General features: G+C 70.3%; 106 protein-coding genes, 2 tRNA genes, 1 pseudogene and 1 riboswitch (2 of these 110 only partly in view). Of the genes and pseudogenes, 53 read left to right on the forward strand and 56 right to left on the reverse strand.

The genetic code is table 11. The features are described 5' to 3' along the window. The 5 genes from Pen02_RS20135 to Pen02_RS20155 all read left to right on the forward strand — a co-directional run. Positions 1–337, forward strand: partial view of a hypothetical protein gene (locus Pen02_RS20135; protein WP_203867633.1) — the 3' portion only. The gene continues 2,783 nt to the left of window position 1, outside the view; 337 of the gene's 3,120 nt are visible here — the last part of the coding sequence; its start codon lies beyond the left edge, outside the window; its stop codon occupies positions 335–337. Between the two features lie 218 nt (positions 338–555). Then, complete coding sequence (locus Pen02_RS20140) at positions 556–1,164, forward strand: TetR/AcrR family transcriptional regulator (RefSeq protein ID WP_203867758.1); 609 nt, start codon at positions 556–558, stop codon at positions 1,162–1,164. Positions 1,165–1,316: 152 nt separating this feature from the next. Further along, entirely contained in the window at positions 1,317–2,663 is a 1,347-nt protein-coding gene (locus Pen02_RS20145) for an acetyl-CoA carboxylase biotin carboxylase subunit (RefSeq protein ID WP_203867634.1), read from the forward strand. Positions 2,664–2,697: 34 nt separating this feature from the next. Then, the gene (locus Pen02_RS20150; protein ID WP_203867759.1) at positions 2,698–3,603 is read left to right on the forward strand and encodes a hydroxymethylglutaryl-CoA lyase; all 906 of its coding nucleotides are present in this window, start codon (positions 2,698–2,700) and stop codon (positions 3,601–3,603) included. 76 nt (positions 3,604–3,679) lie between these two features. After that, a complete protein-coding gene (locus tag Pen02_RS20155) occupies positions 3,680–4,327 on the forward strand; it encodes an MBL fold metallo-hydrolase (RefSeq protein ID WP_203867635.1) in 648 nt (215 codons plus the stop codon). A gap of 15 nt (positions 4,328–4,342) precedes the next feature. On the opposite strand, the gene Pen02_RS20160 is transcribed toward Pen02_RS20155, so the two are convergent. Further along, entirely contained in the window at positions 4,343–4,858 is a 516-nt protein-coding gene (locus Pen02_RS20160) for a DinB family protein (protein ID WP_203867636.1), read from the reverse strand. A gap of 168 nt (positions 4,859–5,026) precedes the next feature. After that, positions 5,027–5,605 carry a snapalysin family zinc-dependent metalloprotease gene (locus tag Pen02_RS20165; RefSeq protein ID WP_203867637.1) on the reverse strand — a complete coding sequence of 193 codons (579 nt, stop codon included), beginning with the start codon at positions 5,603–5,605 and terminating at the stop codon, positions 5,027–5,029. Between the two features lie 207 nt (positions 5,606–5,812). Here Pen02_RS20165 and Pen02_RS20170 point away from each other — a divergent pair, with 207 nt between their 5' ends. Together Pen02_RS20170 and Pen02_RS20175 are read left to right on the forward strand one after the other, a co-directional pair. Further along, on the forward strand, positions 5,813–7,345 hold the full coding sequence (locus Pen02_RS20170; RefSeq protein ID WP_203867638.1) for an acyl-CoA carboxylase subunit beta: 1,533 nt from the start codon (positions 5,813–5,815) through the stop codon (positions 7,343–7,345). A 161-nt stretch (positions 7,346–7,506) separates the two neighbouring features. After that, the gene (locus tag Pen02_RS20175) at positions 7,507–8,655 is read left to right on the forward strand and encodes an acyl-CoA dehydrogenase family protein (protein WP_203867639.1); all 1,149 of its coding nucleotides are present in this window, start codon (positions 7,507–7,509) and stop codon (positions 8,653–8,655) included. A gap of 29 nt (positions 8,656–8,684) precedes the next feature. Here Pen02_RS20175 and Pen02_RS20180 read toward each other — a convergent pair whose 3' ends face one another. Continuing rightward, positions 8,685–9,236 carry a DUF1697 domain-containing protein gene (locus Pen02_RS20180; protein WP_203867640.1) on the reverse strand — a complete coding sequence of 184 codons (552 nt, stop codon included), beginning with the start codon at positions 9,234–9,236 and terminating at the stop codon, positions 8,685–8,687. 72 nt (positions 9,237–9,308) lie between these two features. Between Pen02_RS20180 and Pen02_RS20185 the strand changes: the two genes are divergently transcribed. Next, on the forward strand, positions 9,309–9,701 hold the full coding sequence (locus Pen02_RS20185) for a hypothetical protein (RefSeq protein ID WP_239140998.1): 393 nt from the start codon (positions 9,309–9,311) through the stop codon (positions 9,699–9,701). Positions 9,702–9,742: 41 nt separating this feature from the next. Here the strand turns inward: Pen02_RS20185 and Pen02_RS20190 are convergent, their stop codons facing one another. Then, a complete protein-coding gene (locus Pen02_RS20190) occupies positions 9,743–10,957 on the reverse strand; it encodes a D-alanyl-D-alanine carboxypeptidase family protein (RefSeq protein ID WP_372445635.1) in 1,215 nt (404 codons plus the stop codon). A 132-nt stretch (positions 10,958–11,089) separates the two neighbouring features. On the opposite strand from Pen02_RS20190, the gene Pen02_RS20195 reads away from it, so the two are divergent. Next, complete coding sequence (locus Pen02_RS20195) at positions 11,090–11,386, forward strand: cupin domain-containing protein (RefSeq protein WP_203867642.1); 297 nt, start codon at positions 11,090–11,092, stop codon at positions 11,384–11,386. Beyond that, positions 11,383–11,784: a PIN domain-containing protein gene (locus Pen02_RS20200; protein ID WP_203867643.1), complete on the forward strand. Its 402-nt coding sequence runs from the start codon at positions 11,383–11,385 to the stop codon at positions 11,782–11,784. The genes Pen02_RS20195 and Pen02_RS20200 overlap by 4 nt, the downstream gene beginning before the upstream one ends. A 47-nt stretch (positions 11,785–11,831) precedes the next feature. On the opposite strand, the gene Pen02_RS42830 is transcribed toward Pen02_RS20200, so the two are convergent. Next, a complete protein-coding gene (locus Pen02_RS42830; protein WP_307837725.1) occupies positions 11,832–12,305 on the reverse strand; it encodes a hypothetical protein in 474 nt (157 codons plus the stop codon). 225 nt (positions 12,306–12,530) lie between these two features. Between Pen02_RS42830 and Pen02_RS20210 the strand changes: the two genes are divergently transcribed. Next, positions 12,531–13,334 (forward strand): helix-turn-helix domain-containing protein, encoded by an 804-nt coding sequence (locus tag Pen02_RS20210; protein WP_239140999.1) that lies wholly within the window; start codon positions 12,531–12,533, stop codon positions 13,332–13,334. Then, on the forward strand, positions 13,325–13,522 hold the full coding sequence (locus Pen02_RS20215) for a DUF397 domain-containing protein (protein WP_203867645.1): 198 nt from the start codon (positions 13,325–13,327) through the stop codon (positions 13,520–13,522). The genes Pen02_RS20210 and Pen02_RS20215 overlap by 10 nt, the downstream gene beginning before the upstream one ends. 106 nt (positions 13,523–13,628) lie before the next feature. On the opposite strand, the gene Pen02_RS20220 is transcribed toward Pen02_RS20215, so the two are convergent. After that, positions 13,629–13,934, reverse strand: coding sequence for a helix-turn-helix domain-containing protein (locus tag Pen02_RS20220; RefSeq protein WP_203867646.1), 306 nt, complete (start codon positions 13,932–13,934; stop codon positions 13,629–13,631). 78 nt (positions 13,935–14,012) lie between these two features. Between Pen02_RS20220 and Pen02_RS20225 the strand changes: the two genes are divergently transcribed. Beyond that, complete coding sequence (locus Pen02_RS20225) at positions 14,013–14,216, forward strand: DUF397 domain-containing protein (protein WP_203867647.1); 204 nt, start codon at positions 14,013–14,015, stop codon at positions 14,214–14,216. A 57-nt stretch (positions 14,217–14,273) separates the two neighbouring features. Here Pen02_RS20225 and Pen02_RS20230 read toward each other — a convergent pair whose 3' ends face one another. Continuing rightward, a complete protein-coding gene (locus Pen02_RS20230; RefSeq protein ID WP_203867648.1) occupies positions 14,274–14,675 on the reverse strand; it encodes a RidA family protein in 402 nt (133 codons plus the stop codon). 111 nt (positions 14,676–14,786) lie between these two features. Between Pen02_RS20230 and Pen02_RS20235 the strand changes: the two genes are divergently transcribed. Further along, on the forward strand, positions 14,787–15,767 hold the full coding sequence (locus Pen02_RS20235) for a helix-turn-helix transcriptional regulator (RefSeq protein ID WP_203867649.1): 981 nt from the start codon (positions 14,787–14,789) through the stop codon (positions 15,765–15,767). A gap of 32 nt (positions 15,768–15,799) precedes the next feature. On the opposite strand, the gene Pen02_RS20240 is transcribed toward Pen02_RS20235, so the two are convergent. Continuing rightward, positions 15,800–16,963 carry a multidrug effflux MFS transporter gene (locus Pen02_RS20240; protein ID WP_203867650.1) on the reverse strand — a complete coding sequence of 388 codons (1,164 nt, stop codon included), beginning with the start codon at positions 16,961–16,963 and terminating at the stop codon, positions 15,800–15,802. 387 nt (positions 16,964–17,350) lie between these two features. On the opposite strand from Pen02_RS20240, the gene Pen02_RS20245 reads away from it, so the two are divergent. The 4 genes from Pen02_RS20245 to Pen02_RS20260 all read left to right on the forward strand — a co-directional run bounded on the left by Pen02_RS20245 (position 17,351) and on the right by Pen02_RS20260 (position 24,400). Further along, positions 17,351–17,836, forward strand: a complete 486-nt coding sequence (locus Pen02_RS20245) for a MarR family winged helix-turn-helix transcriptional regulator (protein ID WP_203867651.1) — start codon at positions 17,351–17,353, stop codon at positions 17,834–17,836. 230 nt (positions 17,837–18,066) lie between these two features. Further along, on the forward strand, positions 18,067–18,984 hold the full coding sequence (locus Pen02_RS20250) for a hypothetical protein (RefSeq protein WP_203867652.1): 918 nt from the start codon (positions 18,067–18,069) through the stop codon (positions 18,982–18,984). A gap of 236 nt (positions 18,985–19,220) precedes the next feature. After that, positions 19,221–21,584, forward strand: a complete 2,364-nt coding sequence (locus Pen02_RS20255; protein ID WP_203867653.1) for an MMPL family transporter — start codon at positions 19,221–19,223, stop codon at positions 21,582–21,584. A 119-nt stretch (positions 21,585–21,703) separates the two neighbouring features. Next, positions 21,704–24,400 carry an ATP-binding protein gene (locus Pen02_RS20260; RefSeq protein WP_203867654.1) on the forward strand — a complete coding sequence of 899 codons (2,697 nt, stop codon included), beginning with the start codon at positions 21,704–21,706 and terminating at the stop codon, positions 24,398–24,400. A 414-nt stretch (positions 24,401–24,814) separates the two neighbouring features. Here the strand turns inward: Pen02_RS20260 and Pen02_RS20265 are convergent, their stop codons facing one another. After that, on the reverse strand, positions 24,815–25,315 hold the full coding sequence (locus tag Pen02_RS20265) for a MarR family winged helix-turn-helix transcriptional regulator (RefSeq protein WP_203867655.1): 501 nt from the start codon (positions 25,313–25,315) through the stop codon (positions 24,815–24,817). Between the two features lie 100 nt (positions 25,316–25,415). On the opposite strand from Pen02_RS20265, the gene Pen02_RS20270 reads away from it, so the two are divergent. Further along, positions 25,416–26,000 carry a YceI family protein gene (locus tag Pen02_RS20270; protein ID WP_203867656.1) on the forward strand — a complete coding sequence of 195 codons (585 nt, stop codon included), beginning with the start codon at positions 25,416–25,418 and terminating at the stop codon, positions 25,998–26,000. A 287-nt stretch (positions 26,001–26,287) separates the two neighbouring features. After that, a complete protein-coding gene (locus Pen02_RS20275; RefSeq protein ID WP_203867657.1) occupies positions 26,288–27,766 on the forward strand; it encodes a glutamate-cysteine ligase family protein in 1,479 nt (492 codons plus the stop codon). Between the two features lie 5 nt (positions 27,767–27,771). Here Pen02_RS20275 and Pen02_RS20280 read toward each other — a convergent pair whose 3' ends face one another. Continuing rightward, entirely contained in the window at positions 27,772–29,301 is a 1,530-nt protein-coding gene (locus tag Pen02_RS20280; protein ID WP_203867658.1) for a hypothetical protein, read from the reverse strand. A gap of 186 nt (positions 29,302–29,487) precedes the next feature. Here Pen02_RS20280 and Pen02_RS20285 point away from each other — a divergent pair, with 186 nt between their 5' ends. Further along, complete coding sequence (locus tag Pen02_RS20285) at positions 29,488–30,168, forward strand: PASTA domain-containing protein (protein ID WP_203867659.1); 681 nt, start codon at positions 29,488–29,490, stop codon at positions 30,166–30,168. Between the two features lie 120 nt (positions 30,169–30,288). Further along, positions 30,289–31,233: a PASTA domain-containing protein gene (locus tag Pen02_RS20290; protein ID WP_203867660.1), complete on the forward strand. Its 945-nt coding sequence runs from the start codon at positions 30,289–30,291 to the stop codon at positions 31,231–31,233. 12 nt (positions 31,234–31,245) lie between these two features. Here the strand turns inward: Pen02_RS20290 and Pen02_RS20295 are convergent, their stop codons facing one another. Continuing rightward, positions 31,246–31,824 carry a hypothetical protein gene (locus Pen02_RS20295; RefSeq protein WP_203867661.1) on the reverse strand — a complete coding sequence of 193 codons (579 nt, stop codon included), beginning with the start codon at positions 31,822–31,824 and terminating at the stop codon, positions 31,246–31,248. 155 nt (positions 31,825–31,979) lie between these two features. Then, positions 31,980–32,279 (reverse strand): hypothetical protein, encoded by a 300-nt coding sequence (locus Pen02_RS20300; RefSeq protein WP_239141001.1) that lies wholly within the window; start codon positions 32,277–32,279, stop codon positions 31,980–31,982. 587 nt (positions 32,280–32,866) lie between these two features. Here Pen02_RS20300 and Pen02_RS20305 point away from each other — a divergent pair. The 3 genes from Pen02_RS20305 to Pen02_RS20315 all read left to right on the forward strand — a co-directional run bounded on the left by Pen02_RS20305 (position 32,867) and on the right by Pen02_RS20315 (position 34,738). Then, on the forward strand, positions 32,867–33,748 hold the full coding sequence (locus Pen02_RS20305; RefSeq protein WP_203867662.1) for a helix-turn-helix domain-containing protein: 882 nt from the start codon (positions 32,867–32,869) through the stop codon (positions 33,746–33,748). Continuing rightward, the gene (locus Pen02_RS20310; protein WP_101368887.1) at positions 33,718–33,939 is read left to right on the forward strand and encodes a DUF397 domain-containing protein; all 222 of its coding nucleotides are present in this window, start codon (positions 33,718–33,720) and stop codon (positions 33,937–33,939) included. Before Pen02_RS20305 ends, Pen02_RS20310 begins: the two co-directional genes overlap by 31 nt. A 352-nt stretch (positions 33,940–34,291) precedes the next feature. Further along, the gene (locus Pen02_RS20315) at positions 34,292–34,738 is read left to right on the forward strand and encodes a hypothetical protein (RefSeq protein WP_203867663.1); all 447 of its coding nucleotides are present in this window, start codon (positions 34,292–34,294) and stop codon (positions 34,736–34,738) included. Here the strand turns inward: Pen02_RS20315 and Pen02_RS20320 are convergent. Then, complete coding sequence (locus Pen02_RS20320) at positions 34,706–35,305, reverse strand: hypothetical protein (protein WP_203867664.1); 600 nt, start codon at positions 35,303–35,305, stop codon at positions 34,706–34,708. The genes Pen02_RS20315 and Pen02_RS20320 overlap by 33 nt on opposite strands. Before the next feature lie 249 nt (positions 35,306–35,554). On the opposite strand from Pen02_RS20320, the gene Pen02_RS20325 reads away from it, so the two are divergent. Continuing rightward, positions 35,555–37,423 (forward strand): S8 family peptidase, encoded by a 1,869-nt coding sequence (locus Pen02_RS20325; protein WP_203867665.1) that lies wholly within the window; start codon positions 35,555–35,557, stop codon positions 37,421–37,423. A 72-nt stretch (positions 37,424–37,495) separates the two neighbouring features. On the opposite strand, the gene Pen02_RS20330 is transcribed toward Pen02_RS20325, so the two are convergent. From Pen02_RS20330 to Pen02_RS20350, 5 genes are all read right to left on the reverse strand, one after another. Then, the gene (locus tag Pen02_RS20330) at positions 37,496–38,275 is read right to left on the reverse strand and encodes a 3-ketoacyl-ACP reductase (protein WP_203867666.1); all 780 of its coding nucleotides are present in this window, start codon (positions 38,273–38,275) and stop codon (positions 37,496–37,498) included. Positions 38,276–38,428: 153 nt separating this feature from the next. Further along, a complete protein-coding gene (locus Pen02_RS20335) occupies positions 38,429–39,826 on the reverse strand; it encodes a hypothetical protein (RefSeq protein ID WP_203867667.1) in 1,398 nt (465 codons plus the stop codon). Positions 39,827–39,925: 99 nt separating this feature from the next. After that, the gene (locus Pen02_RS20340) at positions 39,926–40,732 is read right to left on the reverse strand and encodes a WecB/TagA/CpsF family glycosyltransferase (RefSeq protein WP_203867668.1); all 807 of its coding nucleotides are present in this window, start codon (positions 40,730–40,732) and stop codon (positions 39,926–39,928) included. A gap of 34 nt (positions 40,733–40,766) precedes the next feature. Next, a complete protein-coding gene (locus tag Pen02_RS20345) occupies positions 40,767–41,840 on the reverse strand; it encodes an NAD-dependent epimerase/dehydratase family protein (protein WP_203867669.1) in 1,074 nt (357 codons plus the stop codon). A gap of 127 nt (positions 41,841–41,967) precedes the next feature. Beyond that, positions 41,968–42,050, reverse strand: a tRNA-Leu gene (locus tag Pen02_RS20350). 276 nt (positions 42,051–42,326) lie between these two features. Between Pen02_RS20350 and Pen02_RS20355 the strand changes: the two genes are divergently transcribed. From Pen02_RS20355 to pknB, 7 genes are all read left to right on the forward strand, one after another. Further along, positions 42,327–43,124, forward strand: a complete 798-nt coding sequence (locus tag Pen02_RS20355; protein ID WP_203867670.1) for an FHA domain-containing protein — start codon at positions 42,327–42,329, stop codon at positions 43,122–43,124. 5 nt (positions 43,125–43,129) lie between these two features. Next, entirely contained in the window at positions 43,130–43,612 is a 483-nt protein-coding gene (locus Pen02_RS20360; protein WP_192766269.1) for an FHA domain-containing protein FhaB/FipA, read from the forward strand. After that, positions 43,609–45,045 carry a PP2C family protein-serine/threonine phosphatase gene (locus Pen02_RS20365; RefSeq protein WP_203867671.1) on the forward strand — a complete coding sequence of 479 codons (1,437 nt, stop codon included), beginning with the start codon at positions 43,609–43,611 and terminating at the stop codon, positions 45,043–45,045. The genes Pen02_RS20360 and Pen02_RS20365 overlap by 4 nt, the downstream gene beginning before the upstream one ends. A 145-nt stretch (positions 45,046–45,190) precedes the next feature. Continuing rightward, positions 45,191–46,582, forward strand: coding sequence for an FtsW/RodA/SpoVE family cell cycle protein (locus Pen02_RS20370; protein WP_203867762.1), 1,392 nt, complete (start codon positions 45,191–45,193; stop codon positions 46,580–46,582). After that, on the forward strand, positions 46,579–48,084 hold the full coding sequence (locus Pen02_RS20375) for a peptidoglycan D,D-transpeptidase FtsI family protein (protein ID WP_203867672.1): 1,506 nt from the start codon (positions 46,579–46,581) through the stop codon (positions 48,082–48,084). The genes Pen02_RS20370 and Pen02_RS20375 overlap by 4 nt, the downstream gene beginning before the upstream one ends. A 1-nt stretch (position 48,085) precedes the next feature. Further along, positions 48,086–49,453, forward strand: a complete 1,368-nt coding sequence (locus Pen02_RS20380) for a serine/threonine-protein kinase (RefSeq protein ID WP_203867673.1) — start codon at positions 48,086–48,088, stop codon at positions 49,451–49,453. A gap of 19 nt (positions 49,454–49,472) precedes the next feature. Then, the gene (gene pknB, locus Pen02_RS20385) at positions 49,473–51,281 is read left to right on the forward strand and encodes a Stk1 family PASTA domain-containing Ser/Thr kinase (protein WP_203867674.1); all 1,809 of its coding nucleotides are present in this window, start codon (positions 49,473–49,475) and stop codon (positions 51,279–51,281) included. Positions 51,282–51,420: 139 nt separating this feature from the next. On the opposite strand, the gene Pen02_RS20390 is transcribed toward pknB, so the two are convergent. The 4 genes from Pen02_RS20390 to Pen02_RS20405 are packed head-to-tail and all read right to left on the reverse strand — an operon-like array spanning position 51,421 to position 55,191. After that, positions 51,421–52,071: an aminodeoxychorismate/anthranilate synthase component II gene (locus Pen02_RS20390; RefSeq protein ID WP_203867675.1), complete on the reverse strand. Its 651-nt coding sequence runs from the start codon at positions 52,069–52,071 to the stop codon at positions 51,421–51,423. A gap of 7 nt (positions 52,072–52,078) precedes the next feature. Next, on the reverse strand, positions 52,079–52,384 hold the full coding sequence (locus Pen02_RS20395) for a hypothetical protein (protein ID WP_203867676.1): 306 nt from the start codon (positions 52,382–52,384) through the stop codon (positions 52,079–52,081). A 6-nt stretch (positions 52,385–52,390) separates the two neighbouring features. After that, on the reverse strand, positions 52,391–54,385 hold the full coding sequence (locus Pen02_RS41890) for a class E sortase (protein ID WP_239141003.1): 1,995 nt from the start codon (positions 54,383–54,385) through the stop codon (positions 52,391–52,393). Beyond that, positions 54,382–55,191 carry a DUF881 domain-containing protein gene (locus Pen02_RS20405; protein ID WP_203867764.1) on the reverse strand — a complete coding sequence of 270 codons (810 nt, stop codon included), beginning with the start codon at positions 55,189–55,191 and terminating at the stop codon, positions 54,382–54,384. Before Pen02_RS20405 ends, Pen02_RS41890 begins: the two co-directional genes overlap by 4 nt. Positions 55,192–55,417: 226 nt before the next feature. On the opposite strand from Pen02_RS20405, the gene Pen02_RS20410 reads away from it, so the two are divergent. From Pen02_RS20410 to Pen02_RS20425, 4 genes are all read left to right on the forward strand, one after another. Continuing rightward, positions 55,418–55,681 carry a cell division protein CrgA gene (locus tag Pen02_RS20410; protein ID WP_101368904.1) on the forward strand — a complete coding sequence of 88 codons (264 nt, stop codon included), beginning with the start codon at positions 55,418–55,420 and terminating at the stop codon, positions 55,679–55,681. A 175-nt stretch (positions 55,682–55,856) separates the two neighbouring features. Further along, positions 55,857–58,016, forward strand: a complete 2,160-nt coding sequence (locus Pen02_RS20415) for a (Fe-S)-binding protein (RefSeq protein ID WP_203867677.1) — start codon at positions 55,857–55,859, stop codon at positions 58,014–58,016. Positions 58,017–58,167: 151 nt separating this feature from the next. After that, the gene (locus tag Pen02_RS20420) at positions 58,168–59,409 is read left to right on the forward strand and encodes a sensor histidine kinase (protein ID WP_239141005.1); all 1,242 of its coding nucleotides are present in this window, start codon (positions 58,168–58,170) and stop codon (positions 59,407–59,409) included. Next, on the forward strand, positions 59,400–60,044 hold the full coding sequence (locus tag Pen02_RS20425) for a response regulator (RefSeq protein WP_203867678.1): 645 nt from the start codon (positions 59,400–59,402) through the stop codon (positions 60,042–60,044). The genes Pen02_RS20420 and Pen02_RS20425 overlap by 10 nt, the downstream gene beginning before the upstream one ends. Before the next feature lie 9 nt (positions 60,045–60,053). Here Pen02_RS20425 and Pen02_RS20430 read toward each other — a convergent pair. Then, positions 60,054–60,792: pseudogene (locus tag Pen02_RS20430) on the reverse strand (DedA family protein); the annotation flags it as partial. A gap of 204 nt (positions 60,793–60,996) precedes the next feature. Here Pen02_RS20430 and Pen02_RS20435 point away from each other — a divergent pair. The 3 genes from Pen02_RS20435 (at position 60,997) to Pen02_RS20445 (ending at position 64,263) form a co-directional block, all read left to right on the forward strand. Continuing rightward, positions 60,997–61,725, forward strand: a complete 729-nt coding sequence (locus Pen02_RS20435) for a hypothetical protein (protein ID WP_203867775.1) — start codon at positions 60,997–60,999, stop codon at positions 61,723–61,725. A gap of 160 nt (positions 61,726–61,885) precedes the next feature. Next, complete coding sequence (locus tag Pen02_RS20440; RefSeq protein WP_203867680.1) at positions 61,886–63,223, forward strand: hemolysin family protein; 1,338 nt, start codon at positions 61,886–61,888, stop codon at positions 63,221–63,223. Continuing rightward, positions 63,220–64,263: a hemolysin family protein gene (locus Pen02_RS20445; RefSeq protein WP_203867681.1), complete on the forward strand. Its 1,044-nt coding sequence runs from the start codon at positions 63,220–63,222 to the stop codon at positions 64,261–64,263. The genes Pen02_RS20440 and Pen02_RS20445 overlap by 4 nt, the downstream gene beginning before the upstream one ends. Before the next feature lie 65 nt (positions 64,264–64,328). Here the strand turns inward: Pen02_RS20445 and Pen02_RS20450 are convergent, their stop codons facing one another. Next, positions 64,329–66,314 (reverse strand): N-acetylmuramoyl-L-alanine amidase, encoded by a 1,986-nt coding sequence (locus Pen02_RS20450; protein WP_203867682.1) that lies wholly within the window; start codon positions 66,312–66,314, stop codon positions 64,329–64,331. Positions 66,315–66,591: 277 nt separating this feature from the next. Further along, positions 66,592–66,732, forward strand: a riboswitch (cyclic di-AMP (ydaO/yuaA leader). Between the two features lie 12 nt (positions 66,733–66,744). Between Pen02_RS20450 and Pen02_RS20455 the strand changes: the two genes are divergently transcribed. Beyond that, complete coding sequence (locus tag Pen02_RS20455) at positions 66,745–67,785, forward strand: C40 family peptidase (RefSeq protein WP_203867683.1); 1,041 nt, start codon at positions 66,745–66,747, stop codon at positions 67,783–67,785. A gap of 120 nt (positions 67,786–67,905) precedes the next feature. Here Pen02_RS20455 and dcd read toward each other — a convergent pair whose 3' ends face one another. Then, complete coding sequence (gene dcd / locus Pen02_RS20460) at positions 67,906–68,484, reverse strand: dCTP deaminase (RefSeq protein WP_101368913.1); 579 nt, start codon at positions 68,482–68,484, stop codon at positions 67,906–67,908. 100 nt (positions 68,485–68,584) lie between these two features. On the opposite strand from dcd, the gene Pen02_RS20465 reads away from it, so the two are divergent. Beyond that, positions 68,585–69,154, forward strand: coding sequence for a pyridoxamine 5'-phosphate oxidase family protein (locus tag Pen02_RS20465; protein WP_203867684.1), 570 nt, complete (start codon positions 68,585–68,587; stop codon positions 69,152–69,154). A gap of 1 nt (position 69,155) precedes the next feature. On the opposite strand, the gene Pen02_RS20470 is transcribed toward Pen02_RS20465, so the two are convergent. Beyond that, positions 69,156–70,154, reverse strand: a complete 999-nt coding sequence (locus Pen02_RS20470) for a zinc metalloprotease (RefSeq protein ID WP_203867685.1) — start codon at positions 70,152–70,154, stop codon at positions 69,156–69,158. Positions 70,155–70,365: 211 nt separating this feature from the next. On the opposite strand from Pen02_RS20470, the gene Pen02_RS20475 reads away from it, so the two are divergent. Then, a tRNA-Gly gene (locus Pen02_RS20475) sits at positions 70,366–70,439 on the forward strand. Between the two features lie 89 nt (positions 70,440–70,528). Here Pen02_RS20475 and Pen02_RS20480 read toward each other — a convergent pair. From Pen02_RS20480 to Pen02_RS20520, 9 genes are all read right to left on the reverse strand, one after another. Beyond that, on the reverse strand, positions 70,529–71,797 hold the full coding sequence (locus Pen02_RS20480) for a tyrosine-type recombinase/integrase (protein ID WP_203867686.1): 1,269 nt from the start codon (positions 71,795–71,797) through the stop codon (positions 70,529–70,531). Further along, positions 71,797–72,012 (reverse strand): helix-turn-helix domain-containing protein, encoded by a 216-nt coding sequence (locus Pen02_RS20485; RefSeq protein ID WP_239141007.1) that lies wholly within the window; start codon positions 72,010–72,012, stop codon positions 71,797–71,799. The genes Pen02_RS20480 and Pen02_RS20485 overlap by 1 nt, the downstream gene beginning before the upstream one ends. A 5-nt stretch (positions 72,013–72,017) precedes the next feature. Further along, on the reverse strand, positions 72,018–73,775 hold the full coding sequence (locus tag Pen02_RS20490; protein WP_203867688.1) for a replication initiator: 1,758 nt from the start codon (positions 73,773–73,775) through the stop codon (positions 72,018–72,020). After that, a complete protein-coding gene (locus Pen02_RS20495; RefSeq protein WP_203867689.1) occupies positions 73,772–74,344 on the reverse strand; it encodes a DUF2637 domain-containing protein in 573 nt (190 codons plus the stop codon). The genes Pen02_RS20490 and Pen02_RS20495 overlap by 4 nt, the downstream gene beginning before the upstream one ends. After that, positions 74,341–74,526, reverse strand: coding sequence for a hypothetical protein (locus Pen02_RS20500; protein WP_203867690.1), 186 nt, complete (start codon positions 74,524–74,526; stop codon positions 74,341–74,343). Before Pen02_RS20500 ends, Pen02_RS20495 begins: the two co-directional genes overlap by 4 nt. Next, on the reverse strand, positions 74,523–74,711 hold the full coding sequence (locus tag Pen02_RS20505) for a hypothetical protein (protein ID WP_203867691.1): 189 nt from the start codon (positions 74,709–74,711) through the stop codon (positions 74,523–74,525). Before Pen02_RS20505 ends, Pen02_RS20500 begins: the two co-directional genes overlap by 4 nt. Before the next feature lie 6 nt (positions 74,712–74,717). Next, on the reverse strand, positions 74,718–74,978 hold the full coding sequence (locus tag Pen02_RS20510; protein WP_203867692.1) for a hypothetical protein: 261 nt from the start codon (positions 74,976–74,978) through the stop codon (positions 74,718–74,720). After that, positions 74,975–76,579: an FtsK/SpoIIIE domain-containing protein gene (locus Pen02_RS20515; RefSeq protein WP_203867693.1), complete on the reverse strand. Its 1,605-nt coding sequence runs from the start codon at positions 76,577–76,579 to the stop codon at positions 74,975–74,977. Before Pen02_RS20515 ends, Pen02_RS20510 begins: the two co-directional genes overlap by 4 nt. Positions 76,580–76,885: 306 nt before the next feature. Beyond that, positions 76,886–77,290, reverse strand: a complete 405-nt coding sequence (locus tag Pen02_RS20520) for a transcriptional regulator (RefSeq protein ID WP_203867694.1) — start codon at positions 77,288–77,290, stop codon at positions 76,886–76,888. 379 nt (positions 77,291–77,669) lie between these two features. Here Pen02_RS20520 and Pen02_RS20525 point away from each other — a divergent pair, with 379 nt between their 5' ends. Beyond that, positions 77,670–78,920 carry a hypothetical protein gene (locus tag Pen02_RS20525; RefSeq protein ID WP_203867695.1) on the forward strand — a complete coding sequence of 417 codons (1,251 nt, stop codon included), beginning with the start codon at positions 77,670–77,672 and terminating at the stop codon, positions 78,918–78,920. Here the strand turns inward: Pen02_RS20525 and Pen02_RS20530 are convergent. The 3 genes from Pen02_RS20530 to Pen02_RS20540 form a co-directional block, all read right to left on the reverse strand. Continuing rightward, on the reverse strand, positions 78,917–79,678 hold the full coding sequence (locus tag Pen02_RS20530) for a glycosyltransferase family 2 protein (RefSeq protein WP_203867696.1): 762 nt from the start codon (positions 79,676–79,678) through the stop codon (positions 78,917–78,919). The two genes, Pen02_RS20525 and Pen02_RS20530, sit on opposite strands and share 4 nt — an antisense overlap. Further along, entirely contained in the window at positions 79,675–80,487 is an 813-nt protein-coding gene (locus Pen02_RS20535) for a GntR family transcriptional regulator (protein ID WP_239141011.1), read from the reverse strand. Before Pen02_RS20535 ends, Pen02_RS20530 begins: the two co-directional genes overlap by 4 nt. Positions 80,488–80,548: 61 nt before the next feature. Then, positions 80,549–80,707, reverse strand: a complete 159-nt coding sequence (locus Pen02_RS20540) for a hypothetical protein (protein ID WP_203867698.1) — start codon at positions 80,705–80,707, stop codon at positions 80,549–80,551. A gap of 1,094 nt (positions 80,708–81,801) precedes the next feature. Here Pen02_RS20540 and Pen02_RS43020 point away from each other — a divergent pair. Further along, positions 81,802–82,563 carry a GntR family transcriptional regulator gene (locus Pen02_RS43020; protein WP_203867699.1) on the forward strand — a complete coding sequence of 254 codons (762 nt, stop codon included), beginning with the start codon at positions 81,802–81,804 and terminating at the stop codon, positions 82,561–82,563. A 56-nt stretch (positions 82,564–82,619) separates the two neighbouring features. On the opposite strand, the gene Pen02_RS20550 is transcribed toward Pen02_RS43020, so the two are convergent. The 5 genes from Pen02_RS20550 to Pen02_RS20570 all read right to left on the reverse strand — a co-directional run bounded on the left by Pen02_RS20550 (position 82,620) and on the right by Pen02_RS20570 (position 91,117). Next, positions 82,620–85,055 carry a hypothetical protein gene (locus tag Pen02_RS20550; RefSeq protein ID WP_203867700.1) on the reverse strand — a complete coding sequence of 812 codons (2,436 nt, stop codon included), beginning with the start codon at positions 85,053–85,055 and terminating at the stop codon, positions 82,620–82,622. Between the two features lie 904 nt (positions 85,056–85,959). Then, positions 85,960–87,444: a DUF8370 family protein gene (locus tag Pen02_RS20555; protein WP_203867701.1), complete on the reverse strand. Its 1,485-nt coding sequence runs from the start codon at positions 87,442–87,444 to the stop codon at positions 85,960–85,962. A gap of 1,004 nt (positions 87,445–88,448) precedes the next feature. Next, positions 88,449–89,069 (reverse strand): hypothetical protein, encoded by a 621-nt coding sequence (locus tag Pen02_RS20560; protein WP_203867702.1) that lies wholly within the window; start codon positions 89,067–89,069, stop codon positions 88,449–88,451. 734 nt (positions 89,070–89,803) lie between these two features. Further along, complete coding sequence (locus Pen02_RS20565; RefSeq protein ID WP_203867703.1) at positions 89,804–90,322, reverse strand: AAA family ATPase; 519 nt, start codon at positions 90,320–90,322, stop codon at positions 89,804–89,806. 237 nt (positions 90,323–90,559) lie between these two features. Next, a complete protein-coding gene (locus tag Pen02_RS20570) occupies positions 90,560–91,117 on the reverse strand; it encodes a dihydrofolate reductase family protein (RefSeq protein WP_203867704.1) in 558 nt (185 codons plus the stop codon). 296 nt (positions 91,118–91,413) lie between these two features. On the opposite strand from Pen02_RS20570, the gene Pen02_RS20575 reads away from it, so the two are divergent. Together Pen02_RS20575 and Pen02_RS20580 are read left to right on the forward strand one after the other, a co-directional pair. Then, a complete protein-coding gene (locus Pen02_RS20575; RefSeq protein WP_203867705.1) occupies positions 91,414–91,809 on the forward strand; it encodes a helix-turn-helix domain-containing protein in 396 nt (131 codons plus the stop codon). Positions 91,810–92,015: 206 nt separating this feature from the next. Then, on the forward strand, positions 92,016–92,426 hold the full coding sequence (locus Pen02_RS20580; RefSeq protein WP_203867706.1) for a VOC family protein: 411 nt from the start codon (positions 92,016–92,018) through the stop codon (positions 92,424–92,426). Positions 92,427–92,504: 78 nt separating this feature from the next. Here the strand turns inward: Pen02_RS20580 and Pen02_RS20585 are convergent, their stop codons facing one another. The 7 genes from Pen02_RS20585 to Pen02_RS20615 all read right to left on the reverse strand — a co-directional run bounded on the left by Pen02_RS20585 (position 92,505) and on the right by Pen02_RS20615 (position 101,563). Continuing rightward, entirely contained in the window at positions 92,505–93,797 is a 1,293-nt protein-coding gene (locus tag Pen02_RS20585; protein ID WP_203867707.1) for a D-alanyl-D-alanine carboxypeptidase family protein, read from the reverse strand. A gap of 311 nt (positions 93,798–94,108) precedes the next feature. Further along, on the reverse strand, positions 94,109–95,071 hold the full coding sequence (bla, locus tag Pen02_RS20590; RefSeq protein WP_203867766.1) for a class A beta-lactamase: 963 nt from the start codon (positions 95,069–95,071) through the stop codon (positions 94,109–94,111). 183 nt (positions 95,072–95,254) lie between these two features. Next, a complete protein-coding gene (locus Pen02_RS20595; protein ID WP_203867708.1) occupies positions 95,255–96,010 on the reverse strand; it encodes a LytR/AlgR family response regulator transcription factor in 756 nt (251 codons plus the stop codon). A 10-nt stretch (positions 96,011–96,020) separates the two neighbouring features. Then, entirely contained in the window at positions 96,021–97,199 is a 1,179-nt protein-coding gene (locus Pen02_RS20600) for a sensor histidine kinase (protein ID WP_372445640.1), read from the reverse strand. A gap of 121 nt (positions 97,200–97,320) precedes the next feature. Then, entirely contained in the window at positions 97,321–98,613 is a 1,293-nt protein-coding gene (locus Pen02_RS20605; RefSeq protein WP_203867710.1) for a DUF4429 domain-containing protein, read from the reverse strand. Between the two features lie 153 nt (positions 98,614–98,766). Then, positions 98,767–100,335, reverse strand: a complete 1,569-nt coding sequence (locus tag Pen02_RS20610) for a sugar transferase (RefSeq protein ID WP_239141015.1) — start codon at positions 100,333–100,335, stop codon at positions 98,767–98,769. Between the two features lie 355 nt (positions 100,336–100,690). Further along, positions 100,691–101,563, reverse strand: a complete 873-nt coding sequence (locus Pen02_RS20615; protein ID WP_203867711.1) for an Fpg/Nei family DNA glycosylase — start codon at positions 101,561–101,563, stop codon at positions 100,691–100,693. An 83-nt stretch (positions 101,564–101,646) separates the two neighbouring features. On the opposite strand from Pen02_RS20615, the gene Pen02_RS20620 reads away from it, so the two are divergent. After that, positions 101,647–102,819, forward strand: coding sequence for a glycosyltransferase family 4 protein (locus Pen02_RS20620; protein WP_203867712.1), 1,173 nt, complete (start codon positions 101,647–101,649; stop codon positions 102,817–102,819). 150 nt (positions 102,820–102,969) lie between these two features. On the opposite strand, the gene Pen02_RS20625 is transcribed toward Pen02_RS20620, so the two are convergent. The 5 genes from Pen02_RS20625 to Pen02_RS20645 form a co-directional block, all read right to left on the reverse strand. After that, positions 102,970–103,698: a CDP-alcohol phosphatidyltransferase family protein gene (locus tag Pen02_RS20625; RefSeq protein WP_203867713.1), complete on the reverse strand. Its 729-nt coding sequence runs from the start codon at positions 103,696–103,698 to the stop codon at positions 102,970–102,972. Then, positions 103,673–104,740, reverse strand: coding sequence for an iron-containing alcohol dehydrogenase family protein (locus Pen02_RS20630; RefSeq protein WP_203867714.1), 1,068 nt, complete (start codon positions 104,738–104,740; stop codon positions 103,673–103,675). The genes Pen02_RS20625 and Pen02_RS20630 overlap by 26 nt, the downstream gene beginning before the upstream one ends. Then, positions 104,728–105,459, reverse strand: a complete 732-nt coding sequence (locus Pen02_RS20635; protein ID WP_203867715.1) for a phosphocholine cytidylyltransferase family protein — start codon at positions 105,457–105,459, stop codon at positions 104,728–104,730. The genes Pen02_RS20630 and Pen02_RS20635 overlap by 13 nt, the downstream gene beginning before the upstream one ends. A gap of 179 nt (positions 105,460–105,638) precedes the next feature. Continuing rightward, entirely contained in the window at positions 105,639–106,475 is an 837-nt protein-coding gene (locus tag Pen02_RS20640; RefSeq protein WP_203867716.1) for a winged helix DNA-binding protein, read from the reverse strand. Then, on the reverse strand, positions 106,472–106,921 hold the full coding sequence (locus Pen02_RS20645; RefSeq protein WP_203867717.1) for an NUDIX hydrolase: 450 nt from the start codon (positions 106,919–106,921) through the stop codon (positions 106,472–106,474). Before Pen02_RS20645 ends, Pen02_RS20640 begins: the two co-directional genes overlap by 4 nt. Positions 106,922–107,034: 113 nt before the next feature. On the opposite strand from Pen02_RS20645, the gene Pen02_RS20650 reads away from it, so the two are divergent. The 3 genes from Pen02_RS20650 to corA all read left to right on the forward strand — a co-directional run bounded on the left by Pen02_RS20650 (position 107,035) and on the right by corA (position 110,392). Beyond that, positions 107,035–107,427 (forward strand): CBS domain-containing protein, encoded by a 393-nt coding sequence (locus Pen02_RS20650; protein ID WP_203867718.1) that lies wholly within the window; start codon positions 107,035–107,037, stop codon positions 107,425–107,427. A gap of 173 nt (positions 107,428–107,600) precedes the next feature. Next, the gene (locus tag Pen02_RS20655; protein ID WP_203867719.1) at positions 107,601–108,695 is read left to right on the forward strand and encodes an aminotransferase-like domain-containing protein; all 1,095 of its coding nucleotides are present in this window, start codon (positions 107,601–107,603) and stop codon (positions 108,693–108,695) included. Between the two features lie 542 nt (positions 108,696–109,237). After that, the gene (gene corA, locus Pen02_RS20660) at positions 109,238–110,392 is read left to right on the forward strand and encodes a magnesium/cobalt transporter CorA (RefSeq protein ID WP_203867720.1); all 1,155 of its coding nucleotides are present in this window, start codon (positions 109,238–109,240) and stop codon (positions 110,390–110,392) included. 105 nt (positions 110,393–110,497) lie between these two features. On the opposite strand, the gene Pen02_RS20665 is transcribed toward corA, so the two are convergent. After that, positions 110,498–111,193, reverse strand: coding sequence for a hypothetical protein (locus Pen02_RS20665; RefSeq protein ID WP_203867721.1), 696 nt, complete (start codon positions 111,191–111,193; stop codon positions 110,498–110,500). Positions 111,194–111,381: 188 nt separating this feature from the next. On the opposite strand from Pen02_RS20665, the gene Pen02_RS20670 reads away from it, so the two are divergent. Both Pen02_RS20670 and Pen02_RS20675 read left to right on the forward strand, forming a co-directional pair. Continuing rightward, the gene (locus Pen02_RS20670; protein WP_203867722.1) at positions 111,382–111,912 is read left to right on the forward strand and encodes a peptidylprolyl isomerase; all 531 of its coding nucleotides are present in this window, start codon (positions 111,382–111,384) and stop codon (positions 111,910–111,912) included. A gap of 171 nt (positions 111,913–112,083) precedes the next feature. Then, positions 112,084–112,901: the 5' portion of a rhomboid family intramembrane serine protease gene (locus Pen02_RS20675; RefSeq protein WP_203867723.1), read on the forward strand. Its footprint extends 94 nt past the window's final position; the window shows 818 of its 912 coding nt (coding positions 1–818); its start codon is at positions 112,084–112,086; its stop codon lies off the right edge, out of view.

The raw sequence follows: 112,901 nt of genomic DNA on the forward strand, positions 1-112,901 counted from the left end.
GATGCTGGCCGACGCGGCGGCCCGGGCGCTGCTCGGCGCGGACCGGCCCGACGAGGCGCTGACCCGGCTGCACGGCGCCGCCGCCGCGCTGCGGTCGATCCAGGCGTTCGGCGAGGCCCTCTTCCTGGACCTGCTCACCGGGGAGGTACTGCTCCGGCTGGACCGGCCGGCCGAGGCCGAACCGCTGCTCCGGGCCACCCTGGGCAGCCTGCCCGAGCACTCCGACGCGGTACGCCGGGCGGCCTGGCTGCTCACCGCCGCGCTCGCCGCGCTCGGCCGTACGGCCGAGGCCGACGCCCTCCGCGCCAGATACGACCTCGACGCCGACACCGAGTAGGCCAGCGGCACCGGGCAGGCCAGCAGCACCGAATGGACCAGCACAACCGGGCAGCCGGCGGGGCAGGACGTCGACACCGAGTAACCGGTCAGACAGGCCGGCCGAGCTAACTGGGCGACTGACGGGGTGGGTAACGGGTTCAGTGGCGGCCGACACTGCACCGGGACCACCGATTGATATCTGACTAGGCTGGTCGGGTGACGGTGGAGGAGCAGGTGATGGCGACGGAGGCCGGCGCGCCCGCCAGCGGCGTACGGCGACGCCGGTCCCGGCGCGAGGAGATCCTGGAGATCGCGGTCGGCCTCTTCGCGGCCCGTGGCTATCACGGGGTCTCGATGGACGACATCGGGTCGGCCGCCGGGGTGACCGGTCCGGCCCTGTACCACCACTTCGCCGGCAAGGAGGCGATGCTCGTCGCCGCGCTGATGCCGGTGAGCGACGGGCTGCTGGCCGGCGGGCGGCAGCGGGTGGCGGAGCATCCGGACAACTTCCGGGCCGCGCTGGAGTCCCTGATCGACTTCCACGTCGATTTCGCGCTGGCCAACCCGGCGGTCATCGCGCTGCACCTGCACGAGTTGGATCGGCTGCCGGAGGAGCCCCGCCGGCAGATCCGCCGGCTCCAGCGGCTCTACGTCGAGGAGTGGGTGGGGGTGCTGACCGCGCTGCACCCGAAACTGTCGGCGGGCGAGGCGCGGGTGTTGGCGCATGCCGCGTTCGGTCTGATGAACTCCACGCCGTTCCTCGGCGGCGAGGTGGACCGCCAGCGCCGGGCGGCCCTGCTCCGGGCCGCTACCCTGGCTGCGCTGCTGGCCGATCCGGACGACTGATCCGGACCGCCCGACGAGTGAACCAGGTCCGCCCGACGAGTGAACCAGGTCCGCCCCGCACCGGGCCGTTCGGCGACCGACCGAGGTCGCGCGACGGCCGGATCGGGTGTCGAGGAACGGCCGGATCGAGTACTGAGAGGTAGAGCATCAACATGATCGAGTCCCTGCTCGTCGCGAACCGTGGCGAGATCGCTCGCCGGATCATCCGTACCGCCCGGCGACTCGGGGTACGGACGATCGCGGTCTACTCCGAGGCGGACGCCGACCTGCCGTTCGTCCGCGAGGCCGACGAAGCGGTCTGCGTCGGGCCGGCGAATCCGGCACAGAGCTACCGGAACACCGAGGCGATCCTCGCCGCCGCCAAGTCGACGGGCGCGCAGGCGATCCACCCCGGCTACGGCTTCCTGTCGGAGAACGCCGACTTCGCCCGTACCGTCGAGGCGAACGGCCTGCTCTGGGTCGGGCCCGGCGCCGACGCGATCACCGCGATGGGCGACAAGATCAACGCTCGGAACCTGATGGCCGAGGCCGGCGTGCCGGTCGCGCCCGGCACCACCGACCCGGCCGCCGACGTCGACGCGGCGCTGGCCGCCGCCGAGGAGATCGGCTTCCCGGTGATGGTCAAGGCCGCCGCCGGTGGCGGCGGGATGGGCATGGCGGTCGCCGCCGACGAGGCCAGCCTGCGCACCGAGTACGACAAGGTGCGCGCCTTCGCGGAGCGGATGTTCGGCGACGGCTCGGTGCTGATCGAGCGGTACTTCCCCCGGGTGCGGCACGTCGAGGTGCAGATCCTGGGCCTGGCCGACGGCCGGGTGGTGGCGCTCGGCGAGCGGGAGTGCTCGGTGCAGCGGCGCAACCAGAAGCTGGTCGAGGAGTCGCCGTCGCCGGCCGTATCGGCCGAGTTGCGGGAGCGGCTGCTGGCCGCCGCCGTCCGGGCCGGCGAGGCGGTGAACTACCGCAACGCGGGCACGGTGGAGTGCCTGCTCGACCCGACGACCGGGGAGTTCTTCTTCCTGGAGATGAACACCCGGCTCCAGGTCGAGCACCCGGTGACCGAGCTGGTCTACGGCGTCGACCTGGTCGAGGAGCAGTTGCGGGTGGCGGCCGGGCTGGCCCCGAACTTCGACCCGGACGCGCTCGCGCCGCGCGGGCACGCGATCGAGCTGCGGGTCAACGCCGAGGACCCGAAGCGGTTCATGCCGGGCCCGGGTGCGGTGACCGCGTGGACCGAGCCGGCCGGCGAGGGGGTCCGGGTGGATTCCGGGTACGCCCTCGGCACCACCGTGACGCCGTTCTACGACTCGTTGATGGCGAAACTGATCGTCTTCGGCGCGGACCGGGCCGAGGCGGTCGAGCGGGCCCGGACCGCCGTGGCCGGGTTCGAGATCGCCGGCCCGAAGTGCAACCTGTCGTTCTTCGCCGAGCTGTTCGACAACGCGGAGTTCCTCGGCGGCGACTACGACACCGGCATCGTCGGCCGGATGCGGGCGAAGAAGTGACCGGCCGGGACGGGGTCTCGCGATGAGCGCCGACCTGCCGGGTGCGGTCTCGATCCGGGAGGTCGGACCGCGCGACGGGCTACAGAACGAGGACCCGGTACCCGCCGACGGCAAGGTACGCCTGCTCGACCTGCTCGCCACCACCGGCGTACGCCGGATCGAGGCGGTCTCCTTCGTGCACCCGAGGGCGATCCCGCAGATGGCCGACGCCGACGAGGTGTGGCGCCGGGCGACGAAGGCGCCGCAGGTGCACTATTCGGCGCTGGTGCCGAACTCGAAGGGTGCCCAGCGGGCCCTGGCCGCCGGCTTCACCGAGATCGAGGTCGTCGTCTCGGCCAGCGACACCCACAACCGGCGCAACGTCAACCGGTCCACCGCCGAGTCGCTGGACGACATCGCCGGGCTGATCTCCCTGCTGCACGAGGCGGGGGCGACCGCCGAGGTGATCGTGGCGACCAGCTTCGGCTGCCCGTACGAGGGGGACGTCGATCCGGGCCGGGTGGCCGGCATCGTCGACCGAGTGGTGGCCGACGGTGCCGATCGGGTCGCCTTCGGTGACACCACCGGGATGGCGACCCCACGCCGGGTCCGCGAGCTGGTCGCCACGGTGCGGAACCGGCAGCCCGACATCCCGGTGCTGCTGCACTTCCACAACACCCGGGGTACCGCGCTGGCGAACCTGCTGACCGCGCTCGAACTCGGCGTCACGGAGTACGACGCCAGTGTGGGCGGGCTCGGCGGCTGCCCGTACGCCCCGGGGGCGAGCGGGAACGTGGCCACCGAGGAGGTGGTGCACATGCTGCACGACATGGGCGTCGAGACCGGCATCGACCTGGACGCCCTACTGGAGGCGGCGGCGTACGCGGAGCAGCTCGTCGGCCGGGAGTTGCCGTCCGGGGTGCTCCGGGCCGGCCCGCGCAGCAGGCTCACGGCGGCGTGACGGGGAGCGGGCGCAGGAGCGGGCCAACGGCGGCGTAACGGGAGTGGGGTCGGACAAACCGGGATAGGCTCGTCTAATGCGGATGATCAAGTACACCCACTCCTGCGTACGGCTGGAGGCGGACGGGCGGTCGCTGGTGATCGATCCGGGCACGTGGACCGAGGCCGAGGCGCTGGACTCGGTCGACCACGTGTTGGTCACCCACGAGCATCCCGACCACCTGGACGTCGAGCGGGTCAGTGCGGCCGTCGCCGGCAACCCGGCGCTGCGCGTCTACGCACACGCCGACGTGGCGGCGAAGCTCAAGGATCTCGGTCCGGCGGTGGTGCCGGTCGCCTCCGGCGACGAGTTCGAGGCGGGCGGCTTCCCGGTCCGGGCGGTGGGCCGGGACCACGCCGAGATCTACCAGGGGCTGCCCGGCATTCCGAACCTCGGTTTCGTGGTCGACGTCGGCGGTGCCGGTGGTGGGCTCTACCATCCCGGGGACGCGTTCTTCGTGCCGGACCTGCCGGTGGCGACCCTGCTGGTGCCGAGCAGCGCACCGTGGCTGAAGATCTCCGAGGCGCTCGACTTCGTCCGGGCGGTCAAGCCCCGGCGGGCGTACTCGATCCACGACGCGATCGTGAGCGAGCGCGGGGCGCCGATCGTCGACCGCTGGTTCGAGCAGAAGGCCGAGACCGAGTACGCCCGGATCACGCCCGGCCAGTCGGTCACCTTCGACTGACCGTCCGACGATCGGTCAGGAATATCCCTTCTTGCCGTCCACCAGTTCGCGGATCGCGTCGAGGTGGCCGAGGTGCCGGCCGGTCTCCTCCACCATGTGGATCAGCATCCAGCGCAGCGTGGCGGCGGACGACCGGTAGTCGGGGTGCCGCCCCGGCTCGTCCAGCGAGTGGTTGGCGACGATCTCGTTCGACACCGCGCACTGCCGGTCGTATTCGTCGAGAAGCTGGCCGAGCGGGATGCCCTCGACCCGCATGTCCGCGTCCTCCGGCTCTTCCAGGAAGTGGGGGCTGTCGCCGGCCGGCCGGCCGAGGAACAGCACCTCGAACCAGGCGTGCTCCACCCAGCGCAGGTGGGAGACGATTCCGGCGATCGTCATCAGCGGCGAGGTCGGCAGGACAACACGGTGGCTGTCCACCTCGGCGAGCCCCTCGCACTTCCAGTGCACCAGGGAGCGCTGCATGTCGAGCCATCCGACGAGCTGGGTCCGCTCGTCGGCGACGAACGGTGGACGTACCCGGGGAGGCGGCATGGGCGCACACGGTAGTACCGGGATCGGTGGCCCGCACCGCAATTAGCGGTGGTGTCGGTACGGCCGGCGGTGGTACGGCAGGGTGTCGATGCGGCACGCACGGAAGGGGCCGGCGGTCTCGCCGGCCCCTTCGTCGTGTCGGTCCTCGCCGCTCGGTCAGTCGTGCGGTCAGCCGATCGGGGCGAGCATCGTCGTCGCCGGCCAACTGTCCTGGAAGATCTGGCCACCGACGCTGTCGGCGCGGTCGGGTCCGACCCGGGTACCGGCGAAGAGTTGGGTCACCCGGCTGGCCTCGGCCGTGCTCGGGTACGGGTTGGTGCAGCTCGTACCCGCGCTGCCGCCGGACATCAGCAGCGAGCAGTTGCCGTTGTAGTTGTCCGGCAGCCCGAGGATGTGCCCGATCTCGTGCGTCATGATCCGCAGCGGGCTGTACTGCGCCGCCTGCCGGGTGTCGATGTAGACCCGGCCGTTACCGAGGCTGGTCCGGACGGCGTACGAGCCGCCGCCGGTGATCTGGTAGATCCGCAGGTTGGTGCCGCAGTTGGCGGAGAGCGTCAGGTTCGACGTGGCGTTGTTCCAGATCGAGGCGGCCTGGTTCGCGATGCTGACGTAGCTGGGTGCCTGGCTGGTGTTGTAGCAGATGGTCATCGCGGCGGACGCGGGCGTGGGGTTGGCCAGCGTGATGCCGAGGGTGGCACCCGTCGTCGCGACGAACGCGACCAGCAGCCGGCTGATGCGTGAGGTCATGGCTCACTCTCCGATCCGGAAGGTTCGTTGGGGGTGCCAGCAGCGTAGTGATAGACAATTGTCAATTACAACATCCTGTCCGGATACGTGGTCGTTCGATATGGCAGCGGTCGGGTGGCCCCGGGTGGCCCGGATGCAGTACCCTAACGATCGTTCAGGTCGGTTGGCCCGGGGCGACACGGCCCCGGTGCGGACGAGGGGGTCGGCGTGACACTCGACGGTGCGGCGCTGGAACAACTCGGCAAGCGGGTCCGGGCCGGCGGCGCGGAGAAATACCACGCGGCCAACGCGGCCAAGGGCAAACTCTTCGCCCGGGAGCGGATCGCGCTGCTGGTCGACGAGGGATCGTTCGTCGAGGACGGGCTCTACGCCAACGCCCTCGCCGACGGGTTGCCCGCCGACGGCGTGGTCACCGGACAGGCCAGCATCGACGGTCGGCCGGTCTGCCTGATGGCCAACGACTCGACGGTCAAGGCCGGAAGCTGGGGCGCCCGTACCGTCGAGAAGATCATCCGGATCATCGAGCGGGCGTACGCCAACGGCCAGCCGATGGTCTACCTGGTCGACTCGGCCGGCGCCCGGATCACCGACCAGGTCGACCTCTTCCCCGGCCGGCGCGGCGCCGGGAAGATCTTCTGGAACCAGGTACGCGCCTCCGGCTCGATTCCGCAGGTCTGCGCGCTGTTCGGGCCGAGCGCGGCCGGCGGGGCGTACATCCCGGCGTTCTGCGACGTGGTGGCGATGGTGGACGGCAACGCCAGCATGTACCTCGGCTCGGACCGGATGGTCGAGATGGTCACCGGGGAGAAGACCACGCTGGAGGAGATGGGCGGGGCCCGGGTGCACTGCGCCGAGTCCGGCGTCGGGCACTTCCTCTGCAAGACCGAGGCGGACGCGCTCGACGTGGTCCGCCGCTACCTGTCGTACCTGCCGGCGAACTGGACCCAGACCCCGCCGGCCGCGACACCCGTCGACGCCCCGGGCAAGGTCGACCTGGCCGCACTGGTACCGGCCAGCGAGCGGCAGGCGTTCGACATGCGCCGGTACGTCAAGGGTCTGCTCGACGCCGACTCCTTCCTGGAGATCCAGGCGCTCTGGGCCAAGGAGTTGACGATCGGCTTCGGCCGGCTCGACGGCCAGGTCGTCGGGGTGGTGGCGAACAACTCGATGTTCAAGGGCGGGGTGCTCTTCGTCGACTCGGCCGACAAGGCGACCCGGTTCGTGCAGCTCTGCGACGCGTTCAACGTGCCGCTGCTGTTCCTCTCCGACGTGCCCGGGTTCATGGTCGGCACGGCGGTGGAGAAGCAGGGCATCATCCGGCACGGCGCCAAGATGATCACGGCGATCAGCGAGGCGACCGTACCCAAGATCTGTGTGGTGGTCCGCAAGGCGTACGGCGCGGGCCTCTACGCGATGGCCGGCCCCGGTTTCGAGCCGGACGCCACGATCGCGCTGCCCACCGCGAAGATCGCGGTGATGGGTGCCGAGGCGGCGGTGAACGCCGTCTACGCCAACAAGATCGCCGCGATCGGGGACCCGGACGAGCGGGCCGCCTTCGTCGCGGAGCGCCGCGCCGAATACGAGCAGGACATCGACATCGTCCGGCTGGCCAGCGAACTGGTCGTCGACGCGATCGTCGAACCGGGCGACCTCCGGGCCGACCTGGTCCGGCGGTTCGCCGCCGCCCGGGGCAAGGACCGCGAGTTCTCCCGGCGCCGGCACGGCGTCACGCCCGTATAGGAAACCGTCGCCGGCCCGGCGTTCCGCCCGTTGGGGAACCGGAACGCGTGCACCGGTCACCCGTACGCCGGCCGTTCCGGAGCACCGAGGTCACCACCGAGCCCACCCGCCCACGGCGCCACGAGCGCCCCGGCGACCGACCCGAACCGATGGAGGAACCCATGGACTTCCGGCTCAGCGAGGAGTACGAGGCGCTGCGATCGAGCGTGCGGTCCTTCGCCCGCGAGGTCGTCGCACCCGGCATCGCCGACCACTACGAGCGGCACACCTTCCCGTACGAGATCGTCGCGCAGATGGGCAAGATGGGCCTGTTCGGCCTGCCGTTCCCGGAGGAGCACGGCGGGATGGGCGGCGACTACTTCGCGCTCTGCCTCGCCCTGGAGGAGCTGGCCCGGGTCGACTCCAGCGTGGCGATCACCCTGGAGGCGGCGGTCTCGCTCGGCGCGATGCCGATCTACCGGTTCGGCACCGCCGAGCAGCGCGCCCGCTGGCTGCCGAAGCTGGTCAGTGGCGAGGCGCTGGCCGGGTTCGGGCTGACCGAGCCGGGCTTCGGCTCCGACGCGGGCGGCACCGCCACCCGGGCGGTACTGGACGGCGACGAGTGGGTGATCAACGGCTCGAAGGCGTTCATCACCAACTCCGGCACCGACATCACCGCCCTGGTCACGGTCACCGCGGTCACCGGTACCAACCCGGACGGCTCCAAGGAACTCTCCACCATCATCGTGCCGTCCGGTACGCCGGGCTTCGCCGTCGCGCCCGGCTACTCCAAGGTGGGCTGGTGCGCCTCGGACACCCACGAGCTGACCTTCGACGACTGCCGGGTACCGGCGGAGAACCTGCTCGGCCAGCGCGGCCGGGGCTTCGCCCAGTTCCTGCGGATCCTCGACGAGGGCCGGATCGCCATCGCCGCGCTCTCGGTCGGTCTCGCCCAGGGCTGCGTCGACGAGTCGATCCGGTACGCCAAGGACCGGCACGCCTTCGGCCGGCCGATCGGCAACTTCCAGGCCATCCAGTTCAAGATCGCGGACATGGAGCGCCGGGCGTACACCTCCCGGCTGGCGTACTACGACGCGGCGGCCCGGATGCTGGCCGGCGAGGACTTCAAGCGGCACGCGGCGATCGCCAAGCTGCATGCCAGCGAGTCCGCCGTCGACAACGCCCGCGAGGCGACCCAGATCCACGGCGGGTACGGCTTCATGAACGAGTTCCCGGTGGCCCGGTTCTGGCGGGACTCGAAGATCCTGGAGATCGGCGAGGGCACCTCGGAGGTGCAGCGGATGATCATTGCCCGTGACCTGGGGCTGTAGCCGTCCGGGTCAGCCGACTGCGAGGCCGGTCAGTGTTCGGAGGTGAGGTCGGCAAGCGCCTGGACGGTCCTCCAGTTCCGGGTCGTCGATGCCACGGCCAGCCGCTTCTCCAGATAGGCGTTGCTGAATTTAGTCCGGCCGTACCCGTCCGGGTAGTGCAGGTAGATGTCCCGACCCGTGCCGGCGAAGGTGAACTCGGCGGTGTCCGTACCGGGCACGGTCAGCTCGGCTGCCCGGTCCGGGTCGGGCAACTCGGCGAGGAACGCCACCAGCAACTTGACCTCGTCCGGCTGCGCCTTCGCGTACGGGTTGGCGCCGGCCAGTGCCGTCAGTTCGGCGCCGGACCGGACCAGCACCGGTACGTCCAGTCCCAACTCGTCGGCGATGGCAGCCCGGACGTCGCCGCCCAGCCGCTCCGGATCGGCTCCGTCCGCCGCCCCGAACACCACGTTCCCGCTCTGTAGGTACGTCCGGACGTCGTCGTGCCCGAGCGCGGTGACGATCCGGCGCAGGTCGGCCATGCCGATCCGGTTCCCCGGGCCGACGTTGACGCCCCGCAGCAGTGCGGCGTAGCGGGTCATCTGCTCTCCTTCGGCTCACCGGCCCTCCCGGCCTGGTGCCGAGGTTAGTCCCGGCCCGGCATACTCCGCCGCATGACCAACGACGACCACCCGCCGCCCCGTTCTTCCGTGCCGGTGCCGGTGCCGATGCCGGTGTCGGTGTCGGACGGATCCGCCCCGCACCGTCGGCTCCGCCTGGTCGCGGTGCTCGACGTACCGGCGGAGCACCTGGCCGCCTTCCGACGCTACGAGGACCTGGTACTGCCGCTGCTGGCCGAGCACGGCGGACGGCTGGAGCAGCGGCTGCGTACCGGGGACGGGTGTACCGAGGTGCACCTGGTGTCGTTCGCCGGACGGGACGGGTACGAGTCCTATCTGGCCGATCCGCGCCGCGCGGCGTACCGGCAGCGGGAGTTGCGCGGCGTCGAGCTGGCCAGCCGGTTCCTGGAGGTTTCCGAGGTCGACCCGGTACGCCCGGCAGAGTAGTGACGAAGGACCGTGGACGATGTGGGGACCGGCGGCTCGGATCAGCGGCCGACCTGTCGGCGGGCCGCCCGGCGCTGGTAGAACAGCAGCCCGAGCAGCGCACCGACCAGCATGATCGTGCCGACCGTGCCGAGTAGCCAGTCGATGTGGAAGCCGCGGTCGTCGGAGCGTACCCGGGTGGCGCCGGCTGCCGGCGAGGAGACCTGGTTGCCGGAGTCGGCCCGGGCCGGTGCGACGAGTTGGCCGACGCCCGCGTCGGCGGGCAGCCCGAAGCCCCAGTCGAGCAGCGCCGCGCCCTGTTCCCAGCCGCGCGCCGGCTGCGTCTCCGCGCCGAGCAGGGTGACGAGCAGGGTACGCCCGTTCCGCTCGGCCGCCCCGACGAAGCTGTGCCGGGCCAGGTCGGTGTAGCCGGTCTTGCCGCCCAGCGCGCCGGGATAGCGGTGCAGGAGCTGGTTGTCGTTCAGCATCGAGTAGCCCTTGGCGTTGATCGCCGGCTGGGCCGGCACCTCCGCCGTCTTCGTCGCCGCGTACCGCCGGAAGTCGGCGTGCGCGAAGCAGGCGCGGGAGATCAGCGCCAGGTCGTAGGCGCTGGTGTACTGGCCGGGACCGTCCAGTCCGGACGGTGTCGCGGCGTGCGTCTGGTGTGCGCCGAGCCGGGCCGCCTCGGCGTTCATCGCGGCGACCCCGCCGGCCTGTCCACCGGTACCGCCGCCGAGCCGGGCCAGCACGTTCGCCGCGTCGTTGCCGGAGTTCAGGATCAGGCCGAGCCAGAGCGTCTCGACGGTGTACCGGCCGCCGCGTACCAGCCCCATCGCCGAACTGCCCGGCTCGAAGTCGAGATCCGACTCGGTCACCTCGACGACCTGCTTCGGGTCCAGGTGTGGCAGTACCGCCGCCGCCAGCAGCAGCTTCTGCACGCTCGCCGGTACGCCGTACTCGTGCGGGCCGCAGCCGCCGAGCACCGCGCCGCTGGTCAGGTCGGCGACCAGCCACGAGGTGGCGGTGACCTTCGGCGGTTCGGCGGCGCCGGACGGGGTGACCAGGCCGGCGGTCGCCAGTGCGGGGCCACCGACCGCCGCCTTCGCCGGGTCGAGCGGTGGCGGGGCGGGGCTGGTCGGCCGGGCCACCGGCGGCGCCGGGCAGGGCCTAGCCGGCGTACCCGCTCGGGCCTGGGCCGGAGTTCTCGCCATCGCGGCTCCGGGTGCGCCGGTCATGGTCACCGACGGCAGCACCAGTGCTGCGGTGGCTACTCTCAATGCGAGTAACCCTCGGGTCATACTCCGGAGAGTAACCGTCGTCCCCCGTACGGGTGGCAGATTCGGATATCGGGGCCGGCACGCTCGGCGAGTGACCCGGAGCGGCGGTATACCGTCGGTATACTTCCGTCCGTGGACACGACGATCAAGGTGGACGCGGCGGTCCGGGACCGGCTCGCCGTCATCGCCCGGGAGCGCGGCGTGACCGTGCGGGACCTGGTCGCCGAGCTGTCCAACGGCACGCCGACCGCAGCCGAGCTGCGGGAACGCGCGGACAGCGCGGCCCGATACCTGCGCTCGCGGCTCGGTGTCGACCTCGACGCGGACGACATATCCGCCGGTGAACGATTCTGGCAGGGCATCGCGTCGGGCGTGGCACCGTCCACTCTCGACGGCGTCGTCCGCCCGCCCGCCACACCGCGCGGGTGACCGCTCCCCTCGCGGCGGTCGTCCTCGACCACAGCGCCCTGCTCGCGCTGGGTGCCGGCCACCGGCTGCTCTCCGGCCTGGTCGCGGCGGCGCACCAGGACGCGGGACGGCACATCTACGTACCCGCACTCTGCCTGGCGGCGGCCTCGGCCGACCGACCAGCGCTCGGCGAGCACGTCGGAGCGCTGCCGGCGATGGAGGTCGTCGAACTCGGTTACCCGGCGGCGATCGCGGTCGGCCGGCTCGTCGCCGGTGCCCTGGACTGGCAGGCCGCCCACGCGGTCGTCGTCGCCAGGCCGGACGCCGAGTGGCCGACCGGTCGCGCGGTGCTCACCGAACATCCCGACGTCTACCGGCGACGCGGCCTGACCGCCGTCGAACTCCCGCCGCCCCGCTGACGAGGAGCGCCGGCCGGAGCTGATCGCGGGACGGGCCGGAGGAGAACTCACGGCGAGGGTCGCGGACGGACCCAGCCGAGAAACCGGGCGTGCAGTGCTGCCGGATCCGGCCCGGGGTTCGGGTTCAGCCGGTGCAGGTCGGCGGTGGCGGCGTAGAGCGCCGAGCCGAGGTAGACGTGCAACCCGACCCGGTCGTCGCGGTAGTCGGCGAGCAGCGTGAGCCGGGCCGTTGCGCACGGCCACGGATGCCCGCAGCCCCGACAGACCCACAGCGGACGCAGCGGCAGGTGCTGCCAGACCGGTCCCCGGTTCGTCGGCCGCCCGCGCGGAAACCGGGGCGGCAGGTTCGCGCCGGTCCGGGACATCGGGTACGGCGGCACGAGCGGCGGCGGATTGAACCGGTCCCGGCACGGCCAGCGGTCGCCACAGCGGCAGTGCCGCCACCACGGTCGCCGCCAGTCGCGTCGGTGCTGTGGGGCGTACCGGACGGGTTCGGGTTGCCGGCGCAGCCGTGACCACATCGGAGCGTGACCTCCTCGGATGGGTGGCCCCGGGGACCGTCCGCGGCAAGGAGGAACTGCGGGTGGTCCCCGGGGCCGGGGGCGCCCATCCGGGTGCGATCGCGGCCTGCTCATGGGCGCCTGCCGCCCCCCAGTCTGGTGACCAAACCACTACTCTCGGAAGTAATGCCCGGACGACCCGAGCCGTTGTCCGGAGTCCACAATCCGCAGGTAAGGAGCCTGTCCGTGGCTGAACCGACGACCCTCGGTCTCTTCGCCGGCGAGTTACGCCGGTTCCGTGGTATCGCCTCGCTGTCCCAGGACGGTCTGGCACAGCGGATCAACTTCTCGTCGGCCTTGGTCGCCAAGATCGAGCTGTGCCAGCGTCGCCCGACCCGCGAGTTCGCCAAGCGCTGCGACAACGTACTGGAGACCGGCGGCCTCCTCGAACGCATCCAGGCAGTGATCGGAGTCGGGCCGGTCATGCCGTGGTTCCGGGAGTGGACGATCCTCGAACAGGAGGCCGTCGCCATCCGCTGCTTCGAGCTGTCGGTGATCCCCGGCCTCCTCCAGACGGAGGCATACGCTCGTGCCCTGCTCAGTGGTGGCAGGTTGTTCACCAGCGCCGAGGTCGAGCAGCATGTGTCTACCCGGATGGCCCGACAGGAGATCCTGACCAGGGAGAAGCCGCCGTTGTTCACTGCCGTTGTCGATGAGCGGGTGTTGCACCAGCCAATCGGTGGCCCCGGAGTCATGCGTGATCAGTTGCGACACATCGTGAAGCTGTGTGCCGAACAGCCTCGGATTCGGATCCAGGTGGTGCCGACGAGGGCCGGGGCCTACATCGGGGTGAACGGCCCCTTCGTGATCGCGACGATGAAGGGTGGCGACGACATCGGTTTTCTCGACGATCAAATCGAGGGTCGATTGATCGAGCGTGCCGATGAGGTTGCCAGGGCCAACAACATCTGGGAGATAATCCGGTGCGAGGCACTGTCCCACCAGCAGTCCATCGAGCTGATTCAGGAGGTGGCGGAGTCGTGGAGTTGAGTCGCGCGGTCTGGCGGAAAAGCAGCCGCAGCAACGCCAACGCAGGCAACTGCGTCGAGGTGGCCGGTAACCTGCCCGGGGTGGTCGGGGTGCGGGACAGCAAGGATCCGAGCGGTCCGGTACTGACCTTCGCACCCGCCGCCTGGCGGTCGTTCGTGGCTACCACGCAGGCCCGCAAGGCGTCCTGAGGCCCGAGTTGGCCCTGGCCACGGCAGACGCGGTCGTGCGGTCCTCGACGGAAGTGTCAGCCGTCGGCGGAGGTTCGCGCGTCCTCGATCGTGCCTGACGGCGTCCTCAATCGAGGACCAACTTCTCGCCGTCGAAGTCAGCCACGATCTTCAATTGGCCGCCGAGGGCGGTAATGTACTTGCTGATCGTTCCGACCTCGGTGGCAGGTAGTTCGCCCTTCTCGATGGCGGACACACGCGCCTGCGGCACACCCATCCGGTCCGCGACCTGCTGCTGGCTCAGGTCGCGACGCTTACGGATCTCGACGAGCCGAGCGACACGGACCTCGGCAACCATGCGGTCTCTGCGCTCGGCAACCCGGGTCTCGTCGAGGTTGGCGCGGGCGCGAACGTCCGTCCAGCTATTCGCCATGATGCTGTCCCTTCAACTCGGCGAGATGGTTGTCGTACGCTTTCTATTTCAGCGCCTTCGGCCGGAAGTGGCGGTGCCATGAGACTGAGCGGTGCGGCCTGGCGGAAAAGCAGCCGCAGTAATGGTCACGGTGGCGAGTGCGTCGAGGTGGCCGGGAACCTGTCGGGGGTGGTCGGGGTGCGGGACAGCAAGGATCCGGCTGGTCCGGTGTTGACCTTCGCGCCGGCCGCCTGGCGGTCGTTCGTGTGGACCTTGCCGTCCCGCGAGTTTGCCCAGCAGTAGTCTGCCGGCTACTCGTACCCGTTCAACCGCAGCCCCGCCGAAGTCGGCGAGGTGGCGTCACGCGACGGCGGTTCCTTCGAGTTCGACCATCAGGTCGGGGAGCGCCAGCCGGGTCACCCCGAGCATCGTGCTGGTCGGTGCCACCCCGGCGGCACCCAACCGCGACGCCAGCACGCCGTAGTGCGGAAAGAGTCGATCGACGTCGGTCGTGTAGACGTTGAGCCGGACGAGGTTCGCGAGGGACATGCCGGCCTCGGCGAGTACGGCTTCCAGGTTGTCGAGGCTCAGCGCCAACTGCGCTGCCATGTCACCGGCGTGCTGGGGCTTGCCGTCGCCGTCCATCGCGGTCTGCCCGGCGCAGTACAGCGTCCGGGTGTGCCCGGAGACCATCTCGCCCTGGTGGTATCCCAACCCCATCGACCACGGCCACGGGTTGACCGCCGATCGTTCCACTGCCATCTCAGCTCCATCCGTCGGAAGTGGGCGCGTGGTAACCCGCCCCCACGTGCCGGTGAGCTTCGCAGCCCAATCACGACATCCTCTGTCGTGTATTCCGGGCATACTTCCCGGATGCGCGCCGACCGGTTGGTCTCGCTGGTGCTGCTGCTGCGCCAGCGCGGTCGGCTGCCCGCCGCCACCCTGGCCCGTGAGCTGGAGGTGTCCACCCGCACCGTGCTGCGCGACATCGAGGCGCTGTCCGCAGCCGGGGTACCCATCTACGCCGAACGCGGTCGGCACGGCGGGTTCGCGCTGCTACCTGGCTTCCAGACCGAACTCACCGGACTGAACCACGACGAGGCACTCGCCCTGCTGATCGTCGGATCGCGGCGCGGCAAGCAGGCATTCGGCCTCGGCTCGGCGCTCGCCTCCGCCATGCGAAAGGTGTTCGACGCCCTGCCCGAGAGCCACCGGGACACCGCGACCGGCGCGGCCCGGCGACTGCTCGTCGACCCGGAGACCGACCTGCTCTCGCGCCGGCTGACCACCGAGGAGATTCCCGACGCGATACTGAGCGAGATCCGGCGTGCGGTGCTCGGCGGACACAAGCTGCGCATCCACTACGAGGCTGCGGGCCAGACCCCGCAGTGGCGCACGGTGGACCCGATCGGCCTGGTCACCGTACGCGACCAGGGTTACCTGCTGGCCATGAAGTCCGGCGCGGACCGGACCTACCGGCTGTCCCGGGTGTTGGCCGCCGAGGAACTTACCGAACCCGCGCAGCGACCGGACCGGGTCGACCTGGACCGGGCCTGGCAGGAACGCAGCACCCGGTTCCGGACCGGCGGCGACCTGGTCACCGTGCTGGTACGGGTGCATCCGAGGCGGCGGGACGAGTTGGCGCGTACCGCGCTCGCCGTCCACGCCGAGGAAGTCGACGCGGACGACTGGCTGCGGCTGGAGGTGACCTTCCAGGATTCGAGACACGCCGAATGGGCACTGTGGCAGCTCGGCACGAACGCGGAAGCCCTCGCCCCGCAGTGGTTGCGTACCGCCCTGCGCGAACGCGCCACCGCCGTCGCCACCTGCTACGAAGCGTCACCCGAGAGCTGAGGGACGATTCACCCACCGGAGGGCTTGCCCGGTCATGCCGTTTCGGCTCCGGTATCCGCCGGTGAACGGGTGAGCAGCAGGGCGAAGCAGGCGACCGTGACACAGATGGTCATGCCCAGGAACAGCACGACGGCGTTGTCCCGCCCGCCGAGCCCCATCAGCGGCGCCGCCACCGCAGCCAGTACCCCCTGGAGTGTGCCGAGCACCGCCGATCCGCTGCCGGCGGCCTTCGGTACCCGTTGGATCGCCAGGGCTGTCGCGTTCCCCATGATCATGCCGAGTCCGACGAAGAAGAGCAGCAGCGCGAGCGCCACCACCCGGTCGAGCTGCCCGGCCAGGGTGACGCCGAGCAGGCCGGCGGTGGTACCCAGCATGATGACCAGCCCGGTCCGGAGCAGCGCCGCCGGTGCGGCGCCCCGGCCGACGAGTCGGGCGTTGACCGCGCTGCTCAGGGTGGCCAGCAGCGCCCCGGCGGCGAAGGCGACGGCGGCCTGCCGGACGGAGAGCCCGAGGACGTACTGGAGGAAGAACGGCGAGGCGGCGATGTAGCAGAACAGGGCCGCGAACCCGAAGCCGAACGCGAACGTGTAGCCGAGATAGACCCGGTCGGTCAGCAACGCCCGCGCGGTGGCCAGGGTGGCGCGGAGCCCACCGGCGTGCCGCCGCTCCGGCGGCAGGCTTTCGGGTACGCCGACCAGCGCGACCAGCAGCGTGAGCAACAGTCCGACCGCGAGGGTGTACCAGACCGCGCGCCAGCCGGCGGCGCTGGTCACCACGCCCCCGATCAGCGGTGCGGTGATCGGGGCGATGCCACTGAGCGCCATCAGGATCGCGAACATCCGGGCTGCGGCCGGTCCCTGTGCGGTGTCGGAGATGACGGCCCGGCCGACCACCACCCCGGCCGCCGCACTGAATCCCATCACGAACCGGAGCGCGGTCAGCGTCTCCAGGGTGGGCGCGAGCGCGCAGGCGGCGGCGGAGGCCCCGCAGACTGCCGTGCCGGCGAGGATCAGCAACCGCCGGCCGTACCGGTCGGAGAGCGGGCCGAGTACGAGTTGACCGAGTGCCAGCCCGATCACGAACGCGGTGAGGGTGAGTTGGACGCCGGCGGGGTCGGTACGGAACTCGTCGGCGAGCCGGGGAAAGGCCGGCAGGTACATGTCGATGCCCATCGGCGGCACGAAGGCCAGCAGCACCAGGGCGGGGAGCAGGAGTCTCCGTCGCCGGACCGGCGGTGCCGACTGCTCCGGTGGACCGCCTGCCTCGGCCGGATCTGACGCCTCGGCCGCCTCGGCCGGATTCGATGCCTCAACCGGATTCGATGTCTCGGCCGGCCCGGCTCTCTCGGAGGGGTCGGGGAGACCGGCTGTCTCGCCGGGTTCGGCCGAACCGGCTGTCTCGGCGGGTTCGGCCGGATCGGACGCCTCGGCGGGATCGGCTGAGGCGGACGTCTTGGCGGCCTCGGGCAGTTCGGGCGGCGGGGGCGGTGAAGACGGGCTGGACTCTTCGCTTCGCGAGGGGGCGGAAGTCACGACGGCAAGTTACTATAACTATATAAGTATGTCTAGCGTTATCCTCGTGAAGTGAAACGAGTGACCATGGCGGACGAGACGGTCCTCCGGCAGGCGAGGACACTCGTACCGGTTCTGTACCAACTGAGCCGGGTGATGCGGCTGCAAGGCGTCGACGAGACAGGGCTTGGCCAACTGCCGCCCTCCGAGCTGGAGGTGCTCCGGTACGTCGCCGAAGTCCCCGGCGTCTCGGTCAGCACACTCGCCCGTGACCTGGGCCTGCACGCCAGCAACGTGAGCGCGACCGTCCGCGCCCTGGTGGCCCGCAACCTGGTACGCCGAGAGCCCGACCCGAACGACCGACGGGCCGTACGCCTGCACGCGACCCTCGACGCGGCGCACGGCTCGGCCCGGGTCGAGGACGCCTGGGCCCGGATCTTCGCCGACGCGATGGCCGAGATCAGTGACGAGCAGCGGGCCGAGTTGGCCGACGCCGCTCCGGCACTCGGTGCGCTCGCCGAACGCCTTCGGGCCCGCCGCGCCACCGAACGGGGCTGACCGGCTCCTCGATCGTCGGAGTCGGGCCGGTCGTGACGGTGGTCCGCCTTCCGTCGTGGTGCGTCCGGCCCGCCCCTTCAGGTCCGACGGTCGCCATCCGCGCAACGCCTTCCGGCTCAATGTCCCATTCCGTCACCCGAGCCGTCCGCCTACGTTCAGGCATCGAGAACTCACGTTAAGTGATCTATTGATGCCCGAGTTGGGCACCGAGGAACGGTCGCGGAGGGGCGATGGGCAACGCAGTCGACCGGGTCAGGGCGGTGGCCGACCGGGTACGGGGCGGATGGCGGCGGCTGAGCATCACCAACAAGATCGCAGTGATCGGCCTGCCACTGGCCGGACTCACCGCGGTCGCCGCCGTGGTGCAGGCGTCCGCCCCGTACGTCGCGCCGGCCGCACCGATCACCGGCGTTCCGGCCGCCGCCTCGCCGAGCCCGACCGCCAGCGAGGCGGTGTACCCGGTCGAGGCGACCGCCAGCGTCGTCCATCCGCAGTACGAGTCGGAGAACCGGTGGGCACTCGCCGAACCACTGCCGGACAGCATCGCCGTACCCGCGCCCGGCAGGGAGCGCTTCGACTGGCTCATCCAGCGGGGCGCGGCCCGGGTGGGCGAGACCAAGCTCCAGGTCGTGCTCACCAACAACGGTGCCGAGGAGGTGATCGTCACCGGGATCTGGGCGGAGGTCGTCCAGCGCGGTCCGATCTGGGCCGGTACGGCCTTCTGCGAGCAGACGGCCGGATCCGCCGACGTCGAGAAGATCGCCTTCGACCTCGACGACAGCAACCCGGTGGCCCGGGAGGTGCACGAGGACGGCAGCGTCGGCGAGCCGTACTTCGAGCGGCACGTCATCTCGCTCAAGCCCGGCGAGAAGATGCCGTTGCGGGTCAGCGCGACCGCCCCGGAACGGGAGGCGGTCACCTGGCGGATGGTCGCGGAACTCTCCTCCGGCCGGACGACGTGGCAACTGCCGATCGCCGACCCGAACGGCCGGCCGTTCGTGGTGACCGGCTGGTCGCCGGAGTACGACGTCGTCTACTTCGAGGGCGTCGACATGGGCGACACCGACGGCGACGGGCACCTCGCCGACATCACCGGCCGGTACGACGACATCGGCCCGGCCGAGAAGGACCTCGGCATCGGCTGCTGACCCGTCCGGCACAGGCGACCTTGGCATCGGCTGCTGACCCGTCCGGTGCAGGCGACCTCGGCGACGCGCCAGGCAGGACAGGCCGACCCGGCACACCGGACGGTCACTTCTGACCGGTTGGCGACTGCCGGTTGACTGCTCAGGGTGTTTGCATGTGCGCCGAGGGCGACGATCCGGCGTCGGCCGTACGCCGATCCGGCGTTGGTCCGGCGTCGCGCCAGAGGAGGTTCGGGGGCATGTTCGCTGCGTACGGGCGGTCGCTGTGGCGGTGGCGCTGGCCGGTGCTGATCGGCTGGCTGGGGCTCGTACTGGCCGGGGCGACCCTCGGCGGCCAGGTCTTCGACCGGCTGGTCGACACCGACAACCTCCGCCCGGATGCCGAGTCGCAGCGGGCCGACCGCCGGATCGGTGAACTCCTGCCCGAGGGCTCGACCGTGGTCGCGATCGTCCGTGACCGTGACCCGTACGACCCCGCGCTGGTGGCCAGCGTCAACCGGGTACGCGCCGAGGTCCAGGCCGTACCGGGGGTGAAGGAGGTCGAGGACCTCTACAACGCCGCCGGTGGCCGGATCGGCGCCGACAACCGCAGCACCCTGGTCCGGGTCGAACTCGCCGACGGACTGCCGGCCGCCGAGCGGGAGGCCGCCGAGGACCGGGTCGCCGCCCTGCTGCGCGGCATCGACGCGCCACAGGTGCTGGTCGGCGGCGACGAGTTGACCGAGCGGGCCTTCGCCGAACAGGCGGTGGACGACGCGATCGTCGGCGAGTCGGTCGCGCTCGGCGTACTCCTGGTGGCGCTGGTGGTGATCCTCGGCGGCCTGCTCGCCGGGACGTTGCCGCTGCTCGCCGCCCTCGCCGCCGTCGCGGTGACCCTGCTCGGCCTGTACGCCCTCACCGCCGTCACCGGGGTCGGCGAGTTCACCGTCAACGTGGTCACACTGCTCGGCATCGGCCTGACCGTGGACTACGCGCTGCTGCTGATCGCCCGGTTCCGCGAGGAACGCGACGCAGGCTCGGCACACCGCGACGGCTCGGCGCACCGCGACGGATCAGCACACGGCGACGGGTCGGAGGGCGGCGACCGGCCGGAGGGCGGGGATCCCGTCGAGGCGCTGGCCCGGACGATGGCGACCGCCGGCCGTACCGTGTTGATCTCCGGTTTGGCGGTCGCCGCCGCGATGGTCGGGCTCTACGTCTTCGCGGAGCCGCTGCTCGCCGCGATGGCCCTCGGCGGCGCGCTCGCGGTCGCGCTGGCCACCCTCGCCGGGCTGACCCTGCTGCCGGCGCTGGTCGCGGTCGCCCACCGGCAGATCCCGGCCCCCGGCGCCCGGACCTGGCCGCGCCGGGCCCTGGCCGCCGTCGCCCGCCCGGTCCGCCGCACCGTCCCGGCCCGCACCGCACCAGCCCCCCGATCGGGTACGCCCACCGCGCAGCACCCCGGCCTGCTCGGCCGGCTCGCCGGGTACGCCCAGCGCCAGCCCGGCCCGGTGGCGTTCGGTGTCTCCGCCGGCCTGCTGCTGCTCGCCCTGCCGTTCCTGGGCGGCGCCAACCTGGCCAACTCCGACGCCCGGGCGCTGCCCCGGTCGATGGAGGCCCGGCAGGTGCACGACGTGCTGCTGCGCGACTTCGAGGCGGGTCGGGCCGCCCCGGTCACCGTCGTCGTCGAGGCGGATCCGGCCAGCGCCGAGGTGCGGGACCTGATGAACCAGCTCAACACCCTGCCCCAGGTGATCCGGATGCAGCCCCGGCCGGACGTGCCGGGCGCGTCCGTGGTGATCGACCTGACGCCGAAGGGCGCGACCGGCGGCCCCGAGTCCCGTGACCTGGTACGCGCGGTACGCACCCTGGAGCAGCCGCTGCCGCTGCTGGTCGGCGGGTCGGCCGCCGAACTGGTGGACTACCGCTCGTCGGTCGCGCAACGGCTGCCGTACGCCGTACTGGTGTTGTTGCTGGTCACCGTCGGGCTGCTCTTCGTGCTGACCGGTTCACTGGTGATCCCGGTGAAGGCACTGGTGATGAACGTGCTGACCCTGCTCGCCACGCTCGGCGTACTGGTCGTGGTGTTCCAGTGGGGCTGGGGGGCCGGCCTGCTCGGGGTGGAGTCGTGGGGGGCGATCGACGTCACCACCCCGGTACTGCTCTTCGTGTTCGTCTTCGGGCTGTCGATGGACTACGAGGTGTTCCTGCTCGCCCGGATCAGGGAGGAGTGGCGTCGCCGGTCGGGACTGCGCACCCAGGCGGCCCGGCTCCGGGCCGGCGAGCGGGCGGTACTGGCCGGCATCACCCGTACCGGTCCGGTGGTGACCTCGGCGGCGGTCTGCATCACCATCGTCTTCCTCGGTTTCCTGCTCGGCGACCTGACCGCCGTCAAGGAGATCGGCTTCGGCATGGCGGTGGCGGTACTCCTCGACGTCACGGTGGTCCGGGGACTGTTGATGCCGGCGCTGATGAGCCTGCTCGGCGAGTGGAACTGGTGGGCGCCGGCTCCGCTGCGCCGACTGCACCGGCGGTTCTCCGGCGACCGGTTCTCCGGCGACCCGGACCAGCCCGCCGGTACGCCCGTACCGTCCGCTCCGGTGCCGGTTTCCGTCGAGCCGTAAGGGTGCTGTTACGGGCCGAAACGTCTCATCGATAATCTGTCGGATATCTATGTCTTCTTCGGTCGGCAGCGCGACGTATCTATGCCGGTGCCAGACCCGGGTGCGTACTCTTCCTGGCCATGACTCCGGATCATGGCTCCGACCGGGTTCCGGGTGGCTTCGACGAGTTGCTCCGCCGGCGCCGGCTGGCGGCCGGCCTGACCCAGGCGGAACTCGCCGAACGAGCCGCCGTCGGGATCCGTACGGTCCGTGACCTCGAACGGGGTCGGGCGTCCCGGCCGCAGCGGACGACGGTGGAGTTGCTGGCCGCCGCGCTCGGTCTCGCCGGGCAGGACCGAGCCGACTTCGTCGCCCTGGCCCGGGGCCAGGCCGGACCGGCGGTGGAGTTCGGCACCGTCCCGGCCCCGCCGGCCCGACGGCTGCCGCCGCGCGGATTCGGCCTGCCGGAGCCGGGTGAGCTGATCGGCCGGGACCGGGACGTCGCCGACCTGGCGGCGATGCTGGGCGAGCAGCCCCGGGTGGCGCGCGGAGTCGTCAGCCTGGTCGGCATCGCCGGGGTCGGCAAGACCGGGTTGGCCCTCAAGGTCGCCCGGGAGGTGGCCGACGACTTTCCCGGCGGCACCAGCGGGATCGTGATGATCGAGGGCTCCACCGAGGGCGACGTGCTGTCGGTCGTCGCCACGGTCTTCGGGGTCGGCCGGGCCAGCGACCTCGCCGCCCGGTTCTCGGACGCGCCGTCACTGCTGCTGGTGGACGCCGTCGAGCGGGCTCCCGGAGCGGCGGCCGAGGCCCTGAACCGGCTGGCCGAGATCGCGCCGACGCTGCGGGTGCTGACCACCGGCCGGCATCCGGTCGGGCTGCCCGGCGAGCGGGTCCGGCCGGTTGCCCCGCTGGAGGTGCCGCCGGTGGACGTACCGGCCGACCTCGCGGTGGTGGCCGACTATCCGGCCGTCGCGCTGCTGCTGGCCCGGCTGCGCCAGATCGGCCGCGAGCCGCCGCACCCCGACGAGATGGTCGCGCTGGTCGAGCTGGTACGCCGACTCGGCGGGCTTCCCCTCGCCATCGAACTGGCCGCCGCGCACGGTCGGGTGCTCAACCTGAACGAGATCCTCGACCGGTACGGCAACCGGCTGCTCGACCTCGGCAGCCCACCGGTGGCCCGGGAGACGGTGGTGACGCTGCGGGACGCGGTCGCCGCGAGCTACCGGCTGCTCGACGCCGACGAGCGCGCCGCGCTGCGCCGGCTCTCGGTGCTGCGCAACCGGTGGTCGGTGGAGTTGGCCGAGGGGATGCTGGCCCCCGACCCCGCCCCCGACGGATCCGACGACCAGTCCCCGCCGGTCGACCACCCGGCCTCCGCCTGCCCGAACGCCCACGGTGCCGACCCGGCCGCGACGACACCGGGTACCCCCGTAGCCGGTGATCCGATTCGGCTGCTGGACCGCCTGCTGGCACACGGGCTGATCGGCGCCCGGGGCACCGGACCGCTGCGGTTCCGGGTACTCGACGTGGTGCGGGACTTCGCCGCCGAACGGGCTGCCGCCGACGGTGAACTGGCGGCCATCCGCCGCCGGCACGCCTCGGTCTTCGCCCGGCTGGCCGCCCGGGTCGCGCCGGACCTGGCCGGTGCCCGGCTCGTCGAGGCGGTCGGCCGGCTGGACGAGGTGGCCGGTGACCTGTGGACCGCCCTGGCGTACTCGGCGAACGACGATCCGCACACCGCGCTGCGGCTGGCCGGAAATCTGGCTCGCTGGTGGCGTTACCGGGGGCGGGACGTGGCCGGGCGGCAGTGGCTGCGTCGGCTGCTGGACGATCCGCGTACCGCCGACGCCGATCCGGCGGCCCGGGCCTGGGCCCAGGTCGGTGTGGCGCAGCTCGCCCAGGAGCACGGTGCCGGCCCGCAGGAGTTGCCGGCCGCCGACGCGGCCGTGGCGACGTTCCGGCGGTTGTCCGACGTCGCCGGTGAACTGGCCGCCCGCAACGTCCTCTGTGGACTGTGGACGGCGATCGGCGGCCACGACGAGGCGCGGCAGCACGGCGAGGCGGCCCTGGAACTGGCCACCCGGACCGGGCGGATCCGGGACATGGCGGTGGCCCAGAACAACCTGACCTGGCACGAGATCCGGCGCGGCGACCTGCCCGCCGCCCGGCGCCGGCTGGCGGCGGTGGACCGGCTCGCCGGTGAGTGCGGCGAGGAACGGCTCCGGGTGCTCGCCCGGGCCAACCTCGCCGAGGTCGCCCGCCTCGAAGGCCGGTACGCGGACGCGGTCCGGCACGGCCGGCGGGTGGAGTCGGCGCTGGCCGAACTCGGCGACCCCGGCCACCGTCGCCGGGCACTCGGCACGGTCGGACTGGCGCTCGCCGAGGACGGACGGATCGACGAGGCCACGGCGGTACTCGCCGAGCTGCGGTCCCGGAAGGCCGGTGACGGGGCCGGGCCGGCGGAATTGGAGTCCGGGCTTCCCCGGACGGACGAGATCACTCCCCGGGACGACGGGATCTGCGCCCTGATCGAGGCGAGCCTGGCGGTGCAGCGGGGCGACCGGGAGTGGGCGGCCGAGTGGTACGCGGCAGCCGTCCAGGCCTGCGCCAGGTCACGGGATCTGCGCGACGTGGCCGAGGCGCTGGTCGGGCTGGTGGCGAGCACCGACGACCCGACGGCTCGGGCGGCGGCGCGCACCCGTCTCGACCAGGTGTGCCGGGAGGGTGGGATCACCCTGCTGCCGAGGGAACGGGCGCTGGTCGACGGGCCGGCAGCGGCGGTCGGGCCCTCGGGAAGCGACACCGTGCCGCCGACCGCCTCCGGCGACGGCTGAGCCGACCGCCGGTCTCCGCGCCACCCGTTGTTCCCGCCGACGCCGACCGGCCGCCCCGGCCGGAGGTGGCGGCGGTGGTCGTCTTCGCGTGACGGTCTGTCGGTCTCCGTCACCCGGTCTTGTCTTCGCGTGAGGTCTGTCGGTCCCCGGGGCACCTTGGGGCCGTGGCGCGAGCGGGACAGCCCCCCGACAGAGCCCCTTACTGATCCCCGCCCGCGCCACGTCCCCAGAGCCCCCCGGCTGCCTGAAGGTTAACCAGCACCAGGTGCCTGTTTTTTCCGATTAATGGGTGACGTGGCGATACGTGCCTGACTTCTGCCGGTCTTTCTGCCGGTGTTCCCTCGACATGCCCGTCGTCCCCTCCGGGACGATAATCGGGATCCGTGAGGATTGTCGGCAGCCCGTGTCCGGGACTCAACAGGGCGTGGTCGCCTCCGCGCTGCCGCCACGGCTGCCGGCGGTGGCGCCGGGATGGACCGCGTCCCGGACGACCCGCAGCGAGTCGAGCAGGCTCTCCAGCGCGGCGGGTTCGAGTTGACCGATGAACCAGTCCTGGATCAACTGGATGTGTCCGGGGAGCGTCTCCCCGAGCCGCGCCATGCCCGACTCCGTCACCACGGCGTACGCGCTGCGCCGGTCGGAGGGGCAGGCGCGACGGCAGAGCAGGCCGTCCCGCTCCATCCGGTCGACCACCCGGGTGACTCCGCTGGTCGAGAGCGAGGTCTGGGCGGCGAGATCGGTCATCCGCAGTTGGTGCTCGGGTGAGCGGGCCAACCGCATCAGGACCTCGAACTCGACCGTCGACAGCCCGTGCTCCTCGAACTGGGCGGCGAAGCGGGCGGCGAGCCCCGCGTACACCTCCATGACCAGGCCCACGGCCGTGATCCGGGCGTCGTCGTACAGGTTCTTGGTCACGGTTGCATCGTAGCAGTCGTTGACAGCGGGAATATTGCTGTGTCTATAGTTGCTTCGTCAGTCATCGGTCACACAACCTATCTCCTGGGAAGGCAACACCATGACCAGCAGCGCCGAGTCCGCCACCACCCGTACCTGGGAAGGTCTGACCATCCCCACCGCGGGCACCTACCTGCTCGACCAGGCGCACAAGCGCGTCGGGTTCGTGGCCCGGCACATGATGGTGAGCAAGGTGCGCGGCCAGTTCCGTGAGGCGGAAGCCACGATCACGGTCAGCGAGAACCCGCTCGAGTCCGCAGTCACCGCCACCATCCAGGCCGCCAGCATCGACACCGGCGCCACCGACCGGGACAACCACCTGCGCAGCGGCGACTTCCTGGAGTCGGAGAAGTACCCGACCCTGGAGTTCCGCAGCACCGGGGTGAAGTCGCACAGCGGCAACGAGTTCGTGCTCGCCGGCGACCTGACGATCAAGGGTGTCACCCGGCAGGTCGAGCTGGAGGTCGAGTTCGAGGGCGCCGGCCGCAGCCCGTTCGGCCAGGACATCTTCGGCTTCACCGCGAGCACCGAGATCGACCGCGAGGACTTCGGGCTGACCTGGAACGTGGCCCTGGAGACCGGCGGCGTGCTGGTCAGCAAGAAGATCAAGATCGAGATCGAGGGCGAGGCCATCCGCCAGGCCTGAGCGCCGCCGACCGTCCCCGCGACGGTCGGATCGACACCGGTTCGGAATGCCCCGGTCACCGATCAGATGGTGACCGGGGCGCCTCGTTGGGTAATGCGCCCGGTGGAGGGGTCAGCGCGATCGTGTGCGATGGTGGACGCGGCGCCGCTGGTCGCTCACGCGGAGCGGGCGGGCGCTGTGGTTGTGGCCACGTGCGCGCGGCGCTCCTACGGTAAGGGTTCGAACGGGCGTCCGGTGGGCATGGCCTTCCGGACTGCGGAGACAGCGCCGCGCTGCGGGAGGGGTAGATGGGCCAGGACGTGTCGGAGGTCCCCTTCACCCGGGAGGACCGGACCCGATACCGGCAGAAGGTACGCCGGTGTCTGGATGTCTTCGCGCTCATGCTTGACGACTTCGGTTTCGACGCCGACCGGCCGACCACCGGTCTGGAGATCGAGCTGAACCTGGTGGACGCGGACGCCGAGCCGGCGATGCGCAACGCGGAGGTGCTGGACAACCTCGCCGATCCCACCTTCCAGACCGAGCTGGGCCAGTTCAACCTCGAACTCAACGCCCGGCCACGGCTGATCGAGGGCGCCGGCTTCGCCGACTACGAGCAGGACCTCCAGGCCAGCCTCGGCCGGGCGGAGGAACTGGCGGTCAAGTCCGACGCCAACATCATCCTGATCGGCATCCTGCCCACCCTGACCCCCCGGCACCTGGTCCGGGACAACCTCTCCACGAACGAGCGCTACCAGGTGCTCAACGACCAGATCGTGGCCGCCCGGGGCGAGGACATCGAGCTGGACATCCGAGGCGTCGAACGGTTGCAGACGCACACCGACTCGATCGTCTCCGAGGCCGCCTGCACCAGCCTCCAGTTCCATCTCCAGGTGGCGCCGGACAGCTTCGCCGACTACTGGAACGCCTCGCAGGCCATCGCCGGGGTGCAGGTCGCGCTCGGCGCCAACTCGCCGTTCCTGCACGGCCGGCAACTCTGGGCCGAGACCCGGGTCGCCCTTTTCGAGCAGGCCACCGACACCCGTCCCGACGAGCTGAAGGCCCAGGGCGTACGGCCACGGGTCTGGTTCGGCGAGCGGTGGATCACCTCGATCTTCGACCTGTTCGAGGAGAACGTCCGGTACTTCCCGCCGCTGTTGCCGATCTGCGACGACGAGGACCCGGTCGAGGTGCTGCACAACGGCGGCACCCCGCGACTTTCCGAACTCCGGCTGCACAACGGCACCGTCTACCGGTGGAACCGGCCGGTCTACGACATCATGGACGGCCGCCCGCACCTGCGGGTGGAGAACCGGGTACTCCCCGCCGGGCCGACCGTGGTCGACATGCTGGCAAACGCCGCCTTCTACTTCGGGCTGGCCCGCGACCTGGCCGAGGGGGACCGGCCGATCTGGAGCCAGCTCACCTTCAGCGCAGCCGAGGAGAACTTCCACGCGGCGGCCCGCCGGGGCATCGACGCCGTCGTCGCCTGGCCCCGGCTCGGCGAGGTGAAGGTGACCGAGCTGGTGCTCGACGTACTGCTGCCGAGGGCGGCGGCCGGACTGGACCGGTTCGGTGTCGGCGCCGCACACCGGGACCGGCTGCTCGGCATCATCGAGCAGCGCTGCCGTACCCGTCGCAACGGCGCGGTCTGGCAGGTGGAGGCGGTACAGGCCGCCCAGCGCGGTCGGGGGATGGACCGTTCCCAGGCCCTGCACCACATGCTGCGCCGGTACGGCGAACTACAGCGGACCGACGAACCCGTGCACACCTGGCCGGTCGACTGACCCGGTCAGCGGGAACGTCGACCGAGCCGGCCCAGCCTGCCCTTCGACCTGCCCTCGGTGGCCGGCTCGGCGGACTCCTCGGGCCCGGCCGGCGGCGACCCGTCGGTGCCGGCGTCCGGCTCGGCGGTGTCCGGTGCGGATCCGACCTCCGACCCGGAATCCAACAGCCGGGTGGAGCCGGCGGTGGAGCGTACCCCCGAAATGTCGGCGTCGGTGCTCGCACGCCGTGACCCGCTCTTCGGTTGACCGGGCATCCGGCCCGACCGGCCGGCACCACCGGCCCGCCTGGTCGCGGCACCCTCCGCCGGCCCGGCCCCGGCCTCGCCGGCCTGGTCGGCGTCCTGGGTCCGGTCGCCGTCGCCCCCGGCGGCGACACCGGTCGAACCTGCCGACCGGTCACGGTCGTCCGGCCCGCCGCCCACCGCTTCCTTCCCCGACCCGCCGCCCACTTGGCCCTTCGCGGACCCGCTGCCCACTCGTCCCTTCGCCGACCCGCTGCCGGTCGTCGGCCCGCTGTCGCCAGTCGGGGCGCCACCGGGCGCGGTCGGCTCGGACGGGCTCGACCCGGACCGGGCGGCGAGCTCCTCGGCGTGCCGGGCGGCGATCTCCTCGGCGTGCCGGGCCAGTGCTTCCGAACGCTGTGCCAGCGCCGCCATCAGGGCCGACCCGGCCAGGCCGGCGACCACCGCGTACGGCGCCATCAGGTGTGCCGACACCTGCTCGGGGCGGATGCCCACCAGCCGGGGAGCCGCGAGGAAGTAGGCGACGGCCACCAGCAACGGCCCGCCGATGCCGGAGACGGCGGCTCCGACCCGGCTCACCGGCCGGCGGGCCGCCGAGCGGGCGGCGAGCGCCCCGATCACCAGCGCGGAGCCGAGCGACAGCGCGGCCCCGGGCCAGTAGAAGTACTCGCGGAACCAGAAGCGTTCGCCGTCGGAGGTCAACTGCCACACGCCTAGTTGTGCGCTGGCCAGCCCCTGACCAGAGAGCACCCCGTCGACGACCGCGATCACCGCGAGCGCCCAGAGCCAGCAGACCGTACCGAGCACGTTGCCGGCGACGGCCGGCGACGAGATCGCCCAGATCGCCATCAGCAGCCCGAGCAGCACCCCGAGTACGGCGTACCCGGCCGCGACGGTCTGCGGCGAGGGACCGTCGACCCGCACCGCCGCCCGGGCGGGTACCGCCACCAGTACCACGGTCACCAGCGCACCGATCGCGCTGGAGACGGCGAGTACCGCCCGCCACAGGAAGGTGGCCAGGGTTGGCGGCGGGCCTCCGGCCCGTCCGGTGGCCGATCGCCGGCCGCCACCGCTCAGCCGGTGTGCGCAGATCGCCCCGGCCACGGTCGACGTGGCGGCGATCCACGCCGCCCAGGTGAGGCTGGCGACCCAGGCGGCCTCGCTGTTGCCGTCGCCCGACGGCAGCCACGCGATGATGCCGAGCCCGTAACCGAAGCCCAGTTGAGCGGCGCCGGCACCGGCGGCTACGCCGATCGCCGTCGCTACGGATGCTCCCCAGCCTCGTGCGGCCATGCCGGGCAGCGTAGCGTCCACCCGAGGTCCACGGCGAGCCGTGGACCGATGGCAGCCGTCCAGGCACGATCCGTGGCCGGTTGCGTTCCGAGGGCCGGGCCACCGATGCTGTCGGACGACACGCGACCACCGGTCGGGCGTGAGGTCGGCGTGGTTCGGTACGCCGGATGGTGAGGCAGGGTCGGCATGACTGATGAGGCTGTGGCGGGACACCCGGGCGTGAACTCCGGATCCTCGAACCGGACGGGCCTGTTCGCCGGTGCGGCGGTCGGGCTGGTCATCTGCGCCATCGTCGGTGCCCTGGGCGGCTACCTGCTGGCCGGCGACGGCGGCGACCCCGGCGAGCAGCCGTACGACGCCGGTGCCCCGACACCGACCGCGGAGGCGCCGACCCGCACGCCGCGCAGCACGCCGACCCGTACCCCCAGCCGTAAGCCGACCGGTCCCACCCCGGGGATCGGCCAGACGCTCCTGCCGGACCTGGTCGGCAAGGACTTCGAGGAGGCTCGGGAGGAGTTGCGCCGGCTCGGGCTCGGGGTGCAGTTCACCTTCGGCCGGGCGGGCGACGATCGCGCCGTCGCGAGTACCAACCCCCGGGGCGGGACGGCGGTGAAGCGGGGTATCACCGTCCGGGTCACCGTGGTCGGTGCGCCGCCGGAGGTGGTGGTACCCGCGCTCACCGGCGAGTCCTGCAAGCAGGCGGCCCGACGCCTGGTCGACGACGGCCTGTACCCTCGCTACCCCGACGGGGAGAAGGGCCAGGTACGGAACCAGGAGCCGACCGGTGGCACGGTGCTGCGCTGGAACGATCCGGTCCGGCTGTACTGTTCCGACTCCCCCGCGCCCAGCGGCACGCCGACGCCGTAGCCGGCCGGGGCGGCCGTCCGGGCGGACACGCCCGGACCGGCGACGATGGTCCCCGCCACGTCCGGCCGGATAGATTTGACGCGGTTCGCCCGGTCCCATCCGCTGGGGAGAGGACGTGGCATGGTCGACGACCCGCAGCAGCCCTCGGACGCCCCGGGCGGGAACGGCGAGCGGGTCGGCCCCGACGACCGCCCAGGTGAGCGGGTCGGCCCCGACGACCAGCCACCGGTCCCCGGCCAGGCCAACCCGTCCGCAACGCCCGACCCGCCGCCGGACGCCGCCTCGAAGCCAGACGCCTCGCAACCAACCGCCGCGTCGAACCCAACTGCCGGCCCGCGATCAACCGCTGGACGGCGATCAAGCGCTGGACCGCAGCCGGGAACTGGTGCCGGCAGGCCAGAGGACGCCACCCGGATCGACGGGGTTACCTGGTCGCCCGGCGCGGCCGACGAGACCCGGCCGGTCCCGCCCCGGGCGCCGGCCTGGTCCGGTCGGGCCGGGGTGCCGGCCCGGGGTGCCGGCCCGGCCGGGCCGCCGCCACCGCCCAACTGGGGCTACGACGACGAGCCGGACGACCGGCGCTGGTGGATGCCGATCCTCGTCGGGTCGGTGGCGCTGGTCCTGCTCGGCGTTCTGGTGGTCGCCGGTTGGCTGATCGTCGACTCGGCCCGGCGTGACGCACCCAGCGCGCCGACCCCGGCGATCACCAGCCCGGCCGCGCCGACCGCCCCGACGACCCGGCCGCCGACCACCGCCGCCACGACACCGAGCGCCACCCCGACCGCCACCCCCGCCGCTACGCCGGTACCGCTGCCGCCGCTCGTCGGACTTTCCCAGCAGGAGGCGGTGGACTGGCTGGAGCGGCTGGGACTCGTGCCCCGGATCCGGCCGCAGACCTCCAACCGGCCGCCGGGGACCGTACTGGACACGGATCCGTCGACGGGTACGGAGGTCGAGCCGGGCAGCGAGGTCGTGCTGGTGGTCGCCGAGCCGCCGCCGACCGAGCCGGTACCGACCACTCCGCCCGGACCCACCGGCCCGACGCAGCCCACTCCGGACGGCTGAGCGCTCGGACGGTCACCAGTACCGGCGTCTGCTGCCGACCATCGCCAACCCGACGGCCGAGATGACCAGGCCGAACAGCCCGGAGTACGCCAGCGAGCGCTGATAGCCCGGCGGCGGTCCACCGGTGGGCGGTGGCGGCGCGGCGTGCTGTTCCCCGACGTCGTCGCCCGGTGGCCTCGCCGGTCCGGCCGGCGCCGGATAGGAGTCCCGCTCGTCCGGTCGGGTGGCCGGGGCGGGTGTGGTGCCCGGCTCAGGCGTCTCCGGGGTGTTCTGTGCCGGCAGCCGGTGCCAGGGCCCGAGGCGTCGGCCCGGCCAGCCGGTCCGGTCGGTGTCGGTCGGAAGAGCGGGGTTGGCCGCCCCGCCGTGCCCGGAGGGGTCGGCGAGCCCCGGATCGGGTTCGGTCCGTTCGTCCGGCCCGGTCGGCGGGGACGGACTGCTCGGATTGGTCGCCGGGTGGCGTACGGCGGCCGGGCGGCTGGTGCCGGCGGCACCCGCACAGCCGGGCAGGCCGACGGTGATCAGGATCAGCAGCACGCTGACCCGCATGTTGCGGTGGGTCGTACGAGGTCGGTCGGTGTACTCCATGGGCATCGGCGGCTCCCTGTCTCGGGGGCCCTCGACGACGTGCGGGTGGTCGACCTGCGGGGTGGAGTATGCCCAGTCTACGGCCGTGGCCGGGTCCGCTGCCGGCCGTTCCGCGAGACGCGGCTCAGCCGACCCGTGCCGACTGCTCGGCGAGATTCGGCTCAGCCGACCCGGACCCGCGCGGCGAGCGTGCTGGAGTTGGTCCGGACGGGTCGCCGGGCCTGCGGGTAGTTGTGCCGCCCGGCATTGGTCTGGAGCTGACGCAACCCGTTGAGCTGCACGAATATCGACCGCCGCTCGACCGCGTCGCCACTCGGGTCGAGTTCGTAGCCGTCGAGCCAGACCCAGCCGTGGTACGTCGGCCAGTCGTGTACCCGGATCACCCGGAAGTAGATCGGCTCGGCGAACTGAACGCTCGCCGCGCGGTTCACGTGGAGCACATCACCGGAGCGGGGAAGCACATCAGCTCCTGTCCGACTGGCGCCGGCGGACCGGCGGAAGTGGCGGGCGGGGGTTCTTCGGTGGGTGGTCCGGACACGCTGCTGCGGTGGTCATCCCGCACTGCTCGGGATGGGGCGTCGGCCGGAGCGATGCGTCGTTGCCATCACATCGCCCCGGCCGACACCGTCGACTCCGGGACGCGCCAGCCGCCGTAGCGGCCCTGGCATACAGCGGCGGGGGCTCTTACCCCGGAGCGGGGCTTCGTGCCGTACCGCCGGCACGACGGTCCCCCGGGTCAGGCGAGAATGGGGGAGCATTGCATCGCCTGACCGCAGGGGAACGCTGCGTAGCCCGAGCCATACGGACAGGGTGCATCAAGAACATGATCAATGCAAGTTGCAGTTTGCCCTTTGCTCCGGGATGGCGATAGGAGGCTGTCCGGCGCTTGATGCGCCGCGCGTGGAACGGGCAGACTGGACCCGGTTTCCGGCCCGTGCGGGGCCGACAGGGTCATCGCTCCATCCGCCGCGAATGAACCCCCGCCGATCGGCGGTCGAAGGCGCGGCGGCAATCCGACTTCCCTTATTGATCGTCCGGAGGTGACCCGGTGACCGAGCGCCGGAGCCCGACCATCCGCCGCCGCCGGCTCGGAGCCGAGCTGCGCCAGCGCCGGGAAAAGGCCGGAGTCACGATCGAGGCCGTCGCCGAGCTGCTGGAATGCTCCGCCTCCAAGGTGTCCCGCATCGAGACCGGCCACACCACGGCCACCGTCCGGGACGTCCGCGACATGCTCGGCATCTACGGCGTGACGGGTGCCGAGTGCGACGAGTTGATCCAGATCGCCCGGGAGGCCCGGCAGAAGGGCTGGTGGCATCCGTACAGTCCGGTGCTCGCCGGGGCGTACGTCGGGCTGGAGGCGGCGGCCGGCTCGATCCGGGCGTACGAGCAACAGACCGTGCCGGGTCTGCTACAGACCGAGGAGTACGCCCAGGCCATGATCCGGTCGGCGCGGCCGGACTGGGTCGCCGAGGAAGTCGACCAGCGGGTCCGTGTCCGGTTGGGTCGTCAGTCGTTACTTGACCCGGACGATCCGATCGATCTGTGGGTGGTGCTCGATGAGGCGGTGATCAGCCGGCCGGTGGGCGGCGACGCGGTCATGCGGGCCCAGTTGGAGCGGCTGGTAGAGGCCGCTGACCTACCGAACGTCACGCTCCAGGTCCTGCCGTTCGAGGCCGGCGCACACGCCGGCATGGACGGCACTTTCACCATCCTCGGCTTCCCCGAACCGGGTGATCCGGACGTGGTGTACGCCGAAAACGCCACGGGCGGGCTTTTTCTGGAGAAGCGGGATGAACTACAGAAGTACATATTCATCTTCGATCATATCCGCGCGGCAGCCCTACGCCCGGAGGAGTCCGTCGCCCTGATTTCGAAGTTGGCAGAGGAGCCATTGTGGAAGTGGAGACAAAGGGGTACCGCGTCGACCTGAGCGGGGCAGCCTGGCACAAGAGTTCGCGTAGCGGACCCAATTGTGACAACTGCGTCGAGGTGGCCTTCGCGGGCGGCGCGATCGCGGTACGCGACTCGAAGAACCCGAGCGGGCCCGCCCTGATCTTCACGCCCGACGAGTGGGACGCGTTCGTCGGCGGTGCCAAGGACGGCGAATTCGACCTGACCTGAGGTCACGGAGCCAACGACACCTGACCTGACGGTCGCGCGAACCAGCGGGACCTGACCCGGAGGTCGGGCGAACCAGCGATCAGCCCAGCGCGGTCAGCCGGTCGGCGGAAGTGCAGCCGCCCGGGTGGCCGCGCTGGTTGCGTTGACGGTCCACCCGGCGACCCGGCGCCGCCGCAGCGGATCGGCCTACACGGATGATCGGCGCCGCCGCAGCGGATCGGGCCGCCACGGCGATCGGCCGCCACGGATGATCGGCCGTCGCCAGTGGCCGGTCGGGTCGTTGTACCTGACGGCGAGTCGGCATCACCGGCCGCCGTAGGGGGTTCGCAACCGAGCGAGGCAGGCGAGACGGATGACGATCGGGTCGGAGAATCTGGGCAACGGCACGGCCAAGCCGGAACGGTTCGGTGGCAAGTACCGGGGTGCCCGCCGGGACACCAGCGCGACGGTCGACGAGTCGTCGGCCGACACCGACCTCGGGTCGTCGGCGGAGGGCGTCGCGCCCGAGCGGGTCTCCGACCTGGCGGCCGCGCTGGGGCAGGCGAGCCCGCCGGAGCGTACGCCGACGCTTCCGTCGCTCGACATGGGCGGGCTGACCGAGCCGGTCTTCCCGCCGGCCGGCTGGCCGGACGTGCCGCCGAGCGAGCCGCTCGTCGACCACCCGCTGCTGCGCGGACTGCTGCTGGAGTTGCCGCCGAAGGGCAGCATCCCCGGTTCGGTCTGGCTCGACCGCTGGTTCGAGGCCGCCCGGGCGATCCTGGAACTGCTATACGTGCAGGATTCGAGTCGTCCGCGATGACCGTGACCGGATGGTGACCGCCCGCTCGACCAGCCGGCTGTGCCGCAGCGCGTGCCGTACCCCGATGGTGCCGACCGCGAGCACCGCCGCGGTGAGCACCACGCCGATCATGCCGGGACTGGTCAGCGGCACCAGACCGGTGGCGGTGACCAGTCCCGGCAACATGACCAGGCCGGTCACCTGCACCGGCAGGGCGATCATCGGATGAGCGGCGGCGGCCCGCAGTGCGGGTGGGGCCGGGGTCTCCGGCGCCGAGGCGAAGGCGCCCGCGCCGCCCCGGAGTTGCCGCAGCCGGCGTACCGTCAGCGCGGCGACGACCACGGCGGGCACCGCCGGCAGCGCGAGGCCGACCGCGGTCCGGTCGGCCAGCGTCGGCTCCGTCTCGACCAGCCCGGCCAGCAGCACCCCGGCCAGGCCGGCCAGGCCGGATCCGACCAGCGCGAGCAGCAGTCCGGTACGGCGACGCAGCGGGCGCGCGGCCCGTAGCTGGGGCAACCCGTCAACGACGAGACCGGCCGCCAGCCAGACGGCGGCGATCGCGAGCAGGATGGCGAAGTCCGGGTCCATGCCCAACACTGTTGCCCGTTTTCTTGCCTGGCGAATCCGGGCCGGTCCCCACCGAACCCCGGAGAAACCACCCGTAGGGGTCCGGACAGGTCGACCGAACGTAACGATCGCCATCGTTCCGTAGAGATAGAAGATCCGGGATCTACTGTTCCGCCGGGCTAATGACTAATCTCAGCACGATCGGTTTCGCTGACTCGTCACTCAGAACAGGGCGGGCGGCCGGGTACCGGTCGGAGGGGAGGAGGGGAGATGAGTCTCCCTCGTAGGTCCATCGTCGTCGGAGTGTCCACTCTGGCCATGATCGCCGCTGTGGCAGTACCGGCTGCCGCGGCACCACCGGAAGGCACCATCCGGGCCGCCGGCAGCGCCAACGCCGTCGCCGACAGCTACATCGTGGTGTTCAAGGACACCGCAGTGGCCCGGGCGAACGTTCCGTCGACGGCCCGGGGCCTGATCGGCAAGCACGGCGGCAAGGTCGGCCGCACCTACAGCGCCGTGCTGCGGGGCTTCGAGATCAACGCTTCGGCACAGGCCGCACGGCGGATCGCCGCCGACCCGAACGTCGCGTACGTCGAGCAGAACCAGACGGTCCGGATCAGCGGTACCCAGCCGAACCCCCCGTCCTGGGGCCTGGACCGGATCGACCAGCGGAACCTGCCGCTGAACAACTCGTACACCTACCCGAACACGGCGTCGAACGTGAACGCGTACGTCATCGACACCGGCATCCGGTTCACCCACAACGACTTCGGCGGCCGGGCGGTCAGCGGGTTCGACGCGATCGACGGCGGCTCCGCCGACGACTGCAACGGACACGGCACGCACGTCGCCGGCACCGTCGCCGGTACGGCGTACGGGGTGGCCAAGGCCGCCCGGATCTACGGCGTACGGGTGCTGAACTGCGCGGGATCGGGCACCAACGCGCAGGTGATCGCCGGCATGGACTGGGTCACCGCGAACGCGGTGCGCCCGGCGGTGGCGAACATGAGCCTCGGCGGTGGCGCGTCCAGCACCATCGACACCGCGGTCAACAACTCCATCAACGCCGGCATCACCTACGTGGTCGCGGCCGGCAACGGTGACACCTTCGGTGTTCGGCAGAACGCCTGCAACTACTCGCCGGCCCGGGTGCCGAACGCCATCACGGTCGGCGCCACCCAGAACAACGACGCGGCGGCGAGCTTCTCCAACTTCGGCACCTGCGTCGACATCCTGGCGCCGGGTGTCGGCATCACCTCCGCCTGGTACACCAGCAACACCGCCACCAACACCATCAGCGGTACCTCGATGGCGTCGCCGCACGTGGCCGGCGCGGCGGCGATGGTGCTCTCCGCCAACCCCACCTGGTCGCCGCAGCAGGTCCGCGACTACCTGGTGAACAACTCCACCCCGAACGTGGTGACCAACCCGGGCACCGGTACCCCGAACCGGCTGCTCTACGTGGTCAACGACGCTCCGGCCAACGACTTCTCGGTCGCGGTCTCCCCGGGCACCGGGTCGACGACGCCGGGCGGTTCGGTCACGGCCACCGTCAGCACCGCCACCACGGCCGGTGCGGCGCAGTCGGTGACGTTCTCGGCGAGCGGCCTGCCGGCCGGCGCCACCGCCACGTTCAACCCGGCCACGGTCACCTCGGGCGCCTCGTCCGCGTTGACCATCGCCACCTCGGCCAGCACTCCGCCGGGGACGTACCAGCTCACCATCACCGGCACCGGTACGTCGGCCACCCGGAGCACCCCCTTCACGCTCACGGTGACCGGCACCAGCACCGGCTGCACGGCCAGTAACGGGACCGACGTGGCCATCCCGGACACCAACGTCAACGTGACCAGCGGCATCACCATCGCCGGCTGCAACCGGAACGCCTCCAACACCTCGACGGTGGCGGTGGACATCGTGCACACCTACCGGGGTGACCTGGTCATCGACCTGCTCGCGCCGGACAACAGCGCGTACCGGTTGAAGAACAGCAACCTCTCCGACGGTGCCGACAACGTCAACGCGACGTACACCGTCAACCTGTCGTCCGAGGCCGCCAACGGTCTCTGGCGGTTGCAGGTGCGGGACGTCTACGGCGGCGACGTCGGGTACATCAACTCCTGGACCCTGAGCCTGTAGTAGTGCGCTGAAACGGTAGGCGGAGGGCCCCTTCCCGGCGTGGGAAGGGGCCCTCTCGCGCGTCCGGGGGGATCAGAGGGTACGCAGGTGGAAGCCGCCGTCCACGTCGATCACCTGCCCGGTGCTGAACGGCAGCAGGTCGGTGGCGACCGCCACGACGGCCCGGCCGACGTCGTCGGGCTGTCCCCAGCGGCGGATCGGGGTCAGCCCCTGGTTGAAGATGAGATCGTCGTACCGGGCCTTCACCGGGCCGGTCATGTCGGTCTCGATCACGCCGGGCCGGATCTCGTAGACGTTGATCCCGTGCTCGGCCAGTCGGGTGGCGTAGAGCTGGGCGGTCATCGCCAGTCCGGCCTTGGTCACGCAGTAGTCGCCCCGGTTGACGCTGGCGGTGTACGCGCTGATCGACGAGATCACCACGATCTTCGGCCGTTCGACCCGGCCGGCCGCCTGCTGCGCGATCATCGTGTTCGCGACGAGCTGGATCAGGAAGTACGGCCCCTTGAGGTTGATGTCGACCAACCGGTCGAACGACTCCTCACCGGCCTCCAGCAGGTCCGCCCGGACGCTCGGTGCCACCCCGGCGTTGCTGACCAGCAGGTCGATCCGGCCGAACGCCGCCGTCGTCTCGTCGACCAGGTGCCGCCGGTCCTCGGCCCGGGACACGTCGGCCCGGACCAGGTGTGCCCGGCCGCCCCGGGCCTCGACCTCCTTGCCGACCTCGGCCGCCGCGTCGGCGTTGCTGGCGTAGTTGACCACGACGTCGTAGCCCGCGCCGGCCAGCGCGACCACCACACCCCGCCCGATACCCCGCGACCCACCGGTCACCACGGCTACGGGACGGCTGCTCATGCCGCCCCTCCACTGCGTTCCGGGCCGTCATGAGGCTCATCCGCACTGAGCTGGCTGATTCGCTCGCTCCGCTTGCTCATGCCGCCCCTCCACTGCGTTCCGGGCCGTCCTGAGCCTCAACACTGAGCTGGCTGATCCGCTCGCTGCGCTCGCTCACGCAGTCACCTCGCCGGCCGGGCCGAAGAAGGTGTAGTACGGCTCGTCCCGGGCCACCCGCTGGAGATAGAGGGCCAGCTCCCGGGCGTGGTAGTCGCCCCACATGCTCGACTCGCCGTTGGGCACCCGCTGCCCGGCCGGTACGTGGTCCCAGCCGTTCGGGCGGTGGTAGACCGAGTGCAGCAGCAGGCCCTGGTGCCGACCGTCGGTGCTCAGGTACGGCTCCCCGAACAGCGTGTCGGCCACCGTCAGCCCGGCCTGCCAGTACTTCCGGCCCTCCTCGGGACGGCCGGTCCGCTCCAGGTGACGGCCGAGCCGGAGCAGTCCCTGTGCCCCGATCGCCGCCGCCGAGGAGTCCACCGGCTCGTGCGCGTTGTACGGGTCGGCCGGCCGGTCCAGGTAGTCACCGAGTCGGACCAGTCCGGGTGCACCGGTGTCCCAGTACGGCACCCCGTCGGTGGGGGTGTGCGCGAGGTAGAAGTCGCAGGTGGCGGTGGCGGCGCGAAGCAGCATCGCCTCGACCTCGGCCCGGCCGCCGTACGGGGCCAGTTCCTCGTCAGGCAGCACGGCGAGGAACTCCAACTGCTCCGGGAAGCCGAGCATCGCCCAGGCCAGTCCCCGGGTCCAGGTGCTGAACGGCGAGTACCCCTGCTGGGTGCTGGGACAGCGGTAGCTGCCGTCGTTCACGTTGAAGATCGACTCGTGTGCGGTCCGGCCGAGGACGTCGTAGCCGTCCCGGCCCTTGCCGTAGTAGACGTTCCACCGGGCGGTGTTGGCGGCGTGCTCGACCAGCCGGCCGAGCAGCGAGATCCGCTCGTCGCGCTCGCCCATCAGCACGTGTCCGAGCAGGTGCGACACGGCGAGCGCCCGGCAGGACCGGATGGTGTCGACGAAGAGCGACTGCGGCCCGTTGAACGAGTAGACGTAGCCGGTGCCGTCGGCGGTGGTACGCCAGCGGGCGGCCTGCACCGCACCGGTCAGCTTGAGCGCCAGCTCGTAGAAGTCCCGCTCGGCACGGTCGGCCGGGATCCGCCCCTCGTTCATCAGCCGCCACAGGTTCCCGTACGTGCTGACGTTGTTGAACCCGTGGTCGTGTACGCCGATGTGGCTGACGTGGCTGGCCATCACCGCGACGGTCTGTTCCCGCCCGGAGTCGAGGAACCGCCGCTCGCCGGTGGCGTCGAACTGGAGCAGCGCGGAGCCGTACTGGAAGCCCTGGGTCCACTCGGTCCAGCCCCGCGCGGTGTACTGCCCCTCCACGGTGAACACCGGCGAGGCGGCGCCGGGCGGGCAGCTCTTCTCGATCGAGTCGATCTTCTGGGCGCTGGCCTCCCAGAGTCGGTCGATCTTGGGTAACAGCGCGGACGGGGTCAGGCCCTGGTCGATCCTCATCATCGGCCCAGCATAGGAAAGCGCTATCCCAAGCGACAGGGGGGCAGGCTCACCAGACCTGTCCCGACCTGGCCCGGCCGGCCTCCCGAGGAGGACGGAGGGTCAGACCGCGAAGGTGGCCGGACGGTCGTTCGCCGGGGCCGGCGGGGTGGCCTTCCACAGGCCGAGCCGCTGCGCGGTCAGCCGGGCCACGTACGCCGGGTTGAGCACCATGTAGCGGTGGAAGAGACGCTTCGGCTCCAGACCGAACCGCCACAGCCACTCCAGGCCGACCCGCTGCATCCACGGCGGCGGCTTGCGGAGCAGCCCGGCGTGGTAGTCGAAGGCCGCCCCGACCGCCATCAGCGGCATGTCCAGCAGCGGTCGCATCGCGTACGTGAAGACCTCCTGCCGGGGGCAGCCCAGCCCGACCAGGACGAGCCGGGCCCCGGAGGCGCGGATCCGGTCGGCGATCTCGGCGTCCTCACCCGGGCGGGCCGGCCGGAACTTCGACGACTCCACCCCGGCGATCTTCAGGGCCGGGAACATCCGCTCCAGCTCCGGGATCAGCCGGGCGAGGGTCTCGTCGGTGGAGCCGTAGAGGTAGACCGGCATGCCCTCGTCGGCGAACCTGGCCAGCACGCTCAGCGTCAGGTCGGGGCCGTAGACCCGCTCGGCCAGGGCGGCCCGGTGCAGCAGGTTGAGCGCCCAGCGGACGGGCTGGCCGTCCGGGGTGACCACGTCGAAGGCGTTGAGCCGGGCGTTGTGCGCCGGGTCGAGTACCCCGGTCATCACCCCGTGCACGGCCAGCGCGGTCAGTGCCAGCGGCCGGCGCTCCCGCCCGGCGGCCACCACCTGCTCGGTCGCGGCCTCGTAGTCGACGGCGTCAACCAGTACCCCGAGCACGTTCCGCTTTCCCCGCGAGATCACGGTCTCCCCCTGTAGCCCCTGACCGGTATGACGGTCACGCCCCTGGCACCCACTTGTCGACGTTGGCGGCGTAGATCTCCTGGAGGATCATCGGCACGTCGTAGATCTGCTTCCAGTCCGGGTAGTCGCGCTGGAAGGCGGCGTTCGAGCCGATCCACCACTGGTGGTCGCCGACCCGGTTCGCCTCGTGGTATTCGGTGACCATCTGCTGGCCGCTGATCTGCTCGGCCAGCGCGAACGCCTCCAGGTGCGAGCAGTTCGAGTGCCGTCCGCCACCGAGGTTGTAGACCGCCGCCGAGCGCGGGTTGCGGAAGAACGCCTCGAACGCGGCGACCACGTCGTGGCTGTGGATCGCGTCCCGGACCATCTTGCCCTTGTACCCGAAGATCTTGTACGTCCGGTGCTCCATGTTGCAGCGCATCACGTAGCCGAGGAAGCCGTGCAGCTCGGTGGCGGAGTGCGCCGGGCCGGTCAGCGTGCCGCCCCGGAAGCAGGCGGTCTTCATGCCGAAGTAGCGGCCGTACTCCTGCACCATCACGTCGGCGGCGACCTTGGAGGCGCCGAAGACCGAGTGCAGCGAGCCGTCGATCGACATGTCCTCCTTGATCCCGTCGAAGTACGGGTGGTCCACCGCGAGTTCCCAGCGGGTCTCCTGCTCGACCAGCGGGAGGCTGTTCGGCCGGTCGCCGTAGACCTTGTTGGTCGAGCAGTGGATCACCGGCGCGTCGATGCAGTGCTCACGGACGTTCTGCAGGACGTTCAGCGTGCCGCCCGCGTTGACGTCGAAGTCGGTGAACGGGTCGCGCAGCGCCCAGTCGTGCGAGGGCTGCGCGGCGGTGTGGATCACCACCCCGATGTCGCGGCCGTACCGCCGGAAGATCTCCGCCAGCGCGTCCCGGTCGCGGATGTCGACGTCGTGGTGCGTGTACGCGTCGCCGAGGTCACTGGTGAGCCGCAGCACGTTCCAGGCGGTGGACGCCTCCGCGCCGAAGAACTTCCGGCGCATGTCGTTGTCGATCCCGACCACGTCCAGGCCGAGCCCGGCGAAGTGCCGGACCGCCTCCGATCCGATCAGGCCGCCGGATCCGGTCACCAACGCGACTGTCACACGTGACTCCTGGTTCGCCCTCGGGTCGGAAACTCCCGGAGCATAGCGCGGTGGCGCGATTGCCCCGACATGTTCGACCCCGATATGAACGAGGGGCTCCGTGTCACCACGGAGCCCCTCGAAGCGGTGGGGAAGGGGGGAGTTGAACCCCCACGCCCTTTCGGGCACACGGACCTGAACCGTGCGCGTCTGCCATTCCGCCACTTCCCCTTGCGAGGCGTGACCCGCGTCGCCCCGCACCCTCTCGACGAGAGTCCGGGACAACCCGGCTCATCCCCCGAGCGCGCCACAGGACAATAACAATCGTGTCCGGAGCCCACTCTTCGGCATGTGCCGGGACATACTACGCTGTCCCTACTGCCGCCGCGGGCGTTACCGCTCGCGGCGGATGGAAGAGTAGCACGACTAACCCCGGCCCCTGAGGAGAGGCCGGGTGCAGGCGGCCGAGCGGCGTGCGAGCCGCACGTGCGGCGGCCGGATACCATCATGTCCTCGGAACCCGAGGAGGAGCCGGTGAGCGTGCTGCAACGCTTTGAGAAGCGTCTGGAGGGCCTGGTCGAGGGGGCCTTCGCAAAGGTGTTCAAAGGGGTCGTGCACCCCGTCGAGATCCTCAACGCGATGCAGCGGGAGGCAGAGGCGCACAAGGCGATCCTCGCCGGCGGGCGCACCCTCGTACCCAACCGCTACGTGATCGATCTCTCGCCGTACGACCACAGTCGGCTGGCGCCGTACGCCGCCGCGCTGGCCCAGGAACTGGCCCAGTCGCAGGCGGAGTTCATCGGCGAGCAGGCGTGGACGGTCTACGGCGACGTCATCGTCGAGATCGAGCGCGGAGACGGGCTCGACACGGGCATGTTCCGGGTCACCGCCGAGGTCTACACCGGCGGCGACGTGGCCCCGGTGCACCAGTCGCCGTACGACCAGCAGGGCCAGCCGGGCGGCTACCCGCCGTACGACCAGGGTGGCGGCTACGGCCCGCCGCCGGGGCACGGCGCGGGCGGGCGGAACATCCGGCTCGTCTCCGGCGACGGGCGGACGTACCCGTTGCAGATGGGCTCGACGGTGATCGGCCGGGGCGACCAGGCCAACCTACGGCTGCCCGACGTCGGCATCTCCCGCCGGCACGCCCGGCTCGACTTCGACGGCGCCCAGGTGGTGCTGACCGACCTCGGCTCCACCAACGGGACCATGGTCAACGGCCAGCGGGTCTCCGCCGTCGCGCTCAACCCCGGCGACATGATCCAGCTCGGCACCACCACCCTGACCTTCCGCGTGGACGGCTAAGCGCCTTGCCCCCATTCGTCATCACAGTCGCCCGGATCGGGTTCATCGTCCTGCTGTGGATCTTCGTGTTCACGGTGGTCGGAGTGATCCGGCGAGACCTCTTCGCGGGAGCGAGGTCCAGCCGCCTCGTCGCCGCGCCGCGCGGGGTGGGGGCCGTGCTGGGGAACAACAAGCCGGCGAAGGTCAAGCGCGGCCGGGCGGCGCACCAGTTGGTCGTCACCGCCGGGCAACTCGCCGGCACCCGGATCACGCTGGGAGAAGCACAGATCACCATCGGCCGGGCGGAGGATTCGACCCTGGTGATCACCGACGACTACGCCTCCGCGCGGCACGCCCGGCTCGTGCCCCGTTCCGGGCAGTGGTTCGTCGAAGATCTCGGTTCGACTAACGGGACCTACCTCGATCGCGCTAAGGTCACCGGACCTACCCCCGTCCCCCTCGGCGTGCCGATCCGAATCGGCCGCACTTCCCTCGAATTACGGCCATGACTCTGACCCTGCGTTACGCGGCGCACAGCGACCGCGGGCTGATCCGAGACGGCAACCAGGATTCCGTCTATGCCGGGCCACGGCTTCTCGCCGTGGCCGACGGTATGGGCGGGATGGCCGCCGGTGACGTCGCCAGCAACATCGTCATCGGTGCCATGGCCCCGCTCGACGAGGACGTCCCCGGTGACGCCCTCGTCGACGCGCTGCGGGGAGCCGTGGACACCGCCAACCAACAGTTGCGCGACACGGTGGACGCCAATCCGCATCTTGAGGGCATGGGCACCACGCTCACCGCCCTGCTCTTCTCGGGCAGCAAGATCGGCATGGTGCACATCGGCGACTCCCGCGCCTACCTGCTCCGCGACGGCGAGTTCGCCCAGATCACCAAGGACGACACGTACGTCCAGATGCTGGTCGACGAGGGCCGGATCAGCCTGGAGGAGGCGAGTAGCCACCCGCAGCGGTCGCTGCTCACCCGGGCACTCGACGGTCGTGACATCGACCCCGAATACTCCGTCCGCCAGGTGCTGACCGGTGATCGCTACCTGATCTGCAGCGACGGGCTCTCCGGCGTGGTGAGCGCGGAGACCATCGCGGACACCATGCGCAACCTCAAGGACCCGCAGGCGTGCGTCGAGCGGCTGGTGCAGCTCGCGCTGCGCGGCGGCGGTCCCGACAACATCACCGTGATCATCGCGGACGCCAGCGACCAGGACATCCTGGAGGCGGCCCCGATCGTCGGCGGTGCTGCCGCCCGGGACCGGGGCATGGCAACCTCGGCCGACGACTCGACGCCGGCCGCCCGGGCCTCGGCACTCTCCCCGCCGCGTCCGGCCAGCCCGGAGCCGGCCGAGCCCGAGCCGACCTCCGACGACGAGTCTGAGCGTCCGCGCCGGCATCCGCTGCGCACCGCCGTACTCGCGGTGGCGCTGCTCGGGGTGGTCGGCGCCGGGCTCTGGTTCGGCTGGGACTACACCCAGCGGCAGTACTACGTCGGGGCCACCGACGACGGCCAGCTCGCGGTCTTCCAGGGCGTTCCGGGGCGGATCGCCGGGCTCGACCTGTCGAACGTGCACGCGACCAGCCCGACCAAGCTGGACGACCTGACCGACGCCGCCCAGGAGCAGGTGAAGCAGGGCATCCAGGCCAACAACGAGCCCGACGCGGTACGCCGGCTCGCCGAGTTGACCGACGAGGACCCGGGCAACCCCAACCTGAAGCCGCTCTGCCAGCCCAGCGTCGCGCCCGGCGTCACCGCCACCCCTACTCCCACCCCCACGCCGAGCGCCACCGCCCCGACCCCGTCCGTGCCCACTCCCACCCCCGGCCAGACCGTGCGGGCCACCGCCACTCCGGCGGACACGCCCGACGCGCCACCGTCCGACCCGATCCCGCCGGTCACCGACCCTGCGGGATGCCGGTCGATCGAGTGAGCGTCAGCTCCGACGATCCGAGGGAAATCACGTGACCGCCCCGCCTGGATCGGCATCGACGCCCGCACCCACGGGCGAGCTGCCCCGTGTCCGTGTCGCCGCCAGGTCCAGGCGGAACGCCGAGCTGGCGCTGCTGCTGCTGGCCATGCTCGTCTCGGCGGCGTACGCGGCGACGGCCGAGGCCAACCTGCTCGACACGGTGACGTTCGACTTCTGGGTACCGATCGTCTCGTTGACCGCCGTGTTCCTGGCGATCCACGTGGTGGTCCGCTTCCTGGCGCCGTACGCCGATCCGGTGCTGATACCGGCGGTGGCCCTGATCAACGGACTCGGCGTGGCCTTCCTGCGCCGATTGGACCTGAGCAAGGCCAACCCGGACGAGCGGGCCGACCTGACGATGTTCTCCGGCACCGGCGGCCGGCAGCTCGCCTGGACACTGCTCTCGGTGGCGCTCGCCGCCGGGCTGCTGGTGCTGATCCGCGACCACCGGGCGATCTCCCGGTACGCCTACACCCTGGTCCTGGCCGGCATCGTGCTGGTGATCACCCCGGCGCTGCTGCCCGCCAAGTACTCGCAGGTCAACCCCGAGTCCGACGCCAAGCTCTGGATCAGCGTCGGCGGCTTCACGATCCAGCCCGGTGAGTTCGCCAAGCTGGCCCTGCTGGTCTTCTTCGCCTACTACCTGGTGCGCAAACGCGAGGTGCTCTCGCTGGCCAGCCGGCGTTTCCTCGGTATCGACTTCCCGCGTGGCCGGGACCTCGGCCCGGTCATCGTGGTCTGGCTGATCAGTCTCGCGGTGCTGGTCTTCCAGAAGGACCTCGGCACCTCGCTGCTGTACTTCGGCATGTTCGTGGTCACCCTCTACATCGCCACCGAACGGGTGAGCTGGCTGATCATCGGTCTGCTGCTCTTCTTCGGCGGCGCCGTGCTCGCCTGGTATCTCGGCAGCACGATCGGCGGCCCGTTCGCCAGCTTCTACACCCGGGTGGACATCTGGCTGGACCCGTACGGCGACCCGTACGGCACCGGCTGGCAAACCCTCCAAGGGCTGCTCGGGCTGGGTACCGGTGGGCTGTTCGGGACCGGGCCGGGCGCCGGGCAGCCGACCGAGATCCCCGAGGTGCACACCGACTTCGTCTTCGCCGGGCTGGGTGAGGAGATCGGCCTGTTCGGGCTCTCCGCCCTGCTGGTGGTCTACCTGCTGATCATCGAGCGAGGGCTGCGGGCCGCCCTGGCGGTGCGGGACTCGTTCGGCAAGCTGCTCGCCGGCGGGCTCTCCTTCACGGTCTGCCTCCAGCTCTTCGTGATCATCGGTGGCGTCAGCGGCCTGATCCCGCTCACCGGGCAGACCACGCCGTTCCTCTCCGCCGGTGGTTCGTCGCTGATGGCGAACTGGCTGCTGGTCGCGGCGCTGCTGCGGATCTCCGACGCGGCGCGCCGGCCGGTCGACTCGGCTTCCCCGGCCCGGCCCGGCGGAGCACCCGCCGGACCGCCGCCCCAGTTGCACGGCGCCACAACGGAGGTGATCAGACCGTGAACGCACCGTTGCGCCGGGTGGGCGTCGTCGTGATGGTCCTGTTCGGCCTGCTCTTCGTCAACCTGAACTACGTACAGGCGTACAAGGCCGACGAATATCGCAACAGCGACTACAACGGCCGGGTCCAGGTCGCCGAGTACGAGCGCAAGCGCGGCATCATCGAGGCCGGCGGCACACCCCTGGCGACCAGCAAGGAGACCAGCGGCAAGCTGAAGTTCCTCCGCACCTACCCGAAGGGCGAGGTGTACGCGCACGCCCTCGGCTACAAGCCGGTCAACCTGGCCGACACCGGCATCGAGAAGAGCGAGAACGACTTCCTCGCCGGCACCAGCGACCAGCTTTTCGGCGACCGGGTACGGGACCTCTTCACCGGTAACCAGACGGCGGGCGGGAACATCCTGCTCACCCTGTCGCCGCGGGCCCAGGAGACCGCCTTCCGGGAGTTGGCCAACAACCGGAAGGACGTGCCCCGGGGCGCGGCGGTGGCGATCGACCCCTCGACCGGGGCGATCCAGGCGCTGGTCTCGATGCCGAGCTTCGACCCGAACCCGCTGGTCGACCACGACACCGAGAAGGCGCAGGCCGCGTACAAGCAACTCGACGCCGCCGAGAACGGGCCGCTGAAGAACCGGGCGCTCTCCGAGACCTTCCCGCCGGGCTCCACCTTCAAGGTCATCACTTCGGCCGCCGCGCTGGAGAACGGGTACGAGCCGGAGACCCGGATCCCGGCCGGTCCGGCCTACCTGGCCCCGACCGCCGGACAGGAGATCCGCAACGCGGTTCCGAGCATCTGCCCGCAGACCCAGGTGACCCTGATCACCGCGTTGACCGACTCCTGCAACACCGGCTTCGCCCAACTCGGCGTCAAGCTCGGCGCCGACAAGCTCAAGGACGAGGCCCGGCAGTTCGGCTTCGAGGACGACGAGCTGGCCGTCGGCCGGCTCAACGGCTCGGGCCAGAAGGTGGCGGCCAGCCGTACCGGCGAGATGGCGACGCCGGACGGCAACGACGACCCGCCGTCGGTGGCCCAGTCCTCCATCGGGCAGAACAACGTCCGGATGACCCCGTTGCAGGGCGCGCTGATCGCGGCCACGGTGGCCAACGACGGACGGCAGATGCGGCCGTACCTCGTGCAGCAGCAGCTCGGCCCGGACCGCACCACCGACTACTACACCGCCGTACCCAAGGAGCTGCGCGAGCCGGTCAGCGCCGAGGTCGCCAAGCAGCTCCAGGACATGATGGTCAGCGTGGTGCAGAACGGCACCGGTACCAACGCGCGGATCAGCGGATACCGGGTAGGCGGCAAGACCGGTACCGCCGAGACCGGCGGGAACAGCGACGACCACGGCTGGTTCATCGGGTTCGCGATCAACAGCGCCGGCAAGCCGATCTCCGCGGTCTGCGTCTTCCTGGAGGACGCCGGCTCGGGCGGCAGTGCCGAGGCGGCGCGGATCAGCCAGCAGATCATGCGGGCGGTCATCGCCGACCGGGGAGGCCGCTGACATGCTGAAGCCCGGAGTGCTGCTCGGTAACCGGTACCGCCTCGACGAGCGGATCGCCGGTGGCGGCATGGGCGACGTGTGGCGGGGCACCGACGAGGTGCTCGGCCGTACGGTGGCGGTCAAGATCCTGCTGCCGGCGCTGCTGGACGAGCCCGGCTTCGCCGAACGGTTCCGGGGCGAGGCCCGGACCATGGCCACCATCAACCACCCCGGCGTGGTGGACGTCTACGACTACGGCAGCGACCAGCAGATCGCCTTCCTGGTCATGGAGTACGTCGAGGGCGACGCCCTGTCCCGGACGCTGGGCCGGGTCGGCCGGCTCACCCCGGCCCGCACGATGGCGCTGGTCGCGCAGGCCGCCGACGCGTTGCAGGCCGCCCACGACAAGGGCATCGTGCACCGGGACGTGAAGCCGGGCAACCTGCTGGTCCGGCCGAACGGCACGCTCGTGCTGACCGACTTCGGCATCGCCCGCTCGGCCCTGGTCGGCCAGCTCACCGCCGCCGGGTCGGTACTCGGCACCGCCTCGTACATCTCGCCGGAGCAGGCGGCCGGCGAGGTCGCCACCGCCTGTTCCGACGTGTACGCGCTCGGCGTGGTCGCGTACCAGTGCCTGGCCGGCCGCCGGCCGTTCGAGGGCAACAGCGCGATCGAGATCGCCATGAAGCACGTCCGGGACAACCCACGGCAACTGCCCGGGGACATCCCACCGGCGATCCGGGCGATCGTCGAGCGGTCGATGGCGAAGGACCCGAAAGCCCGCTGGCAGACCGCGTCCGAGCTGGCCGCCGTGTCCCGGCAGGCAGCCGCCACGATCGGGATGACCAACCAGCCCGGCCGTCCGGTCGCCTCGCTGCCGGTACCGCCGCAGCGCCCCGGACCGCCGGCCGCGCCCGCAGTGCCGCACGGGCCGGCCCCGGTGCCGCCCGCTCCCCGGGTACCGCCCGGCGCCGCCAGGGTGGCACCGCACGCCCCGCACTCGCCGGCCGTCCCGCCGATGTCCCGCCCACCGGCCGGTACGGCGGTCGGCCCGGCCGGCTACAACCGGGGTGCGGCGGCGGTGCCGCAGCCGGTCCGGCCTCGACCCGACGCCGCATACTCGTACCCGAGGCCACCGGCGGCAGCACCGCCGTCGCCCGGGAACCGCTCGCTGCTGATCGCGCTCTTCGTCGTGCTGGGCCTGTTGGTACTGATCTGCTCGGGCGTGATTGCCTTCAAGTGGAGAGAGAACAGCAACAACAACAGCAGCATGCCAGCGCCGAAGGTGGCGATAACGGAACTGCGGTCGGAAGCCGGACGCGACGCGCCGCCCGGTGCGCCGTACCGTCAGGTGGAGCGGACCGTGTACCCCGACGGGGTGACCAGATGAGCGAAGGACGACTGACGAGATGACGGCGCAGGCCCGCCTGCTGGGTGGCAGGTACCAGGTCGGCGAGCTGCTCGGATACGGCGGCATGGCCGAGGTGCACCGTGGGCGCGACCTCCGGCTGGGCCGTGATGTCGCGATCAAGATGCTTCGTACTGATCTGGCCCGTGACGACACGTTCCAGATGCGTTTCCGACGGGAAGCGCAGAACGCCGCGTCGTTGAACCACCCGGCGATCGTCGCCGTCTACGACACCGGCGAGGAGATCGCGCCGACCGGCGAGACGCTGCCGTTCATCGTGATGGAGTTCGTCAACGGCCGGACGCTCAAGGAGGTGCTCGCCGCCGAGGGCCGGCTGATGCCCCGCCGGGCCCTGGAGATCACCGCCGACGTCTGCGCCGCGCTGGAGTTCAGCCACCGGCACGGCATCATCCACCGGGACATCAAGCCCGGCAACGTGATGATGACCCAGACCGGCCAGGTCAAGGTGATGGACTTCGGCATCGCCCGGGCGCTGGCCAGCGGCGCCACCACGATGACGCAGACCAGCGCGGTGATCGGTACCGCACAGTATCTTTCGCCCGAGCAGGCCCGGGGCGAGGCGGTGGACGCCCGGTCGGACGTCTACGCCGCCGGCTGCGTACTGTTCGAGCTGCTCTGCGGCCATCCGCCCTTCGTGGGCGACAGCCCGGTCAGTGTCGCCTACCAGCACGTCCGCGAAGAGCCTCCGACGCCGAGCGACCTCAACCCGGACGTCACCCCGCCGATCGACGCGATCGTGCTCAAGGCGCTCTCCAAGAACCCGCTCAACCGCTACCAGAGCGCGGCGGAGATGCGTGCCGACCTGCTCCGCGCGGCGGCCGGCCGGCCGGTGATGGCCACCCCGGTGCTGCGCGAGGACGAGACGATGGCGATGTCGCACACCGCGACCACCCGCCAGATCCCGGCCGGCGCCGGTCGGCCGATGCCGCCGGCCCGGGTCGGCGACGCCCGGCGCCGCAAGGCGTCCGCCTGGGTGATCGCCACGCTGAGCGGTCTCGGCGTGCTCGCGGTGATCGCCCTGGTCGCCGCCCTGATGCTGAACCAGAACGACGATCCTGGCACCACGGCCAGCGTCGAGGTCCCGAACGTCGTCGGCAGCACCCAGGAGGCGGCCGAGAACACGCTGCGGCAGGCCAACCTGACGCCCAAGGTCGGTGCCGCCGACACCAGCGACGACTGCGAGAAGGGGCAGGTCACGTCGCAGAGCCAGGCGGCGAACAGCAAGGTCGATCCGGGTGCCGAGGTGGAGATCCGGGTCTGCACCGGCCCGGGGACGGTGCAGATCCCGAGCAACCTGCTGGGCGGGAAGTTCGAGTCGGTGGAAGGCCAGCTCAAGGGCCTCGGACTGGTGGTGCAGCGCAAGGACGTGAACAGCGGCGAGCCGAAGGGCATCGTCACCAAGCTCGACCCGGGCGAGGGCAAGAAGGTCGCCCCGCGCAGCACCGTGGTCGTCGAGGTCTCCCGGGGCAACGTCGTCGAGGTACCGAGGGTCACCGGGCTCCAGGAGGACGAGGCGCGGGAGCGGCTCGAGGAGGACGGCTTTGACGTGCGGGTCGTCGACGGTGATCCGGTACCGCGCGCCGAGGCCGGCGAGGTGACCTCGCAGAACCCGCGCGCCGGGGAGAGGAAGCCGACCGGCACGGTGGTGACGATCACCGTCAGTGTGGCCGAGGAGGAGGACGAGAACCCGCCCCCGACCACTCCCTCGCCGACCCCCACCGGCGGGATCGGCGGCGGTGGCCTCTTCCCACCGGTGAACCCGCCGCCGACCCGGCCGGAAACCCGCTGACCACAGCGCCGCCGATCGGCTGACCGCGACACCCTCCGACCACTCCGGCCGACAGACCGGGGTGGTCGAGGCGTATCCGGGCCCGGCCCGGCCGGGAGGAGCACGGCCGGGGTGCCGGACGGCCGGCGCCGAGCTGGGGTCAGACGGTGACGAAGGCGGCCCGGCGTCGGGCGTCGACCTCGGCGGCCAGCGCCGGAGCCCGGTCCAGCGCCTCCGGCAGGCCGCAGCCGGCCAGCCAGTTGGCCAGCATCAGGTGGCCGCCCTCGGTCAGTACCGACTCGGGGTGGAACTGCACACCCTCGATCGGCAGCTCACGGTGCCGCATCGCCATCACCACACCCGACTCGGTCCAGCCGGTCACCTCGATCTCGGCCGGCAGGGTCTCCGGCAGTACGGCGAGCGAGTGGTAGCGGGTCGCGGTGAACGGATCCGGCAGTCCGGCCAGTACGCCCTCGGAGCGGTGCCGCACCTCGGACGTCTTGCCGTGCAGCAGTTCGGGTGCCCGGGTGACGGTGCCACCGAACGCGGCGCCGATGGCCTGGTGGCCGAGGCATACGCCGAGGATCGGCAGCCGGCCGGCGTACTCGTGGATCACGTCCAGGCAGATGCCGGCCCGGTCCGGTGTGCCGGGGCCTGGCGAGAGCAGCACACCGGCGACATCGAGTCGACCCACCTCGGCGAGGTCGATCTCGTCGTTGCGGCGTACCTCGCAGTCGACGCCGAGTTGGCCTAGGTACTGTACGAGGTTGAAGACGAACGAGTCGTAGTTGTCGATCACGAGGACGCGCATCGCGGGCCTACCTGGTCGGGCTCGGGGGCGGGGTGTTGTTCCGTTCGGTGTCGTACGGCAGCTCGTGGCCTTCCTCGGCCGGTGTGTCGCCGACGCCCGGGTCCTCGCCGTCGACGCCGGGTTCGCCGCCGGCCGGATCCCCGGGGACACCGTTCTCCTGGGTCACCTGGACGTCGTCGAACGGCAGCAGCGGCTCGGCCCACGGGAAGACGACGTACCAGAGCGCGGCGAGCAGGCTCGCGGTGATCAGCAGTGAGCCGATCAGCTTGCCCGGTACCCCGAACGGCAGCTTGCGCCAGATCCATCCGTACATCGCCGGTCAGCCGTCCAACTCGGCCGGGCGGGCTGCGCCGACCGTCCTCGGCTCTGTACGGACCAGCTCGGCGTGCACGATCAACCGCTGGTAGTTGTCGAACTTGGGGTTGCAGGTGGTCAGGGTCAGCATCGCCTCGGTCGGCTTCTTGCCGGGCTTGCCGGGGACCGGGGCGACCACCTCGACCTGGGACGGCTTGACGATCCGGGTCTGCGAGACGTGGTAGACGTACCAGGCTTCCTTCGCCTCGACCACGATCGCGTCGCCGTCGTCGAGCTCGTCCAGCCGCCAGAAGGTGGCCCGGTTACGGTGGCCGGCGACCGAGAAGTTGCCGACCTGGCCCGGCAGCGCGCTGGTCGGGTAGTGGCCGGGGGCGTACCGGATGTCCTTCTGGGTGACCCCCTCCACCACCACCCAGTGCTTGTCCAGCTTGGGGATGTAGAGCCCGGCGATCGGCTTGCCCTGCACCGGCTTGACCGGCTTGGGGGTGGCGGTCGGGGTCGGGCCGACCGTCGGGTCGGGCTCGTCCCACTCCTGGGCCAACTGCTGGCCGAGGTCGTCCTGGTGCGCGTTGACGATCGTCGACTTGCCCCACACCTCGTACGCCGCGAAGAGCAGGATGACCAGGCCGAAGGTGATCAGCACCTCACCGGTGGCCCGGATGCCGGTCCGGATCCGGGAGCCGATCGACGGCCGGGTCAGCTCGGAGTAGACGCTCTTGTACCCCTCGCCGGTCTGCTCGGGCCGGAGCTGGACGACCCGCTCGCCGCGCCGGGGACGCTCGACTTCCGCTCCGCTGTCGTCGCCGTCGTCGCCGGCCGCCGGCCGGGGCGGGATCGCCCCGATCAGCGCGGTGGACTCGATGTCCTCCTGGCGTGCCGCGACCGGGGCACGGAGCTGTGGCAGTGCCGTGGTGGCGTCGGCGCCGGCGGAACGGTTCGGCGGCGGGGGGATCGGCGCGGTGGTCTCCGAGTCCGGTGACGCCACCTTCGGGATGAGCGCGGTCGGGCTGTCGACGCGGCCCGTCCCGTTCGCCTGGCCGATCCCGTTCGCCTGGCCCGTCCCGCCGGCCTGGCCGGTTCCATTGGTCTGGCCGATTCCGTTGGACTGACGGGCCGCACCGGCGAGCCGGTCCGGGGTACCGCCGGTCCGTTCGGGGGTGGCACCGACATGGCCGGTCGTGCCGCCGGGATGGTCGGGCGTGGGACCGAAGCGGCCGGGGGTAGCGCCGGAGGGTGCGGAGGCACCGCCGGCCGCCGACGGTGCCCACGGGTTCGGGCCGGGCGGCGGCGGGGTGGCCGGCGCGGACGCCTCGCGGCCGGCGCCCTGGGGCGGCTCCCACCGGCCCCGGCCGGCGTCCGGCGTCGGCTCCCAGGCGCCTGGCCGGACCGCCGGCTCCCAGCGCTCCGGGCGGGTGTTCGGTCCCGGCGGCCAGCGCTCGGCGTCGCCGGTCGTCTCCCGCCGGCTGGCCGGCGAGGCCGGCTCCCAGCGGTCGGCCGGCGGGGCCGGCTCCCAGCGGTCCGTCGGCGGGGCCGGCTCCCAACGGTCGGTCGGCGGGGGCGCGGTCCGGAACTCGGGCTCGACCGGCGGTGGCGGCGGGCGGAAGCCCTCGGGTTGGCGGCCGGTCCGGTGTTCGTCCGGCTGCCGGCGCTCGCCGGGACGCGGCTCGGGCGGCGCGGCGGCGGCCCGTCCGGCCGGATCGCCGCCCGGGTGCCGGCCGAGATGCCCGATGGGCAGGGCGGCGGTGTCGTCCGGCGAGGGCGCCCCGGGTGCCTGCGGCGGCCGGCCCGGCGGTGGCGCCACGACGTGGTCGACGATGATCCGCGGTCGCCGGCCGGCCGGCTCCGCTGACTCGGGTCGGGACTGACGCGGTCGCCGCTCGTCGCCCGCCGGCTCGTCGGCTTCCGGCAGACGCGGGATGTACATGGTCTGGTCGTCGCCGTCGGGCGCGCGGTGCCGACCGTTGCGGCCGGGGTGCGGATCGCCGGACACCGGGCTCACCCGGGAACCTTGGCCGACCGGAGTCCGCCGGGACCGTCGTACGCGGGGACCGTCACGTTGGGCTCCACTGCCTCGTGGTATCCGAGGTGGTAGTGGGTGACCGCGTCCTTGAACAACCGGACCCCCTCGGACGCGGCGAGTGCTCGCTGTAGTGCGGCGGGATCGCCGATGGCGGTGATTCGGAACGGTGGTGAGTAGACCTGGCCGTGCAGCAGCAGGGTGTTCCCCACGCAGCGTACCGCGCTGGTGGAGAGGACGCGGACACCCATGATTGTCATTGCCTCGGCGCCGCCGGCCCAGAGCGCGTTGACGACCGCCTGTACGTCTCCCTGGTGTACCACCAGATCGTCGTTGCTCGCGTCGGCCGGCTGCTTGCCGTCGCCCTGCTGTGGTGCGTCGTCCAGTTCGACGGTGAGCCCGGTGCCGGTCAGCGCGGTGAAGCCGGCGCCCTGCCGGCTGCCCGCGGCCCGGTCCCGCTGGGCCGCCACCCGGCCGTCGGAACCGCCGAGCGCCTCGGTCTGGCTCTCCACCTCGTCGCGGAGTGCGGCGGCCCGCTCCTGGCCCGACGCCACCTGGTCACGGCGGTCCTCGATGAGTTGGGCGAGTTCCGGGCGACGGTCCTCGCGCAGCGAGGTGCCGCCGGCGGTGGTGGCCGTGGTGGTGAAGAGCAGTCCGGCGGCGAGGGCGATCAGGGGTACCCCCACCGACCAGCCGGGGCGGCGCTGGCCCGACCGCCGGGGCAGCAGCCCCACGGCCGCGCGCCGGAGCACCTTCCGCCAGGAAGCGACGCCGGAGGTGTACTCCATCGCGGGCTTCCCCCTCCCGATCATGCCGATCTGGTAATTATGTCCTAATCGCGGGAATTACCGAGAGGATCCGGGCGTTCAACTGTCCGTACCTACGTGCCCGGGTCCGTGGCCTGAACCGGTTCTCGCGACTACGCTAGCTTTCGAACATTATTGGCCATGGACCGTCGCCCTTGCGTCCGGTTGTCAGGCCGGACGAGGATCACCACCCCCTCAGGAGAGCGCCGTGCCCAAGTCTCAGGTACGTAAGAAGAAGGTGTACACCCCGCCGACGGACGTCCGTCCCACCTCCACCGCGGCGACCCGTAAGCCTAGCCCGGTCTGGCTACCGGCCACGGCGGTCGGGTTGATCGTCTTCGGTATCGGCTGGCTGGTGGTCTTCTACCTGTCCGACATGGAATACCCCGTCGCCACCTGGCGCTACTGGAACCTCGCGATCGGCTTCGGCGCGATGGTCGGTTCGCTGGGCCTGCTTTCCCGCTGGCGCTGACCGCCGACTTCCCCACCCGCTCCGGCAGCCGGGGCGGGTGACCGGCGTTGCGAGGATAGTCACGTTACCAACGAGTAACCTCGCCGCGTAGGCTGCGTACATCGTCGCCGCCGGCCGATGGACGGCCGGCCCGGCGGCGGATGGGGTCAGCAGCAGGACGGGGAGGCCAACAGGCATGGGCAGCGTCCAGATCGTCACCACGATCCTCGCCGCCGCCATCACCGCGGTCGCGGTGTGGCTGGCGACGCGCGCGGTGCTGCGGATGACCGCGGTGATCCGGGTCGGCCAGCCCGACCCGACGCGGTTCACCGACCGTGGCCTCCGGGCCCGGACCATGCTGGTCGAGACGCTCGGCCACACCAGGATGCTGCGCTGGAGCGTGGTCGGCGCCGCGCACTGGTTCGTGATGGTCGCCTTCCTCGTCCTTTCGCTGCTGGTGCTGGAGGCGTACTTCGAGGTGGTCACCCCGACCGGCGGGCTGCCGCTGATCGGGCACTGGGTCGGCTACGGCCTGGTCACCGAACTGATCGGGATCCTCGGGGTGGTCGGGATCCTGGTACTGATCGGCATCCGGCTGGCGAACCGGCCGAACAACCCGGCCCGCCGGTCCCGGTTCACCGGTTCGACCATGTGGCAGGGCTACTTCGTCGAGGCGGTGGTGCTGGCCGTACTGGTCTGCGGGTTCCTGATCCGCGGCTTCAAGGTCGCCACGGACCACTTCGAGTTCCCGGCCTGGGCCACCCCGGTCAGCCACGCCGTCGGCGCGCTGCTGCCGGCCTGGGACGCCGGGACCAGCGTCACCGCCCTGGTGAAGATCGCCATCTCGATGACCTGGGTCATCGTCATCTCGCTGAACGTGACCATGGGCGTCGCCTGGCACCGGTTCGCCGCCTTCCCGAACATCTTCTTCAAGCGTGAGCCCGGCCGGCCCGGCTCCGGGCTCGGCGCGCTGCGCCCGATGACCAGCGACGGCAAGCCGCTCGACTTCGAGGAGGCCGACCCCGAGAAGGACCAGTTCGGGGTGGCCCAGGTCGAGCAGTTCACCTGGAAGGGCCTGCTCGACTTCACCACCTGCACCGAGTGCGGGCGGTGCCAGTCGCAGTGCCCGGCCTGGAACACCGGCAAGCCGCTCTCCCCGAAGCTGCTGGTGCTGTCGCTGCGCGACCACGCGTACGCGAAGGCGCCGTACCTGCTGGCCGGTGGGGGCAAGGACCTGACCGGCGAGGAGAAGGCGACCGAGGCCCAGTTGGCGCACGTCGACGTGCTGGCGCTGGCCGAGGCGAACCGGCCGCTGATCGGCGGTGCCGAGGAACTCGGCGTGATCGACCCGGACGTGCTCTGGTCCTGCACCACCTGTGGCGCCTGCGTCGAGCAGTGCCCGGTCGACATCGAGCACGTCGACCACATCGTCGACATGCGGCGCTACCAGGTGCTGATCGAGTCGAGCTTCCCCTCCGAGGCCGGCGTGATGCTGCGCAACCTGGAGAACAAGGGCAATCCGTGGGGCGCACCGCCGAACACCCGGGAGGACTGGACCAAGGGTCTCGACTTCGAGGTACCCCGGGTCGGCGAGGTCGAGGACTTCGAATACCTCTTCTGGGTCGGCTGCGCCGGGGCGTTCGAGGACCGGGCCAAGAAGACCACCCGGGCGGTGGCCACCCTGCTGCACGAGGCCGGCGTGAACTTCGCCATCCTCGGCGAGGGCGAGACCTGCACCGGCGACCCGGCCCGGCGGATCGGCAACGAGTTCGTCTTCCAGATGCTCGCCCAGCAGAACGTGGAGACCCTGAACGAGGCGTTCGGCGACCGCGAGCCGGCCAAACGCAAGATCGTCGCCACCTGCCCGCACTGCTTCAACACCCTCGGTAACGAGTACGGCGAACTCGGCGGCCAATTCGAGGTCGTACACCACACCCAGTTGCTGGCCCACCTGGTCGCCGAGGGCCGGCTCACCCCGGTCCAGCCGGTCGACGGCGGGCTGACGTACCACGACCCGTGCTACCTCGGCCGACACAACCGGGTCTTCACCCCGCCGCGCGAGGTACTCGGCGCGGCGGCGACCGGCGGGATCACCGAGATGCCGCGCAACCAGGAGCGTTCCTTCTGCTGCGGCGCCGGCGGCGCCCGGATGTGGATGGAGGAGCGGATCGGCAAGCGGATCAACGTCGACCGGGTCGAGGAGGCGATGTCGACCGGGGCGGGAACCATTGCGGTCGGCTGCCCGTTCTGCTCGACCATGCTGAACGACGGGGTCAACGGCAAGGAGGCCGGCGACCAGGTCGAGGTGGTCGACGTCGCCACCGTACTGCTCCGCTCGGTCAAACCGGGTAGCTGACGTACCGGCCGGCCCAGCCGACTGCCGCCAGCCGGAAGACCTTTCGGCCCAGCCGGCTGCTGCTGGCCGGAAGGCCTCCCGCGTCGGGCGCCCAGTTGCGGATTTCCGCCGCTCGCGGGGTGTGGAAAGCCGCAACGGTAGCCTTCGACACGTGCCGCAGCAGGGGATCAGGACGACGGACGCGCTGCCGGGCGGATCGGACGACTCCGCCGGCCGGCTGGCGTGGTGGGACCGTCCCGCCGGCCGTTCCCCCAGGCGGTCGTTCCGCGCCGGCCTGCGACTCGCCGTCGGGGTACTGCTCGGCGCCGTTACCGCGACCGTCGGCCTGGGCTACCTCGTCGGCGCACTACTCGGCTACGCCGCGCTGGGCCGGTCCCCGCAGGCCCGCCGACGCCTCGGCGGGCTCGCCCGCCGGCTGGCCGAGTACGACCGGCGACGGGTGGAACGGTTCTTCGGCGACAGCCCGGCCGGCACGGTCACCGACGCCCGTGCGGTGAGCTATCTCGCCGCCCGGATGCCGGTCGGCGTACTCGGCGGGATCGTGCTGGGGATGATGTTGTACGGCGCGGTCGTGGCCTGCGCGGTGGTGGTCGGTTGGCTCGTCGGGCGTCCGGTCGACGAGATCGAGGCCACCCCGCTGATCGTGGCGTACTTCGGCGTGTTCGCGCTGGTGCTGCTCTTCCTCGCCGTGCAGGGGGTGCTCGGCGTCGCGGCGCTGGACCGCCGACTGGCCCGGCGGTTCCTCGGGCCGAGCGGGCGGGAGGTGCTGGAACGCCGGATCACCGAGCTGGCGACCAGCCGGGCCGGGGTGGTGGCGGCGGTCGACGCCGAACGGCGGCGGATCGAACGGGACCTGCACGACGGCGTACAGCAGCGGTTGGTGGCGCTGGGCATGCTGGTCGGCCGGGCCCGCCGGACCACGGACCCGACCAAGGCGGCGGACCTGCTGCGCCAGGCGCACGAGGAGTCCGGCCGGGTCCTCGGCGACCTCCGCGAGGTGGCCTGGCGGGTCTATCCGACCGCGCTGGACAACCTCGGGCTGGCCGACGCGCTGGCCCGGGTCGCCGAGCACGCCGGACTGCCGGTCCAGGTCGACTACCGGCTCGCCGAGCGGCCGGCCCGGCCGGTCGAGACGGCCGCGTACTTCGTGATCTCCGAGGCGGTGACGAACGCCGCCAAGCACGCCCGGGCCGGCCGGGTCGACGTCGAGGTGGTGCTCCGGGGCGGGCGACTGGTCGTGACGGTCGTCGACGACGGCGTCGGCGGTGCCGACCCGGCCGGCGGTGGCCTCTCCGGACTCGCCCGCCGGGTCGCCGCCCTGGACGGCTGCCTCCGGGTGCGGAGCCCGGCCGGCGGCCCCACCACCGTCGTCGCGGAGCTACCGTGCGGGTGATGCTGGCCGAGGACTCGACCCTGCTCCGGGAGGGGCTGGTCCGGCTGCTCGCCGAGGAGGGGCACCGGGTCGTCGCCGCCGTCGGCGACGCGTCCGCCCTGGTCACGGCCGTCACGGCCGATCCGCCGGACGCGGTGGTGGTCGACGTACGGATGCCGCCTACGCACACCGACGAGGGGCTGCGCGCCGCGCTGGAGATCCGCCGCCGCTGGCCCGCCGTCGGGGTCCTGGTGCTGTCCCAGTACGTCGAGAAGCGTTACGCCGTCGAGCTGCTGACCAGCCAGAGCGGCGGTGTCGGGTACCTGCTCAAGGACCGGGTGGCCCAGGTCGGCGAGTTCCTCGACGCGTTGTCCCGGGTGGCCGACGGCGGCGCCGCCTTCGACCCCGAGGTGGTACGCCAACTGCTGGCCCGGACCAGCCACACCGACCCGCTGACCCGGCTGACCGTACGGGAGCGGGCGGTGCTCGACCACATGGCGCAGGGGCACACCAACGCCACCATCGCCGGGCACCTGCACGTCTCGCAGAGCGCGGTGGAGAAGCATGTGAACGCCATCTTCGACAAGCTCGACCTGGCGCACGTCACCGGGTACAGCCGGCGGGTGCTCGCCGTGCTCCGCTATCTGGGCGGCTGACCGGCGTACCCGATCCGGGGGTTGTCGCGGACCTCCGGCCGGACGCGGCGGGGCCCGGCGCTCGGGCCCCGCCGGCCGGTCACATCCGGTGCCGGCTGGGCGGCCGGTTCCGGCGGGTCAGCCGGGCGATCACGAACCAGCCGACCGCGAGCACGACCAGCACGATCACCACCTTCTGGAAGACACTGGCGTACTCCTCGACCACGTGCCAGTTCTCGCCGAGCAGGTAGCCGGCGAGTACGAAGACGGTGTTCCAGATCAGGCTGCCCAGCGCGGTGCAGAGCAGGAAGGTGCCCAGTCGCATCCGTTCGATGCCGGCCGGGATGGAGATCAGACTGCGGAAGATCGGGACCATCCGGCCGAGGAAGACCGTCTTCACCCCGTGCCGGACGAACCACGCCTCGGTACGGTCCACGTCGGCGAGCTTGACCAGCGGCAGCCGGGCGACGATCGCCCGGGTACGCTCCCGGCCGAGCAGCGCGCCGACGTAGTAGAGCGCCAGCGCGCCGACCACCGAACCGAGGGTGGTCCAGAAGATCGCCGACCAGAGACTCATCTCGCCCCGGCTGGCGGCGAAGCCGGCGAGCGGCAGGATGATCTCGCTGGGCAGCGGTGGGAAGAGATTCTCCAGGGCCACCGCCAGTCCCGCTCCGGGGGCGCCGAGCGTGTCCATCAAATCGGTCGCCCATTCGGCGATCCCGGACAGGGGGGTCGGTTCGGCGGCGAGCGGATCCGTAGCATCGATCATGAATATGAACGTTAGCCGTCGGCTCCTGTCCGATCCCTGTGGAGCGGCGCCCGGTCGACTGCCGGGCACCACAGTCACGGACTGCGGTGAACCACACACGGCGTTCGTTCGTATTTGTCGATGTCGGGCCGCCGTCGGCGGTCCGCGACTGGCCGATTGGGGGACCGGCGACGGCCCCCGGAACCGCGAGGAGGCGGGCGCCGCGTGGCGGAGAGCGCACCACACCCGATGGGGGCGGAGTCGAGCGGACGGCACCGGAAGGCCGCGCCGGTCGACCGGCGGGACCGGTCGGGGCGACGGCTACGGCTGATCTCCGCGGTAGGGCTCGGGGTCGGGCTGCTGCTGCTCGCCATCCCGTTCGGGGCGGACACGGTCCGGACCCTGGTCCTGGGGGGCGATTCCGAGCCACAGGTCGGGGTACCGGCGGCGGCCAACCCGCCGGAGGCGCCACCGGTGTCGACGCCGGACGCCGGGCCGACGCCGGACCAGGCCGTGCCGACGGGTACGCCCGGACCGACCGCGACGCCGAGCCCGAGCCCGACCTCGCCGTCCACCGGTGCTCCGACGCCCACCCCGTCGGCCCCGGCGACGCCGTCGCGGCCACCCCTGGAGGGCGCGGCGGTGCCGACCCCTCCCGCGACCACCAGCCCGGCTCCGCCGGCCGCCCCGCCGCCGCCTCCGCAGCCGGTGTTACTCGGCCCGGACGGCCGGGGCGAGCTGACCGACATGATCGAGGAGTACTGCGACGACCACGTCGGCCTGGCGAGCTGGGCGGACACCCGCAGCGACGGCGGCTGGGAGTGCGACCGGCTGCTGCTCTCGTCCCGTAGCGTTGACATGGACCGGGCCTGCCGGGACACCTTCGGCGACGACGCCTTTGCCCAGAACCCGGCGGGCCGGGACGCCTTCGGCTGGCGCTGCTTCCGACGCTGACCTGGCTGCGGCGCCCGTGGCCGCGCACACGTGCCCAGGTCACCCTGGACACCGGGCGGTCGTCGGCCGGCCGGGCCGGTACTGTGCTCGATAATCGCGGGCGGGACGCAACCACGGTCGAGGTGAACGGATCATCGACGCCCTACTCCTCACCACCCTGTTGCCGCTGCTCGGCTTCGTCCTGCTGACCGGGGGCAACGCGTTCTTCGTCGCGGCCGAGTTCGCGCTGGTCACCGTCGACCGGGCAGAACTCGACCGGCGGATCACCGGCGGCGACCGGCGGGCCGGTACGGTCCGCAAGGCGCTGCGCGAACTCTCCTTCCAACTTTCCGGCGCGCAGCTCGGCATCACCATCACCGCCCTGCTCACCGGCTATCTCGCCGAGCCGGCCCTGGCGAAGCTCTTCGCCCCGGTGCTCCGCCCGGTCGCCGGGGACGCCACCGGGCGGGTCACCCCGCTGCTGGCGCTGGCCCTGGCCACACTCCTCTCGATGCTCTTCGGCGAGCTGGTGCCGAAGAACGCCGCGCTGGCCCGGCCGATGCCGGTCGCGCTGGCCACCGCCGCGCCGATGCGTACCTTCTCCCGGGTCTTCGGCTGGCTGATCCGGGCGCTGAACAACTCGGCGAACTGGCTGGTCCGGCGACTCGGCGTCGAACCGCAGGAGGAGTTGGCCAGTGCCCGGTCACCGGAGGAACTCGGCCTGCTCGCGGCGATCTCGGCGCGGGCCGGTGCACTGCCCCGGGAGACCGCGATGCTGCTGCAACGGACGATCCGGTTCGGCGACAAGCGGGCCGCCGAGGCGATGACGCCCCGGGTCGACGTGGTGGCGTTGCGGGCCACCGCCTCCGTCGCCGAACTGCTGGCGCTGGCCCAGCAGACCGGCCGGACCCGGTTCCCGGTCTACGAGGAGACCGTCGACCTGGTCACCGGAGTGGCCGGCGTCGTCGACGCGCTGGGCGTACCGCCGAACCGGCGGGACTTCACGACGGTGGCGGCGGTGGCCCGGGAACCGGTGTACGTGCCGGAGAGCCTGGACCTGGACGGCGTACTCGCGGCGTTGCGGGCGGCCGGCGCCGACCTGGCGATCGTGGTCGACGAGTACGGCGGCACCGACGGGGTGGTGACCGTCGAGGACCTGGTGGAGGAGCTGGTCGGGGAGATCGCCGACGAGTTCGACCCGATCGTCGACGGGTCCGACGGATCCACTTCGGAGGACGTCGAGGAGAGCAGCCCGGTCGAGTTGACCGTGCCGGGCGGGGAACGCACCGTGCTGCTCGACGGCGTGCTCCGCGCCGACGAGCTGGTCGAACAGGCCGGCTTCCGGCTGCCCGAGGGCCCGTACGAGACGTTGGCCGGGTTCCTGCTGGCCCGGCTCGGCCACATCCCGGTGGCCGGCGAGACCGTCGAGGAACAGGGCTTCGAGTTCACCGTGATCGAGGTGGTCCGGCACCGGATCGAGCAGGTCCGGGTGGTCCGGCCGGAGGAGGTCGGCGGGTGAACCTGCTGATCACCCTGGGGCTGCTGCTCGGCAACGCCTTCTTCGTGGGCAGCGAGTTCGCGCTGATCGCGTCCCGGCGTACGGTGCTGGAGCCGCTGGCGGCCGGGTCGCAGCGGGCCCGCTGGGCGCTGTCGGCGATGAACCAGATCCCGCTGATGATCGCGGGCGCCCAGCTCGGCATCACCATCTGCTCGCTCGGCCTCGGCGCGATCGCCGAGCCGGCCCTGGCGCACCTGCTGGAGGAGCCCTTCCACGACCTGGGACTGCCGGACCGGGCGGTGCACCCGGTCGCCTTCGTGATCGCGCTCGGCGTGGTGGTCTTCCTGCACACGGTGATCGGCGAGATGGTCCCGAAGAACATCACCCTGGCCGGCCCGGAGCCGTCCGCGCTCTGGCTCGGGCCGGCGATGCTGGCCTTCTGCGTGGCGACCAAGCCGCTGCTGCTGGCGATGAAGTGGGCGTCGGCCCGGATCCTCGGGCTGTGGCGGATCGAGGCCGCCGACGCGGTGAAGACGGTCTTCACCGCCGAGGAGTTGGCCGGTCTGGTCTCGCAGGCGCGTACCGAGGGGTTGCTCGGCTCCGAGGAGCACGCCCGGATCACCGGCGCGCTGGCGCTGAACCGGCGTACCGCCGGAGACGCGCTGCGGCCCTGGGCCACCGTCACCACCGTGGCCGAGGACGTCTCTCCGGCCTCGCTGGAGGTGCTGGCGACCCGTACCGGCCGGTCCCGGTTCCCGGTGGTGCAGCGGTCCACCCGCCGGGTGCTCGGCTTCGTGCACGTCAAGGACGTCCTCGGATATTCCGGGGCGGCCCGGCGGGCGCCGGTGCCGGCCGAACTGCTCCGGCCGCTGGCCGTGGTGCCGCCGGACCGCAGCCTCGCCGACCTGCTGCTGTCGATGCGCCGGGAGCGCCGGCACATGGTGCTGGTCAGCGACGGGCGGGTGCCGATGGGCGTGGTCACCCTGGACGACGTGCTCACCGCCGTCGTCGGGGCGGCCACCGACCCCACCGGCACCGGCCCGCAACCCGCGCCGGCCTGACCTCTCCCGGACCGGCCGCTGCCGCTGTTGCTCCCGTCGCCGTCAGCTCGGCGAGGCGCCGCCCGCTATCGCGGTGCGCCGATCGGCGACGGGAGCAGGAGTACGTCGTCGGCGTTCACGAACATGATCCGGTGGCCGAACTGGATCTGGACGTACCGCAGGTCGCCCCGGATCACCGTCCAGTCCCCGGGTGAGGTGCCGGCGAAGGTGGTGGCCCGGTAGTACTCGCTGGGCAGCACGTTGCCGACGGCGTACCGCTGGCCGGCGGCGAGGGTGTACTGCAACGGCGTGACCGCCTGCACCGGTACGCCGGCCGGGTAGGCGTCCGCCTCCGGGTACGCCCTGCCGTACACCGGGATCGTCGCCCGGCCCGGCTTCGGCGTCGCGACCAGCCCGACCGTCCACTTCGCCGTGGGGTTGCCCCTCGGGTTGTGGAACCACGCCTTCTGCCCGAGATACCAGATCGCGGTCCAGTCGCCCTGCCGACCGGCGAGCGCGTACGTCTGCCCGGCCGACGCCCGCGCCCCGTGGTCGGAGATGTGCATCGTGTTCGGGGTACCGTCCGGGCGCAGTGCGATGTCGTTGACCAGCGGCGCGTCGGCGGCCGGTGCGCTGCGCAGGATCACCGAGGAGGAGCCGCGCGCCGGGCAGGGCACCCCGGCGGTCTCGCAGCCGGTGAAGGCCGGTCGGTTGGTGACGAAATCCGGGGCGATGGTGACCAGTCCGGCGGCCGGCAGGCCGATCCCCCGGAACGGTGCCCTGAGCAGGTCGAAGTAGTGCGACCAGTTCCAGTACGGCCCCGGGTCCCAGTGCATGCCGCGCACGTTCGCCGGCAGGATGCCGGGGACGTTGTCGTGCCCGATGATGTGGTTGCGGTCGAGCGGGATGTCGTACCGGTCGGCGAGGTAGCGGACCAGCTTGGCCGAGGTCCGGTACATCGCCTCGGTGTACCAGGTGCCCTGGGCGGCGAAGCCCTCGTGTTCGAGGCCGATCGCCTTGGCGTTGACGTACCAGTTGCCGGCGTGCCAGGCGACGTCCTTGCCCCTGACGTGCTGCGCGATGTGCCCGTCCGCCGAGCGGAGCGTGTACTGCCAGCTCACGTAGGTCGGGTCCTGCACCAGCCGCAGCGTGGTGTCGTAGCTGCCCTCGGTGTCGTGGATGACGATGTACTCGATCTTCTGCCGGCCGGGTCGGTCGGAGAGGTCGTGGTTGCCGTAGTCGCCGTCCCCGAACGCCTGGTAGGGCGCCGGAATCCACTCGCAGGAGATGTCGCGCGGGCACTCCAGCCCGTCCGGGCGGGGCTTGCCGGGCAGGCCGAGCCGGTCCAGCCAGGAGCGCTGCGGGGCGATTCCGGGATGACCGGCGAGGGCGATCCGGTGGCCGTCGTCGGTGGTCCGGGCGGCGCCTTCGGCGATGGTCCGGTACACCTCGTCGGCGAAGGCCGCGGCGGCGTCGGCGCGGTCGCTGCCGGCGTACCGGGCCACCGCGCCGTACCAGGTCGCCGGGTCGCTGGCCCGGCCCGTCGGCCCGGCCAACTCCTGCTGGTACGAAGCGAGCAGCGCCGCACCGCCCCGGATGTTCGCGGCCGGCTCGGCGCGGAGCACCCGCTCGTCGATCCCGGTCAGCGTGGCGGCGGCGTCGAGGGTCTGCCCGCCCGGCTGCGGGTCGGCGGTCCGCTCGACCGCTGGTCCGTCAGGAGTGGTCGGGCGGGCGGGGCGGGCCGGGTCACCGCGCCGGTCCTCGCCGTGCTCGGGGTGCTCGGACGGCTCGGCGGCCAGCCCGGCGACGTCGGTGAGGTGCATCGGGCCGTACCCGCCGCTGGTGCTCGGCGTGCCGGTGTTCGTGTCCCAGCGAGATTCCAGATAGGAGACGCCGAGCAGCACGCTGTCGGGTACGCCGAACTCGGCGGCTGCGGCGGCGTACTCGGATTGCCGGTCCTGCGGGCTGGGGACGGCGGCCGGCGCGGGACCGGCCGGCAGCAGCGCGGCGGCGCCGACCACGGCGGTACCGAGCGCGATTCGCCTGCTCAGCGGCGTTCTTGTGGGAAGCATCGAACCTCCATCAGCCGGGGGTGGGCTTGAAGATCACCCTCCACCCGGGACCCTCGATGGTCAATACCTGACGGCGAAGCTCGTCACTATGTAGAAATCTTTCACCAATACCGAGCGTGTCCAAAGGCTTCCGTGCGGGGTTCGAATGGCTCCCACAATCAGCGACCGGCTCGACACGTAACGAATCGACTCAGATCACGGGTTGCGTTTGGATAACACCCTTCTCTAGTGTTGGGGACCGTCGAGCCGACGGCAGGCCGCCTAGCCGGGCGGCGACGTCTCGACACCGCCGAATCGTCACACAGAGCGAACCGGGAACCCGAGCACCATGGGGTGAATCCGCGCTTCATGCGGTAGGGCGACAATCTTCCCGCCCGAACCCGTCAGCTAACCCGGTAGGCGGGCTACGGAAGAAGGAGTACGGACCCCGGTGGCTCCCCCTGCCCCACCGCGGTCGCCATCCCTCCGGTCGGCACCTGCCGACGCCGGGACCGCGAAACCGCGCCCTCGAAGGTCCATTCTCGCCATCGCGCTCACCGCCCTGGCCAGCGCCGCCGTGCTGTTCACCGGCACGACGCCGGCGCTCGCCGAGCCGACCGTGGCCGAGATCGAAGCGCAGATCGACACCGCCTGGCGCAAGCTGGAGCCGGTGGTCGAGAAGCACAACGCCACACGGACGGATCTGGCCGCCAAGAAGAAGCAGGCCGCCACCCTGCAGAAGAAGATCGCTCCGCTCCAGTCGCAGATCGACGCGGCGATGAACCGGGTGAGCGACTTCGCGGTCCAGGCGTACAAGGGTGACAAGGCCTCGGCGCTCAACGCCATGCTCACCTCGAAGTCGCCGGCCGCACTGGTCGGTCAGCTCTCGGTGCTCGACCAGTTCGCGCGCCAGCAGCAGCGCGAGGTGCAGGCGGTCGTCGACCTCAAGGACAAGTACGCCTCGCAGAAGGCTCCGCTGGACCGGCTGGTCACCCAGTTGACCAAGACCGAGGCGGAACTGGCCGCGAAGAAGGAGGAGATCGACGCCGAGGTCGACAAGCTCCAGAAGCTGCGGATCCAGGCGTACGGGAACGGCTCCGCCGGCCCGCTCCGCCCCGCACCCTGCCCGGACACCTACCCCGGCGGCCCGTCCGGCCAAGCGGTCAAGTTCGCCTGCGCCCAGATCGGCAAGCCGTACAAGTGGGGTGCCGAAGGCCCCGGCTCGTACGACTGCTCCGGCCTGACCCTGGCCGCCTGGGCCAAGGGCGGCGTGTCGCTGGCGCACAACGCCCGGGCGCAGCGCGGGCAGACCAAGTCGATCAGCCGCTCCCAGCTACGCCCCGGTGACCTGGTCTTCTACTACGCCGACCTCAGCCACGTCGGCATGTACGTCGGCGGCGGCTGGATCGTGCACGCCTCCCGGGCCGGCGAACCGGTGAAGATGAAGCGGATGGACGACGGCCAGATCCACAGCTTCGGCAGACCGGGCTGACGTCTCCACCTCGACCTGACAACGGTAGAACCCCCGTCGCAGCCTGCGGCGGGGGTTCTACCGTTTCGGTCCTGTCGTTCGGTCGTGTCGGGTGCTGTTGCGGCGTTGTCGGCCGAGGTGTCAGCGGGTCGGCCAGGTGCGCCAGTTCTGCCAGGAACGGCTCGGGGTGGGGCCGCGCTGCCCCTGGTAGCGCGAGCCGTAGACGGCCGACCCGTACGGGTGCGCGGACGGGGACGAGAGCCGGAAGATGCAGAGCTGGCCGATCTTCATCCCGGGCCAGAGCCGGATCGGCAGGTTGGCCACGTTCGACAGTTCCAGCGTGACGTGCCCGGAGAACCCGGGGTCGATGAAGCCCGCGGTCGAGTGGGTCAGCAGCCCGAGCCGGCCGAGACTCGACTTGCCTTCGAGCCGGCCGGCGAGCTGGTCGCCGAGGGAGATCACCTCAAGGGTGGAGGCGAGCACGAACTCACCCGGGTGCAGCACGAACGGCTCGCCGTCCGGCACGTCGACCAGCGAGGTCAGCTCGTCCTGCTGCACCGCCGGGTCGATGTGCGTGTAGAGGTGGTTGTTGAAGACCCGGAACAGCCGGTCCAGGCGTACGTCGATGCTCGACGGCTGCACCAGCGCGGGCTCGAACGGCTCCAGCGCGAGCGTGCCCGCCTTGATCTCGATCACTAGGTCGTGGTCGGAGAGCAGCACCGGACAACCTTAGCGAGTCGCGCGAAGTCGACTGGCCGCGACCTCGCCGATCGGTGGGATCGGGGTAGGTGATCGAACATGTGTTCGATAGAATGTACCCATGGCATCCTGGTCCGAATTCGCCTCCGACGAGCCCCGCCTCGCCGACGCGATCCGCGTCCTCATCCAGCAGTACGGTCCGGGTCTCGGCTACCTGGCGACCGTGCGCGCCGACGGTGGGCCGCGTGTGCACCCGGTGTCCCCGGTCATCACCGACGAGGGACTCTTCTGTTTCGTCGTCGACTCACCGAAACGCCGCGACCTCGAACGGGACGGGCGCTACGCGCTGCACTCGTTCCCGCCGGAGGACAGTGACGACGAGGCGTACGTCGCCGGCCGCGCCCGGCCGGTGACCGACCAGGCGCGGGTGGACCGGTTGGCCGGCAACCTGCGGGCGGCCCCGCAGGTCGACTGGCGGCTCTTCGAGTTCACCGTCGACGTGGCGATGGTGGCCCGGCACGGCAGCAACGGGGCCACCCCGCTCGCCGCCGGAGACCGCTCCGAACGCCCCGCCGTCCAGGTCTGGCTCGACCCGGCCGGCGCCGTGACCGGCAACGGACCCACCGCCGCCGCGCCGAAGCGGCGCGGCCGGCGGCGGGCCGTCGCAGAGGAACCCGTCCCGACGCCCTGACCTACAGCTCGCGGAAAGCCTTCCACGCCTTGACCATCCGGAACATCTGACCGTACGTGAACTCGTACATGCAGGTGTCGACCGAATAGTTCATGAAGTTGTGGATCGGGTCGAGGCCCGACTGCGTCGTGCACGAGTCCCGTCGCTCCGGGCAGCCGAACGCCGGCTCCGCCTCGGCGGGCGTGTCGAAGACGTGGTCGCCTCGGCCCGCACAACCCTCCTGGAAGGTGTGGTAGAGGTTCAGCCAGTGCCCGATCTCGTGCGTGGCGGTGTCACCCGCGTTGTACGGCGTCGCCGTCCCGCCCGGCAACGACTCGGCGAGCACCACCACCCCGTCGTACGGGTCGAGGTTCGGTTTCGGAAAGGTGGCCCAGCCGAGCAGTTGGTCCTCCAGCAGTCCGGTGTAGACGTTCAGAGTGTTCTTGTCGCCGACCCGCAGCGCACGCTTCATCTGCGCCTCCGCCGGGCTCTCCGGCACGATCGGATACCAGGCCGGATTGACCACCCGGTTCACCTTCTTCAACCTGAAGTGGAACGGCGTCCAGGCCCCGCCGGTACGCCCGCCGAACGATTCGTTCAGCACCTTCAGTTGCGCCTTGATCAGGGACAACGGGATGTCCCCGTCGGCCCGGGTCCGCTTCTCGGCGATGACGTGGAACACCACGTCGACGGTGATCCTGATTCTCAGCTGTACGCCCAGCGGCGCCACCCCGACCCGTCGCGCGTACGCCGAGTCGACCGCGCGGTCGAGGGCGGCGGCCTGGGTCGCGGTGAGTTCGTTCGGTTCGGCTGTGTGCGGGGCACCCGGTCTCACCTTGCTGGTTGGCCTCGTCCTGGCGTTCTGGGGGTCTTCGACGGGTTCGGCGCAGCCCGCCGGGCCGGGATCGGTCGAGTCCGGCGGCGCCGCGACCACCGGGCTGGGTCCGAGCAGCAGGACGAGAAGAACACTCGCCACGCCGGTCCAACGCGACGACCACCAGCGCCGTGCACGGAACGCCATTACCTCACCCTTGCCTTCGAAGAGTGGCTATGCGATGACACAGAGCCATAGTTGCAGGTGGGGCGGACGTTACTCGTTGCCGCTGCTGATGCAAACGACGCGGTACGGCGTGGTTCGCGACCGATCCGAGCGGGTGACAGAGCGCGCGGAGCCGTACGGAGGGGAGGGTGAGTGCATGATCGGACCCGACCAGGTACAGTGGGGTCCGCTCGCGGGTGTAGTTCAATGGCAGAACATCAGCTTCCCAAGCTGACAGTGCGGGTTCGATTCCCGTCACCCGCTCCAACCCGAAGGCCCAGGTCAGGACATCAGTCCCAGCCAGGGCCTTCGATGTTTCAAGATCTGTAATCATGTCGCGTGCCATTGGCGTGCCATTAGCCCCGGCGCACCAGGGCACCGGCCGCGCCGTCGTCCGGGGCGCCGGGCCGCGTGCCATCCGTCTTGCGCGCCTTCTTCTTGGCCTTTTTGCCGTCGGACCTCTTGTCCGCCTGGCGAGCGTCCCTCTTCGCCTTCTTCCGTTCGGCTTTCTCCTCGCCGCGTACCGCCGCGTCCAGTGCGGCGGCGATGGCTCGGTCGGCTTCGGCCGTTGCGTGCTGGTAGATCAGCGCGGCTTGTGGCGAGTCGTGGCCCATCCGGGCCATTAGGTCGCGGGTGCTGGCCCCGGTCTGCGCGGCGAGAGTGTTTCCAGTGTGCCGCAGGTCGTGGAAGTGGAGATTCGGCTGACCGACCTTGGCAACGGCCGCCTTCCAGTTGGCGAGCTTGTTGAAGTTGCCTCGCCAGATCGGCCGCCCGTTCTCGGTGGTGAACACGAACGCCTCGGGGTTGTCGTCGACCTCGGTGGCGAGGTGATCCACGATTGCCGAAATCACGGCCGGAGGCAGGCTGACGGTACGTCGGCCAGCTCGGGACTTCGGCGGGCCGAGGACCAGGCCGACGCCCCGCTGTTCGGTGAACGCCTGGCGGACGCGAACCGTCCCCGCCTTGGTGTCGATGTCCTGGCGCTGCACCGCCACCACCTCGCCCCAGCGCAGACAGCCGAAGGTGGTCAGCAGGACCAGGGCGCGATAGCGGACGGGTACGGCGTCGGCCAGGGCGAAGACCTGAGCCAGGGTCAGAACCGGCCGTTCCGCCGCCTTCTCCTGGTCCGCCCCCGTGATCCGACACGGGTTTTTCGGCAGGATCTCGTCTTCCCGTACGGCCGTCATCAGCACGGCCCGCAGCAGCCGGTACGCCTTCGCCGCCATGCTCTCCGAGACGCCGTTGCCGAGCAGTTCCGCCCGCCATTCTCGGATCAGCGGTGTGTCCAGCCGGCCCAGCTCCACCCCGCCGAGGTACGGCGCGATGTGCTTGCCGAGCAGCCAGCCGTAGAGGTGGATGGTGCGCGGCCGGAGGTTTGCGCGTTGCTCGATCCAGCGCGCGGCGTACTCGCCGAGCTTGATCTTTGACCGCTCGGGATCGGTCCATTCCCGCCGGGCAATCTGCGATTCGACCAGGACCAGGTAGCGCTCTGCCTCTGACTTCCGAGCGAACGTCTCAGGTGCGGGACGTAGCCGGCCGTCCGGACCCGGGTACCGCGCCTGATAGCGACCGGACGGAAGCTTGCGAACGTTGCCGAAGCGGCGGTGCCCATCCCTGTTCGGCATCAGGCGACCCTCCGCATTCCGCTCCACACGTCGGAGGCGGTCAACGGCTCGACCCGTCCGGCGTCAAGGTGCGCGGCCAGGTCGACGGCCCTGATTCGTACGCTCCGGCCGAGCTTGTGGAACGGAATGCGGCGTTCCGCGACGAGCCGCCGCACGTACCGCTCACTCATCTGGATTCGGGCCGCCGCCTGCTCGATGGTCAGAACATCATCCACTGTGGTCAGTCCTCCCCGTTGACTGTGGTGCTGTCTGCGGTTGCCGAAAGGTCGGGCGTCGCTCCCTTGGCTGCCCGGTCCTTTGCGGCGAGGAGTTCGGTTCGCCATCGGGCGCGTTCGGAGATGGCGCGCATGAGTCGGTGGGACATGGGTCCGACGTCGGGATCGTAGGGTCGGGCCAGTTCCCAGGCGTGGCGTACTGGTTCGGTGGTGGCGCCCTGGGCGTCGTCGACGCCGGCAAGGTCGGTGGTGACGCCGAGAAGCGCCTTCACCCAGGCGTGCGCGTCGTGTTTGTGGTCGGCGAGGGTCTTGCCGGACCAGTCGCGGGAGATGAGGATGCGCCGGCCGCCGATACCGAGCGTTTCTCGCTGATGCACCTTGCCCTTGCAGCGGCCTGGCTTGAGCTTGGCGTGCGCCTTCTTGGGCTGGACGCCGTAGAGCAGCCAGTTGGCGCAACGGTCGGTGCACGGGGTGATCTGGAGTTGCTGCCAGAGCCGGTCGAGGTGGCGTTGCTGCCGCTCGGTGGCGATGGTGTGGCAGTCGCCGGTGGCCTTGGTGATGTACTTCGTGATGTAGCGAATCGTCCGGGCAGCGTCATCGGTGCCGGGCATGACGCCGCGCGCGTCGACCTGCCTGCCGAACCGGACGACGTGCACAGGTTCGGCGTCCGGGTCCTGGTCGATGGCGTCGAGCGCTTCGGTCCAGGTGGCCAGCGGTTGCCGGGTGTCGGGATCGACCCAGGCCGCCGCCTGCTCGTCCCAGACCGGCGGCCGGTCGCGCGTGTAGAGCTGCACGTCGACGACTGGCCACCACACCTGGTGGTAGGTGGCCGCCGCCACGGTGCGCAGCACGTCACGCGGGATGGTGCCCCGGATGGCGAAGTGCGCGTGTGGGGCGAGACGCCGTTGCGGCTCGACACAGCCGGCGTACTGGACGTTCCAGCCCTCGCAGCGCCGGAGGTTCTGCCAGAACCGGTCAAGGAGTCGGGGGAAGTGGACGGCGTCCCAGGCTGCCCGGCGGTAGTCGTACCGGTCGGGGTTGACCGGGGTGCCGTCGGAGAGGACCGGCCCGTACGAGTCGAGCGTAAGAGTGAGCCACATCGACGGCCGGTAGGCGGTGCCGTCCGGGGCGGTGTAGACCTTGCCGACCGTGCGGCGCTCGACCTTGCGGCGGGGTAGGTCGGGTGCGTCCTGCCGCCGCCTGGTGGACCGCTTGCGCCGCCGGCCGGTGTCCTCGTCGCCCTGGCCGTCATCGTCCGACTGGTGAGGCGGACCGACCCGCCCGCGCAGCCCTTCGGCTGTGATCGCCTCCTCTACCTCGCGGATGGCCTGGTCGAGGTCTTCGACCTGCTCCCACTCGGAGGCGCGGGCCGCTTCGTCGCGGCCGTATTCGAGGTGCGCCCGCAGCACGATCAGCGCCTTCTGTTCCTCGGTCGCGGGTTCCGGGCCGGGCAGCGGCTCGTCGGTGCGGTGCCACCCTTCCCGAATCTGCGCCTGCCGCAGCCGGCGGTTCTTGCGCGCGCAGGTCGGGCACTTGTCCTCCCGGGTTGCGCCACACGGTAGGTCGATGACCTCGGTCTGCCCGGTGTTCAGGTCGGTGCGGCGCATGGCGAGCGGGCGGATGCAGACGCCGTATTCGGTGGCGACGTCCTTGAGGACGTCGACAGCGCGGGGTAGGCCCATCCGTGCCGCCCGCGACCCCGGCCGGGGTTGCTCCGGAGTCGGGGCGGACGGGTCGAGGCCGGGCAGGGTCGGTGCCGTCATCGGGCGACCCCGGTGGACCGAGCGGGGTGGACGACGCCCAGCGGAGGCAGCACTGTCGACGATCCCGGCCGCGATGCCGGTACCGGGGCATAGACGACCGGCGTACGGTCCTGAACCGGTTCGGGGTCGACGGTGACGGGTGCCGGGTCGGGGTCGTTGGCGGCGGCCGGCGCTTCGTTGTCGGTGGCCGCGATGGTGACGGGTGCGCTGGACAGGACGACCTTGACCAGGGCGAGGAAGGCGAGGGAGGGAACGGCAGCCACGATCCAGCCCCAGACCGACGGTTCGGCTTCGGCGACCTGAGCGGCGAGGGACAGGATGGCGAAGCCGACCAGGAGCACGGCGACGAACCCGACCGGACGACCGGCACGACGCCGGACGCGGATCTCAAGCCCGAGGTAGATGGTCATCAGCTCGACGGCAACGGCGTTGGCCCAGCCAATCCAGTTCGGCTGGCCGTGCGCGACGGTCAGGTCATGCACATGGGTGAACGCGGCAGCGCCGGCCATCCCACCGATGGAGAGCAGGATCAGCAGCCGGGCAGCGGCTTCGAGGCGTACCCGCATCATCGGCCCGCCCCCGCTCGCTCGGTGCGCAGGTCCCGGACGACGTGGACACCGTCGATGGTCCAGATGGCGCGGATGGCGTGCTCGACGCAGGTCCAGGCACGGGCGCCGGTCCCGTCCTCGATTTCGATCAGACCGAACCGGTCGCAGGCCGGCTCACCGGGGTGGAGGGTGCACGAGTTCATCGGTTGCCCTCCTCGTCGGGCCGAATGGTCAGGTCGATGCGGATGCGCCGGTACCGCAGCTCGGTCCGGTGGTGGAGGAACGCAGCGATACCGCGCAGGGCAGCCGCCGCCTTGTCGGGCGAAGCGACGAGCCGGATCCGTAGCGGCCGGCGGAGCGCAGCCGCGATGCGATTGAGCAGGGTCATGGCTGGTCACCTCCGGGCCGGTCGGATGGTGGTGCGGATGTTGTCGGGCGGTTCGCCGAGCGTGGACACGGCTTCGGAGAGGCAGCGCCACAGCGCCCACGCCTCATCGGGCGTGAGGTACATGCGGCGGCGGCCGGCGCCTACGGCGAGGTAGACGGGGTATGGGTCCGGCCGGTCCGGGTCGACGCGCACCGATACGGCCGTGCTCTGCCCGGTGTCGCTTGGGGTGCGGAGGCGGTAGAACCGTCGTCCGGTCCGTTCGGTCATGCCTGCTCACCTCCGTCTTTGTCCGGGTCCTGTCGGAGGAGGTTGAGGAGCGCGTCAGGCAGCAGCGGCCCGGAGGAGCGCTGACGGGGCAGGGATGGCCGGGTGGGTTCGGGCGCGGTTTCCCGGCCGACCTGGGCCAGGATGTCCGCCGCATCGACCGGGGCCGGGAAGCGCACGGCCATGGCCCGGATCTCGTCGTCGGCGATGTAGGAGAACCGGACCCGGGCGGGTTCCGGGCTACCGTCGAGGATGACGTACCCGACGCCCTTGGCCCAGCGCGGCATCTGGTCGGCCAGCGCGCCCCGATTCCGGGCACCGTCACCGAGCACCATGTCGACCTGCGAGGCTTCGGTGAGACCGAGTGCGATGCGGGTGGGGAACAGGTCCCGGAACGGCAGGACTTCCTTGCGCGGATCCTGCAACGCGGCCACCACCAGGACGCCGACGCCGGCACCCTGGGACAGCAGCAGCCCCAACGACGCGGCGATCCGCTTGCGCAGCTCGACGTCCTGGAGGTAGGCGGTAAGCGCGGCCATTTCGTCGATGACGACCACGACCAGGGGGTCGGCGACGGTCGGAGTGTGGACCCGGACCGAGCCGGCAAGCCTGGCCTGCCGTTCCCGCATGACGGTGACCGCCTCGTCCAGGAGGTCGGCCATGGCCTCGAACGACTTGCATGCGAACCGGGCGAACATCGGCCGCCCCATGGCGAACTCCATCCCGCCCTTCGGGTCGATGACCCAGAGCCGGACCAGCCCGGAGGCGACCCCGTTGCCGAGCGCACGCACGAGGGACCACAGCACGGAGCCCTTGCCGCGCCGGGTGGCGCCGCCGACCAGGACGTGAGTCGCCAGCAGATGCAGGCACCAGGTACTCAGGTCATCCCGCCTGGCCAGCGGCAACGCGGCGAAGTCCGGCACCGCCGGGACGTCGAACGGTGGAACGACAGCGCGGAGTGCGTCAGTGCGGACCAGTACCAGGTAGACGACGCTGGGCCGGTCGCGGAACCGAACGGCATCGACCGCGCGGAGCAGCCACGCCCACCGTCCCGACCGGGTAGGGCGGTCGTCGGGGTACTCGGAGTACACCCGGGCATGCCGACGCCCGAACGTGTACGCCAGGTTCGACGTGACTCGCTGGAAGTCCTCCGGCGTCTGACCGCGCACCATCCGGACCGCTAGCACGTCCAACGCCGGATCGGAGCGCACCGATAGCAGCCGGGGCAGGACCGTCTGATGGTCGTACCGTTCGGCCAGCCCGCACAGGGTCATAGCTTCACGCCACACCCGGCGGTAGACGGTCAACCGGCGGAACCAGCCGAGCAGCGGACCGGCGAACCAGGTCCACCACGATGCTTCGTGCCGCCACCGCCACACCGCCGACACCCCGCCGACCAGGACCAGCAGGGTGACGAGACCTTGCCAGCCGTGGTCGAGGTACACGGCGAGGAGGAACGCCGTCGACGCGGTGGTGACCGGGTGGCGTAGGCACCACCACAGCGCGCGCCAGCCCCAGCGCAGCAGCAGGCCGGGAAGCACCAGCCACAACGGCAGTTTGAGCCGCTTGGGCCGGATCACCATCAGGTCCCCGGCCGAGGCCATCACGACTTCACCGCGAGGCCGCCCGATCACTTGGCCCCCCGCAGGGACACGAACCGGCCCGACGCGTCCCGGACCGCCGGCAGCGGCAGGACGAGCTGATCGGCGCACAACGGGCAACAGCCGTCCGCGCTGTCGGTCGGGTCGAACCGGGACTGACACACACCACACCGCGACCGCACCTGGGCCGTACGACGCCTACGCTTGGACACGTCAAAGACCTCTCTCACCAATGAGCAGGGGGATTTGGCAAAGAGGGGCGGGGCTGCCGTCCGCCAAGACCAGACAGCCCCGCCCACCCAGCAGCGGTCAGGCCGCCGCCAACGACGGGTCACGGGTGACGCCGACCGGGGCGCGCATCCCGGTGGCCCGTAGCGAGTACGCCATCCGGCCGTTGTTCGTCACGTACGGCGTGACGGTCATGCCGTCGAACTCGACCGCCTCGAACGGCGTACCGGTCGGCGGGACGGGCTGGTAGTCGGCCGAGATCTTGACCGTCGTTTCCCGCGACCGCTTGCCCAGCTCCGGGTCGAGGTCCATCACCCGGACCTGCCACACCCGCTGACCCGTCACCTTGTCCTTTGCCGGGGTACGCCGACCCGTCTTCTCGTCGTAGTCCTCCACCTCACCCAGCGACTCGGGCACCAACGCGCATCCCGCCGGGAACACGTCCTCACACCGGACCGCGAACCGGGTCCCACCACGCAGAGCCATCGCACGACCTCCAAGGTTGTCTGCCAAGACTCTTGCTTGGCTGCCAAGTTGTCACACTGACCGTAGCCGCGACTTGGCAGACATGTCAACCAGTGATCGCGACGAGCTGTTGGGGAGCACGTCTGCGGCAATAAGTAATGCGCATATATCTACTACGCGAAAATTGCCGGTCTTGGCTGATAGCCCAGAAAGGGGCGGCATCGCCGATGCTACGGCTTGCTTGGGACTCGATTGGCCGTTGCCCGAGTTGGGGCATCAGAGGAATCGGCGATGCAGCAGGTGACGTTCGCATATCTGATGAAACGTTGACATGGCCGCCGCCGAGCGCTCTACTGACCTGATGATGCTTCGGCCTGGAGTGCATTGGTTGTATGAGTGGATGGACGAATATGGCGTCGAGAGAAAAAATGTTCCAGATGTATTTAAATCTGCAGCCGCAGTGGCACGCCTTAGTGAGCTTATCTCAACCTACATGGAGCAGCGGACTACAGAACTCGCTTGCCCTACAGGTGCAGTAGTCGGAGGTCGTACACTTGACCTGGCCAGTTCATATACGTGCGCCGAATTCACGTGCCTAGCGACGCGTGTCGACCGAGCGTTTCTGAGTATCTGGCACTATTTCGACTCGATCGTTCTAGCTGCGCCATCGTCAGTTGACGTACTCCATGCCCTTCATAATAATCCACGGAAAGAACGCGAGAAGAGCCTTATCCCCCGGATTGCGGACCAGGTGGAGTTTTTTACATACTTGCGATCCATCGGAGCGGACAAGTACATAATCTTTCAAGATAAAGAATATTCCCTCTGCCGGGACTGCCATCAAAAGCTTTCGGAGAGACTTGGTCTTACGGCTGTAGTTGACCGAGCGGCGAGGCGAGAGATAGTTGCGAGATTAGAGTTAGAGGCAGAGGTCCGAAACCTGCGTGAAGGAACTGGTAGCTGGGTATGCGAAGTGACCCATGAATTCCTTCCGGAAACCTTAGGAATCTGGGTAAGGTCCCAAAAAAGGCCCGTTAAATGGCTGGTATTTGAAGAGCTGATAAATCGCGGTTCTAGGGCTTTCCTAGAGGATCTTCACCAGAGCGAACACCTCGGTCTTCCGCTCCTGCAGGAGGTCCGTACTTCTCTATTCAGAGAAGATCCGCTGAGAGACAAAGCCTCAGTGAATGATGTTGCACTTTCGCTTCGCCTGCCGTTCCTCGAAGGCCTCAAGGCGGCAGACATCATCCTTCTAATGCAGGACGAGAGGCCGAGTTTCGAGAGATTCCAGGCGTCGGTTCGGAGGGCAATTGCTGAGAAAGTAGAGAAGGCAGGCGACGTTGATCCAGCGACAATTGGTGAGTCGGTCATGCGTGACCACATCAGGCCGGCATTGGCGGAAATTGAACAGAGTATGAAATCTGCCAAGAGGGCGTTCGCGAAGAAGGCCTCAGCCGGCATTGGACTCGGCGCAGCACTGGTGACGGCCGGTTTGATTGCGGCCATTCCAGTCATTATCGGCGCTGGCGTAGCCGCTGCGGCCACCCCGCTTGTGGACTTGAAAAAGCTATTTGACGACCAGAGTTCCGTAGAGTCGAAAGACATGTACTTTTTATGGAATCTCGGTCGACAGCATTGGGTGAACCACTAGGTCTGATCGTTAGTAGTGAGGTTGAGCATCGACCGCAGCGCGTAAGCGCGTGCCTCAATGATCTGCATTCGTGCGGTCTGCTCGGCTGGGTCGCGGTGCGCGGCTTGGCCAGTCATCTGGCCGGGCCACTTGCGGTAATGCAGTCCAGGTTCGGCGATGAAGTAGCCGTCACTGACGACGTTGGCCGCGATGAGTAGGCCGGTGTCCTCCGAGGCGGGTAGGGCCATCCAGCCGCCGAGGGCCAGGAGGAGATCCCGGCGCATGCACAGGGTCGCCGGGTGTACGGGCGCTCGGTAGTCGTTGGCCTTCCAGAAGGCGAGGACCGCACCGCGGCTGATCGGTCCGTCGGGCGGGTCCTTGTCCCATCCGTGTGTCGACCCGTCGGGGTGCAGGTCCAGGACCCGCGATGTGACCCAGCCGAGGTGTGGGTTGTCGGTGAGCATGGCGATGTCTCGGGCGAGCGCGCCCGGGGTGAGTTGGTCGTCCGCATCAAGGACCTTGACCAACTCGCCTTCCGCCCGCGCCAGCGCGAGAGTCCGGGCGACGCCTGGGCCGCCGGGCCGGCCGCTGCCGGCGAGGATTCGGGGATCGTCGGGGAGCTGGTCGAGCAGTAGCCCATCCTGCCCGTCCTCCTGGACGAGCCACTGCCAGTCCCACCCGTCCGGCATCTTCTGACCGGCCAACGACCCGTAGGCGTCGGCAAGGTATCCGACGCTGGGCCAGTGAACCGGTGTGACGACCGAGACGAGTCGGCTCAAGCGTTCCACCGCTTCAGCTTCGTCGTGAAGCAGAGTTCTGTCCGGTCACCAGGGAAAACAACGTCCGCGATCTCTACCACGCGATCCCGGATGTCGTACGACGTCTTGCGCACGTCCAGGACGGCAACTCCAGCCTCGATGTCGAGTAGTTCCGCCTCGTCCGGCAGCGGTGGCCGGGCCTGTACAACCTCTTCGATGCGGTCTAGTTCGATGCCGACGGTGGAAAGCTGGTGTTGGGTGCCGCCTGGCCATGGCTCGTAGTCGGCGGACAGCAGGTGCTTGTTGCCTTTTACCAGGTCGTACGGCAGGTAGGAGTAGGACGCTGACAGCGGTGCGGTTTCGTGCCGGGAACTGGTCCAGTAGACGCGCCGCAGCAGCGGAGTACCGACCGGCAGCCCGAACGCCGCCGCCATCTCCTCGTCCGCCTTCACCTCGGAGTACTCGGCGTGGAACTTGAGGTCATCCACCGTCAGCCCGGTGTCATGCTCGGTCCCGCCGGTCCGCCGCCGTTCGGCCTCGTCGAGCAGTACCCGGTCCTTCTCCCACTGGTACCGCTCGGTGTTGCGCCGGCGGATCCGCTGCCGGGGTGCACGTACGTAGGTGCCCCGGCCCTGCTCGGCGCGGACCAAGCCCCACTCCCGAAGCTGTCGGATGGCGTTACGCACGCTGGTCCGGGACAGTCCGGACGAGTCGGCCAACTCCGTCTCGCTCGGCATGGCCGTACCCCGGGCAAGCTCTCCGCTCTCGATCCGGGCGCGCAGCTCCTCGGCGAGCTGGAGGTAGCGCGGGCGCCAGTCACGAGAGTTCACGCCGCTTACGCTACCGCCTAGACGTTGAGACGTCTGCCGGGCCGTCGACCTGTCGTGCCGGTCAGACACCGCCCTCGTCCCCAAGCAGCGGATCTTTTTGGAGCTGCCAGGCCCCGACCGGATGCGGAAGGTGCAGGATCTCAGCGATCATCCGACCGGTCTGCGCGAACGTGAGCAGTACCGTTTCGGTAGACCCGTAGTGCGTGACATCGATCTTCAACAGCGGTGCGTGCGCGGCTCCTCGATCGGCGACGAGCTGAACACTAAGCCAACCACTGCCCTCCCGGCCCACGGTCGCCAGCCGGCTACGGTGTTTCGGGTCCGTCGGCCGGCAGCCCTGACACCACACGGGACACACATCACGCTGAGAGACCGGGACCCGCCTCACCCCGCCGTCGCCCTGGTCACGCTCGACCATCGTCGCCCCCCTGCTGCGGCGTGAATCCCGCTTGGCGCAGCAACTCGTCCAGGTGCCGAGCGAGCCGCCACGCCTCGGCCAGCCGGAGCACCGCCCCGCCGGATCCCCGGAACCGACCAGCGGCATGGATCCCGAGAACTGCTGAACCTGCCTGCCCAGCGAACAGGTACACAACGACGGTGCCGCCGCCGCGCCTGTCGCCGATCGCTCGAACCGACCCCTTGTGGCGACGTAGCGGCCGTTCAACCTCAGCAGGCAGCATGAACTCACATCGCTGCGCTACGCACCATGGCGGGTGTACCACGTCAGGCCATCGCGGAGACGTCTCGCTCACTGAGGCCACCGCCCGCCATGCCCCCGGAACTCCTGCCCGAGCGTCAACAGCGGTGCAGACCTCCAAACGTTGTATTCGTGCGTGCGGGCGATGGCCCACGACGGGGCACCAGGCGGGGGCATCGCGGGAACGAGGCCACGGCGAATAACCGGGGCGGGCTCCGGATCACGAGCGCGACGCCGTGATGATTGCCAGATCGCGAGACGGACGAGCAAGCGGGCACCAACCATCACGACCTCCTTGCAGGGCTAGGAAGGCCGGTGGCCGGCGCCTGGGGGAAGGCAGCCGACCACCAGCCCGACGACGGCACGGCGCACCGCCCGTTGGCGGTCTCGGGTATCGCCATGCCCAGCTCAGGCACGTACAGGAACGCGATGAACCGCTGCCCAGCGCGTGAGTGCTCTGCGGTTGTGCGACCGGGCCGAAGGCGTGCCAACCCCTTGTCATGCCTACGTCCCGGCCGCACATCTGGAAAGGTACCTACAACTAGGCGACTTGTCTAGACGTCCAAGATGACCATGGATGGCTGCCAGGAACATGGCAGACAGGTACGGTGAGGCTCGTGCCAACCCCGCACAGGCAACCCCGGTACCGCGCCATCGCCGACGAACTCCGTCGCCGGATTGCGGCAGGAGCCATCCCAGCAGGGGCTCTTATCCCTTCCGAGGGTGCGCTAACCGCCGAGTTCAGCGTCGCCCGAGGAACCATCCGCGAAGCTATCAACGTTCTCCGCAGTGAGGGCTTGATTGTTACGGAACACGGCAGGGGGTCCTACGCTCGCCCCAATCTCCCTGTGCGCCGCCTCGGACATGACCGTTACCGCGCCAAGCAATCAGACAGTCCCTTGTTGAATGAGATGGACGGCCCAGACGGACTTGGTGAGGCTGACCGAACGGAGGTCAGTTGCCGGGAAGTGCCTGCCGGTCCGGAGGTTTCCGCGCTTTTTGGGGTCGCCCCCGGGACGATGATGCTAGAACGCCGAATGCTCGTAAGCAGGTACGGACTACCCCAACACCTGACGATGTCGTACTACTTGCTTGAAGTAGTCGCTGGTACGGCGCTCGCTGAGCCGGCTTGGGAGCCATCGCCAAGCGGCTATGTCGCGCAGCTCGAATCGCTTGGAATCACTGTGACCGCGATTCGCGAAGCCGTACGAGCGCGGATGCCAACCGTTGCAGAAGCCGGATTGCTGCGGATACCGGCCGGTGTCCCACTCCTTGTGGTCACGCGGCAAACACGGTCACACGAACGGACGGTAGAAGCCGCATTCAGTACGATCCTTCCGGCCGATCGGTTCGAATTGGAGTATGAGATCAAGATATGAGATGGGTGCGGTGGCCGGCTCGCGTCGGCCCTAGCTAAAGATGCACTCTGATCAGACTACTTGTTTCGTTTACCCTTTCCGTTCCGCCGGTTGGTTCTCCCATTCGCCCGCCACGGTCGTGGGCGCCCTGTTGGTTGACTCATGCGTTCGGCTGGCACGAGACGCATGTCGGCAACGAGTTTATCCAACTCTTCGTCCGGTTTCCATGGGTCATTCTGATAGTCCGTCTCGACAATCGATCCACCTACGTCGACTAGTACACCGAGGACGCGGTCGGCCCGAAGTTGATGTTTTTTTGCTTTCATGTATTCGGACAGTCGACGTTTTGCGTCGGGATAACCCTCTGGCTGTGAGCCCACGAAGAACATTCCCTGGCCCCAAGGTGTCAAGAATCCTTGAGCAAGGGTATGGAAGCCATTATCCTCTCGCGTGTTGTCGACTACCTTCTGGATGCTGCGGGCCAATCTACGTTGTGCATCTGACGAATAGTTAGCAAGATCAGCCCCGAAGCGGAGCCAACCCGGCTTCCGATTGGCCTCAAGATACCTTAGGATGCGCTCGATTCCGGGCTCTTCCGAACGGGTTGGGCGGGACGCCTCAATAGCACTGGATCCTTCCGTGAAGTACATCCAGGCATCGAGGTCATCGGTAAGGGTTCCGACTCGGGTAGGAACTTCCTTCTTGAAGCGTCTGCGCTCGCCGGTCCTCGGGGGGGAAGACTCCGGGAAGCGCTGGTGTAGTAAATCGGGATCAGCTGTGAAATAAAGCCCGCCCTTGAGGAACCACATCAAGACATCGAGTTCGTCAACTGCAACGAATAAGCGTGCGGCCTGTGGTTCTGTTCGGCGTCGCAGGTAGAGAAGAAACGACGCGCTGCTGTCGAATAGCTTCGCGGCAACCGCAAGATCGTGTAAGGACACGATCCAAGGGATCGAGTTTCCGGGAAGTAAATCCGCTCGGACAAGAGCATCGGCCGCGATCGCCAGCGGGCCGAAATCATCAAGGCAAACAGCAATCGAGTGGACTTCTCGTACGACAGATAGGTCGATCCACTGTCCGTTCTTACGCCATAGGCCCCCATTCTCAAGAATAAGGGACTCTACTCGTTGTGCCTGCTGTGTGGCTTCCCCAATTGTTTTCTTGAGATCGTCGGCAAGGCGGAGTGCGTTGCCGCCCCTGGCCTTCTCTCGGATCGAGCCTGCTTTCACCTCTATGCAAATCGCAACGTCGTCGACTACAAATAGGCCGTCGGTTTCACCGTCTCCTGCGTAAACTTTTGGGTTCACGGCGGAGCGACTTAAATCGCAATCGGAGCTGCCTCTGGGCGGCGCCAAGTACTTTAGTCCCTTGTAAGTAGGCGCTGCGACGCCAAGAAGTCCGGCAACTAACTCGCATGCAAACTTTTCGGCGAAACTATCACGCTGTTCTCCATAGATGTTCCATGCATTGTTGTCAGGCGACGCCTTGATTTGCTTCTCGATAAGCCGTCTTATGTGGTCGATTGGGATGCCATTTTGCAACATCAAGTAATTGCCGTTGCCGTCGGCAAGTAGGTCGATCCCGGAGAGGATGTTACTTCCGTTCGCGTACGAGGTAATAAGCGCCTCGGCGCCGCCACCACTTATCGGGTGGCTGAATGTCTGTAGAACGGCTTCTACCCGTTGTATTTCAACCCCACTACTTGAGGCAATTGTTGCTGCGCTGAAGGCGCTAGGAGCCCCAGGTGAAATGAAGAAATCGTTGAACGCCTGCCTGGCGAGAGCCTCATCACTAGCGTCTAGTTTTGTGCCGCCAGCATGTAGAGACGCGGCGTGATCAATGGCATCAAGTAGGGCCGACTTCTTACTTGTATATTGCTCCCGTATCGTATCTCTTACCGCGCTTATCTCACCATATGTAAAGCCGACGATCCGCTCAAGTGTTTCCTCGATTTGCGGTATCTCAAGGATACCTCTGTTGAGGATTTCGCCGATCGACTCATAGTGTTTCCCTCGGATCATCAACTCGCTCGATCGTAGCTGGCCTGCGAGTTCCGCCAAGGGACCTAGGTCTGGATTTGCGCCTAGCGAAAGACCCAGCAGAGTCGTGAGTTTAAGAATCTCTCGCGCATGCGCACAGAGATCCTCGATTATGGCATTCGGATGCGGCAGGCCTTGTTCCTCGTCGGCATCCAGGCCATCTGCCGGAACTACTCGCGACCCGAGTCCGATAGCCACCAGGGCCACAACGTCAATCACCGCAGCCAGCCCGCTATTCTGGCTCTCCTTGTAGCCGGTAAGAAATGGCGGTATCTCATGCTGACGCACTAGTTCAAGCACATCAAATACATCCTGGCCGACAAGGAGTTCGGCCATGGCAGCTACGTGAAATTGAATTACGTGAGGGGCTTGGTTGTTGATGTCGTTCCATGAACCAGCGGGGACTAATCCTTCAGAGAAGCGGTTCATATTTGTTAGGAGGGATGAAATGCCCTCCTGTCCATCGACGATCATCCGGCGGTCGCTTCTAGAGTTCCTGCCGGACAAGGCCGCCTCCTGTATTGCTCGTGATGGGTGGTGGGCAGGCTACCATCCAGCGGTGCGGTCCGTATGAGTCGTGAGTGCAGACTCTATTCATTCGCATTGGTGATTTGTTAGACTAAGAGGGCCTTTCCGGCTCGTCTATTTGGCTAGTGGTGCCCAACCCCGGGTACATATGAGCGTTTTATGGGGTCAACTGATCGTGTGACGTCGCAGGGTGCCAGTCACGCATCCGGATCTTCAATTCTAGATCGGATGTTCCCGACTAAAAGCGCATGCGTCCGCTTAGACCGGATGCCCGTTGCCGAATAGTCCTCTAGTAGATAGATCAAGCGCTCCGCGCGGCGCGGGCCGGGCGCGGCAACCGGCTCCTGCGGAGCCGCCGCCCCGGCCGCCTCCGGCGCCGGGGCGGAAAGTCAGCCGGCCCGCAACCCACGCCCACCCCGCGCGTCCACCTAGTCCCAGAAGGAACCACGGGACGAGTCACAGCTTCCCGGACAGGCAGACGAGAGCGAACTAGACCCTTCCCCAGAGCGAGCACACGAGCCGCAGCGACCAGACGCCGACACCCGGGCATCTCACGGAACACGAGGCCGGTCGCGGATAGGCAGAGGAGGGAAGAGGGAAAGCGAGATGAAGAGGTGGGGTGGCTTAGAGCGTGCCTCCGGCGGGGGCGCTTCGGGCTTCGGGGATGGAGGTGAGCCATCCCGACCACCATCGACCCAGGCAAGCCGAGCAGACCGGGGCCAGGGTGCCAAGGTCGTTCGTCCAGTAGGGCGCTCCACCTTGTCACCCTGGCCCCGGCCCGCTCCACGGTGTGTGGGTCGACGGCGGACGGGATGGCGAGGAGACGAATCATCCAGCAGCGATCGAGTTGCTAGGCAGCCTTGTCCGACTCGCCGTGCAGTTCGTCTCGTAGGTCCTGCGGTGGCTTCATCTTCGACGCGGACTGCTTGGGACGGGCGTCGACAACGATTGGACGGATCTCGACGTTGTACCGGTCGGAGGCGATCCGAGCAGCTTGCCCGATCTTGTTGGTTTGGCTCTCTGTCATCTCGTCGTCGGTGTAGGCAATCGCTACGAAGAACGCGACGTGAACATCTTCGGACATGGCGTATTGCGGTGTTTGAGCGAGGATGCCGTCCCAGAACTTCGAGTTGGACATCAGCTTCATCTCAACGACCGTCCGGGCGACCCAGCCTGCGGCGAAGTGGAAGTCGACCGGACCTCGGCCGGCGTTGGCCTCGCCCGTCATGCTGATGTCGTTCGCCTTGCAGTAGTGCTTGGCACAGCTACGGAACAGCGCCTGGACCTTCTTCTCTGGCAGCGAGACGCCAAGGTGCCAGAGCATCTGCCACTCGTCTTGGTGTTCGATGCCGTGCCGGAAGGACTGAATGACCTCCGCGACGAACTCCGGGAACTCGGAGTGATCCTTCGGTACGTAGGAGAGAGGCGAGCGCTCCGCGATCTTGCCCCCCATCTCCCACCACCGGGTACGAAGCTTGGGATCCTTGTCGACCGGGTACGGCTCGTGCTCTGTGTGCTCCAGGTCCTTCAGGTAGGAGGCGACAATTGCCGGGTTCTGTCGTGCCATCTTGGCCTTCTCCCGGCTGTCCACGTTCCGTGCGATCAAGTAGTTGAAGTTCCCGCGGACTTCTTCGCTGTGGTTGCGCCAGGCGTAGTTCCAGAACCCGTTCGCACTGACTACCGGGATGTCCTTGAGGAACCGCTTCGGCACGAGCAAGACGGGGCCGGGCCGGTCGAGGAACGGGTTGGCCGGCAGGTCGACCTCCTGCGTCTGCCAGGAGGCAAACTCTTCGCTCCACGCGGCGTTGCGCACCCGGAAGCGCTTCATCGGCACGCCGTGCCGGCGGGCGATGTCCTGCGTGTACCTGATGAAGAAGCTCTTGAGGATGTTGCAGACCGCGTCGCTGATCCGGTCCAGCCCCATGCCACCCTGAAAGAGACCCAGCATCTCCATGTGCGGGACGTTGTCGATCCCGAGCCCGAGGGCAGTCTTGACTCCGTCGAGCATGCCCTCCTGTAGACCACGGCCCGCTCCGGAGCCGTTCGGCGTCCCGTCGGCCACACCGAGGCAGAACTCCGCCGGCTCCGGGAACATCAGCAGAGCCTGAGCCTGCTTCCAGGCCAGCGACTTCTCGTTGCCCTTCGACTCCCGCACGAGCCCGAAGACCAGCGCGAAGAAGTCGAGGGTGTGATCATGCGCCTCGAACCACCGTTCGTCGGTGTCCGGGTAGATGAGGAAGGGATCGACACACAGGTTGGTGTCGGTGGGCAGGTAGGTGTCAAACCAGTCGTCCTGGTCCGTACGGCGGATGCCGTGCAGCTCGCTCCAGCGCATAGGGCGCCTCCTCGTGGACATGTCGAGGCGAACCCTTCGCCTCGACAGCGCACGCTGACGCCGCGCCCAGAGAGAAACGCCACTCCGGTACCCCGGAGCTCAAGATCTCTATTAGAGTTCCCTTGAGACGACCAATCTCCAAGAGAACCCCGGCTGGACGGGCGTCGACCCCGACGTCCGACCGCCGGGGCTTTCTGCGTGTCCCGACGAGGATAGCAAAGGCCCCGTGACAGTCCGTGTGTCCGGGTCGGTCAGACACGTGTTTGTGCTTCACGTCACTGACCACAAGATGTAGGTGCGTCTACAGATCTTTAGTCAACATGTTGTGTACTAAAGACTGTCGGACCCTCGTGATAGCATCCCGCGCCCAATCGCTCGGTGGTTACGGTATGTAGCAATAGATCGAGGATTTTTAGTGCACGGCTGGCATTTCCATCCATCTGGCCACGCTCCCTACCATGATTTGCCGCCTCACGGCAACGCTCTGTATCGCATCCGATCGCAGGTTGGCGCTTCCCATCGCTTTTTGTGTCCATTCGCCCGAAAAGCCCCCCACACCAGACTGTGCTAAGCAGGGTGCTCCTGATGAATCAACGTCAGTTTCGGTACGGGGCTGCCTCGGGCGTCGGTATGCCTAACGAGCACGACGCGGACGCGCGTTCGTGTCGCCCGGTTCGGAGCGATATGCGGACCATGCGCGGCTTAGGGGTTTCAGCCCTCCCTGGCACGCCCGGACGCCGCCGTCGTGGCTGCTGCACGGGGGTCGGAACTCGGGCAGCGACAGTCCGACCTGCACGGGTCGACGTGCCATTAGCGTGCCATTGAGCCAGGACAACCGGGGTCAACCGAGGCCGCTGGAGACCGCCGCGACTAGGGCGCCGGCTGGTCGGAGCCCAAACCTTCGACACTTCCCAAGCTGACAGTGCGGGTTCGATTCCCGTCACCCGCTCCAAGCCGAAGGCCCTGGTCAGAGGAACTTTCTGAGCTGGGCGTTCGTCCAGCGGCTACGCGGTTAGGCCGGGAGGATAGCCGCACCGCTGGGGGGAGCAGTCTGCCTCGTGGTCCCGGTACCACAGGCCGTTGTCCCGTTCGAGCATTCGGGCGGTCAGTGCGAGTCGACGTTGCCGCATCCGGGGCAGGGTCGATGGCAGCGCAATAAAGGTTTCCGGAAGCACAGCCACCATGTCCGTAATCTGCTCGCCATCGATCATGCGTAGCAGCACCCGGCATTGCCACCATGGGCGGTCGTCGTTGGGCCAGTAGTAGACGGCCGGGTCTGGGAAGAGGTAGTGGAGGGAATCGGGGTCCAGATGAGCCCGGAACCGGGGACTGCCGCTACCCAACCCGAGCCGTTCGCGGCCCGCCTCCTCGTACAGGGAGCAGATGCCGTCCCGGTCCAGTGACTTGAGCACCCGTGCCGAACGGGGAAGCGGCCGCTGGCCGGTCGGGGTGCTAACCGGCCAGCCGGACAGCACACGGATCCGTTGCCGGAAGGTCCAGGCGCTGTTGTCCTTGCGCGGTATCGGCAGCGGAGGAGGCGGCGTCCACCGGTACCCGGCCTTGGCGATGTGGCGCAGCATCCACTTCCGCCCTTGCGTCCCGGTCGTGTTCCAGGTCCAGCTCATCGGTCGATCCCGCATGGCTTGCTCCCGACGGCTGGGAGGGTCCGTGCGGGTGGGCCGCTGCCTGGTTCGCGGGCTAGGGGCCAAGGGCAGGTTGTGTGCCAGGTCTGCCAGGAACCGGATGTGCTCAAGGACTTCGTTGCTGGCAGCTTTCTCCGGGTTCCGTCGTGGCTGCCCGGCTAGGGCACGAATCTCTATCAGCGCGTGATAGGCCAGTAGGCCGGCTACCGTCCGGTCATCGACCTCTTCGGACCGTGACCAGAATGACTGAGCCCAGCCCCGTGAACGGACCGGATCCTGCTCCCCCACGGAGGCGTTCTCGTCTGGTGCCACAACGACATCATTGCTGGCCCGGGCGAGCGCCACGGAGGCAGCCCAGTCCTGCGGCTGGTCCCATCCGGTGAGCCTATGCACGTGCCCCCTACGTGCCCGTAGCGCCGGGAAGCCACGGGGAACCGTGGTCAACCACGGGCACCGTGACCAGGAGCGCAGCCCGCTGACCTTGGCCAGGACTGGCGCCCCAGCGAGTTCCCAAGCTGACAGTGCGGGTTCGATTCCCGTCACCCGCTCGGACAACGAAGGCCCAGGTCAGAGGACATTTCCTGACGCTGGGCCTTCGGCGATCTGATCCGGGGCCATGCCCCAGATGTGCCTCCGGCTTCGCGTGCCCTCCGTGCCCCTCCGTGCCCTCCGTCGTCCCGCTGGCCGGGTCGGCGGCGCCTGGCGGGTGGCGGGCCTCAACTCTTGACGGTCTTTGCGATCTGCAGGGCGGCCTGGCCGGGCGTGAGGTGGGTGGTCTCGATGAACTCGGCCTCGTCGCGTAGCCACGTGCGAGCGGCCTCCGCGTAGGGCTCGAGGTATTTGAGGCGGAACGGGGAGGGGATGGTGTGTTCCCCCGCGATACGCCGGCGGAGGGTGTCTTGGTCGGCGTGGAGGACGAAGTGCCTTACCGGGATGGCATGGTGGGCGAGGCCGGTGCTGATCTCGCGCCAGTACTGCTCGACCAGGACAGTCATGGGCATCACCAGAGTGCCGCCGGTGTAGTCGAGTACGCGGTGGGCGGTCTCGACGACGAGTTGCCGCCACGGTGGCCAGTGCTGGAAGTTGTCCGTCGCAGGTAGCCCCGGCGTGATGTCCATGAGTGTCTCGCCGACCTTCTCTGCGTCGAACACCCGTGAGTCCGGGATCAGTTGCTGCACGAGTGCACTGGTCGTCGTCTTCCCTGCGCCGTGGGTGCCGTTGAGCCACACGATCATGGGACCGACGCTACATGTGGCACGTCGCCCGGTAGGTCGACGTTCGATCCAATGCCACTCGAAACGCCATCCCGAACCGTCTCGGTCCAATTTGGAACCTCACAGTGCGGGTTCGACTCCCGTCAGCCGCTCCAACCCGAAGGCCCTGGTCAGGACATCAAGTCCCAGCCAGGGCCTTCGACGTTCCGACGACCCCGAGCGCCGGGTACGGCGCGGGCCGTACGCCGCCGGTGCGGCTCAGCGGGTCCGGTAGCGCGCGTAGATCAGTCCGCTGTCGAAGGCACGCTGCTCGACCAGATCGAGATCGAGGCGTACGCCGTCGGGGAAGAACCGCTTGCCGCCGCCGACCACGCTCGTGGTGATGAACAGGTGGTACTCGTCCACCAGGCCGGCCGCGATCGCCTGGGCCGCGAGGTTGGGGCCGTCGACGGTGAGGTCGTGATCAGCCTCGGCCTTGAGCTTGCGTACCGCGTCCGGGTCGAAGGTTCGCTCGATCCTGGTTTTGGCGCTGGACACCGACTCCAACGTCGTGGAGTACACGATCTTCTCTGCGGCCTGCCAGTCGCGGGCGTACTGCAGGATGTGCGGCGGCAGGTCGGGATCGGTGTGCGCGGTCTCCCAGTAGACCATCGTCTCGTACATCCGTCGGCCGTAGAGGTACGTGCCGACGGGGCGGAAGAGGTCGTTGATGAAGCTGTGCACCTCCTGGTCGTCGGCCCCGGTGCCGAGGCCGCCCTCTGCCGCCTCGGCGTAGCCGTCGAGTGAGGTGATCATCGAGTAGATGAGCTTTGCCATGCGTCTCCTCCGGGTACGACCGCGTCGGTCTGCCAGCGGTCCTGCAGGTTGTGACGTACGCACGATCCGAAACTCATCGATCGGCAGGCCGCCGGTTTCCGTCAACCGTCAGAGCCCGGACGGACTGCACCTCGGGCTGCCCGTTCAGCTCCACCGACCCGGCCAACGCGCATCACGCCCGGGTGGGCACCGCCTGTGCGGGGTCGTGCGGGATCGTCCCGTTCCCCGACGAGGGTGTCGAGCAGGGCGACCGTCCTCGTGTTTAGCAGGGCGGACGACCGTGGTGTGATGGTGTGGTGAGCCGTGCCGTGGAGGAGAGCAACCGGCGGATGCTCCGGGCGCGGGATGCGATGGACCGGGCGTACGCGCAGCCGCTGGACGTACCGGCGCTGGCGCGGATCGCGCACGTGTCGGAGGCGCACTTCACGCGTACCTTCCGGGCCACGTTCGGCGAGACGCCGCACCGCTACCTGCAACGGCGTCGGGTCGAGCGGGCGATGTTCCTGCTTCGGGAGACCGATCGCAGTGTGACCGACATCTGCTTCGGTGTCGGCTTCGGCAGCCTGGGAACCTTCAGCCGCACCTTCCGCGACATCGTCGGCAGCTCGCCGAGGACGTACCGGAAGGAGGCGGCACCGGCCGCGAACGTGCCGACCTGCTTCACGATGGCCTGGACCCGGCCGACCGGCTGACCGCCGCCGCGCCACCACCGCCCCCGCCACCCCGAACACGCGCCCAGGGCAGGCACCCACACAAGCCGCCCGAGACAAGCCGTCCCGCACCTCCGCCACCGACCGCCCCCAGCCGTCGACCGATGACCGCTGACCTGCTGATACAGCCCACCGACTCAGCAGTTTTGGATAAGTTTTCGGCCGGCTCGGCCCGTAGCGTCATGCACATGTTCAACGCCATCACGCACTCGCAGATTTTCGTCCTCGACCAGGACGAGGCCCTTGACTTCTACGTCGGCAAGCTCGGCCTGGAGGTCAACACCGACACCGACCTCGGCTTCATGCGCTGGCTGACCATCAATGTCCCCGGCGACCCGAACCGGCAGATCCTGCTGACGACGCCGGGGCCGCCGGCCCTGTCCGAGGAGACGGCGCAGCAGGTCCGCGAGCTGGTCACCAAGGGGGCGACCGGCGGCTGGCTGATCTTCAGCACCGACGACTGCCGCAAGACGTACGAGACGCTGCTGGGTCGGGGTGTCGAGTTCACCGAGGAGCCGACCGAGCGGCCGTACGGGATCGACTGCGGCCTGCGCGACCCGTTCGGTAACAGCATCCGCTTCACCCAGCCGAAGGCGTAACGGCGGCAATCAAACGCACAAACCGACGGACCCCGGTAGGAACGCGAGTTCCACCGGGGTCCCCGACGATCCATCCGCTCAGCGGTGTTGCCGGATTCGCTCCCAGTTGCTCGGCGGCTCCAGCCGTACCCCGGTGCGCAGTGTCCCGGCGACCGGTGCGCCGTCGCCGGCGACTGCGGTGACCTGGCCGTGTTCGGCTTCCGCCGGCAGCCGTTCCGGCACGGCCGGGATCTCGACGTCCAGTCGTACCCGCATGCCGGGCCAGCCGACGACGTGCAGGTCCTTGCCGGCGTGGATGGTGGTGCTGGTGTCCAGCGGTCCCTGCACGGTGGCGACCTGGTCACCGGTACGGACGATCGGATGTACCCCGATCGCGGCGGCGGCGGTACGGACCAGCGGGCGGGTCGCCTTGAACACGCGGTCCAGTTGTACCGGAGTGTTGGCGCCGGGCTGCCCGAGGACGGCGCCCACGATGGTGATCTTCCGGCCGCCTACCTTGACGACGGCGGCGAAGACGAGGCAGCCACCGGCCTCGTCGGTGGACCCGGTCTTGATCCCGACGACGCCGTCCCGGCCGACCAGTGAGTTGTAGTTCTTCACCACCCCGGCGACCGGCAGGGTGGCCTTCTTCTGCGCCACGATCTCCGCGAACGCCGGCAGTTTCATCGCCTCGCGGGCCAGGATCACCTGGTCGACGGCGGTGCTCACCGTGTCCGGGTCGAGTCCGGACGGGTCGGTGTAGTGGGTGTCCTTCATCCCGAGCTCTTCGGCGGTGGCGTTCATCTTCTCGACGAACGCCTCGACGCTGCCGGCGTCCCAGGCGGCGAGAATCCGGGCCATGTTGTTCGCCGACGGCAGCAGTACCGCCTGGAGCGCCTGGCGCTCGGTGAAGACCGCGCCCGCGACGACCGGTACCAGCGACTCGCCGCGGGCCTGCTCCGCCGGGTACGCCGCCGCCTGTGCCGCGCTGACCGTGAGCTTCGGACCCTGCTCACCCCGGTCGAGCGGGTGCTCCTTGAGGATGACGTACGCGGTCATCACCTTGGTCACACTGGCGATCGGCACCGCCTTGCGACCGCCCGAGGTGCCGAGCGAGCCCACCCCCTCGACCGAGAGCGCGGCCTGTCCGGTCTTCGGCCACGGGACCACCGGGGCCTTGCCGGGGATGGTCGCCGTGACGGGCAGGGTACGGGTGACGGCCGCCGCGGGCAGCGGATGGCGCAGCGGTTCGACCGCGAACAGTGCCGCGCCGGCCAGCAGCAGGATCAGCAGCCCGCTGACCAGCAGCCAGCGGGCGCGGCTCCGGGGTCGTTTCGGCGGTGGTGGTGGCGGCACAGGTTCGAGTACCTGGGTCGTCGCAGAGTCGAGCATCGTTGTCTGTCTCCCCGTGTGGCACGCCGGCCGGCGTTCCGGCGCGACCGGTGCGCTGATGTCGATCCCCGCTGGCGTGGGCGCTTCCGGCGGGCCGGCACCCGCGCACGCCGCGAAGTAGTGAATTGTCGCATCGCCGGTCAAGGCTCCGGGTGCATCCGCGTCCCCGGCGGCGCTGCCAGGGACACGCCGGACGGCGCTCCACCCGCGTCCCGGCAGCACCCCCGGGCACGCGGAACGGCAGCCCATCCGGCTCAGGTGAGAGTGGCGACCTCAGGTGAGGGTGGCGACCTCAGGTGAGGGTGGCGACCTCAGGTGAGGGTGGCGACCACGTACGCGGCGGCCTCGGCGATGAGGGCCTGCTGGTACTCGGCATTCCTGCTGGCCTTGCTCGACATGATCGCGACGACCAGCGGGGCGGAGTCCGGAGGCCAGACGACGGCTATGTCGTTGATCGTGCCGTAGCTTCCGGTTCCGGTCTTGTCGGCCACCCGCCACCCCTTCGGCACGCCGGCCCGGACCCGCTTCGGGGCGACGCTTGTGGCGTTGCGTTCCAGCAGGTCCCGAAGGAAGTCGCGCTTCTCGGGCGGCAGCGCGTCGCCCAGCACGATCTTCTGGTAGTTGGTACCGAACGCCCGGGGCGAGGTGGTGTCCCGGGGATCTCCCGGCGTCGCCTGCGTGATCGCCGGCTCGGTCCGGTCCATCCGGGTGACCGTGTCACCCAGGCTGCGGACGTACGCGGTCAGTTCGGCCGGGCCGCCCAGGTCGCGGAGCAGGAGATTTCCGGCCGTACCGTCGCTGTGCCGGACCGCCGCGTCACAGAGTTGCCGGATCGTCATCCCCTTGCCTACGTTCCGTCGGGCGATGACGGCGTTATCCAGCAGATCGCCGCTGCCGTACCTGACGACGGTGTCCAGATGGGACAGCGGATTCCGGTCCAGCACCGCCGCTGCCGCCAGTCCCTTGAACGTCGAACAGAACGCGAACCGTTCGTCCGCCCGGTGGGCGACGACCGCACCGGTGCCGGTGGCCAGGGCGTACACCCCGAGTCGGGCGTCGAACTCGCGTTCCAGCCGGGCCAGGCGATCGTGACGTCCGCTGACCGTGGCCGTCGGTGCGGCGGTGGTCGGCGGCGGGGTGGTCTGGGCCGTCGCGGTGGTGGGCGAAGGATGCGGAGCGGCGGCTGTGGGCCCCTTCCCGCAGCCGGCCAACGCGGCGAGCGCGGCAGTTCCGAGCAGGGTCCGGCGAGTGACGACCGGATGCGATGACACCATTGTTCCCCCGTTGCTGACCGTCGGTGATCCGTTGACTTCCGTCGCCGAGAGGCCGGAGAGCGCGGCGCGGGCCGGCCGGCCCCGGACCTGCCCGAGCGCCGCTAGCTCGCCGCCCGCGCCGCCGACCTCGACGCCCGGCAGCACCCCTGATCGGGGTACGTCGGCAGCCCGCCGGCGCAGCCGTCAGCGGTTCCAGTCCTGCTTGGCGGCCCGGACGAGCTTGTCCTTCAACTCCCGGGTGTGCCGGCGGCTGACCGGCAGTTCGGTGTCGTCGACCACCACCACGTACCCGGAGTTGGCCAGCCGCAGTTCGGCGATGAGCCGGAGTTGCACGAGGTAGGACCGGTGGATCCGAACGAACCCCGCGTCCGCCCAGCGTTCGGCGAGGGTGGCCAGCGGCACCCGGACCAGATGTGAGCCGTCCGAGGTGTGCAGCCGGGCGTAGTCGCCCTGCGCCTCGACCCAGCGTACGGCGGAGCGGGGCAGCATCCGGGTGGTGCCGGCCAGCTCGACCGGGATCGTCGGGTCGGGTTCGGCCCGGGCCAGTGCCGCCGGATGGGTGGGTACCACCCGGGAGCCGACCACCCGGCGCAGCGACTCGGCCAGCCGTTCGGCCCGGACCGGCTTGCGTACGTAGTCGGTGGCGCCGAGGTCGAAGGCGTCGACCGCCCCGTCGTCGTACGCGGTGACGAAGACGATCGCGGGTGGCCGGGCGAACCGGCGGAGTACCCGGGCCAGTTCCATCCCGTCGAGCCCCGGCATCCGGATGTCCAGGAAGACCACGTCGACGTCGGCGTCCCGGAGCACCCGCAGCGCCTCGGTCGCGTCCCCGGCGGTGTGCAGCCGGGACACCCGTGGATCGGCCCGCAGGTGGTACGCCAGCTCGTCGAGCGCCGGTGGCTCGTCGTCGACCGCCAGGACGCGCAGGAAACCGGTCACGGATCAGCCCTCACGCGCTCGCCCGGACATGACGGTGGAACTTCGGTATCCGCATGCTCACCTTCGTACCCGATCCGAGGCCCGTCTCGACGACCAGGCCGAACTGGTCGCCGAAGACCGACCGGAGTCGTTCGTCCACGTTGGAGAGACCGACGTGCTGGCCGGAGTCGTCCGCCGGGTCGGCGGCGGCCTCGGCGATGCCGGCGGCCAGCACCGCCGGGTCCATCCCGACCCCGTCGTCCTCGACCGTGATGTGGCACTCGGCCCCGGCGTCCCGGGCCTCGATGCTGACCATCCCCACCCCGGGCTTGCGGGACAGCCCGTGCCGGACGGCGTTCTCGACCAGCGGTTGCAGGCAGAGGAACGGCAGGCTGACCGGCAGCACCTCCGGGGCGATCTGCAACTTCACCTGGAGCCGGTCGCCGAACCGGGCCCGCTCGATGGTCAGGTAGCGGTCGATCGAGCGCAGTTCCTCGGCGAGCGTGGTGAACTCGCCGTGCGCCCGGAAGGAGTACCGGGTGAACTCGGCGAACTCGAGGATCAGTTCCCGGGCCCGTTCCGGGTCGGTCCGGACGAACGAGCCGATCGCGGTCAGCGCGTTGTAGATGAAATGCGGGCTGATCTGGGCGCGCAGCGCGCGTACCTCGGCGCGGGCCAGCCGCTCCCGGGACGAGTCGAGTTCGGCGAGCGCGAGCTGGGCGCCGGCCCAGTGTGCGGTCTCCAGAGCGGCCTGCACCAGGCCGGGCGCGGGCTGGTCGTCGGCGATCGCCACCAGCGCCACGGTCGCCCGGCCGTCGGGGCTGGTCAGCGGCGCGATCACGGCACCGCGTACCGGGCAGTCGACCCGGTCGCAGCGCAGCTCCGACTCGCCGAGCACCGCCGACCGGCGGGTCTTGATGGTGCCGCCGGCGGCGGCGAGGAGCTGCTCGCCGTGGTGACCGCCGCGCCCGTCGAGGGCCAGCAACCGGTCCCGGTCGGCCAGCGCGAGTCCGGCGGAGCCGACCAGGGTACGCAGATGGCGTACCGCCTTCGCCGCACCGGCCGGGGTCAGGCCGGCGCGCAGTGGCTCGGCGGCCAGCCCGGCGGTGTGCAGCACGTCGTAGGTGGCCCGTTGGGTGGCGGTGGCGATGCCCTGCCGGGCGCGCAGCCGGACGACGGCGAAGAGGGCAGCACCCAACGCACTGATCATCGCCACCACGGCGACCGCCGTGGACAGGTTCGGCCACCCCACGCAGAGATCCTGACGGCTTACCGCTCGTTCGCCAAGCGATCGAACGGTCCGGGTACGCCCGGCACGCCGCCGACGAGCCTCACCACCTGTCCAGGATCTCCCGCTTCTTCGCCTCGTAGTCCTGATCGGTGATCAGCCCCTCGGCGCGCAGCCGGGCCAACTCCCGGAGCTGGTTCGGCGCGTCGATCCCGGGTGCGGGCGGCCCGACTGGGCCGGCCTGGGCCGGAAGTCCCGGCTGCGGCGGCGGATAGCCGGCCGGCAGCGGTGGTCCGGCCGGATGCGGTGCTGGATAGCCAGTCGGCAGTGGCGGTCCAGGCGGATGCGGTGCTGGATAGCCGGCCGGCAGTGGCGGTCCAGGCGGAGGTGTCGGTGCTGGCGGAGGCTGGCGGACCTTGCCCACCGGCTGCCCGGGGGCCGGCACCGGTGCCGGCCATCCCAGCGCCGGCCAGCCCGCCGGAGCGTTGCCGGGCAGCAACGTCGGATCGACCACCCGGGGCCGGGTGATCCGCGCCGCCACCTGGGTGGCGAGTTCCTCGGCCAGCCCCTCCTCCTTGCCGGTGACGAACTCGAAGGCGTCGGGGTCGTTCTCCGGCTTCGGCGGCAGGTAGCTGGCCGGCAGCCCGGCCAGGACGAACCGGAGGTACCCCAGCCGGAGCCCCGGCGGGTTCGGCACGAACTCCACCGCCGCGATCGCGGTGAGCGGGATCCATCTCCGGCTGCCCCGGTGCCGGCCTCGCCTGACCTCCAGCAGCACACCGTTCTCGTCCAGCGTGGCCGTTGTCGAGGCGGTCACCACCTGGACGAACAACTCACCCGGCGGCGGCGGGGGCAGCCCCGGCACCCGGGCCTGCGGTGGCAGCAGCCCCGGGTCCGGTGTCCGGGGCTCCGACCTGATCCGCTCGTCGAGCTCGGCCACCAGGGCGTCCAGTTCCGGCTCCTTGAGGTACCCGAGCTGGAGCGCGTTCACGTCGAACGCCGGCGGTCGGGGCCGGTAGTCCGCCGCTTCGCCGGCCAGCCGCAGCCGGAGGTACTTCCGGGGTTGGAACTCCACGGCGGCGATGGCGGGAAGACCGATCCGGCGCGGGCTGCGTACCCGCTTGATCTGCTGGGTTGTCCACTTCTGCTCGAAGGTGAGTAGGACCGCGTCCCGGTCCAGCGTCACGCTGCCGTCCGCGCCCGCGAATGTGAGGCGCAGCGGCGCGATGCCGAGGTCCCGTACGACGGCGTCCGCCTCCCCGACCGTGGCCGCCGCCCAGATTCCGGCGATCCGCTGCTCGAAGCCGGCCAGTTCGAGGCGGTTGGCGCTGAGGAGCTGGTGCAGTGCCTCGGAGTAGTGCTGCCGTTCCCGCTCCGTCAGTGGCCGGTTCGTCACGTAGCCTCCCCGGATCGTCGCCGTGGTGACGCTGCGCGGGAGTGTATCGATCAGATGCTCGGCGCCCGGGTGCCCGAGCGCCGCCGGGTCGGCCCGGCCGGTGGTGCGTCGGTGGTGGCGGCGGTCGCCGGCCGGAGTGCGCTGGCCGGCGGCTCAGTACGCGCCCTTGCGGGCGAGCACCACCCCGACGGTGCGCCAGAGGATGCTCAGGTCGTACGCCAGCGACCAGTTGTCGACGTAGTAGAGGTCCAGCCGGACCGCCTCGTCCCAGGAAAGGTCGGAGCGGCCGGAGACCTGCCACAGCCCGGTGATGCCGGGCCGGACCAGCAGCCGGCGTCGTACGTCGCCGAGGAAGTCGCCGTCGTCGGCGGGCAGCGGGCGGGGTCCGACGAGGGACATCTCGCCCCACAGCACGTTGATCAACTGCGGCAGCTCGTCGAGCGAGCTGGCCCGGAGGAACCGCCCGGCCGCGAAGACCCGGGGATCCTCCTTGATCTTGAACAGCATGCCGTCGGTCTCGTTCTGGTCGACCAGGCTGGCGAGGCGCTGCTCGGCGTCGACGTACATGGTGCGGAACTTCCAGACCCGGAAGGTCCGGCCCTCGTGCCCGACCCGGGGCTGCCGGAAGAAGACCGGCCCGGGGTCGGAGATCCGGATCGCGACCGCGATCGCGACGAAGAGCGGGACCAGCAGCAGCAGCCCCAGCCCGGCGGCGAACCGGTCGAGCAGGTTCTTGGCCAGCAGCGCCGGGCCGGAGAGCGTCGGCTCCTCGACGTGCAGCAGCGGCAGACCCTCGATCGGCCGGATGTGCACCCGGGGGCCGGCGATGTCGGTGAGCTGCGGTGCCACGATCAGGTCGACGCCGGAGCCCTCCAACTGCCAGGCCAGCCGGCGCAGCTCGCCCGGCTCGGTGCTGGCCGACCCGCAGACCGCGATGGTGTCGCCGCCGACCTCGCGGACCAGCGAGAGGATGTCCCGGCCGGCGTAGACCGGGATCGGCGTCTCGATGCCCCGGGCCGCCGCGTAACCGTCGGTGAGGTGGATCGCCACCGGGATGAGGCCGGCGGCCGGGCTGCGGCTGATCGCCGTGTGCACCTCCAGCGCCTCCGGCAGGGTGCCGACCAGCACGATCCGCTGCGCGGCCTGGCCGGACCGCCGACGCACGGTGTGCAGGACCAGCCGGGCGGCGGAGCGGGCCAGCAGGACCAGCAGCAGCGTGCCGAGCAGCGCGGTGCCGACGGTCCACCGGGACAGGTCGGTCTTGGTGGCGAAGGCGAGGAAGGAGACGCTGGCCGCGACCGCGACACCGGCCCGGGTGACCCGCTTGAACTCGTCCGTGCCGAGCCCCAGGTAGCGGCGGTCGTACGCGCCGTTGGCCCAGAGCACGATCAGCCAGCCGAGCGGCAGCAGCGCATATGACACGGTGTGGAACCAGGTGGGGTCCTTGTCCGCGTCGGTGAAGCCGGCCGCCGCCTGGTCCCACCACTGGATCGCGATCCAGCTCGCCAGCACCGCCGCCCCGAAGTCGAGCAGCAGCAGGATGGCGATGTACGGCCGGTGCCAGCGGGACATCCGCCGCCGCGCCCGCGCCCACGCCGAACGGGGTACCCCGTTCGTCTGCGGAGCGGTCGGTGGCTGGATCTCGAAGCTGTCGACGTGACGCAGAGTACTCGGTCGGCCGCTGCCTACCGGGCGCTGGAGGCTTGTCGTCACCTCACCCACGTCCTCCCGCGTGACACGTGCCGCCCATTTGCCGTAAGGGCTCGGGTCGCCCACCGTCTCAGTCTCTCCCATGCAGGCCCAACGGGGACGCCGACCCGAGGGACAGTACGCCGCCCGCCCCGCCGGCCACGAGAGCCGGGGCCGCCCACAGCGGAGTCGCAGACCGGGGTCACTATACCGACGGATCAGGGCGGCGGTAGAGCCCGGCGGTGGCCGGTTTCTTGCCCACTGGGCGTTTTTGACCCGGTGTACGAGCCGGGATCACTTAACGTACAAGCAGAATTGCTCAACCTACAAACACGACCACGCAGGAGCGAACCCCGATCACGCAGCGCGCGGGCACGGCGTTGCGGGGTCAGCGGACCAGCCGGGAGAGCCGGCGGTCGGCGAGCGGCTTGCCGCCGGTCTGACATTTCGGACAGTACTGGAGGCTGGAGTCGGCGAAGGACACCTCACGGATCGTGTCGCCGCAGACCGGACAGGGCAGCGCGGTCCGGGCGTGCACCCGCAACCCGGCCCGTTTCTCCCCCTTCAACTCGGCCGCCCGCTGCCCCAGCGACCGCGCCACCGCATCGCCGAGCACCTGCCGGGTCGCCTCGTGGAGCGTCGCCATCTGCTCGTCGGTGAGCCGGTTCGTCAGCGCGAACGGCGACAGCTTCGCGGTGTGCAGGATCTCGTCCGAGTACGCGTTGCCGACCCCGGCCAGCACCTCCTGGTCGGTCAGCACCCCCTTCACCTGGCCCCGTCGACTCCGCAGCCGCTCGGCGAAGGTGCTCAGGTCGGCGGCGAGCGCGTCGGGCCCGAGCCGGGACACCCCGGGTACCTGCGCCGGATCGGTCACCAGGTAGACGGCGAGGCTCTTCTGCGTACCGGCCTCGGTCAGGTCGAAACCGGACCCGTCGTCGAGGCGTACCCGCAGCGCGATCGGGCCCTTGCCCGGTTTCAGCGGCAGGGTCGAGTTGAACGCCTCCCGGTAGTGCAGCCAGCCGGCCCGGGCCAGGTGCGTCACCAGGTGCAGGTCGGGTACGCCGTCACCGGCCAGCGTCACGTCGAGGAACTTGCCGTGCCGGCCCGCCGCCACGACCTCCCGCCCGGACGCCGCCGACGGCGCAGGGTCGTACGTCTTCAGGGCGCTGATCGCCGCGACCTCGATCCGGTCGACGCGCAGGCCGACCGCCCGCTCGCGCAGGTAGCCGGCGAGGGCCTCCACCTCAGGTAACTCGGGCACGGGATAAACGGTAGCGTTCAATCCCGGCCACGCGCAGGACGCGCGGACGGGGAGGACGCGATCATGGAGGAGGGACGACCGGCGTGCAGGTGATCGTCGCGCACAACCGGTACCGCGAGGCGCAGCCGTCCGGCGAGAACACCATCGTCGACCAGGAGATCACCCAGCTCCGGGCGGCGGGGGTGACAGTCCATCCCTTCCTGCGCAGTTCCGACGAGATCGCGGAGTTCTCGCCGACGGCCAAGGCGCTGCTGCCGATCTCGCCGATCTACGCGCCAAAGGCGCAACAGGAGCTGAGCCGACTGATCACCGAACACCGGCCGGACGTTCTGCACCTGCACAACCCGTACCCGCTGCTCTCGCCCTGGGTGGTCCGGACCGCGCACAGGCACGGGGTGCCGGTGGTGCAGACGGTGCACAACTACCGGCAGGTCTGCTCCTCCGGGCTCTACTTCCGGGACGGCCGGATCTGCCAGGACTGCCGGGGCCGGGCGCTCGGCGTGCCGGCGATCGTGCACCGCTGCTACCGGGGCTCCCGGGCACAGAGCGCGCTGATGGCGACGACGCTGGCCGTACACCGGCCGACCTGGCGCTCGGTGGACCGCTACATCGCGCTCACCTCCGGGATCGCCGCGCACCTGCGCGACTACGGCATCCCGGACGAGCGGATCGTGGTCAAGCCGAACGCGATCCCGGACCCGGGCCCGCCGCCACCGCTCGGCGACGGCTTCCTGTTCTTCGGCCGGCTCTCCCCGGAGAAGGGGGTCGGGCTGCTGCTCGACGCCTGGCGCCGGCATCCGGTGGGCGCGCTCGGGCCGCTGCGCATCGCCGGGGACGGCGAACTGCGCCCGCTGGCCGAGGCGGCTGCCGCCGAACGCGCCGACGTCGAGTTCCTCGGCCCGCTGGACCGGCCCGGGGTGGCCGCCGCACTCCGGGCCACCGCCGTTGTGCTGGCCGTACCGACCTGGCACGACGTACTGCCGACGGTGGTGATCGAGGCGCTGGCCGCCGGGCGTCCGGTGCTGGGTACGGCGCTCGGCGGAATTCCGTATCTCGTCGGCGCGGACGACCCGGCCGGGGCGGCGGGCTGGCTCGTCCGGCCGGACGCCGCCGACCTGGCCGCCGCGCTGCCGGCGGCCCGGAGCGCCGCCGCCGGGGTCGCCCCGCTGGCCCGCGCCCGCTACGAGCGCACCTTCCACCCCGACGTGGTCACCAAGCAACTCCTGGACGTGTACGCCGGGATGGCCCGGCGCTGACCGGTCCGCCGCCACCCCGGCCGACGGATCGCGGCCGGGGTGCGCGGAGCGGGACGGCGGTCAGCCCCGTGCACCGGGGTGGCGGTCAGCCTTGCGCGCGCAACGGCGGTCGGGTCTCGCGCGGGATGGCGCGGAGGTGGAGCGGACGGGTCAGCGGAGCGAGGCGCGGGCCGAGAAGGCGATGCTGGCCAGCAGGAAGCCGCCGTTGACGAGGGTGAACGCGGCGATCAGCCAGGTCGTCCACTCCGGCACCAGGGCGAGTACCAGCCCGGCCAGGAAGATCACCGCGCCGTAGTCCCGGATCAGCTTCACCAGGCGTACCGGCAGCGAAGTCGAGGTGACCATGCTGGCCGCGTTCGGGCCGGCGGCCATCACCGAGGTCACCAGGTTGACCATCCAGGTACCGGCAAACGCCGCGACCAGCCAGATCGGCGCCGACGGCCGCTGTGCCACCGCCGTCGCCGACAGCGCGGTGACCAGGGCGATCTGGGCCGCCACGTCACAGAGCACGTCCACCCGGGCACCGGCCGGGCTGCCCTGCCCGGTAACCCGGGCGAGCTGACCGTCCGCACAGTCGAGGGCGTACGCGACCTGCCAGCCGACCAGCGCGACCAGCCCGACCACCCAGGCCGGTACGTCTCCGGCGGCGACCGGCTCGGCCAGGGTCACCACGGTCACCGAGACCGCCAGCCCGAGCACCAGGTTGCCCATGGTCAGCGCCGTGGGCGGCAGCCCCATCCGGTGCGCGGCCAGGGCCAGTGCCGCACCGATCCGCTGGCTGATCGCCTCGCTGAACAGGCCACCGCCCCGGTTGACCCGGTAGAAGTCTGCGGCGGTGGGCGGGGACACCAGGTCAGCCGAGATGTTCACGGAGTGCATCGATGTAGTTTGCCAGCCGTTCACCGATCTGGGCAGGAGGCAGGTCGAGGTGTTCCAGAACGGTGTACCGGTCCGGCCGGGTGTTCGGTGCATAGTGGACGGCCGCCACGAACTCCTCGTCGGATATCCCCAGTTCGGCCGGGGTGGTGGGCAGGCCGTGCCGGTGCAGGCAGCTCGCGAGTTGGCCGAACCGTTCGAGGTCGCCGCGCAGGAAGGTGCAGAACAGCGCGCCGAGCCCGACCTGCTCGCCGTGCGACCCCGTACCCGGGTTGAGCCGGTCCAGCGCGTGCGAGATCTCGTGGCAGCCGCCGCTGACCGGCCGGGTCGAGCCGCAGATCGAGGAGGCGATACCGCCCAGGATCAGCGCCTCGGCCAGCGTGGTCAGGAAGGCGTCGTCAGTGATCTTGCCAGGGTGGTTGAGCAGTGCCTCGGCGCCCGAGCGGGCCAGCGTGACGGCGAGCCCGTCGATCGGCTCCTGGCGTACCCGATGGGCCAGTTCCCAGTCCGCGACCGCGCTCAGGTTGCTCAGCGCGTCCCCGATGCCGGCCTGGGTCTGCCGGTCCGGGCCGTTCTCCACGAAATCGAGGTCGACCACGATGGCGATCGGGATGTGCACCCCGTAGGAGCCCTTGCCGCCGTCGTGGTCCAGCGAGGCGGTCGGCGAGGCGATGCCGTCGTGCGCCAGGCTGGTCGCCACGGTCACCATCGGAATGCCGTACCGGGACGCGGCCCACTTCGCGGTGTCGATGGTCTTGCCGCCGCCGATCCCGACCACCGCGTCGTAGGAGCGGCGGTGCAGGTTGTCGCCGAGTTCCTGGGCGGCGTCCAGGGTGCCGCCGGTGACGGTGAAGACGTCGGCGTTGCCGAGACCGGGCCGGCACAACTCGGCGATCCGCTCGCCCTGCCCGGGGCCGACCACCACCGCCACCTCGCCGCCGGCCGAGATGCGCCGGTCGGCGAGCAGCGCGCCGAGGTCCGCGACCGCGCCGCGGCGCACGTCGATGACCAGCGGGGTGTTGACGGTACGGGCTAGTAGTGGCATGCGATCTCCCGGGCTCGGGCCAGGTCCTCGTGGTTGTCGACCTCGACCCACGGCAGGTCGCCGATCGGTGCTGCCCGCACCTCCCCGCCGCGCTCCGCGAACTCCTGGTAGCCGTCCTCGTAGTAGAGGTTCGGGTCGCGCCGCCAGGTCGCTTCGAGGGCGTCGGCCAGTTCATCGGCGACCCGGGACTCGATCAGGGTCGCCCCGATGTACTCCCCGTACGCCTGCGCCGGGTCCATCAGCTTGCTGATCCGGGTGAGCTGGCCGGAGTCGTCGAAGATCGTCTTCATCTCCTCGTCGGCGAGCTTCTTGACGGTGTCGACCGCGAGCAGGATGCCCGGGCCGCGCCGCGCGAGCAGGGTCTTCTCCACGTCGACCGGGTGCACGGTGTCGCCGTTGACCAGCAGCGCGCCCTGGGCGAAGTGCTCCCGGGCCAGCCAGAGCGAGTACGCGTTGTTCCACTCCTCGGCCTTGTCGTTGTGCACCAGGCTGAGCTTCACGCCGTACCGGTCCTGGAGGGCGGACTGCCGGGACTCGACCGCCTCGGCCGCGTACCCGACCACCACTGTCACGTCGGTGAGCCCGACCTCGGCCAGGTTGCGCAGCGCGATGTCGAGGATCGTCGTCTCGCCGTCGACCGGAATGAGCGCCTTGGGCAGGGTGTCCGTGTACGGCCGCAGCCGGCGACCCGCCCCCGCGGCCAGTACCACACCGATCATCCCCGGGTCCTTCCTCGCGACACGTCCAACGCAGGGAGGATAGCGCTGCGTGTCAGGAGTACGAATTCCCGGCAAACAGCCGGCCAACCCATGTCGATGGAACGCATCGTGAACGGGTGGAAACCGCCCGTCAGGACAGGGACCGGACCACCGGTGCCGGGGAGGGGACGCCGGCCTGGTCAGCCGGGCAGCGCGGCCAGGTCGGCGAGCAGGAGCAGCCGCTCCGGCGGCTCCAGTACGGCGTACGGCCCGGCGGCCCGGCGGTCCGTCTCCAACTCGATGGCGAGCCGCTCCGGCCCCGCAGCGAGTTCGACGATGCTCCGTGCGGTGTGCCCGGCGGCCTGCCACGCCGCAGCGTGCGCGTCCGCCCGGTGGTACCGCAGCACGCCGAGCCGGTTGAGCAGCAGTACGCCCGGCGGGGTCCCGTCCGGCTCGTACGGCGGTGCCATCGCCGCGAACGCCCGGCCGTCGACCGGCCCCTCGACCGGGCCGCCGCAGTCGACCGGTGCCGGCGGCAGGTGACCGTGCCCGGGTGTCGGTGCCGGGGCGGGACGCAGTTCGTCGAGTGCGGCCGAGAGCAGCCGGCCGAGGGTACCGACGAGCCGGCGTACCCGTTCGGGGTGTGCCGCCCAGATCTCCCCGGTCACCCCGGCGTGCAGCGTGGCGAGCTCGGCCAGGAAGGCCCGGCCGCGTTCGGTGGCCGAGATCGCGCCGTCCGGCCGCCGGTGCAGCATGCCGTGCGCGACCTGCTTGTCCAGCACCCGCTGGCACTCGACCGGGTCGCCGTAGCGGAGCAGGGCGGCCAGCCCGGTGTTGTCGACGGTCCCGCCCGGGGTCGCCAGCCTGGTCCGGAAGTCGACCAGGAAGCCGGTCGCCGCCGGTCCGCCGTAGCTCTGCACCAGTTCGGCGCCGCCCCGCGCGCGGGCGGTCGCCATCACCGCGCGGAAAACCCGGTCGACGGCCGGCCAGACCAGTGCGGCGGCCTGGTGCGGCGCGAGCGGGACCGGGTCGTTCACAGGCCGATCAGATGCAGGGCGCGGAAGCCGTCCTCCGCGATCCGCCGGATCAGCCCGTCGTTGACGTCGCGGTGCTCGTCGAGTACCGCGACCTCGTCCTCGCGGAGCCAGCGGAACTCGGTGTGCTTGCCCGGCTCCAGCCGGGGACGGGCCAGGTCGCCGTCGACCCGGACGAGGAAGTCGGTCTCGATCCGGTCGATGCCGTCGTCGGGCGTGTAGCGGTATTCGCCGACGGTGCCCAGCACCAGCGAGACGGTCCAGCCGGTCTCCTCGGTGACCTCGCGGAACAGCGCCTCCTCGACCGTCTCGCCCGGTTCGAGATGACCGCCGACGATGTCCCAGGTGTTGGGAAAGAGCTTCCGGTCGGGGGACCGCCGCTGGAAGAAGATCCGGCCCTCGTCGTCGACGATCAGGGCTCCGGCGCAGCGTAGGGGCTCTGTGGACACGGGTCGAGACTAGCCACCCCGGTCCCGTACCCCACATTGCCGGCTTGTACTTCCCCGGGTGAGCGTCCAGTCTGTCCGTAACCGGTGTCCCCGTCCCAAGGATGTGATGAGTGATGCGGGTACGTGAAGCGATGTCCGGCAATGTCCTGGTGGTCGGCCCGGAGCACACGCTCCGGCAGGCCGCCGGAATGATGGCCGAGCGGGGTGTCGGCTCGGCGGTGGTCATCGACCCCGACTCCGAGGGGGTCGGCATCATGACCGAACGCGACGTGTTGAAAGCCGTCGGCGCCGGCCTCGACGTCGACGTCGAGCGGACCGCCGCGCACCTGACCTGGGACGTGGTCTACGCCGGGCCGGACTGGAGCGTGCACGAGGCGGCCGAGGCGATGTCCCGGGGCGGTTTCCGGCACCTGGTGGTGCTCGACGGCAGCGAGGTGGTCGGGATGATCTCGGTCCGGGACATCGTCCGGGTCTGGGTGGGCGCCCCGGCGGTCGCCTCGATCTGATCCACGGTGCCGGGGCCGGTCCGGTGGCCGGCCCCGCCGCCAGCCGGTCAGCCGGGTGCCGGATCGGTACCGGCCGGGGCGAAACGCCCGGCGGACGGGTATGGCCTGCTCAAGATACGGACATTGTCGTGCCTGCGCCCGGAGTGCTGGCGGCGGCCGTACGCTGGGTAGTCATGACTGCCGAGCAGCTGATCTCTTTCGCCCGTGGGGCGCCGTCGCTGGACATCGTCGACATCGAGGGGCTGAAGGCCGCGGCCGGACGCGCCTTCGACGCCGACCCGGCCGGCATCACCGGGTACGGGACATCCGTCGGATACCCGCCCCTGCGGAAGTGGATCGCCGAGAAGCACGGCGTCGACGTCGACCAGGTCCTGGTCACCAACGGCTCCCTCCAGGCCGACGCGTTCCTGTTCCAGCACCTGGTGACCGCCGGTGACGCGGTCGTGGTGGAGCGGCCGACCTACGACCGGACCCTGCTCAACCTGCAACGTCAGGGCGCCGAGCTGCACGCGGTGACCATCCAGCCGGACGGGGTCGACACCGACGAGCTGGGCAAGCTGCTGGAGTCCGGGGTACGCCCCAAGCTGGCGCACATCATCCCCAACTTCCAGAACCCGGCCGGGGTGACCCTGTCGGCGGAGAAGCGGCAGGCCCTGCTCGACCTGGCCGACGAGTACGACTTCACGATCTTCGAGGACGACCCGTACGCGGACATCCGGTTCCGGGGCGAGCCGCTGCCCTCGATGCTCTCCCTCGACCAGCGGGGGCGGGTGGTGCACGCGTCCAGCTTCACCAAGACGGTCTGTCCCGGTGTCCGGGTCGGCTACCTGGTCGGTCCCGCCCCGCTGATCGGCGACATCGCCCGGGAGGCGACCAACCTCTACATCTCGCCCGGCATGGTGGCCCAGGCGATCGTGCACCAGTTCTGCGTCAGCGGCGACCTGGAGCGGTCGATCCGGACCGTCAGCACCGCCCTGGGCGACCGGGCTGCCGCGCTGGCCACGGCGCTGCGTACGCACATCCCGGACGCCCGGTTCACCGAGCCGAACGGCGGCTACTTCCTCTGGGTCGAGCTGCCGCAGAACGTGCACGTGGACCGGCTCGCACCGGCGGCGGCGGAGCGCGGCGTCACGGTGGTCAAGGGCAGCGACTTCCTGGTCGAGGGGGGTCAGCACGCGCTGCGGCTGGCGTACTCCGGGGTGACGGTCGACCAGATCGACGAGGGGGTCCGCCGGCTCGCCGACGCGGTACGGGCGGTACGCGAGTAACTGCTGGGAGCCGGGCGACCACTGACACGGGAGCCGGGGTACGGGACGGGGCGGTCGAGGGAGGCCGCCGGGTCGCCGTACCCCGGCTTTTGCCGTTCCGGCCGGGGCGGGCGGCGGTTGCCTAGCCGACCGGCGGTTGCGGCGGGGGCTTGTGTCAGATATCTGACAATAGTGGCCGAGGGCTGATTCGGGGCTTCCTACGCGCCGGTAGCCGGCCCACAATGCTGCGAGCGCCACTCGCGTCACGCCCGCCCCTTTGACCGGGACGGCGGGCCGCAGACCGCGGCTGGCGCGCCCGGAGCAGAACCCCCGCCCCCCACGGTGCCGGGTGGGCCGTCCGCACCTTACCCCCCGACGTGGACGGTCCACCCGGCGCCACTTTTCCGGCCCGCGTGCTCCGCCGGACAGGCCCGGAACCTGCCGCGCCGGTCCGGCCGCCGGCGCGGCAGGGTGCGGGGTGATCCGTGACATGTCGGGCACCGGGCACCGGCGGCGTACGCTGCAAGCCGCACCCGAACGGTGGCCGAAGGGGGGCGGTGGCGATGCCGGATCAAGTCGATTCCGATCGGACGGCGGTCAGCGGGAACAGCCGGCCGAGACCCCGGTCCGCCTGGACGGCCCCGGTGCGGGCGGCGGTGACCCGGATACTGAGCACCGACGTCAACCAGCAGCGGAACCGGGAGGACTCCCGGCCGGACGGGCAGGGCGTGGTCGACTGCGGGCTCTACGTCGACGGCGTACGGCAGCCGGGGCAGGTGACCTACGCCGACGCGCTGGAGGCGGCACGGGACCAGCCCGGTGCCTTCGTGTGGCTGGGCGTGCACGAGCCGAGCCAGGCGGAGATGGCCGGCATCGCGGCGGCGTACGGGCTGCACGAGCTGGCCGTCGAGGACGCGGTCAAGGCGGAGCAGCGGCCCAAGCTGGAGCGGTTCGGCGAGGTCAGCTTCCTGGTACTGCGTACCGTCCGGTATGTCCGGCACGGCGAGCTGACCGAGAACTCCGAGGTGATCGAGACCGGCCAGGTGATGCTCTTCATCGGGCCGAACTTCGTGGTCACCGTCCGACACGGCGACGCCTGCCGGCTGGCGCCGGTCCGTTCCGACCTGGAGGCCCGGCAGGAAATCCTCCGGCAGGGGCCGTGGGCGGTGGCGTACGCGGTGATGGACCGGGTGGTGGACATCTACCTGGAGGTGACCGACCGGGTCGGCGACGACCTGGACGTGCTGGAGGGCGAGGTCTTCGCCCGGCAGGCGCACGGCCGGATCCAGCGGATCTACCAGATGAAGCGGGAACTGGTCGAGTTCAAGCGGGCCGTCGTTCCGCTGCAACGCCCGCTGATGAGCCTGACCGCCCAGGTGAACCGGGAGGTGCCGAAGGAGATCCGGCGGTACTTCCGAGACGTGCAGGACCACCTGGCCCGTACGGTCGAACAGGTCAACTCCTACGACGACCTGCTCAACTCCATCCTCCAGGCCCGGCTGGCCCAGGTGACCGTCGACCAGAACAACGACATGCGCAAGATCGCCGCCTGGGCCGCCATCGCCGCGGTCTGGACCGCGATCGCCGGGATCTACGGGATGAACTTCGACTTCATGCCGGAGACCGGCTGGAAGTACGGCTATCCGGTGGTGCTCGCCCTGATGCTGGTGATCTCGCTCGGGCTCTACCGCTGGTTCCGCCGCAACCGCTGGCTCTGAACGATTCCGGCGAGCTGCTCGAACCACCAGAGCGACACGGGAACGACCGGTTCCCGGTGGACGACCGGTCGCGGCGTGGGGCCATCCCCGGCCCCACGCCGCCGGTCAGCTACCGCTGTTGCGGGACGGCGCGGCGGCCGTACCAAGCAGTCCGTCGGACTTGTCGCCGCCCTTGGTCGCGACCTTCTTGGCACCCTCGGTGATCGGCCCGGTCGAGATCTTCTCCCCGGCGGAGGCCGTACGGTCCTTGCCCTTCTCCGTCGGCGCGGACTTCGGCGCGACGGGCTCGCGCGTCATCCCGCCGGCCGAACTGCCCACGATCGTGGCGGCGTCGCCGCGTACGGCGTCCAGCGTGGCCGCCGGGTCGTACTCGTCCCACGGGCGCTGGCCCCGTCGGCGCATCGCCGCCGCGCCCGCGGCCCCGGCCACCGCCCCGGCGACCAGCAGCCCGGTCAGTACCGGCCAGCGTCGACGCATCATCGAGTTCTTCTTCCGCATCGCCCTCATCTTCTTCGACCTCGTCTTGCGGGCGACCGAGCCGGCCTGGCGGGCACTGTCCGCGGCGGCCGAGGCCAACGGCGTCAACCTGGTCACCGCCGAGTCCCAACCGTCCGACGCCGTCGTCCGCAGCCTGGTCGCCGTCGGCGACAGGTAGGCCCGGGCGGCGTACGCCCGAGGTCCCACCGTGGCCCCGACCCCGGACGCGGCGTGGGTGGCCGCACGCATCAGGTGATCGAGGCTCTCGCCCAGTTCGGCCTTGACGAGTTTCCTGCGGGATCTGCGCCCCCCGAATCCGAACACCGGTCCCCACCTCCTTGGGTGTTGTTCCCCCGTCATCCTGCACCCTCGGATGCGCCCGCACTGCCAGAACGGGCACATGGGAGGATCCGCTTAGAAGCACCTACCAGCGCCGGCCTGCGCCTCCTGGCCGGCGGACCGCCCCGCCGGTCGGCACCTCCGGCCGGCGGCATGTCGATCGAGGAGTACTCGTGGCCGAGGCCGCCTACGCAATCCTGCACACCAACGCCGGTCCGATCCGGCTGGAGCTGTTTCCGAACCACGCACCCAAGACCGTGCGGAACTTCGTGGAACTCGCCGAGGGGACCCGGCAGTACACCGACCCGCGCACCGGCCAGCCGGGCAGCGGGCCGTACTACGACGGCACCATCTCGCACCGGGTGATCAGCGGGTTCATGGTCCAGATGGGTGACCCGACCGGTACCGGCCGGGGTGGCCCGGGTTACAACTTCGCCGACGAGTTCCACCCGGACCTGCGGTTCGACCGGCCCTACCTGCTCGCGATGGCGAACGCCGGGCCGGGCACCAACGGGTCGCAGTTCTTCATCACCGTCGGCCCGACGCCGCACCTGAACAACCGGCACACCATCTTCGGTCAGGTCGCGGACGAGCAGTCGGCGAAGGTCGTCGATTCGATCGCCAACACTCCGACCGGCGCCCAGGACCGGCCGCTCCAGGATGTGGTCATCGAGCGCGTCGAGATCGAGCGTAAGGACGGCTGACGTCGATCCCGGGTACCTTTGCCTGCATGAGTCGTAGCGGGCGGAGGTCGCGGATGATCGGGCACGGCGGGGTGCCGGCGTGAGCGAGCGTAGCGAGCGAATCGGCAAGCTCAGCGCGGTTGTGCCTCGTGACGGAGCGAAGCGGAGTGCCGGCATGAGTGGAGGACCGGCATGAGCGAGTCTCCGCCGACGACACCGGTCTGTTACCGCCATCCGTCCCGGGAGACCTACGTCCGGTGTACGCGGTGCGACCGGCCGATCTGTCCGGACTGCATGCGCGAGGCATCGGTCGGGCACCAGTGCCCGGAGTGCGTGGCGGAGGGCCGTCGCGGGCAGCGGCCGGCGCGTACCGTCTTCGGTGGCGGTGCCGCCGGTCGCCAGGGCTACGTCACGAAGGTGCTCATCGGGATCAACGTCGCGTTGATCCTGCTCTCCATCTACACCGCCCGGGGCGGCGACGCGGTGGCCGGTGCCGGCTTCGGCGGCCTGCTCGGCGGGGCGACCCCGCTCACCGACTGGGGCGCGGTGCTCGGCCTGGACCGGGTCGGCCCGTTCGGGGTCGAGGAGGGCATCGCGGCCGGCGAATATTACCGCCTCTTCACCGCGATGTTCCTGCACTACGGGCTGCTGCACCTGCTGATGAACAGTTGGGCGCTCTGGGTGCTGGGCCGGTCCCTGGAGGCCACCCTCGGGCCACTGCGGTTCCTGGCGCTCTACCTGGTCGCCGGGGTCGGCGGCAACGTCGCGGCGTACCTCTTCAGCGCGCCACAGGCCCGGACGGTCGGCGCGTCGACCGCGATCTTCGGGCTCTTCGCCGCGCTGTTCGTGATCATGCGGCGGCTGGGCCGGGACACCTCGTCGGTGATCCCGATCCTGGTGATCAACCTGGTCTTCACCTTCGCCGTCCCCGGCATCTCCATCGCCGGCCACCTCGGCGGGCTGACCGCCGGTGCGGCGATGGCCCTGGTGCTCGCCTACGCGCCCCGGTC

It is taken from the genome of Plantactinospora endophytica (assembly GCF_016862915.1).
Taxonomy (GTDB): Bacteria; Actinomycetota; Actinomycetes; order Mycobacteriales; family Micromonosporaceae; genus Plantactinospora; species Plantactinospora endophytica.

Excerpts from the sequence above, each read along its gene's own strand:
- Pen02_RS20600 (WP_372445640.1), bottom strand. The coding sequence starts at position 97,199 with ATGATCAGTGCGTTGGGTGCTGCCCTCTTCGCCGTCGTCCGGCTGCGC.
- Pen02_RS20450 (WP_203867682.1), bottom strand. The coding sequence starts at position 66,314 with ATGCTTCCCACAAGAACGCCGCTGAGCAGGCGAATCGCGCTCGGTACC.
- Pen02_RS20220 (WP_203867646.1), bottom strand. The coding sequence starts at position 13,934 with ATGGCGAATAGCTGGACGGACGTTCGCGCCCGCGCCAACCTCGACGAG.
- Pen02_RS20565 (WP_203867703.1), bottom strand. The coding sequence starts at position 90,322 with ATGATCGTGTGGCTCAACGGCACCCACGGCGCAGGGAAGACGACGACC.
- Pen02_RS20480 (WP_203867686.1), bottom strand. The coding sequence starts at position 71,797 with ATGCCGAACAGGGATGGGCACCGCCGCTTCGGCAACGTTCGCAAGCTT.
- Pen02_RS20470 (WP_203867685.1), bottom strand. The coding sequence starts at position 70,154 with ATGGCGTTCCGTGCACGGCGCTGGTGGTCGTCGCGTTGGACCGGCGTG.
- Pen02_RS20550 (WP_203867700.1), bottom strand. The coding sequence starts at position 85,055 with ATGATCGTCGATGGACAGGAGGGCATTTCATCCCTCCTAACAAATATG.
- Pen02_RS20160 (WP_203867636.1), bottom strand. The coding sequence starts at position 4,858 with ATGCCGCCTCCCCGGGTACGTCCACCGTTCGTCGCCGACGAGCGGACC.
- Pen02_RS20515 (WP_203867693.1), bottom strand. The coding sequence starts at position 76,579 with ATGGCCTCGGCCGGGGACCTGATGGTGATCCGGCCCAAGCGGCTCAAA.
- Pen02_RS20175 (WP_203867639.1), top strand. The coding sequence starts at position 7,507 with ATGGACTTCCGGCTCAGCGAGGAGTACGAGGCGCTGCGATCGAGCGTG.
- Pen02_RS20315 (WP_203867663.1), top strand. The coding sequence starts at position 34,292 with ATGACGATCGGGTCGGAGAATCTGGGCAACGGCACGGCCAAGCCGGAA.
- Pen02_RS20235 (WP_203867649.1), top strand. The coding sequence starts at position 14,787 with ATGCGCGCCGACCGGTTGGTCTCGCTGGTGCTGCTGCTGCGCCAGCGC.
- corA (WP_203867720.1), top strand. The coding sequence starts at position 109,238 with ATGCCGGATCAAGTCGATTCCGATCGGACGGCGGTCAGCGGGAACAGC.
- Pen02_RS20355 (WP_203867670.1), top strand. The coding sequence starts at position 42,327 with ATGTCCTCGGAACCCGAGGAGGAGCCGGTGAGCGTGCTGCAACGCTTT.
- Pen02_RS20495 (WP_203867689.1), bottom strand. The coding sequence starts at position 74,344 with ATGATGCGGGTACGCCTCGAAGCCGCTGCCCGGCTGCTGATCCTGCTC.
- Pen02_RS20380 (WP_203867673.1), top strand. The coding sequence starts at position 48,086 with ATGCTGAAGCCCGGAGTGCTGCTCGGTAACCGGTACCGCCTCGACGAG.
- Pen02_RS20270 (WP_203867656.1), top strand. The coding sequence starts at position 25,416 with ATGACCAGCAGCGCCGAGTCCGCCACCACCCGTACCTGGGAAGGTCTG.
- Pen02_RS20510 (WP_203867692.1), bottom strand. The coding sequence starts at position 74,978 with ATGACCGAACGGACCGGACGACGGTTCTACCGCCTCCGCACCCCAAGC.
- Pen02_RS20140 (WP_203867758.1), top strand. The coding sequence starts at position 556 with ATGGCGACGGAGGCCGGCGCGCCCGCCAGCGGCGTACGGCGACGCCGG.
- Pen02_RS20280 (WP_203867658.1), bottom strand. The coding sequence starts at position 29,301 with ATGGCCGCACGAGGCTGGGGAGCATCCGTAGCGACGGCGATCGGCGTA.
- Pen02_RS20290 (WP_203867660.1), top strand. The coding sequence starts at position 30,289 with ATGGTCGACGACCCGCAGCAGCCCTCGGACGCCCCGGGCGGGAACGGC.
- Pen02_RS20225 (WP_203867647.1), top strand. The coding sequence starts at position 14,013 with ATGAGACTGAGCGGTGCGGCCTGGCGGAAAAGCAGCCGCAGTAATGGT.
- Pen02_RS20505 (WP_203867691.1), bottom strand. The coding sequence starts at position 74,711 with ATGACCCTGCTCAATCGCATCGCGGCTGCGCTCCGCCGGCCGCTACGG.
- Pen02_RS20325 (WP_203867665.1), top strand. The coding sequence starts at position 35,555 with ATGAGTCTCCCTCGTAGGTCCATCGTCGTCGGAGTGTCCACTCTGGCC.
- Pen02_RS20655 (WP_203867719.1), top strand. The coding sequence starts at position 107,601 with ATGACTGCCGAGCAGCTGATCTCTTTCGCCCGTGGGGCGCCGTCGCTG.
- Pen02_RS20275 (WP_203867657.1), top strand. The coding sequence starts at position 26,288 with ATGGGCCAGGACGTGTCGGAGGTCCCCTTCACCCGGGAGGACCGGACC.
- Pen02_RS20365 (WP_203867671.1), top strand. The coding sequence starts at position 43,609 with ATGACTCTGACCCTGCGTTACGCGGCGCACAGCGACCGCGGGCTGATC.
- Pen02_RS20395 (WP_203867676.1), bottom strand. The coding sequence starts at position 52,384 with ATGTACGGATGGATCTGGCGCAAGCTGCCGTTCGGGGTACCGGGCAAG.
- Pen02_RS20180 (WP_203867640.1), bottom strand. The coding sequence starts at position 9,236 with ATGACCCGCTACGCCGCACTGCTGCGGGGCGTCAACGTCGGCCCGGGG.
- Pen02_RS20405 (WP_203867764.1), bottom strand. The coding sequence starts at position 55,191 with ATGGAGTACACCTCCGGCGTCGCTTCCTGGCGGAAGGTGCTCCGGCGC.
- Pen02_RS20335 (WP_203867667.1), bottom strand. The coding sequence starts at position 39,826 with ATGATGAGGATCGACCAGGGCCTGACCCCGTCCGCGCTGTTACCCAAG.
- Pen02_RS20630 (WP_203867714.1), bottom strand. The coding sequence starts at position 104,740 with ATGCCACTACTAGCCCGTACCGTCAACACCCCGCTGGTCATCGACGTG.
- Pen02_RS20585 (WP_203867707.1), bottom strand. The coding sequence starts at position 93,797 with ATGCTCGACTCTGCGACGACCCAGGTACTCGAACCTGTGCCGCCACCA.
- Pen02_RS20625 (WP_203867713.1), bottom strand. The coding sequence starts at position 103,698 with ATGCACTCCGTGAACATCTCGGCTGACCTGGTGTCCCCGCCCACCGCC.
- Pen02_RS42830 (WP_307837725.1), bottom strand. The coding sequence starts at position 12,305 with ATGTGGTCACGGCTGCGCCGGCAACCCGAACCCGTCCGGTACGCCCCA.
- Pen02_RS20490 (WP_203867688.1), bottom strand. The coding sequence starts at position 73,775 with ATGACGGCACCGACCCTGCCCGGCCTCGACCCGTCCGCCCCGACTCCG.
- Pen02_RS20260 (WP_203867654.1), top strand. The coding sequence starts at position 21,704 with ATGACTCCGGATCATGGCTCCGACCGGGTTCCGGGTGGCTTCGACGAG.
- Pen02_RS20570 (WP_203867704.1), bottom strand. The coding sequence starts at position 91,117 with ATGGCAAAGCTCATCTACTCGATGATCACCTCACTCGACGGCTACGCC.
- Pen02_RS20635 (WP_203867715.1), bottom strand. The coding sequence starts at position 105,459 with ATGATCGGTGTGGTACTGGCCGCGGGGGCGGGTCGCCGGCTGCGGCCG.
- Pen02_RS20295 (WP_203867661.1), bottom strand. The coding sequence starts at position 31,824 with ATGCCCATGGAGTACACCGACCGACCTCGTACGACCCACCGCAACATG.
- Pen02_RS20500 (WP_203867690.1), bottom strand. The coding sequence starts at position 74,526 with ATGAACTCGTGCACCCTCCACCCCGGTGAGCCGGCCTGCGACCGGTTC.
- Pen02_RS20145 (WP_203867634.1), top strand. The coding sequence starts at position 1,317 with ATGATCGAGTCCCTGCTCGTCGCGAACCGTGGCGAGATCGCTCGCCGG.
- Pen02_RS20525 (WP_203867695.1), top strand. The coding sequence starts at position 77,670 with ATGGACGAATATGGCGTCGAGAGAAAAAATGTTCCAGATGTATTTAAA.
- Pen02_RS20650 (WP_203867718.1), top strand. The coding sequence starts at position 107,035 with ATGCGGGTACGTGAAGCGATGTCCGGCAATGTCCTGGTGGTCGGCCCG.
- Pen02_RS20370 (WP_203867762.1), top strand. The coding sequence starts at position 45,191 with ATGCTCGTCTCGGCGGCGTACGCGGCGACGGCCGAGGCCAACCTGCTC.
- bla (WP_203867766.1), bottom strand. The coding sequence starts at position 95,071 with ATGGTGTCATCGCATCCGGTCGTCACTCGCCGGACCCTGCTCGGAACT.
- Pen02_RS20250 (WP_203867652.1), top strand. The coding sequence starts at position 18,067 with ATGGGCAACGCAGTCGACCGGGTCAGGGCGGTGGCCGACCGGGTACGG.
- Pen02_RS20555 (WP_203867701.1), bottom strand. The coding sequence starts at position 87,444 with ATGCGCTGGAGCGAGCTGCACGGCATCCGCCGTACGGACCAGGACGAC.
- Pen02_RS20415 (WP_203867677.1), top strand. The coding sequence starts at position 55,857 with ATGGGCAGCGTCCAGATCGTCACCACGATCCTCGCCGCCGCCATCACC.
- Pen02_RS20320 (WP_203867664.1), bottom strand. The coding sequence starts at position 35,305 with ATGGACCCGGACTTCGCCATCCTGCTCGCGATCGCCGCCGTCTGGCTG.
- Pen02_RS20165 (WP_203867637.1), bottom strand. The coding sequence starts at position 5,605 with ATGACCTCACGCATCAGCCGGCTGCTGGTCGCGTTCGTCGCGACGACG.
- Pen02_RS20155 (WP_203867635.1), top strand. The coding sequence starts at position 3,680 with ATGCGGATGATCAAGTACACCCACTCCTGCGTACGGCTGGAGGCGGAC.
- Pen02_RS20465 (WP_203867684.1), top strand. The coding sequence starts at position 68,585 with ATGGCATCCTGGTCCGAATTCGCCTCCGACGAGCCCCGCCTCGCCGAC.
- Pen02_RS20230 (WP_203867648.1), bottom strand. The coding sequence starts at position 14,675 with ATGGCAGTGGAACGATCGGCGGTCAACCCGTGGCCGTGGTCGATGGGG.
- Pen02_RS20520 (WP_203867694.1), bottom strand. The coding sequence starts at position 77,290 with ATGGCTCTGCGTGGTGGGACCCGGTTCGCGGTCCGGTGTGAGGACGTG.
- pknB (WP_203867674.1), top strand. The coding sequence starts at position 49,473 with ATGACGGCGCAGGCCCGCCTGCTGGGTGGCAGGTACCAGGTCGGCGAG.
- Pen02_RS20390 (WP_203867675.1), bottom strand. The coding sequence starts at position 52,071 with ATGCGCGTCCTCGTGATCGACAACTACGACTCGTTCGTCTTCAACCTC.
- Pen02_RS20580 (WP_203867706.1), top strand. The coding sequence starts at position 92,016 with ATGTTCAACGCCATCACGCACTCGCAGATTTTCGTCCTCGACCAGGAC.
- Pen02_RS20285 (WP_203867659.1), top strand. The coding sequence starts at position 29,488 with ATGACTGATGAGGCTGTGGCGGGACACCCGGGCGTGAACTCCGGATCC.
- Pen02_RS20255 (WP_203867653.1), top strand. The coding sequence starts at position 19,221 with ATGTTCGCTGCGTACGGGCGGTCGCTGTGGCGGTGGCGCTGGCCGGTG.
- Pen02_RS20560 (WP_203867702.1), bottom strand. The coding sequence starts at position 89,069 with ATGAGCTGGACCTGGAACACGACCGGGACGCAAGGGCGGAAGTGGATG.
- Pen02_RS20185 (WP_239140998.1), top strand. The coding sequence starts at position 9,309 with ATGACCAACGACGACCACCCGCCGCCCCGTTCTTCCGTGCCGGTGCCG.
- Pen02_RS20330 (WP_203867666.1), bottom strand. The coding sequence starts at position 38,275 with ATGAGCAGCCGTCCCGTAGCCGTGGTGACCGGTGGGTCGCGGGGTATC.